The organism is Phyllobacterium sp. 628 (assembly GCF_014189505.1).
Lineage (GTDB): Bacteria > Pseudomonadota > Alphaproteobacteria > Rhizobiales > Rhizobiaceae > Phyllobacterium.
Genome location: NZ_CP050302.1, coordinates 115,343 through 230,685 on the forward strand (window position 1 = coordinate 115,343; position 115,343 = coordinate 230,685).

The window sequence follows — 115,343 nt, forward strand, 5'->3', positions numbered from 1 at the left end:
GCCGCCTCCAGCAGCTCAGATGGAGAAATTTTTGCCGAAAAGCCTCTCTGCATACCATTGCAGATGATCCGGCACGGGCTCGTTGTCGAAGCTCGTGCCTTGCTCCGAGTATATTTGTACACAGCCTGCAGGTGTTTCTTTAAAGGAAATCGTCACTGTACTGAGATACACAAGCTTGTGACGGCACTTGATTGTGAGGATGTATGTTATGCGTTGCCCCTCGACAATTTCCTCATAACGCTGTTTTGCCCGGTACCATTTTCCATCCGGTGTTCCAAAACCAAAGACCGTTTCACTGTCGATACGGAAATCAAAACTGACATAAGAAAACAGATTACCCGTCCGATCGCGCCGTAAATACACATCGATAGGCCGCGACCACTCGTCAAAAGCCGCTTGCGGAGAAATATCCAAACGCTTTTCGAAAACGGCCGTGCCGCGTTTTATCACCCGCACCGGCGCCTCCTCCGAACTCTTGCGGTCCAAGCTGGTTCTGGATGTGACCATCTTAAACAAGACGAAACCTCCCCGGACCGAGAATGATACGGTGTGAAAATCTATTGGGAATTGGCCGCTTTTATCTCGGTGGCGAAACGCGCAAGCAGCCTGTCGCGCGTGTCGGAAGCGCCATAGATAGAAAAATCATAGTCAATCAGCTTCAGCGAAGAGATATCCGGTGCTCCTTGCGGCACCTCTGATTTTGCGTTGGACGGCACCTGATTTTGTCCGGCCTTCGCGCCCGTAGCCTGCCCTTCCGGGCTCAGGGCGTAATCAACAAAGCGCTTGGCATTTTCAATGTTCTGCGCACCTTTCACGATACCGACACCGCCGATTTCGTAACCGGTTCCTTCGCAAGGGGCGACGATCTCCAGCGGGAAACCGGCCTGTTTCAATGTCACAGCATCATGCATGAAAGCAATACCGATAAGGGTTTCACCTCGGGCAGCGTCTTTCACCGGTGCAGCACCAGATTTCGTGTAACTATTAATGTTGGCATCGAGGGCTTTGAAGTACTTAAAGCTCTCGTCTTCTCCGAAAAGCTGTACCAAGGTCGCCAATGCCGTGTAAGCCGTACCTGACGTTGCCGGATTGGCGATCTGAATTTCACCGCGATAGGCTTCATTTGTAAGATCCTTCCAGCAGGCCGGTGCCGGCAAACCCTTCTTGCGCAAAAGATCGGCGTTGTACGCGAAACCGAGAGCGCCGGCATAGATGCCTGAAGCCTGTCCTTTGGATATTTCTTCAAAATTGTTGGCCCATCCAAGGAGATCCTTCTTGTTTGGTGATATGTACTTTTCCAAGAGGTTTTCGGATGCGGCCTGCAACTGCAGGTCGCCCGTGCCACCCCACCATACATCCACCTTGGGATTGTCCTTTTCGGCACGAAGCTGAGCCAGAATTTCGCCTGTGCTCTTACGTACCATGGAGACTTGGGTACCGGATTTCTGTTCGAAGCTTGTCTTCATTTCAGCGCACCAGCGTTCGTCGGCGCCGCACAGCACACTCAAACGTTCGGCCGATAATGCGCCGCCCGTTGTCACCAAAAGAATGGCTGCTGTCAAAAGAAGCTTTTTCATCCTGTTCCTCCCGGAAACCCGCAAACGCCAAAGCGCTCACACCTGCTCACATAAAGGAGTAATGAGGGTTACTGCAATCTGCATTTGATTGCGTACATGACAACCGCCCGGTTTTTTTCTTTCAATTGTTACAGTATCCGATAGTCCGATGTATTCATCCGCTGGCTGACAAAGTCTCTTATTCATACTAGAACTCACAACATGTGAGCATGGCCGTGGGAGGACTTGTTTTGAATGTTTCACCGGTTCGAATTCTGATCGTCGAAGACGATCCTGATATGTCCGAAGTTATTGCTGATCTGGTGGAATCGGAGGGGTGGGAAGCCATTCGCGTTTTTTCTGCGGAGGAAGCGCTGGAAAGAATTGACGACGCGTCCATCTCTCTGCTTTTGGTCGACCATAATCTGCCCGGTATTTCCGGCCGCTCGCTGGCACAGCGGTTTCGGCGTGACACGGACAAGGGAATTATTATGGTCACGGCTGCCGGCAGCTCGATTGACCGTGTGCTGGGACTGGAAACAGCCGCCGATGATTATGTCGTCAAGCCATTTGAGCCGATCGAGCTGGCGGCGCGCATTAAGGCCGTTCTGCGCCGGTCAGGGAATACGAGCCGCACCACGGAGCAACCCGAACGGCAGGTGAATACCAAAACGATCAAAATAGGCGATTGGCTGATCGATCTGGAAGCACGCATGGCGTATTCTACAAGCAACCCTGTCGCGACGCTTACCAACGCCGAATTCTCATTGCTCGAAATATTGGCGGCAAAGCCGGGGACCTCTATCGACCGTGTCGAAATCCTGCAGCGTCTCGGTTCAGACGGACGGCTCTACATTGACCGCAACATTGATGTCCTCGTCTTAAGGCTGAGGCGCAAGATTGAACGCAACCCATCCATGCCAAAGCACATCAAGACCAATCGCGGTAAAGGTTATATGCTTGTTCTTGACGCAGCAGAGCAGGCTGCCCAGTGATTGCCGACCGGTTCTTCAATTCGATCGCCTTCCGTATCCCTCTCGCCATCGGCTTTATTTGTGCACTTGTGCTGCTGCTCTCTCTGATGGCGGTAAAAAGCCTGACGGATGCCAAGGCTCAAATGACATCCTACGGCGTACAGACCTACGCTGATCTCGCTGTTGCCTCCAATATTTCCCGCCAGGCATCGGCGCTGCTCTCATCCGCGCCCTTCATCCTCAACACAACCTCGCCATACCGGCTCTCCGACGAAAGTCTGTCCATTGCCGAACAGATTGATTCCTTGAGCGGATATATTGCCCGCAATGGCGGATCATCCGGCGGTGCCAATGCTCCAGGTACAGCGGAATTGGTCGAGGCACTGGGATTGGTCCGCGCAACCACCTTGAAGCTGGCCGCCGCCGCAGAGGAGGCGCAACTCTACAAAGACAAGATTGCCCGTAACGTCGAAACAATCCGGCATATCGAGGGTTCGGGCACCGAACCGGATCTGCAGCTCAGACAATTCGCATTGAACGCAGCGTCTGCCGATAGCCTCTTCAGCCTCGGCGAAATGCGCCGGTCTTATCTTCGCCGTTCCACAATCGCCCTGACGGATGCTGCCGCAGAGCGGCAATCTGTTCAATACAGCATCTACGAGCAAATCTTTCAGATGCGTGAGACCTATTTGCGCCGCTTCATCGAGATGCGCAGCATCTTGAGCGAGATGCGCAATGCATCACAGAAGCTCACCGCCGGGCTCGAACAACAGAGCCAATTGCTTCGAAGTGACTTCAATTCCGGTATTGCTGCCATATCCAACAATCTCGACAGTATGCGGACCTTTGTTCTTGCAACGGTGCTGCTTGCAATCATCCTCTGTGTTGTCACAGTCTATTATTCGATCATCCGTGTGTCCGCCGGGATTGCCAGAATTTCGGATGCCTTGAACCGATTGGCAAGAGGCGAAAAAGACGTCCGCCTGCCCCTAGTTGGAACAAACGAAACGGAATTGCAGGATCTTATTCGAGCGTTCAATGCTTTCAAAAGCAGTGTCGAACGCTTCAATCATCTGCATATCCGGGCAACGCGCGCCGCCCGCACGATCCGCTGGACATTCCGCAGCATGAATGAAGGCATCGCCCTGTTCGACGCGAATGGCAGAGCCATGGCGATGAACCGGCGTATTGTTGAATTTGCCGGCGTCGGAGCAGCGGCCCGTACCTGGAGCCTGCCGCAACTGGCTTCGGCGTTCACCGTACCCATTGAAGCAGAAGCACCGGATGGTGTGCCGAGCATTACACGCGTCAGCAAGAACAACAGGATTCTTGAAGTTTCCCGCACGGATCAGCCGGGTGACCGTTCCATTGTCGTCGTACGCGACATCACTGAACAGGAAATGCAGGAACAGGAAGTCCAGCGGGCGAAAAGGCTTGATGGCATGGTGCGCCTCAGTCATCAACTCAGCCATGAGCTTGGCAATATGATCGGGATTGTGGTTGGCAGCGTCGGCATGCTGGAAAAGATGGGCACGCTTTCCGATGCCCAAAAGCGCAATGTCGCGCGCATCCGCAAAGCCTCGGAACGGGGCAAAGAACTGGTGGAAGGCATGCTTTCCTTTGCCAGCAAACAGCACAACAGTCCGGTACGGTGTGACCTGCGAAAAACACTGCGCGGCATCGAGGATGTCTTGCATGTCATACTGGGGCCGCAGATCAGTCTCACCATATCCGCACCCGGAAACTTGCCTGAAGTGTCGCTTGATCCGGGCCTGTTTGAACAGGCAATCGTCAATATCTGCCGCAACTCGGCAGCAGCTATGCCCGATGGTGGCGACATCAGTATAAGGCTTGAACGCTTGGACAATCGGGTGCGTGTCATCGTTACGGATACCGGCAAGGGGATACCGCCCGAACTCATCGACCGTGTTTTCGAACCGTATTTCACCACACGGAGATCATCCGGCGGGACCGGACTTGGATTGGCAATCGTCTATGGCTTCGTACGCCAGGCAAATGGCGACATAACGCTGACTTCCACAGTCGATGTTGGAACTGTAATTACCATGTCGTTCCTTGAAATGAAGCAGTAACACGCTTTTGTTCGCGGATACCGTAAATGGCACCCACTTGTCCTGAAGACAGCACCGTTTAATCCCGGGAGCGGTCTAGTTCGTCAGGATAAGGTTTTGCCCTACCCAGTCGGCCAGTTCCGGAATCGTGCGCGCACGGCCCTCCGATGGGTCACGGGATACGGTGCCGCCGTCGGGCATTTTCAGAGGCGGCAGACGTTCGGGTGCAGACATCGGATACTGCCTGCTGTTCTTATCGGGTTTCACCTCGTGCACGTTCCGGACAAACTCCTTCAGCCTTGCGTCATCGGTGGAGGTCCGCAGCATTTCCGTCAGAGCTTCGGGGGTCATCTTGAGCTGTTTGGCAAGCGGCTCAATAATCGAGCCGACACTGTTTCCCTCATCATCGTGATCAGCGAGAATTTTTGCAGCTTCCGGTCTGAAATTGGCTTTGATCAGAAACTGTTCCGTGGGGCCTTCATAATAGCTCGCAGCCTGGCTCTTGCGAATATTGTTGTAGACCATTTCACCAACAATCCCGACGACCGCAAGTCCAGCGCCCCACAATCCGGCCTTGGGGGATTTCATCATCGACAGGAATGTTCCCAGCGTGGTGGTCGCGGCAAAGGCAGAATTGGCCCACTTGCCCTTGGCGACGTGGTCAAGGGTATAGGCAACCATCAGCACGCCGCCGGCACGATCAAAATATTTGGAGAACCAGTTCCATTTCGGCGTGCCGCTGACTTCGGCGAAACTGGAAGCCCGGTCAAGAAAGCCACCTTTTGGAAAGCGTCCATTTTCGACCACCGAGCGGGCCAGACCGGCTCCAAACTGACCAGCTTCATAGGCAATGCCGCCTGTCAGCCAGACGGCAAACGATTTTGAAAGAAGATCCGGGTTCGCGGCGTTCTCGGCCGTGCTGCCGAGATAAAGCAGGCCTTGTATTGCCGCCAATCCCTTGCCGAAACCTGAGGCTGTCGTAATGCCCGCACGGGGATCAAATTTCGAACCGTCAAAGGACTTGCTCAAACTCTCAAGCGCGGCCTTGCGAGCGGCCGGGTCGGTTGTTGCATTGGGTCCATTCAGCAGGACGGAAGAACTCTGGGCCAGCTTCCCGTCGACTTGTGCCGGATTGAGACGTGATGCGAGATCGATGCTTCCCGGCGTGGGCGGCTTATACGCTTTGTTGCCGCCAAGTGCTTCGTAAGCGGCAAGGGTTTTATGCATACCGATGACCGCCCGGCCGGACCAGAACAGGCTCGGTGTATTGGGAACAGGAACCTTATCGGCAGGCGTCGTGCTTTCTATGTAGGCCTCACCCATCTCTTTCCAAGCGCCTTCACTGTTGTTGACAGCGAATTGCGTCTGATCATCATGTTCAAGTGTATGGATGCTCGCCTGATAGCGATCAAAACCCGGTAGGCCCTGCAAATCGCTTTCTACACCATGAAGCGCAGCCAAACTCCGGAAGATCAATGTTCCCTGAGCATCCATTTTGTCTTTGCTGCCAGGGTTTTTGGCAATCGATTCATTGATACCATCAGTCAGTTGTTTCGTTGATAGGGATGACTTCCAGTCGTCTGCCACAACAAGATGGTCTTTCGAGAATTCCCCGACAATATTCCTGCTATTCGCTACAAGGTCGTCGGCACCTTTGATGGCGGCATCCAGAACAATAGCGGCATTGGCCACGTCGCCGGAGTTCTTAAGTTGCTTGATAACAGCAAGCGTCAGGGAGGGATCCTCGCCATTGGCGACCGCTTTGCGGAAGGGCTCGCCTATTTGATCCGGCATAGCGGCTTTGATCTCCGGATAAGGGATTCCCATTTCCTTGCCGATCTTCTTCTTGTCGTCCAGCGTGAAGCCGCGCGTCTTCTCTGGAAGTTTGTTTTCCCAATCCGTGAAGGTCTGATCCTGCGTAGACTTGATCGATTTCGCTATCGACAGCGCCCGCTCGTCGATAATGGTTTTCCCCTGGGGGGCCTTCACGATGTGTCCCATGACGCTTGAGTAATTGGCGACCGTATCGCGCTGCGTTAATTGCAACGAAAATTTGATCTCATCAGCAATGTTGGAGTTTTTGCCGCCGAGCAGATGGTCGGGGCTGGCGCCTGAAGCTATTGCCGTGCGCTTGCCAATCGTTTGCTCGATCAGATCAATCACTTTCGTCTTCGGATCACCCAGCGCATTGGTCTCTTTATTGGCTTCCTTGAGAATGAGAATTGCCGTTTCCGGCGTTAAATTCTTCGTTACTTCATTCAGGGTCTTAGCAGCGCGGCTTGCACCGTCTTCCCGCTGCGCTTCTTTCCCGGCATGGCCATTAAGGCCGTTAAATTTATTCTCGCCCTTGGAATAGGCCTCCTGAACGCTGCGGGCGGGCTTGCCGACAAGAACTTCATATCCGCTGGCATCAAGGGCGTCGGTGAACTTGATGTCGGCCGGGCCATAGAGTTTCAAGGTTTCGCGGGCGTTGTTAATGGCGGCTTCGCCGCCGTCAGGAGCATCCTTGGCGAGTGTTTCGAACTGGCGTGTTATTTCGGTCTGAACGTCACCCCAGCGAGAAGGATCCTGCTGGGCGGCTGTTATCGATGAGCTCAGCGGTTTGAAAACGGCATTGAAGCCATCTTCAACGGCTTTTCGCTCGTCCGACACGATGGTTTTATACGCGCCTGTCTTTGGTCCCAAGGCTTCAAGGTCGCCCTGCCGCTGATCGAGATACAGCTTCAATGTTTCAGGTGCATAGCCGCCATTCTTTGCGGCTGAAAGCAAATCTGTGTTTACGGCAAGCTTGAGCGCACGGGTCTTATCGTCCTTTTCCGCCGGTGATACTGCCTTATCGACGTCAGCCTGCAAGGAATTGATGGTTTCGAGGCTGGTGCGCCGTTCCTTGCTCAGGACAAGGAGTGATCCACCTTCATTGATCCTGTTGGCGTCTGGAATGGGATTAAACTCCAGAATGTCTGAACGGGCCTGATTGTATACCCGTGCAATGCCATCCAGATTTTCAGTTTTTTGAATACGATGGTCGACACGCCCGTCGACTTCCTGTTCCGGATCACCTTGGGGCGTGAACGGCTTTTGGCTACTGTTTATAGGGGCTTTAGAGATGGGAACAGCGACCTCTTTTCCTTCAGCATTGGTGATCGTCGCCGAAGTATCGCCATGCTGGAAATCTTCATAGTGACTGGCGATGACCTTGCCGCTTTCACGGTCCACAATCCTGATTGTTCTGACATCGCCATTGTCGCTGGTCGGGTCAACCGTTTCGAGCCCAAGTCCCGCCGCTTCCATCTGCCTGATAATTTCAGGGCGGCTTAATCCGCGGTCCGCAACCATCTGGTCGATGCTTTTCCCGGCTTCGACATCAGCAAGAATGGATGGCGGCGCACCATTCTTGCTTGCGGCAACTGCGCTGTTGAACTTGACTTGGGATGCATCTGTAACCGGATCGATCTTCGGGATTACAAGCACCGTACCCATATCGAGCACCTGATCGACCCGCATGTTGTTGGCTTTGGCAAGAGCTTGACCGCCATCACTATAACCAAGGGCCTTTGCGATGATTTGCGGCGTTTGGCCTTGTTTCGCCGAATAGGTCGCTGCGGCGATCGCTGCCTGTTTTGCAAGTTCGATATTGCGGTAGAGTTTGGAAAACAGGATTGCGCCAGGACCGAACGTCATCAAATCATCTCCGGGTTACAGCAAAGCGCGGGATCACAATTCTTTGCCAATCGAGTTATGAATTTGTCACAAGACTGTCATATGACATCACAAATACCTAGCGCAAATTCGAGAATATTGCAGGCGATGCCATTATATTTTGTTGTATTTTTAGAGAAATTCACCAATTTGATGCGATATGTAGCCGATATGAAAGTCGCGGTTTTTCCTGTTATGAATATTCATTGTGAATTATTGTGATGATTGAGGTGGTCGTATGACAACCCTCATGCCTAGCCAGTTGCAACGGCGATGACAGAGACACAATCTCCAGCATTGACCAATCCTGGAAAATGCCGGGCTGCAAGGATACCGGACAATTTGGCCCGGATTTCTGCCGGGGCGATTCCAGTCCGGCCAACCGGATAGATGCGGGCAATGATTTGATCGGCTTCGACCGTATCGCCAAGGTCTATCAGCGTTTCGATCATGCCGCTTTCCTCGGCGAATGAAAAACAATCGCCCGATGGCATATCGATCCATCGCGTGTCCTGCAATTCAACGTCGCCGCTGACAATATTGGCATGGCGCAGGATATTGATGGCGCCGCGCTTGGCAATACGGATTGTTTCTGCTCGTGCCGTTCCGCCGCCGCCAAGTTCAGTCGTCACGAACGTCTTCCCTAAATCCTCGACGGTTGTGTCATACATGCCGACCGCATCAATCTCGAGCATCCGCATGGACCATGGGGCAGAAAATGCCCTTACAGCATCGAAGCCTCTTTTCTCCTGGGCCTTGTCGGGCAGCACATGCGCTGCGGCAAAGGGAAGGAAATCGAGCGTTTTGCCGCCCGAGTGGAAATCCAGGACGATGTCAGCGCGCGGCAATAGCTCGCGGGTGAAGTAATCGGCAATCTTTTGCGTCACGGTTCCGTCCGGGCGCCCCGGAAAGCTACGGTTCATGTTGCCCTTGTCTATGGGCGACGTGCGGGTACCCACACGAAAGGCCGGATAGTTCATGGCTGGAACAATGATGACCGTTCCACTGACGTCTTTTGGATCGAGCGTGCGGGCAAGATCAAACAGGGCAATTGGTCCCTCATACTCGTCACCATGATTGCCGCCGGTCAATAGCGCTGTTGGGCCCTTGCCGTTACGGATAACAGCGATGGGGATCATCACTGATCCCCAGGCTGAATCGTCCCGGCTGTAAGGCAGGCGCAGGAAACCGTGATGCACACCGTCTTTGTCAAAGTCCACGGTCGGTGTGATGGGCGAAACGGGAAGACTGTTTACAGGCATGATGGTCTCAATTTTTCACAAAGAGCTGCCGGGGAACATTGGCAAGGCATTCGACGCCCGTATCGGTGATCAGAATACTTTCCGTGATCTCCAGCCCCATGGTTTCGAGCCACAGGCCGGTCATGAAATGGAACGTCATGCCGGGTTCCAGCACGGTTTTGTCACCGGGGCGCAGGCTCATTGTGCGCTCGCCCCAATCAGGCGGATAGGAAATGCCGATGGGATAGCCGGTACGGTTGTCTTTGACGATGCCGTATTTTTTCAACACGCCGAAGAAGGCATTGGCGATGTCTTCGCAGGTGTTGCCAGGTTTGGCGGCTGCCAGACCCGCTTCCATGCCTTCAAGCGTTGCCTTTTCAGCATCCAGAAATTCCTGGGTTGGCTTGCCCAGAAAGACCGTGCGGGATAGCGGAACGTGATAGCGGTTGAAGCAGCCGGCGATTTCGAAGAACGTGCCCTCGCCGCTTTTCATCGGTTGATCATCCCATGTGAGATGCGGCGCTGATGCGTCTGCACCGGATGGCAACAGCGGCACAATGGCAGGATAATCGCCGCCAAAATCCTTCGTGCCGCGAATGCCTGCATCGTAAATCTCGGCAACGAGATCACATTTGCGCATGCCGACTTCGACCTTGTCGACGATGCGCTGGTGCATGAGTTCGACGATGCGGGCGGCCTTGCGCATGTAGTCGAGTTCTGTTGCGCTTTTCACAGCACGCTGCCAGTTGACCAGTGCTGTACCATCGGCAAACCGGGCATTGGGCAGGTGCTTTTGCAGGGAACCAAAGGCAGCCGCGGAAAACCAGTAATTGTCCATTTCAACGCCGATGGTCTTGTTGCCCCAGCCGCGCTCTTCCAGCAGTTTCGAGAGGAAATCCATCGGATGACGTTCGGTGGATTGAACATAGTGATCGGGATAGCCGACGATATTGTCGTGATGGAGATAGGCGGTGCGCTTGGCCCCGTTGGCATCCTGTCCGCGCCCGTACCAGATTGGTTCGCCTTCAGGCGGTACGATCACAGCCTGATGCACATAGAACGACCAGCCGTCATATCCCGTCAGCCACGCCATGTTGGAAGGGTCGCTGCAGATGAGAACATCAATGCCCTTTTTCTCCATGGCCTTGCGGGTTTTTGCCAGCCTTTGTGCAAACTCATCGCGACTGAACTTGAGATTGGGCTCGGTCATTCCTGTTTCCTCACGTTTCGTATCAACTTTCAAAGGCGGTGCCAGCACCGGTATTTTTGGCGCGATCGCGGGCAAGCGTTGCAATGGCGGTGTCTTGCACGCCCGTACCGGTCAGATCGGCAATGGTGATGGCAAGGTGAGAGCGGCGGCCGGGATGAATGCCAGCAATAATCTCGCCAAGCTCTGGAAAGTTCTGACCTTCAACGACGAGACCCGCTGCTATGGCATGGTGCAATTCACCCAGCCGGCATGTCTGTTTCAGACTGTCAGCGACGTAAAGATCCGCGAACCTGATGATCGACGGATCAATCTCGTTCTTGTGCTCAGCGTCAGATCCCATGGCCGTAATATGCTGGCCGGGCTCCAGCCATTCGGCGCGAAGCAGCGGTTCCGAGGAAGGTGTCGTGGTGACAATAATATCGCTGCCAGCGACAGCTTTTGCCGGATCACTTTCAGTGCGCGCACTTATTCCCAGATCCGCTTTGATTGCTCTTGCGGCGGCCTCAGCCTTCTGCTGATCACGTGCCCAAATTCGTACCTCGCGAATAGGCCGGACGAGGGTCAGTGCCTTCAATTGAAGCTGCGCCTGAACGCCCGCGCCGAAAATGGTCGCGACGCTTGCGTCTTGCCGCGCCAGATATTTGGCCGCGACGGCGCCTGCAGCAGCGGTGCGAATATCGGTGAGATAACCGTTATCAAGCAGCAATGCTTCGACCAGCCCGGTTTTGCTGGAGAACAGAACCATCATGCCATTGACACTGGGCAAGCCGATTTTGGGATTGTCGAAGAAACCGGGGCTGATCTTGATTGCAAAGCAATCCACACCAGGGATATAGGCGGTCTTCACATCGACCTCGCCACGGTGCTCCGGAATATCAAGCCGCAGGATTGGCGGCATGGCCACGGGCTTGGTAGCCAAGGCTTCAAAGGCGGCTTCTATGCAGGTGACGGCGTCAAGATCAAGCGTCACGATACGGCGCAGATCAGCTTCCGTTATGATCGTCATGCGGGGCATGGTACAGCCTCGCTATAGTGAGCAGCCATAATCCGCCGGTGTTGTTCCATATCGATATTGCGGCCGGAAAAGAGCGCAACCACAGGTCCATTCAATGTGATCTTGCCGGCAAGCAGAGCCGCAATGCCGACGGCGGCCGCGCCTTCGATAATCTCCCGCTCCTTGGCATATGCGTGGAAGATACCGGCCGCGATCTCGTCCTCAGTCAGCAGGACAATTTCATCAACGAGGTCACGCACCATGCGGAATGTCAGACTATTATTCAGGCCAATACCGCCCCCAAGAGAATCCGCCAGGCTTGCCTGTTCCTCGACATTGACCGGGTGGCCAGCCCTCAGGCTTGCGTGCATAGCTGCGCCGCTTTCCATCGATAGGCCGATGATCCGCACTTTTGGTTTCAGCGCCTTGATTGCAGCGGCAATGCCGGCAATAAGCCCTCCCCCGGAAAGCGGGACGAGAACAGTTTCCACGTCTGGAACATCGTCAACAATTTCGAGCCCGATTGTTCCCTGGCCCGCGATAATGGCCGGGTGGTCAAAGGGCGGAACCATGACGAGGCCGTTTTCAACAACCAGCCGATTGACCTCGTCCTGTGCGTCATCCTGCGAATTACCAATAATGCGGACGTCAGCTCCGAGCTTGCGAATTTCATTGACTTTATTGGCAGGGACAAGACTGGACATGCAGATGATCGCACGTATGCCTTGCAAGCTTGCCGCATAGGCGAGAGCACGGCCATGATTGCCGGTTGATGCAGCGGCAACGCCGCGCTGTTTGTCCGCTTCAGACAACTGTCTCAAGGCATTGGTTGCGCCGCGCAATTTGAATGCCCTCGTTGTTTGCCGGTGCTCAAGTTTCAGATGAACGGGCACCCCGCAATGTTCCGACAGACTGTCTGATCGCATGGTTGGGGTGCGCAGAACATGGGGCTTGATCGCGGCATGGGCGGCCTTGATATCGGCCAAGGTGACAAAGGCTTCCTGCATTTGATTTCACCAGCCGGACATAGGGAGTGTCATCAGGCGGCCCAGTTCAGGCCGCGGCTCGTTTTCACCGCAAAGACGCAGCGTCGCCCAAGCCGTTGCCAGATTGCTGGTAACGACTGGTTTGCCAAGGCCAGCCTCGATTTCCGGCACAGCGATGGCCGCGCGCATGGCGGTACAGGATATAAACAGGGCATCGCTATCCGGCGCCGCTGCTTCCACTGCTGCAGCGACAAGTGAGGCGGGCTTGATCCGTGCCATCTCGCGGTCATCCTCAAGGCCAAAGCAGGTAAAGCGTGCAATCTCAAAACCCTTGGCCGAGAAGTAGGCCAGCATCGGCATGCTTGTTTCGATCGTATAGGGCGTCAGAACGCTGATGCGTTTGGCATCCAATTCGCGCAATGCCCGCACAGCCGCCAGAGGTGGAGTGATGACGGGCACACCGGGTTTGGCGGCCTTGATTGCCGCTTCAATTTCATCATCGCCGATAACAACGGAGGCGGATGTGCAAGAGTATACAACAGCGTCAAGATCTTCGCTGGGCAGGATCAAACCAGCACCGGTCGTTAGTCCCGGTTGCATGCGGCGCAGATTTTCAGGAGTCGTCGGATTGGCGTAGGGAATACGGGCGGTGTAGAGGCCAATCCTGCTGCTGGCGACCATACGCTGAAAATCGGGCTCTGTTGTGTGATCCGTTGCCAGAATGACAAGCCCAACACGTTTGGCGATGGGGCGGTCATCAAAGCTGAGTGGAGTCATGGTTTGCGTGACTCTAACTGGGATACCCATGTTACCTCTCCTCAATCCGGCCATAGCGGCGCTCGAGCCAACGCAGTGCAATGACCGAGACCAGACTGATCACCAGGAAGAACGCACCAACCAGTGTGATCGGTTCAATGTAGCGGTAGTTGAAATTGGCAATGCTGCGTGCCTGGTTCATCAACTCAAGCACGGTGATCGCTGAAAGCAGCGGCGTTTCCTTGAACATCGCAATGAAATAGTTGGCGAGAGCCGGAATCATCGGCGGTAGAGCTTGCGGTAGAATGATGCGCGTCCACGTCTGGAATGCCGACAGATTGCAGGCGCGCGCTGCCTCCCATTGGCCGCGCGCAACGTTGTCGATACCGCCTCGATAGACTTCTGCCGTATATGTCGCATAGTGGAGACCAAGGCCAATTACGCCGGCAACAAGGGGCGAAAGCGTAATGCCCGCATCGGGCAGAACGTAGAAGATGAAATAAAGCTGGACGAGCAGTGGTGTACCGCGAATAAAATCAGCAAGAAAACCGACCGGCTTTGCCATCAGCGGATTTTTCGAGCGGCGCAGGATTGCCAGACCAAGGCCGAGGATTGCTGCAAGCGCCGAGCCAAGCAAAGTTGCCAGAATGGTGATCTTCACGCCCTCAATAAGGGTCGGAAGAATTTCAATAACGAAGGCCCAATCCCATTCCATATCAGGACCTCACACCGTCAAGGCCGCGGGTCAGATAGCGTTCCAGATTTCTGATCGAGAACGAAATGACCGAAGACATGAGAAAATAGAGCACCAGAATGGTGAGGAACGGCATGAGCGTGCTGCCCGTCTGGGCTCGGACGACCTGCGCCTGAAACGTCATGTCAGACAGTGAAATCAGCGAGACGACGGCAGAGGCTTTCAGAAGCTCAATGGCGTTGTTTCCGAAGGTTGGCAGCATCAACACGAAGGCTTGCGGCAGAATGATATGACGCAGGCTCTGCCAGCGGTTGAAGTTCAAGGCGATACAGGCTTCGTATTGTTCCTTACCGATGGATTTGATTGCGCCGCGAACAACTTCGGCGCCATAGGCACCGACATTAAGGCCAAGCGCCAGCACGCCCGCCTGCAGCGGCGTCAATGAGAAACCGAGCAGTGGCAGCACAAAATAGGCCCAGAAGAGCTGGACAAAAATCGATGTGCCGCGAAAAAATTCTATGTAAGCAGTCGCCAACGCACGGACGAGCCTGAGTCGCGATATGCGGCCAAGACCGGCAATGAATGCCATGATCAGCGCAAGCACTGAACCCATCAGGGTCAGCTTGATGGTCACAAGCGCCCCTTCTAGTATCAGCTGTAAATATCCGGCCCATTGGCCCATAGGTCATGCTTTCGTTCTTATGGAAACAAGCGGCGCATCACTCCGGCCCAGCGAGCCGGAGCGAGTGCAGGGCGATGGTTGTCAACCACCGCAAAGTTTGTCGCGCGTCGTGGACATGGCCGCTTTGGCGGAGAAGCCGTAAGGTTCGACAATCTTGGCAAACTCACCCGACGTTTTCATTTCGGCCAACACCTTGTCGAACTCGTCCCGCAATGCCGTCTGGTCTTTGCGGAAGGCTGCTCCGTCACAATAGACCGGAGCATTCACAACCGGAGCAAACACCTCGACATTGGGATCATTAGCTTTCTTCACCAGATCATTGATCGAGAGAACGGGAAGCGAGTAGACATCAATGCGTCCATCCTGCAGCATTTTGATGCCGCTCTGCCCGTCGGGCACAACGATGACGCGATCTCTCGGGACACCAGCCTCAAGTGCAAGCCGCTCTTCTGTGCCTCCGCCGGGTGCACCGATGGTGGCTTTTGCGTCCACTGCAATGTCTTTGTAACTCTTGAAGCCCTTTGGATTGCCCTTCTTCACGAGAAAGGCCTCAGCGTCACATAGGATCGGCTCCGAATAGGCGACTGCCTTGCAGCGTTCCGGTTTCATGAACAGACCGGCAGTCACGACATCATGCCGCCCTGCCTGAAGGCCCGGGATCATGGCGCCATATTCGGAGATCGATGCAACGACATCGGCGACACCGAGCTTCTTGAACACTGCGCGCGCGACATCCGGACCCGCACCCGAAACAGTGCCATCGGGCTTAACGGCGGTGAACGGGGGCTCGTTGGCAATGGCAATGCGCGCAAAACCTTGCGCCTTCAGCTTGTCCAACGCCTCGTCAGCCTTTGCAGGCATCGAAAGCGCCAATGCAGACAGTGCGATCGCTCCAACCGATCCACTGATTGTCTTGAAATTCAACATGTTCCCAACTCCTCAGTTTTCTTGTGTTTTAAGGTGTTCTGCTGTCGCTTCCGGTTCAGACCCTGTGACCTGCAGCGATGATTTTCTTCAGGAAGGCCTGCGTGCGTTCCTGTTTGGGATTGCGGAAAATCTCATCCGGCTTGCCATCTTCGACGATCTTGCCTCGATCAAAGAAAAGCACGCGATCGGCAAATTCGTGGGCAAAACCCATCTCGTGGGTAACGAGCAGCATGGTCATGTCCGTCTCCTCGGACAGACGCCAAAGGACATTCAACACTTCTTCAACGAGTTCGGGGTCGAGTGCCGAGGTTACTTCATCGAAAAGCATAATCTTTGGTTGCAACGCCAAAGCACGGGCGATTGCAACGCGCTGCTTCTGTCCGCCGGACAGTTGCGATGGCATCGACTTCGCCTTATCGACAAGGCCAACCATTTCCAGCAGTTGCATGGCCTGTTCTTCGGCCTGCTTGCGCGGCGTATTCTTCGTCAGCATCGGTGCCAGTGTGACATTGTCGAGGACGCATTTGTGCGGAAACAGGTTGAACAGCTGGAACACCATGCCGATCTGCGCACGCATCGTGTGCAGATGGTTTTCATCCGCTGGCTGCAAGCCGCCATTCTTCTTCATCTGGTAAAGATGTTCGCCGGCAACACGAATATCGCCGCTATCGATGCCCTCCAGCGTCATCAAAATGCGCAAGATCGTCGTCTTGCCAGAACCCGACGGACCAATAAGCGCCAGCTTCTCGCCCGGTGCGACATTGAACGACAATTGATCCAGAACCTTGAAAGCACCAAAGCTCTTGCTGATACCGTCGATCTCGATGATCGGCGGCATATCTGCAGGCCTCGTTCTGGTCTCGATGACGTTTGGCATGCGTCTCTCCCTCTGGTTGAGACCGGCTATGCCCTAAACGATGAGAGACTTATCAAATCATGTCAATTATAAAAATTAAATCATGACAATATAAGTTGCCTTGCCGCAAATTTGCCCGTTCTGATCAAATAGCAAGCAGAAGGTGTTCCGGGTCGCCTCGCAGGAGATTGCCCACGACTGTCAACCCGCGACGCAATTCTTCCTCGGTCGTCGAACCCAAAGAAATACGCACCGCCGGCTTCCACTCTTCTTGTGAAATGCGAAATGATGCCCCCGGAGCGATAGCGACATTCTGCAAGCGCGCCTGTGCTACGAAGGATTCTTCACTGCGATCCTCATGCAATGGCAGCCAGATATGCAGGCTCTGCGGATGCGAGCGGAAGAACATTCCTGCCAGCACGTCCGAGGCGATCTCGTGCCGTCGCCGCAGTGCCTGGCGCTGCCATTGCACCAGATCCATCGCCGTACCGTCTTCAACCCAGCGGCTCGCGATCTCCGCTACCATGGGCGTGGCCATCCAGTTGGAAACCAGATGCCGGTTTGCAACGGCTGCCACGTAACGGTCCGGCGCCGCGAGATAGCCAATGCGCAGACCCGGAACCACAGTCTTGGTGAAGCTGGTGAAATAGAGTGTCCGCTCTGGTGCCAATGCCGCGATGGGAGGTGGCCTGTCCTCGACCAACGGACCGAGAACATCACTTTCGACGATAGCGATATCGCGTTTGCGCGCGACTTCGACAATTTGCGCCCGCCTGATGGAACCCATCACCGTCGCACATGGATTGATCGCAGCCGGTTGCACAAACAGCGCACGAATACTGGATTCCTTGCATGCGGCGTCGAGCGCTTCCGGGATGATCCCCTGATCGTCAATGGCAATGCCCTTGAGTGTAAGACCCAGATAGGACGCAAGCGGCACAAGGGTATGATGTCCCGTTGCCTCAGTCGCGATGACCGACCCGACAGGTGCCACACTCATGATGGCGACCGTCATGGCGGCCGTTGCACCATTCGTCACGCTGATATTCGACGCGGGTATTTCAAGACCGCATCCGCGCAGCCATTTGACAGCGGTGGCGCGGTGGCGTGGAAACACAACGTTCGGGCGGAACGACAGAGCAGAACTTGCGGGCAGAGTTTCGGAAAGCCAGCCAAGCGCTTTCTTCAACAGCTCATGGTGCATCTTTTCACAGACGGGTTTAAGGATCGATAGGTCGATCACTTCACCAAGGCGCTCAGGCAGATAGGGCTGGTCGATCTCCCGCCGCTGCGCCTTGACGAAGCTGCCGCGCCCGGTTTCGCCGGAAAGCATGCCCCGCCGGATGAGCTCCTCATAGGCCCGGCTGACGGTCTGGACCGACAGTTTCAGATCCTCCGCCATTTTCCGGTGGGTTGGCAGCCGGGCGCCCGCTTCCAAAGTACCGTCGCCTACGGCGCGCGCAATCTGGTCGGCCAGCGAGAGATAGGCCGGGCGGGTGAGTGAGTTAATATCAGGACGCCATAATGTCATGATTTTAGATTGATTGAAGTCAGTTCAATTGACAATCAAAAAAACACAGGGTCATGATCAATCCACCTTCTAAACTGGATTAGTCATGAGCGCCCCCAAGCTTGATGCCATCGATATCCGTATTCTCGACGCTATCCAGCGCGATGGAAGGATCACGAAACTTGCGCTGGCCGAACTGGCGGGTATTTCCCCGACGCCCTGTTGGACCCGGCTTCGGCGCTTGGAAAAAGCTGGTATCATTACCGGATATCATGCACGCCTTGCCTTGCGGCTCGTGGCACCTGTTGCCAGCATTTTAGTGGAAGTGACGCTTGGATCACACAAGCAGATCGATTTCGAGCGTTTCGAGCGCGCCATCAAGCTGCTGCCGGAAGTCACCGCATGCTGGTCGGTCGGCGGCGGTGTGGATTATATCCTGAAAATTACGACGCGGGATATCGATACCTATCAGCGGTTGATTGACGATCTCTTGCAAAAAGACCTCGGGATTGACCGCTATTTCACCTACATCATCACCAAGACGGTGAAAGACGACACAGTCTTGCCGGTTCAGGATCTCATCCAGCCACCGGTTTGAGGCACACAGTCGATCTCTCTGAAACAGCCGGCTGTTTTAGGCAATCTCTCTCATTTTACTGACCGATAAGGTCAATCTCTCCTGCCACTATGAGCGAGCATTCGCGGGTAATTTCAGGGAGAGCCCAATGTCTGCCCATTTTGCACGACCCGAACACCATGACATGCTTGATCGCCTGCAAGATCGCCGCATGCTGCGCGAACTTGCCTACATTGACGGCCACTGGACTGCCCATTCAACCGGACAGACGTTCGAGGTGCGAGATCCAGCCACCGGTTTGCCTGTAGCCCGGGTTGCACATTTGGGAGCAGATGAAACCGCCGATGCAATTGATGCGGCATCGCGCGCGCTCACTTCATGGCGCGCTATGCTTCCGCAACACCGGGCGAACATCCTGCGCAAATGGTACGATCTTGTGCTCGCCGCGAAGGAAGATCTGGCGCTGATCATGACGCTGGAGCAAGGCAAACCGCTGGATGAATCCCGTGGTGAGATTGACTATGCTGCGTCGTTTATCGAGTTCTACGCCGAGGAAGGCAAACGGCTGAACGCTGAAAATGTCACCAGCCATTTGCCGGGCGCACATATGCTGGTGAGCCGCGAAGCAATCGGTGTTGTCGGCATTGTTACGCCATGGAATTTCCCGTCGGCCATGCTGACACGCAAGGCTGCGGCTGCGCTTGCCGCTGGTTGCACGATTGTGGCCCACCCTTCATCCGAAACGCCTTTGTCAGCGCTGGCTCTGGCTGAGCTGGCCGAACGCGCTGGCATTCCGGCAGGTGTGTTTAACGTCGTCACCGGTAAAGCTGCCGCTATCGTCGGAAAACTCTGCGAGGACCCACGTGTCCGCGCTTTGAGCTTTACCGGGTCAACGGAGGTTGGTCGCCTGCTTGCGGCGCAATGTGCGCCAACGATGAAAAACCTGATCATGGAGTTGGGCGGGCATGCTCCGCTGATCATTTTCGCAGATAGCGATCTGGGTAGTGCTGTCGATATTGCCATCAGCGCGAAGTTCGCCACCTCCGGTCAGGATTGTCTGGCAGCCAACCGCATTTATGTAGAGCGGCCTATCCATGATGCATTCGTCGCCGCTTTTGCCGAGAAAATCGCATTTCTCAAAGTCGGCCCCGGCATAATTGATGGTGTCGAGATCGGGCCGTTGATGCATGAGCGCGCGGTGAAAAAGCTCGAGGAGCAAATTGAGGACGCGCTCGAACGTGGAGCCACATGCGTGACAGGCGGGCAACGCCATGCAAGCGGCCCCTTGTTCTTCGAACCCACACTTCTGGTCAACGTGCCGGATGACGCGCTTATCATGCGCGAGGAAACATTCGGACCGGTTGCCGCCGTCACCGTGTTTGATGATGAGAACGACGTTGTTCGCCGTGCCAACGATACGGAATATGGGCTCGTCGCCTATGTCGTCACCCGTGATGGTCAGCGCATGCTGCGCATGGGGCGGGCGCTTGAATACGGCATGGTCGCCATCAACCGGGTGAAGATCACCGGTGCCCCCATCCCCTTCGGCGGCATCAAGCAATCCGGTCTCGGCCGCGAAGGATCGCGCCACGGCATCGAGGCTTTCACGGAACTCAAATATCTCTGCCTCGAAGCAAGCTGAGGCGACAAGCAGGAGCAATGCACATGTTGGACCGTTCGAACGAACTCAACGCCTGGGACCGCGACCATTTCTTCCATCCCTCGACCCATATGGGAACCCATGCGCGCGGCGAAAGCCCGACGCGGGTTATTGCGGGCGGTGAAGGCGCTTATATTTTCGATGTGAACGGTCGCAAAAGCCTTGATGCCTTTGCCGGGCTCTATTGCGTCAATGTCGGCTATGGCCGCCAGGAAATTGCCGATGCGATTGCCGAGCAGGCAAAGCAATTGGCCTATTATCATGCCTATGTTGGCCACGGCACCGAAGTTTCGATCAAACTGGCCAAGATGATCATTGACCGGGCACCGGCAGGCATGAGCCGGGTCTATTTCGGCCTGTCCGGTTCGGATGCCAACGAAACCAACATCAAGCTGATCTGGTACTACAATAATGTCCTTGGACGGCCGGAAAAGAAGAAGATCATTTCCCGCTGGCGCGGCTATCACGGTTCGGGCGTCATGACAGGGAGCTTGACCGGGCTTGATTTGTTTCACAATGCGTTTGATCTGCCACGTGCGCCGATCCTGCATACGGAAGCACCCTATTACTTCCGCCGCGAAGACCGCTCCCTGAGCGAGGAACAATTCTCTCAGCATTGTGCCGACAAGCTCGAGCAAATGATCCTAGCGGAAGGGCCTGAAACGGTTGCGGCATTCATCGGAGAGCCGATCCTCGGGACAGGCGGCATTGTACCGCCGCCCGCTGGATATTGGGAGAAAATCCAGGCTGTTTTGAACAAGTATGACGTTCTGCTGGTCGCCGATGAGGTGGTGACCGGTTTTGGCCGCCTCGGCACAATGTTTGGCTCCGACCATTACGGTATCAAGCCGGATCTGATCACCATCGCCAAGGGGCTCACCTCAGCCTATGCGCCGCTTTCCGGCGTTATCGTTGGCGACAAGGTCTGGCAGGTACTGGTTGAAGGCTCAGACAAGCTGGGATCGCTGGGTCATGGCTGGACCTATTCGGCACATCCCATCTGCGCTGCGGCTGGTGTTGCCAATCTCGAACTGATCGACAAACTTGATCTGGTCACCAATGCAGGAGAAACCGGCGCTTATTTCCGCAAGGCCCTCACAGACGCTTTGGGAAGCCACCCGATTGTTGGTGACATCCGTGGTGATGGCATGCTGGCAGCAGTGGAGTTCGTCAAGGACAAGGACGACCGCGTATTCTTTGACGCTTCACAGAAAGTCGGTCCGCAAATCGCGGCTGCGCTCGCTGAGCGCGGCGTCATTGGACGCGCCATGCCACAGGGCGATATTCTTGGTTTTGCACCACCTCTGTGCCTGACCGTTGAGGAGGCTGATATCGTGGTGAAGGCCGCAGTCGACGCTATTGAGACTGTCGCTAAAACGCTCTGAGGCAATTGTTATGACGACTGTTCCCGATAAAATGGCGGCTGTGCTCCTGATGGGGCACGGCGATCTCGATAAACTCGTCTACCGGACTGATGTGCCGGTCGTGCAGCCAGCCGCCAGAGAAGTTCTCATCGAGATTTCCGCCTGCGGTATGAACAATACGGATGTGTGGGTGAGACAGGGTGCCTATGGCACCGAAGACGATGCCGGGGCTGTTTCGAGCTGGCGTCGTCAGGAGCCGACACTGACGTTCCCGCGTATTCAGGGCACGGATATTGTCGGCCGTATCGCGACTGTTGGACCAGATGTGTCGCCGAGCCGCGTCGGTGAACGGATGATGGTGGATTTCTCCATCTACAACCGCGAAGACGATAGCTTGGCAGATATCGATTATATCGGTCATGGCCGTGATGGCGGCTATGCGGAATATGTGGCGGTGCCCGCTGAAAATGCGCACGTCGTCAATACGGATATGAGCGATGTGGAGCTGGCAACCTTTTGCTGTGCCTATCTGACAGGTGAACAGATGCTTGAACGCGCCGGGCTGAAACCTGGCGAGCGGGTTCTCGTTACAGGCGCATCCGGTGGTGTTGGCTCAGGTATTGTTCAATTGGCAAGGGCGCGTGGTGCAATCCCTTATGCAATTGTCGGCGCAGGCAAGGAACAGGCATTGCTTAACATCGGCGCTGAAGCTGTGATCACTCGAGGCGAAGGCGATTTTGTTATGTCGGTCGATAAAGCACTCGGCGGAAAACCCGTTGATGTTGTTGCCGACCTTGTCGGCGGGGCGATGTTCAACGATCTCTTGCGGGTTTTGCGCCCTGAAGGCCGCTATACGACGGCCGGAGCCATTGCAGGGAACCCGCAGCGATTTTCGCCGTATCGTGCGTTATATCGAAGACGGCAAGATCAAACCGCTTGTCGGCGGTGTTTACTGCCTGTCAGAGTTTCATAAGGCACAGACCGATTTCATGGCAAAGGCCTTTGTCGGCAAACTCGTCGTGGTTCCAGATAAAGCATTTGCAGGATCGTAGCCATGGCCCGGCTGGTCACACGCGCTTGGTGGGCAAGCCGGGTCGCGTTGCCTTACGTAAATACAAGATCATTAGCCGTGAAGCTGGAGAGCGTGGTGTTTTCAAGAAGAATGCCATAGGTGGCTGAACCGTTGAACGCGACATAAACCCCTTCTGGAGTTTGTGTGGATGCGGCCATAAAACTATCAAAGTCGTGGATGCGTGTTGTGCTGGTAGCAGGTCCGATGATCCTCAGGACATCACCGCTATTAACATCGAAATCTTCGATATGATCGATGCCCGTGCCAAAATATGTATCGGACCAATATCGGAATGTATCGGCGCCGTCTCCGCCCGCCATCGTGTCCGCACCCGTGCCTCCCCACAACTCATCGTTGCCTGCTCCGCCTGTAATGAAATCATCACCAACATTGCCAGCAAGGAAATCGCCATAGGCGCCGCCACGCAAAGTGTCGTTGCCGGATCCGCTTTCCACCTTAAAAATCTCGACATCGGAAAAGGTAAGCGTCGTGTCGACGATACCGGCCGCGGCATCGAAATTTATCGGCGCAGTGATGCCCTGGAAATACATGGCAAGTGTGTCGATGCCGTCTCCGCCGTCAATGCTGCCTTCGGGAAAATAGATTTGGATCAAATCGTCCCCGGCTCCCGCGTCAATCGTGGTAAATCCATCAGTCGCATTGAGGCTTGCGTCATGTATTGTGTCGTTGCCATTGCCACCGATGAGAAGATCAGTACCTCCGACACTGGTAATAATGTCATAACCATCACCGCCAATCATGACATCATTACCAGACCCACTTATCATGTAGTCTTGGCCACGGCTGCCTTCCATGTGATTGTTGCCCTCGCCGCCGCGAAGCGTGGAAGACGAGACGTTCGTGGCGATGATCGTATCATTGCCGCTGCCAAGTTCAACATTAACGTTCTCAAAACCGCGGATGATTACTCCTGTTGACGCCGTGCCTTGCGCAAAATCGACGGTGACATCCTCGGTTCTCCAGGAATCGGAGAGATAGAGCAAATCGGCGTCGCCGCTGCCGCCGTCAATTTCCGCAGAAGAGAGTGTCGTAAAAATGGAGTCGTTATTTGCACCGCCAAAAAGCCGGTTGGCGCCACTTGTATCGATGATCGTGTCGTAACCATCCCCTGCGTGGATGTAGTCGTCACCCGCAAGGCCGGTAATGTGGTCATTACCGCGTCCTGTTGTCAGTTCAAGCTTTTCGATGTCGCTGAAGTAAATCTGCTGTTCGCTCGCCGCGCCATTGCCGATAATGGCGTGCCGCTGCTGTCCATTGAATATGACGGGCGCGCTTAATCTGGAAAGGTTGATCGAAAGTGTGTCTACGCCCGCACCGCCCGTCACGGCTCCGCCTACACCGACGAGCTCTAGGCGGTCATTTCCTTCGCCTCCATCAAGGCGATCATAGCCGCTGGAACTGGTCAGAATGTCATCGCCAGTACCGCCGTAGATAGAGTCGTTTCCAGCGCCGCCATCAATATGGTCATTTCCGCCAAGACCCAGGATACTATCATTCTGACTTGTCCCGGCCAGAATATCGTCTCCTTCAGTGCCCACTATCTTTGTCATGTGCCACCCCGTTGATCCCTTGGATTAACAGTATAATCAAATTATATGCGGGAACAATTGCGGCAATATAATAATATCATATCGAAATGCGGTGCTATTATTTCTGATTTATTTCAAAATTTTAAATATCGATTGGTATACTATTTTATATCATGGAGAATTACTCTTGCTATCACTGAAATATATTGTAAAAACTTAGAACCGGTCTAGAGGACAAACTTTTCCGTTAAAAAGCAGCAAGCGATTTTCGGTCCCATTTGCGAAGTTCGGGGAACAGCTTTCCCATATCGGAGCGTAATTGCGACCCAGCTTCGGGAGTTGCTCCACGCTTATATTGTGACGTTACCCTTCAAAATTTTAGTCTGCCTTTTCGCTATTTCCCACCTAGCCGTTGCAGATAGGCGCAGAACATATCTGCCATTGCGTCTGCATAGGCTTGGATCTCCTCATCAGAGCGGGTTTCTTCAGAAAATTCCTTCCCGACGGTGCGCATCGTCGTCAAGATCAGGCCTCCTGCCCGGTGCCTGATCTTGTCCGAAGTCTCCGGAAGTACCTCCAGCATAAACCGTTCGATGATCGGATCGCCAGCCAGTCTTGCCTCATGGGCTTCCGGCGCATCCCGGTAGAGAGGGGCAGCGTCACTTAACGCCACGCGCACGGCAGCTTCCTCGCACTCGGAACGGATAAAGGCATGCACCAGGGATCGCAATCGTTCCAATGGATCTCGCGACTGATCGGTTAAAATGTCACCAAGCAAATTCGATGTTTCCCGCCATTCATCGCTTTGAAGTCTAAACAGGATCGCTGCTTTATTGGGAAAGTACTGATAGAGAGACCCGACACTGACACCTGCTTTTTCAGCCACCCGGGCGGTGGTAAAACGCTGTGCTCCCTCCTGTGCCAAAACCTGAACAGCCGCCTGAAGAACAGCTGTCACCAGATCATTTGAACGAGCTTGCTTCGGCTTTTTTCTTGAGGAAATCCGGGCACTTGGGCGGTTGGTCATTCTGGTGATCCTGAATGCGATTAGCGAAAGTGACGAATTAGTCGTATTTTTCTTTCAACGCAATAATGCGCGATGAAGGATTTAAAATGAACACCCTGACAACCACACCCTTTGCACCCCTCCTCGACCGGCTGTTCGAAGAAGCTGAGGCCGCCACGAGCCCTGCTGTTGCCGGACTGCCGGAAAGCGAACGTGAACGCCTCATGCACAGCAAAACGGAGTATCGCGACTTCTATGGACGCCTTAAGGATCTATGGCTCCCCGTCTCCCGGCAAACCGGCGAACTACTCTACATGTTGGCGCGAAGTGGCCGGGCCAAGACCATCGTGGAATTTGGAACATCCTTTGGCATTTCGACGCTCTATCTCGCTGCTGCGCTGCGGGATAATGGTGGTGGTCATCTGATCACCAGTGAGTTCGAGACCTCGAAGGTCGTTCGGGCGCGCCAAAACCTTGTAGACGGTGGCCTCATCGACCTCATTGAATTCCGCGAAGGTGACGCTAAGCGCAAATCTTCCGGAGTGGATCGATCTGGTGCTCTTGGACGGTGCGAAGTCGCTCTATACGGAAATCTTGTCGCTGGTTGAGAGCCGTCTGCGGCCCGGCGCTCTCGTAATCGCCGATAACGTAGACTATTGTCCAGAATATCTCCAATATGTTCGCTCGCCTGTCCACGGGTACATTTCGACTTCTTTCCCGGACAATATCGAGCTGTCGATGCGCGCTGCCTGACGCGAAGCAGTGAGGTGGACAATGCAGAATGTGGGGATTCGCGAAGAACAGCGGGCCCCACTTGCCTGCCGGACGCTCAGCATATATATTGAGCAAATGCCTGACCATTCGTCCAGACCGTCTTCACCGTCCCATATCCCGATGGATGCACTAAGCGAAGTCCTGCAAGACTTTCGCTTGAGTGGTGTCAACTATGGCCGCTGCGAACTGCGACATCCGTGGAGCATCGCCTTTCCGCAACAATCGTTGCTTCGTTTTCACTTTGTCAGTCAGGGTCCATGCTGGATCCACACTGAAGCGCAAGGCTGGGAGGAAATGCGCGATGGCGATCTGGTGCTGCTGCCACAAGGCATCGCCCACCGGCTAGCCAGTGCGCCGGACGTTGTGGGCGACTCGCTCAAGGGTTGTCAGGTGACCAAGTTGGGGAGCAATGTCAGTGAAGTGGTACGGGAAGGAACGGGCGCGACAAGCACCCTGTTCTGCGGTTCCATGTCCCTGGGTGCCTGTGCGCTCAACCCCTTGATCACTTTGATGCCGCCAATCATCAAGGGTTGCGACGTGGCCGGCAATGACCCGATTGTCGGTCCCTTGCTTGCAGCCATGACGATTGAGGCCGCTCAACCGCAGATGGGTAGCGCAACCATCTTATCACGTATGGCGGACTTGCTCACAGCGCGGCTTATTCGTTGCTGGGTCAACTGCACCGGAGCCTCGACAACTGGTTGGCTCGCAGCCATCCGCGATCCTCATATCGGCCGCGTTCTGGCAGCCATGCACCGCGATCCCGGCCACAACTGGACCCTCGAAAGCCTTGCCAGTTTGGCGGGTCAGTCCCGCTCGATTTTTGCGGAGCGCTTCAGCGCTGTTTTAGGAGAAGGCGCAGCCCGCTATCTCGCTCGTCTGCGTATGCAGCTTGCCCGCGAGTTGTTAGGCCAAAGCGGCATGTCGGTTGCCGAGGTCGCTACCCGTTTAGGCTACGAATCCGAGGCGTCGTTCGCACGTGCGTTCAAGCGTATCACCAGCGTACCGCCAGGCGTTGTGCGCCGCACAATTTCCGGACGAATGGACATGGATTTCGGATTATAAGACACATATCATCCGAGACGACTCGTCTATAAAGATCTCCAAACCTTGGAGATACTTCTATGACTGACACGACATTACAGCTTGAAGACGCGGCAATGGACCTTGAGCCAACCGCATGGAGCGCGGCCACCTGGTTCGCGGTCCTTTCCATGGCAGCCACCAGCTTTGCTCTGGTGTCGGCCGAGTTCCTGCCGGCAGGCCTGTTGACACCAATGGCGCGCGATCTCGGCATCAGTGAGGGAACGGCCGGACAGGTCGTCACTGCGACCGCTTCTGTGGGGGCCGTCACGGCCTTGTTGAGCAATGTTCTCATCGGCCGATTGAACCGCAAAACTGTGCTGGTGGGTCTCAGCGCCCTGGCGATCGGCTCCAATATTCTTGCGGCACTGGCCACCGATTTCTGGCTGTTGTTGTTAGGCCGGGCTGGGCTCGGCATCGCCCTCAGCGCATTCTGGGCACTTTCAGTTGCCGTTGTAGCAAGGCTGGTTGGCGCCAATGCGACAGGCCGGGGCATGGCTATCGTTACCCTTGGCGTCTCGCTCGCCACCATTGCCGCACCGTCACTGGGTGCAGTGATCAGCGATTGGATAGGTTGGCGCAGCGCCATGGCCATGACAGCAGGGCTGGCCGCGCTTGCGATGGTACTGCAGTTTCTCAGCCTGCCAACCTTGCCTGCGACCACAAGCAACAGTCTTGCCGATGTCTTTCGGCTAGCCCGGCGGCGCGGCGTTCAGCTCGGGATGCTTGCTATCCTTTTGCTGATGACAGGGCATTTTGCTGGCTCAGTCTATGTGCGCCCTTTCCTTGAACACATTACGCTCCTTACAACAGGGCCAATTGCCCTGGCACTGCTCGGGTTTGGCATCGCTGCTGTAATTGGTAATATTGCCGGTGGCCGCATGGCCGACGCCGATATCCGCATGGCCCTTGCGGCTACTGCCACTTTAATGGCGTTTGCGGCGCTCGCTTTGGTACTTTGGGGCGTGCATATCGGTGTTGCTTTCGGCTTCGTTACGCTGTGGGGCCTTGCCTTCGGCATGGCACCGGTGGTGTTGCCGACAAATCTGTCCCGCGCGGCACCTGACGCGCTGGAAGCGGCTGGCAGCCTGATGGTTGTCTCTTTCCAGGTCGCCATTACTATCGGCGCGGTTGCCGGTGGCTATGTCGTGGATACGTATGGCGCCACGGGTCCCTTGACCCTTACGGCTATCCTTGCCGCATCGACAATCGCTCTGGCGCTGCTGCAGCCCCGCAGCTGATCTTTGTTCCCGCTGAGCGGCACGTGAAGCAACCAGACATCTTCACCAAGTTGCAGAGCTACAGATGCGGCGAGACCTCGCCGCATCTGTAAAGTGGGGGTTAGTGTCATATGTGCGACGCCCCACAACATTCTTTGTGCTGCAACATTAAGCCATTGCTGCCGGCTGATAAACGCGGCTTTCCTCGTCGTAAATCAACCCGATGGCCGGGTCGGTTTTACTGATCTTGCCGTTCTCGAGATGACCGGCATAGCGGCGCAGATAGGTCGAATCGTTCACCGCATCGGCAAAGGACACGTCGTACCAGCCGTCCTTGGTCGGAACATCGATGCTGAGGTCGCCGGCATTGACCGTCTTTTCGTCACCGGTATAGGCGTTGACCATTTTCAGCTTGCCGTTGGCTGTGGGCCACTTGCCAAAAGCAAAGCGGACAGTCTGGCCATCCGAAACCGATTTCACGTCAATAATGTCTGCCAGCGCCATCTGGGTTCCGCTACCGGTAGTTCCCCGCAGCTGATTCAAATAACCATTGGGTGCATGAACCACGTAATGATAAGCGCCATTGGTGCCGTCTATATCCAAACTATCCGCCAGAAGCATAGGCGCCTCGACACTGCCGCCGCCCGCGACACTGTAAAGCCGTGGTTTGTCCTGTGTGCCCTCATAGGAATAGACATAGAATGCCACGCCCAGCTTGCTGGCATTGCTGAAGGAGAAGTTGAGTTTTTTCACACCCTTCACGGTAATGAAATTCGTCAGAACCTTAAAATCATAGGCCAGAGGCAACAAATCGCAACGCGTCTTATCCTGTTTGCTGGCCACGGGATTTTTTATTTCGGGATCGGCATTAACGGTGTTGATATCAGGACGAAGTCCCGGCGCGTTATTCGCCTTGGTTTTGTCGTCACCGTTGAAAACTTTGACCGGCTTTGTGGCGTCGATTAGATTGCCCACGTTCTTTGGTATCTGCCGGTCGAAATCGAATGCGCTGGTCAGATCACCGCTCATGGCTTGCCGCCATGACGAGATATTTTCGAAGGCCGGGGTGCCTTCCGGCTGCACCTTGCGGGCAATCAGCCATCTGTCGAGAAAACGGATGACGGAGGTGTGATCAAAAACTTCTGAACAGACCCGCCCGCCGACCGTCCAAGGGGAGATGACGAGCATGGGAACGCGGACCCCCATCCCCAGAGGCGTGCTGTCCGCACTATTTTCCGAGTTCGCATCAAACTTTAACGTGGGCGGCGTCAGTGTAATATCAGGTGTCACCAACCCCTCTGCTGCACTCAAAGGCGGCACGGGAGGCGGCATATGATCAAAAAATCCGCCATTTTCATCATAGGTAATGAACAAAGCTGTTTTGCTCCAAACGTCCTTGTCGGCGATGAGAGCCCGCAAAATCTCATTCAAATAATATTCGCCAAAGTGCGGCGGCCATTTGGGGTGCTCGGTAAAGGCTTCGGGTGCAACGATCCATGAAATGGCCGGGAGCTTACCGGCGACCACATCCTTTTCCAGTTGCGATGGCTCGTTTGCGTCGGTCCGCAACACCGAGTTCACGCTCTGGTTCTTTGCGTAGATCGAAGTCGTCTTGTCCTTGTATTGTTTAAAATATTCCAGCGTGTTGTCGCCATAATTACCGGCGAAAGCATCGGCAAACGTCCAGTGCAAGCCATCCTGGTAGAATTTCCAGTCAACGCCGAACTCTTCCAGTTTCTCGGGGTACGACTTCCATTTGGGATCACCCACGCCCCAACTGAAGAAAGTATTGCTCGTCTCGCCGTGGGAGGTGCCTGTCCAAAGATAACTGCGGTTCGGGTCGGTCGGGCCATTCAGCGAACAATGGTAGGCATCGCAAATCGTGAAAGCTTTGGCGAGTTTGAAATAGAGTGGAATATCGTCTTCCACATAATGCGCCATGGTGACGATATCCTTTTCAGGAATCCACCTATCCATAAGGCCGCTGTTCCAGGCGCGCAGACCATCGGTATAATTGTGTGCGGGATCCTGCAAGAAGACATTTCCTGAATCTTTCTCCTCCGCATTTGCACCCTTGGGCAAACGGTAGGGTCCTATCCTCTGGGCAGTCTTGTCAGCTTGCGCCTGTGACCAGACCGGATTGCCGTCTTTCAGTTTGAGCGGGCGTGGATCGCCAAAACCCCTGACACCGCGAAGCGTGCCAAAATAATGATCGAAAGACCGGTTTTCCTGCATCAGGATAACCACGTGCTCAATATCTTTGAGCGATCCCTTCTGGCAAGGTACGGAAGCAGTCAGCATGTCGTTCACGACATTCGACTCCGCCAGTGCTTCCTGCATGTAGCTCGAACAGGCTGCATAAGCGGCGGCATTAACCCCGGCTATGCCCAGCATCTTGATAAAATCGCGTCTATCCATGATTGATGTCCTGAAATGAATGGAAATTATGAGACGTTGAATTGTTCGGCTTTGTATAAAATGGCCATGGATATCCGGACCGAGCAGTACTGAAGCCGGGAGACAATGTCTGCTTATTCGCAAATATCCGCCGGTGATGTCCCCTTGCCGGGAACTACGCTTTCCGGCTTTCCTGCAGGGGTAATCTGCACTGTCTGGGGTTGTTCAGGCGCCTTGCTTATGGCAGGCGCCGTATCGTCGCTTACGTCAAACAGTGATTTTGAAGTATCAGCGGATGAGGATTTATTTGAGTTATTGCAACCACTCATGAGTATAATTGCAGATAATGACAATAATATTCTCAACATTTCCAATCTCCAAAGATATAATCAGATACATTTCATATTTTAAGCAAAAATAATCAATCACATAACCAAAAGTTATATGAAGTATAAATAATATTCATACTACAATGCGGAATATAGGCACAAAAATCCGCTTAAGATTCAATTTGTATTTGATATTTACATGACACTAGCACGTAACACTTATATGACACTTTAGCCAAAATCGACAACCCTGATGCGGTTCGAAAGGATCGCTTTCATCTAATCACGGACAAGGCATGCCACCGGGTCAAGATTCGATGCTTTACGTGCCGGAAGAAAACCGAAAGAAATACCGATGACACTTGAGCACACAAGAGCGGCAATGATCGAAGCCGGGGAATAAGCCAGCTCGAACGGCGTGTTGAACTGGCGGAACAGCCAGCCAAACCCCAAAGCGACGGCAATTCCTACCATGCCGCCAATCAGACAGACAAGAACGGCTTCAATCAGGAACTGTTGCAGAATATCACTGCGCCTTGCGCCGACAGCCATGCGAACACCGATTTCATTGATACGTTCTGTGACCGAAACCAGCATGATGTTCATCACGCCTATGCCGCCGACAACAAGGGAAATGAATGCAATGGACGCGACAAGAAGACTAAGAGCCTGCGTGGTTTTTGTAATCGTTTTTCGAATTTGGTCGGCATTGTAAATGCCGAAATCTTTCTCGCCATGGCGCTGGCTCAGAAATGCCGTGACGCCTGTCTCCGCCATTTCCATGGGAGTGTCGTCCTGAACCCGCACAGTAATGCTGCGAAGAGAGTAGGTCCCGGTTATGCGTGTCTGTATCGTTGTATAGGGCAGATAGAAAGATAAGCGTTGCTCACTTGCATCAAAGCCCCGCCGGTCAGACTCGATAATTCCAATGATCCTCACTGGAACATTTTTCAGGATGACCACCTGACCGATGACACTTCCCTGCCAGCCGGCAAACAATGTCTTACGTGTACTTTCGTCAATCACCGCATCAAGGGCATTGTCGAGAACGCTTTGCTCATCAAAGAACCGGCCCTCAAGAAGCTTGCTGCCAAGCGTGAGAAAATACTGGTCACTCACACCCATGAGCGTCGCATTGGCTTCCATGTGTCCAAAACGCGCCGTTGACATAGTCAATACAGCGGGTGTCGCTGCTACAATATAGGGCAATTTGGCAAGTTCATGTGCGTCGGCAGTCGTCAGCGTCGTTACGCGGCCGGAATCAAGGTCGCCAGCACCGCGCCCGGGATATATTTCCAAAGTATTGGTGCCAAGATCACTGATTTGTTTGAGAATATGTTCGCTTGAGCCTTTTCCGAGCGCGACAACACATACCACAGATGCAATTCCAATAATGATGCCGAGCATCGTCAGAAAGGTACGCAAACCGTGTGTGCTCAGGGAACGCAAGGCCATAAGAAGCGCTTCGTTAAACCGGTCGGCGAAAGACCGCCAGCCTGCCATGCCGCGTTGCTTTATCATTTGCACGCCCGATCCGTTGGCCCTGTCTTGTACAGAGGAAACACCAACTGCGGTATTATCTTTGTCAGAAATGATTACGCCGTCGCTGATCTCGATAATGCGCTCGGCGCGCGCAGCGACGTTGTGATCATGGGTAACAATGATAATGGTTTTGCCGTCACCGTGCAGCTCCTCGAGAATTTTGAGAACCTCCTCGCCGCTATGTTTATCCAGGGCACCGGTTGGCTCATCGGCCAAAATAATATCGGCATCGTTGATGAGTGCACGGGCGATGGATACGCGCTGCTGCTGTCCGCCGGACAATTGACCGGGTCTGTAATTCAGCTTGTCTGACAGACCCAGACGGCCAAGAATGCCGGAGGCAATTTCCTGCCGGTTCTCCCGGTTCTGTCCCGCATAAATTGCCGGTATTTCGACGTTGCCGACGGCGGACAATTCGTTGAGCAGATGATAACGCTGAAAGATAAAGCCGAAATGCTCACGCCGCAATTGCGCAAGTTCATCGGAATCCAGATCGGACGTTTCCCGCCCGGAAATGCGGTATTTGCCTTCTGACGGACGATCCAGACAGCCTAGAATATTCATCAGTGTCGATTTGCCGGAACCGGAGGCGCCAACAATCGCCACCATCTCGCCTTTTGAAATGGTCAGGTTGATGTCTTCCAGCACCGTCGTGAATCCGTCGCCCGAGGGATAATGGCGGTAAAGATGTTCAAGGGAGATCAAGGGCTGCGTGTTCATATCAGGCACCCTTAGCCCCGTCAGGACCGCTTGCCCCGGATGCAGGCATGGAGTTGTCGCCGGTGGCGACGGCCTCTCCCTCCGTCAGGCCGGACTGGATTTCGACGAATATTTTATCGTTCAGGCCGGTTGCCACCTCTCGCTGGCTGATCGAGCCGTCTTTTGCCACAACGCGGACCATTTCCTTTCCCGGATTGGCGGAAGGGGAAAGTGCAGCAGAAGGTATGATCAACTTGTCTTTGGCACTGCCGAGAACGATGTGAATTTCGGCAGTCATATAGGTTTTGAGAAAGCCATCGGCATTGTCAATATTGAATATGCCTTTGTAATAGATCGCCGATGAGGTGCTGGTGCCGCTTCCTCCAGTCGAATTACCGTTGCCGAAGCTCTTGTCGCTGACAATCGTTTGCGGTGCTGGTTCGACAGTTTCAAGCTTGGCCGTATACCGCTTTTTACTTTGGCCCGGAATCGTAAAATAAAGGTCCTGACCTTCTTTGACATTGATGATATCGGCTTCGGAAATATCCGCCTCAACGGTCATAGTCTCGAGCTGACCTATGATCGCAATCGTGGGTGCCGACTGCACCGCATTGACGGTTTGACCTTCCCGAACCACCGTTGCAAGCAGGGTTCCGTCAATGGGTGCGCGTATCTGGGTATACCCAAGATTGGCTTCGGCCGTTTCGGCTGCAATTTTCGCTACGACAATCTCGGCGTCACTCAACGCGATTTGCGCCTCTGCGGATTTTACGGCGCTGACGGCTTTATCATAATCCGCCCTGGATATGGCATTCTGGGAAATCATGCGGTCCTGGCGGGTCATATCCTGCTGTGCAAGCTGTAACCTCGCAACTTTCTCAGCACGGTTTGCCTGATTGCGTACAAGTTCGGCTTGAGCTTTTCGCAGATCGTTCTTTTGCGTCGTTGAATCGATTTCGGCAATCAGATCATCTTTTTTGACCTTTTGCCCCACTGCAAATTTAAGCGACAGGACCCGGCCCGAAGCCTGCGCACCGACTGCAACCAGATGTGCCGGTTTCAAAACTCCTGTCGCCAGAACAGTGGACTCAATATCGCCTTTGCGAACGCTATAGGTCATCAGCGCCGGAGGCACAGTCCTGAAATGACTGGCGGAAAAATAGAAAATAACGGCAACACACGCTGCAAGGAAACCAAAGCGGATCAGCCATTTCTTTCTGGCAGAACCGCGTGGTTTTTTTATAGTACTGTTCATCAAAGCCTCATTGCTCAGCGGATTTCCGCTGAAAATTTTTATCGTCAAAATGAATTTTTGGGGTTTTCTGCAACAAGATGCGGCCCGGTATAGCCATCCTGAATAACAGGTGAACCAGAATTGATCACACCGTCCCAACCACCCCCAAGTGCTTTTTGTAAATTGATATAGTCCTGTAACAGGCCGATCCTGCTTTGAATCAAACTCTGTTCCGATCCATACAGCGACCGCTCCGCCGTCAGCAGATCCAGAAAGCTCGTTGAACCACCCTGATACAGTGTACGGGAGAGGTCCGTTGCTTTTCTGAATGACCGGACGGCACTTTGCAGTTTCACATATTTCGTCCGGTGCTGGTTCAGTGCAACGCTGGCATTTTCGACTTCTTCCAGCGCAGCCAGAATGGCCTTGCGATAGCTGATGAAAGACTGGTCGCGCGCTGCCTTGGCGCCCTCAACTGCTGCATTCAGCTGCCCCCCTCTAAAGATCGGCACGGTGAGGCTTGGCCCGAAGCCCCAGCTGATTGTCGATCCCTTGCCCAGATCACCGATTTGGTTTCCAGCCATACTGATATTGCCGGTCAGACTGACACTTGGATAAAGCGCTGCCTCGCTGCGGCCGACAAGCGCTGTGGAACGCGCAAAATTGCGCTCCGCGACGCGCAGGTCTGGACGGTTCAGCAACAGATCGGCCGGTACGCCTGTGGTTACAACACCAGGAACCGCAGGAATCGGCTTTGGCTGTTGCAAAATCTGGGTAAGTCCTGCGGGCTCCAGACCTGCCAATACGGACAAGCGATGCAGATTCTGCGCATACGATGTGTTGAGATCCGAAAGACCGGCTTCCGTGAGGCTCGTTTGCCCTTCGGCATTGGCAAGGTCTGCCGCGGATATATCACCGGCGTTAAAGCGCTCCCGTGTAAGGGCTGCGGTTTTGCGTTGGGATGCGACGGTCCGCACCGTCAGAGCTATGTTCGCCTGCACTCCGCGCAGTTGCACATAATTGCTGGTGATATCGCCGATGAGCGTGACCAGAACGGCATGCATATTTTCTTCTTCGGCATCAAGGCCGTAGCGCGCGGCTTCGATCGAACGTCTGTTGGCGCCAAACAAATCAAGTTCCCAACTGGTATTGAAACCGAGGTTCAGAGCCGTATTTTCACCGCCGCCCAAACCTTTTGCGCGCGTTGCACTGCCGGTGCCATCGACTGAAGGAAGAAACGCACCGCCGGTCTGCTTGTAGGACGCACGCACCTCGCGAATTCTTGCTTTGGCCAGAGCCACATCATTGTTGTTGCGCACGGCCTGTTCAACGAGATTGTCCAGCACCGGATCATTGAAACGCTTCCACCACTGCGCCAATTGCGCCGGCTTGACCGGGGTAGATTTCTGGCCGCTCCAGACTGAAGACAGGTTCATCGCAGGCGTTTTGTAGTCGGGCCCTACCTCAATACAGCCAGTCAGTCCGAAAAATAACGCGCAAGGAATTGCCACTCGGCAAAATGGGAAAGTCATTAAATAAAATGTCCATAAAAATTCAAAAATTATCGTCAGACGGGCATTAAAATCCTGCTCGTTGCGCGTAGTTAATTAATCTTAAATATGGCTTTTAAAAGAGCAGAACGAATAGAGTCGATCAGATAGTGTCAGGTAAGTCTATAGGACAAAGCTTGCCGGATACGGCCTTTTAGCGGCCGCAGCGGTGACGCAATTTCCACTGATTAAGAGCCCTCATGCGTTGAAGTGAGCAATAGCTCCATTCATGGACGGAGCTTACACCATCCTCAATACTGCAAAATCTTATTCAGAAATTCACGCGTGCGTGGCTGGCGTTGCTCGATATTGCCGAAGAACTCGTCCTTGGTTGTATCCTCAAGGATTTTCCCGCCGACGTCCATGAAGATGACACGGTTCGAAACCTTGCGGGCAAAGCCCATTTCGTGCGTCACCACCATCATGGTCATGCCCTCAGAAGCGAGTCCGACCATAACATCGAGCACTTCGCCTACCATCTCCGGATCGAGAGCCGATGTCGGCTCGTCGAAAAGCATGATGATTGGATCCATCGACAGGGCGCGCGCAATGGCGACACGCTGCTGCTGGCCGCCCGACAGCTGTCCAGGGAACTTGTGCTGGTGCTCGATGAGGCCCACGCGCTCCAACATCTGCAGTCCGCGCTTCTTGGCTTCGTCTCTCTTGCGGCCGAGCACCTTTACCTGGGCAATCGTAAGATTGTCCGCCACCGACAGATGCGGGAACAGCTCAAAATGCTGGAAGACCATGCCAACGCGGCTGCGCATCTTCGGCAGGTTTGTCGTCCGGTCATGGACAGCGATGCCGTCAACCCAGATTTCGCCTTTCTGGATAGGCTCCAGCGCATTGATGGTCTTGATCAGGGTGGATTTACCTGAACCGGACGGCCCGCAAACGACGACGACTTCCCCCTTGTTGATCTTGACGGAGCAGTCGTTGAGGACCTGAGTCGCGCCATACCATTTGGAAACGCTCTTCATTTCGATCATTGTGATTGATGTCCTTCAGTTCAGCGCACGATGCGGATTTTTTGGTTCAGGCTCTTTACGAGCATGGAGAGGGTAAACGAGATCGCAAAATATACCACAGCGGCAAGAAGATAGGTTTCGATCCGCCTGCCGAATGTATTGCCCATGATCTCGAACCCTTTGAGAATGTCATAGGCGCCGATGGCATAGACCAGTGATGTATCCTGAAAGAGCACGATCGTCTGAGTCAGAAAGACCGGCAGCATGTTGCGGATCGCCTGAGGCAGGATGATATAGCGCATATTCTGCCCATAGGTCATGCCAAGAGCCTGTCCCGCATTCGTTTGCCCGCGTGGCAGGGATTGAATGCCGGCACGCACGATCTCACTGAAGAATGCGGCTTCAAAGATGATGAAGGTAATCAGGGCACAAATTTCAGCCCGGTATTTTTGACCGGTTTCACCCGGAAACAGATCGTAAAAGCCTGAGGGAACGAGCAGGAAAAACCACAGGAGCACCATCACAAGCGGTACACTGCGAAATATATTGACATACCAGGTCGCCACATATTCCAACGGCTTGATGTTGGACAGGCGCATCAGCGCAATGACTGTTCCCAGAGCGATGCCGCCGATCGTGGCGGCGATCGTGAGCGAGATGCTGAAATAGAGGCCGCTGATCAGATAATTGCTGATGTTGGCCCAGGTATAGAACGAAAAATCAAGCGTAGACATCAATGCGCCCCCTGTGCCTGGGGCGTCAGGCCCGGTATACGCGTCCGCCGCTCAAGGAAGGACATGACCTGATTAACGATGAGCGCGGTCAACGCATACAGCAACGTGGCTGCCAGATAGACTTCGATCCCGCGCGAGGTCTCTTCCTGCGTCTGCATGGCGAAGCTGATCAGTTCTGGAATCGACACCGCAAAGGCTACCGACGAGTTCTTGACGATGTTCATCGCTTCGCTCGTCAGCGGGGGAATGATGATGCGGAAAGTCTGCGGCAGTATCACGTAGCGATAGGTCTGGAACTGGGTGAAGCCGACGGCGAGGCCCGCATTGCGCTGGCCGGCCGGCAGAGCCAGAATTCCCGCACGTATCTGTTCGGCAATGCGGGCTGAGGTGAAGAAACCCAGTGCGCAGCAGGCAAGAACAAAGCCGGGCAAGCTCTTCATACCCGGGACCAGTTCTGAAATCACGAAGAACCAGATAAAGAGCTGAACGAGAATGGGGATGTTGCGAAACAGCTCGACCCATGTCGCTGCGAACATAGAGATAATTCTATGTCCGGAAATCGTGCGCAACGTGCCGATGAGGATGCCGAATACCAGGGCGATGACGAGGGAGGTAGCTGCCACCGCAACCGTATATCCCCAGGCAGACAGCATCCATTGAAAGTAGGTGACACCGTCGCCTCTATCCTCCCAAAGAAACTGCCAGCGATCCCACACGTTCTGCCAATATGTCATTATTTCTCGCCCACATATGCAACTGGCCAGCCCGAATGAAGCGGCGGCAGCGACCAGATGTTTCCCTCAACAGTACCTACGATCAAGCCGTTTGGCGTGTCATCAAAGGATGACCCTTTTAAACCACTCTGGACGCGATATCCACCGGGGTTACCGCGTCCAGATTATCCAGACTCAGGTTTTTGACAATCCGGTCTTATTGACCCGGCTGCTTGTATTCCTCAGTCGGCTTATCGTTTGGATTAGCCCAGGCATCCTTGGTTGCTTCCGAAGCAGGCATGTTCAGCGAAACATTGTTCGGCGGAATCGGCTGCATGAACCACTTGTCATAGAGCTTGGCAATGGTGCCTGCCTTGATCTGCTCCACAATGCTTTCGTCGACCGCCTTCTTGAATTCGGGATCGTCCTTGCGGATCATGATGGCAATAGGCTCGACTGACAGGACTTCCGGCAAAATCTTGAAATCTGCCGGCTTCTGTGCCCGGGCAATATTGGCGGCCAGGATCGACACGTCCATCACGAAAGCATCAGCGCGGCCGCTCTGCAGAAGCAGAAAGCTGTCGGCGTGATCTTTGCCGTAAACTTCATTGAAGGTGATGTCTTTGCCGCGTTTGTTTTTGCGCAAAGTCTGCACCGACGTGGTACCGGTCGTGGTTGCTACGTTCTTTCCGGCAAGGTCCTCCAGCTTGCTGATGTTCGAGTCCGCCCGAACGGCAATTTTCACTTCCTCGACATAGACTGTATCAGCAAATGCAACGTCTTTTGCCCGCGCAGTATTATTTGTTGTAGATCCGCATTCGAGATCTACCGTGCCGTTCTGAACCAGTGGCACACGATTCTGTGATGTGACCGGTTGATAGCGGATTTCCAGTTTTTCCACGCCAAGTTTCTTCTTGATGTCGGCGATAATATTCTGGCAGACGTCGTAGTGATAACCGGTGTAAACGCCATTGCCGAGCGTATAAGCCAACCCGGACGACTCTCTTACACCTTGCGTGATGCTGCCCGTGGACTTGATCTTGTCCAGAGTTCCTTCAGCATGCGCCGCTGACCCAAGCGCAACACATGCCAGTGCTGCAGCGATCAGAATTTTTTTCATTTTATCCTCCAATTCGAACGCGGCGACTATGGCCGCATTCACTCCATTTGAAAAGCGCTGACGCTCATGTTTTACAGGCACGAGCAGCTTATCTGTGGAGGATCACCGGCATGGAGGGACCTCGGCGGCCCAGATACAATGCATGAGTGAAGATATCAAAAGTTGCTCTTTTTCCGATACTGCCGTCTGCACAATGTCGCCAATTCCTGGAAATCCGGTGGAGGCTTAAGCGGGAAATCCCCTCGTTGTCTTGCTTAAAATCGGGTTCACTTTCTCACGATGAAACTTCCGCCGAACCCGATACCACTCACATCAATCTACTCGTCAAAGTAATCGGCGTGTTTTTTGGCAAGACTGGATAGAGCATTAAGGATCGAACCCAAATGAATACGTGTGGCTTCAATGGCTGCTGATTTATCGCGGCGGCTGATCGTGTCCAGCATTGATTTATGCTCTTCGATCAAAACAAGCTGATGGTCCGCATTTCTCAACGAAAGCACACGCAGGCGATCGAGCGGCATTTTCTCCCGCTCCAGAAGCCCGACTACGCGCTCAAAACCTGTCGCACGCGCCAGCGTCAGGTGAAACTGGTCGTCAAGTGCCTGAAATGCCAGATCACTGTCCTGATCAACCATCGACTGCTGCATTACAATGAGCGCGGCAAGTTCCTGCTCAAATTCAGGTGCCAGCCCGATATCACACAATTTGGTAACGTTGGCGATTTCTATGGCTTCCCGAATGAAGTGCGCTTCGAGAAACCGTTTGAGATTGAGCTTGGTAACGAAAGTACCGCGACTTGGTCTTGTCGTAATCAGATCAGCTTCACGGAGCTGGGCAAATGCCTCACGCACCGGTGTACGACTGGCACCAAACCGCGCGCCGACTTCCATCTCAGAAATCAGGCGCCCCGGCTCCAGATCCATTTTAAGAATGGCATTCTTCAGGACAGGATAAATCTGCGATGCCGTCGGACGGTCATATTCCAGTTGGCCGAATGCTATATTGGCCAAACCGCCAACCGGAACATCATTGTCTGAAGTTTTAGTGCCGTCTGACACGTCTGATCTATCCCAGGAAGATAAGTTTCATTAGCCAGTATACCGGTATTCTTTTTATTTGCAACCGGTATACCGGTGTGCTATCGAAAGTTGTACCGGTGGACCTTGCGCCATCGGCATTGGAGCAAGGGAGGCCCGATGAACGTTGCCCTGATCGGATTAGGCATGGTCGCGAGCACGCACGTCAGAGCGATTGCCGCGCTGTCACCCGATATCCAACTCAAAACGGTTTATGGGCGCGACAAGCTGCGCACCACTCAATTTGCCGATGACGCGGCCACAATTCTCGGTTATCGCCCGGAACCGGCATTCTCCGTCGAAGCAATTGCCGACGATTCCGCCATTGATTTTGTGATCGTCGCAACGCCGCCCAATGCACGTTTGGAGATAACAAAAATACTTGCGGCAGCCGGTAAATCCATCCTCATGGAAAAGCCGATTGAACGAACGCTGGAAAGCGCCAAAAAGATTGCCGATCTTTGTGCTGACCATGACGTCAAACTCGGCATTATCTTTCAGCATCGCGTCCGGCAGGCATCAACTCAGCTTCGTAACATGCTGGAAACCGGGGCGTTGGGGCCAATTGGCATTGTGGAAATTGTAGTGCCCTGGTGGCGCGAACAGTCCTATTACGACGCGCCCGGCCGCGGAACTTTTGCCCGCGACGGCGGCGGTGTCCTTATCTCTCAGGCGATCCATTCGCTTGATCTTGCTCTTTCCCTTGCAGGCTCCGTACACAAAGTCCAAGCCATGGCAAAAACCAGCCGGTTCCACCAGATGGAAGCTGAAGATTATGTAACGGCCGGGCTTGAGTTTGAATGTGGTGCCATCGGCTCGCTCGTTGCGAGCACAGCCAGTTTCCCCGGCACCAGCGAAACTATCACCCTTCACTGCGACAATGCCTCAGCCCATCTGGAAGCAGGGCAACTGACCATCACTTGGCGCGATGGCAAGACCGACGTTTTCGGTGAAGAAACAGGCACTGGCGGCGGTGCCAATCCGATGGCCTTCACTCATGAGTGGCATCAGGAGATTATCCGCGATTTTGCCAGCGCAGTCATCAACAACACCGAACCGCTCGTATCAGGCAGAACCGGCCTTATCGTCCACGCCCTGATTGATGCGCTTATCACATCGGCAAACTCCGAACGTTCCGTAACCCTCGCCCCATGGAATAAATGAATGTCAAAGCCTCTCAAATTCGCCGCCATCGGCATCGATCACCGGCACATTTTCGGCCAATCGGAAAACATGATGAATGTCGGAGCCGAGTTTGTCGGCTGGTGGACGGAGGGAACGCCTGAAACCCTCGACAGTTTCATCAAACGGTTCCCGGATGTTCCACAGTCGGCAACACGCCAAGAATTGCTGAATAATCCAGAGATTGATTTCGTTCTGATTGCCGATGTGCCATCCATGCGCGCCGATCGTGCCATTGAAGCCATGCAGCACGGCAAGGATGTCATGGTCGACAAACCCGGCTGCACGACCCTGGCACAACTTGATGCAATCAAGGATACTGTCGCTCAAACGGGACGCATCTGGTCGATTGATTTTTCCGAGCGCTTTGAAGTTCCCTGCGTGACGAAAGCCGCCGAACTTGTGCAGGCTGGAGCAATCGGCAAAGTCGTACAGACAGTCGGTCTTGGACCCCACCGTCTCAACCGGCATCTACGGCCACAATGGTTTTTTGAACGGGAGAAATATGGCGGCATCCTCTGCGATATCGCTTCGCATCAGATCGACCAGTTCCTGTTTTTCACAGGCTCGGACGATGCAGAAATCCTCTTTGCAGAAGTCGCCAACCATGCCAATCCCGGCGATCCGGGCCTGCAGGATTTCGGTTGTCTTGCGCTGCGCAGCGACAAAGGCCACTGCTATATCCGCGTTGACTGGTATACGCCTGATGCCCTGCCGACATGGGGCGACGGCCGCCTGACCATCCTTGGAACAGAGGGCTATATTGAATTGCGCAAATATGTCGATGTGGCGCGCGATAATGGCACAGATCATCTCTATCTCGTCAACGGCACACGCTGCGAGAGGATTGATGCATCGGACGCTGGCATGCCCTATTTTGCCAAGTTCGCCGACGATATCCGTAACCGTACCAGCAATGCGATGCCGCAGACCCATACGTTCAAGGTCATGGAACTGGCCATCAAGGCTCAATTGCTGGCCGAAACAGCAGCGAGCAACCGTCATGGCTGAGCCCATTCGCGTCGCCATCATCGGCGCTGGCATCGGCGCAACTCACCTCAAGGGTTATCGGGCGCTCCCCGATCGCTTCAATGTTTCCGTTCTGTGTGATCTTGATGTGGAGCGCGCAACGAAAGTTGCCGATGGCGATCTATCGATCCGTATAGAGCCCGATCTCGACCAAGTGCTGGCTGACCCGAATATCGATCTCATCGATATTTGCCTGCCGCCACACCTGCATTTCAAGGTGTCGATTGCAGCGCTGCAAGCCGGAAAACACGTTGTTTGCGAGAAGCCATTTGTTGGCTCCCTGCGCGAGGCCGATTTGCTCGCTGAGGCGGTTGTGAAATCCGGACGTATTCTTTCCCCGGTTTTTCAATATCGCTTTGGCCGGGGATTTGCCCAGTTGCGTGCCCTCATCGACAAAGGGCTTGCAGGCAAAGCTTTTACGGCCAGCATAGAAACCCATTGGTGCCGCCGCGCTGAATATTACGATATTCCATGGCGCGGCACATGGAAGGGCGAACAGGGTGGTGCCATTCTGAGCCATGCCATCCATAATCATGATCTGCTGTGCTACATCTTGGGCAATGTCCGGCGCTTGACGGCTTTAACGGCAACACGGGTCAATCCGATTGAAACCGAAGATTGCGCGTCCATCGTGTTCGAGATGGAAAGCGGCGCGCTGGCAACAAGTTCGGTTACCCTTGGCGCTGCCGATGATACCAGTCACTTCCGCTATTGTTTCGAAGGTTTTACCGCCGAAAGCGGCAAAGCGCCGTATACTCCAGCTGAAGATCAATGGCATTTTCTCGCCCGTGATCCGGCCCGGCAGGCAGAAATCGATGCGGTGGTGAATGCTCTCCCGGAAGTGCATTCTGGTTTTGCTGGTTTCTTCGATGCTCTTGCTGACGCTATCGAAGGCCATGGCGGCCATGAAGTAACGGTTGCGGATGGTCGCCGTTCGCTCGAAATGGTCACAGCCATTTATTATACGGCGCGCAACGGTGGAACCGCCGAATTGCCGCTGAATCGCGATCACGCACTTTATGATGGATGGACACCGAAATAACCTAAAAATCAGATCAATGTTCGTCACAACGATATGGGAGGATATCCGATGAACAAGCGCATTTCCCGATGGACTGGTGTAGCTCTGGCTTCGGTCATGGCTTTGTGGACAAGCGCGGCGATGGCGGATGATATCCGTTTCATGTGCGCGGCAGATGGCAATGAATGTGCCGTACTGCAATCCCTGTTTGACCGCTACGAAAAAGCTAATCCCGGCACCCACGTTGTCACCGACGTGGTGGGTTACAAAGCCATTCTGGAAAACCTGCCGGTCCAGCTTGCCGGAGGCACTGGCCCTGATATGGCGCTTGTCACCGACTTTGGCGGGCTCAGCAAATACTTCCTGGACCTGACACCCTATGTGGATGCTGATTATTGGAACACCAATTTCGGCAACACCCTTCGGTGGTCCCGCACGGGGCCTGCCGACAAGGGCATCTATGGTATGAACATTCAGCTGACCATTACCGGTGCCTATATCAACAAGACCCTGTTCGAGCAGGCGGGCATCACGGTGCCGGGCGAGAAAGCCACATGGGACGAATGGGCCGATGCAGCGCGCAAGGTTGCCAAGGCAACGGGTGTTCCCTTCCCTATGGCAATGGACCGATCCGGGCATCGCATAGCGGGTCCTGCCATTTCGAATGGCGCGAAAATCTTTGACGATGCGGGGAACCCAATTCTTGTTGATGCGCCATTCGCGGATTTCATGGGCAAGTTCGTCGAGTGGAACAAAGATGGCACAATGGCGAAGGATGTATGGGCCGGCATCGGCGGCACCAGCTATCAGGACGCCGCCCAGGAGTTCATCAACGCGCAGCTGGTCTTTTACTATTCAGGGAGCTGGCAGGTACAGCGTCTCGACAAGGCAATCGGTGACAGTTTCGACTGGGAAGTCGTCGGCTCTCCCTGCGGGCCTGGCGGCTGTTCAGGCATGCCTGGGGGCTCGGGGCTTGTTGGCTTCAAGCAGACCAAGAACCCTGAGGCCGTTGCTAAACTGATCAACTATATCGCGCAAAAAGACAATTACGCGGAATTTATCAGTAAGACCCGTAACGTGCCTGCCCATGAAGGTGTAGCGAAAGAGGATCTGACCTATTCGGATACATCGCCAAATGTCGCGAAAGCTCTCAAGGGCTGGAACGCGCAAATCGCCAAGCTGTCGCCCATTGCCTATGCCTATCAAGGTTACAAGAACAACCGGACCATGTTCAACATAACGGTGCAGCGCGTTACCCAAGCGATCGTTGGCGAAATGTCGATCAATGAAGCAATGGAAAAAGCCAAGCAGGATGTCGCGGCGGCCATTCAGTCGGCCGGCAAGTAATCGACGTGATATCCGGGCAACCTGTTCGTTGCCCGATCCGGCACACCATCAACGATGAAGGGATCTGCAGCATGACCGCTCTTGTGAATGCGATCATGAACATTATCGAGATACCCATGCGCTTCGCCCAGAAACGGCTTGGCCTGCGGCGTATTGCGTGGGTATTTCTCCTGCCAAATCTCGTCCTCTTTGGGATATTCGCCTTTCTGCCGGTTGTCTTAAACGTCATCTATTCCCTGACCGGGACCGATCAGGTGATGTTGAGCGACCGGACATTTGTGGGAGTCGATAATTTCACAACGCTGGCCACGTGCGCCAATCACCTTGACCCGAACACCTGCACACAGGATCTTTTCTGGCGAGCCATCTACAATTCGCTCTGGTTTGTGACATTACAGGTCGGATTTATGGTCGGGCTGTCACTTGTCACTGCAATTATCCTGAATGGCAAGATACGGGCGCGTGGCTTTTTCCGCAGCGTATTCTTCTTTCCCGTGCTCCTATCTCCCGTCGTTGTTGCGCTGATCTGGAAATGGATCTTGCAGCGGGAAGGACTTCTGAATGCGGGAATGGATGCATTCGGCCTTACCCCGTTCAATTGGCTGCTCGACCGGAACTGGGCTTTTATCTGGTCAATTTTCCTATCGATCTGGGCTCATATGGGCTTCTACACACTCATCCTGCTTGCCGGTTTGCAGGCCATACCACGCGATGTCTACGACGCCGCGCTCATGGATGCCGCCGCGCCCTTCCGGATGTTCCGGAGGATCACTCTGCCACTGCTCATGCCGACCATGATCGTTGTTCTGCTATTGGCACTGATCAAAGGCGTCCAGACATTTGACGAGGTCTACGCCTTTACGGGGGGCGGCCCGGGTTCGGCAACAACCTTCATCATTCAGTATATTTACGAAACGGGTTTCGCCGGAACGCCTCGCTTGTTCGGTCTGGCAGCCGCCGCCTCTATCCTGCTTGCCGTCGTCCTCATCGGCTTAACCCTCATCCAGCTCTCTGTCACGAGGAACAAAGTCGATGGGTAAACTTTTCACCTTTCTGACCCGTACCCGCGGCGTTGGCCGACTTCATTGGACGGATTGGGCGTCTTATGCCTATCTCCTGTTCGGCGTTGTCATCATGTTCGGTCCAGTGCTTTGGCTGCTGCTGTCATCCTTCAAAAGCGAAGCGGAACTGCAACGGTTTCCGCCCACACTTTTGCCCTATGCTCAGGAAATGATCAGCATCGACGGCTATGACAAACCGCTCCCCTTGTTCGAAATCACCAGTGGTGAATTCGCGGGCGCGCGCGCCGGCCAGGTTCGCCGTATCGGCCTTGTCTCGCAACTTGTAAGGCCTGAGGCACCCAAAGATATTATCAAGGTGCCAATTGCTGATCGCAAGCCGATCGAGGGTATCAATTTCGCCTTTGAGAACTACGGCGACCTGTTCAAACGTTTTGATTTTTTGCGCTACCTCTGGAACAGCGTTTTTATCACGACTATGGCGACACTCATCATGTTGCTGGTCAATTCCATGGCCGCCTTTGCCCTGTCAAAATATCATTTTCGCGGGCGCAGTACGGTCCTTGCCCTGATCGTCGGAACATTGATGGTTCCGCAAACGGTGGTTCTGGTTCCGCTGTTTCTGATCACGCGTGAACTAGGCATGTTGAACAGTCTCTGGGGCGTTATCATTCCGGGAGCAGCAACGCCCACCGGCGTATTCCTCCTGCGTCAGTATATGCTCACCATCCCCGATGAAATTCTCGATGCAGCGCGCATGGACAAAGCAAGCGAATGGAAAATCTTCTGGCGCATTATTTTGCCGCTCAGTGCGCCTGCAATCGCTGTGCTTGCCATCCTTGCCATCATGTGGCGCTGGAATGACTTCCTCTGGCCGCTGATCGTCCTGTCCCAAAACGACAAGTTCACGCTTCAGCTCGCACTCAATTCATTCCAGGGCCAGTTGACGACGCAGTGGAGCAACCTGCTCGCCATGACGGTACTGGTACTTGTACCAATTGCCATCGTCTTCACATTTCTGCAAAAATACATCGCAACCGGCATCGCCTCTACAGGTGGCAAATGATGCGTGACATTAACTTAGCCACGGGGAGTTAGCCGCCAATGTCGAGACTTGTGCTTCGCAATGTCATGAAAAACTACGGAGGTCTTGAGGTCATCAAGGGTGTTGATCTCGATATCGCCTTTGGTGAGTTTTGTGTCTTTGTCGGCCCATCCGGCTGCGGCAAATCCACATTGCTCAAGATGATTTCAGGACTTGAGTCTATCAGCGATGGCGAGATTGCTATCGATGATCAAGTGGTCAACGATGTTCCTCCAGCAGATCGCGGCCTTGCTATGGTGTTCCAGTCTTATGCGCTCTACCCGCATATGTCTGTCAGGCAGAACCTCTCCTTTGGTCTTGAAAACCTCAATACCCCAAAGGCGTCCATTGCCCAGAAAATCGCCGAAGTCGCAAAAATGCTGCAGATCGAACCTCTCTTGAACCGGCGGCCTGGACAGCTTTCCGGCGGCCAGCGTCAGCGCGTTGCCATCGGCCGCGCCGTGGTGCGCGAGCCCAAAATATTCCTTTTTGACGAACCGCTGTCCAACCTCGATGCCGAGCTGCGCGTGGAAATGCGCGGCGAGATTGCCCGGTTGCATCGGCGTCTTGGCAACACGATGATTTATGTTACCCACGATCAGGTGGAGGCCATGACCATGGCCGACAAGATTGCGGTTTTACGCAGTGGAAAGGTCGAGCAATTCGGTGCGCCGCTGGAGCTTTATAACAATCCTGCCAATGTCTTCGTCGCCGGCTTCATTGGTTCGCCCAAAATGAACTTCTTTCAGGGAACGATCCAGGCCGCAGACGGTAAGGCGGCCTTTGTTCAATTCAACTCAGGTGAACGCATCCCTGTGAGCCAAGATGTCTTCCATGTGTCTCATGGCCTGCCCGTCACACTGGGAATTCGCCCAAACCACGTCACGCCCGGTCCTGTCGATGCGACCGATATCAAGGGTGTGGTTCAAAACATCGAACAGCTGGGCGGAGAATCCCATCTTTATATCAGCGCAGTGGATGGTACTCCGACGGCGGTGCATGTTGATGGCCAGACTGAGATCGCCTTGGGCGAGACGATTGGTCTTAAACTCGATACAAGCAAAGTTCAGCTCTTTTCGCGTGATACAGGCGGAACGCTCCGGCGTTGAATAGACACCTTCCGCGTCTCTGAGTGCAGCCGGTAGATTTTGCAGCAAATGGCGGCCGAGGTTTTTGACAAAGCTCCCTGAGCCGGGAGTTTTGCCGGCGTGGATGTTTGGAAATTGCCCTAACCTTCAGACCAAGTCCCTATCAGCATGTTCAGGAACCGTTCGGCCGCTGGCGATAATGTTCCTCCGCGCCGCCTGACAACACCGATTGTTCGCGAAATTTCCGGATTGCGGATAGGCCGGGTGACAAGAAACGGATGCTCCTCCTGCGGTGTTGCGAGCTTGGGCAGCACGGAAATTCCCAGCCCCGCCTCAACCAGACCCAGTGACGTCGACAGATGCGTCACCTCGTAAAACCAGCGGAGTTTCAGATTGGATTTTGCCAAAGCTGCATCAAGCAATGTTCGATTGCCGCTGGAACGGTGAACGGTGATCAGCGGGTATGGCGTCAGGTCCTCCCATCCCAATTCGCTTTTGGCCGCGAGCGGATGATCCTTCCGCGCCGCCAGTACAAATGGATCTTCAATCAGCCGGTCGAAAATCAGATCAGGGTCTGCCGCGCCCATGATGTTGATGCCGAATTCCACTTCACCCCGGGCAACCGCCAGCAGCCCGTCTGTCGCTGGCAGATCTAGGATACGGAACCGGATATGGGGATACTCCGCATTGAACTGCTTGATCACAGTCGGCAGGAAGTAGAAGGCGGCGGTGGGAAGACAGGCGATAGTCACCAATCCACTGCGCTGGGCACCAATATCGCGCACGGCAAACAGCGAGCCGTCAAATTCTTCGAGCATGCGCTGAACCAGCGGAATGAGTTCGCTCCCAACGGCCGTTGCCGAGACATGGCGGGTTGTTCGCTCCAGAAGCGGCGCACCGATTGTGGCTTCGAGTTTCTGGATGCGACGGCTCAGTGCCGGCTGCGACAGATTCAGGGCTTCAGCCGCCCTGTGGAAGCTCTCCAGCTCGACGACAGAGAGAAACGCCCGCAGATCAAGTATCTCACAATTAATGCTCACGGCGCATCAATCCTCATAAACTTTGCATTTCACATATCAATCATTTCTCTCCAAAATGCAAGAAACCAACAGATTGTTCTGTTGCAAGCATGAATTGAAGAGCACTGCGCCATGAATGATCTCATTCGTATACCTTGCGTCCTCATGAGAGGCGGCACCTCCAAAGGGCCGTTTTTTCTGGCATCGGATCTTCCTTCCGATCCGCACCAACGCGATCAGATTCTTTTGTCCGTAATGGGGTCCGGCCATCCCTTGCAGATTGACGGCATTGGGGGAGGCAATCCTGTTACAAGCAAGGTTGCCATTGTCGGACCAGCAACAGTATCGGGTGCCGATGTGGATTACCTCTTTGCTCAGGTTCGGATCGACCAGCAGATCGTCGATACATCCCCCAATTGCGGCAATATGCTTGCGGCTGTCGGCCCCTTTGCCATTGAAGCTGGTCTGGTCCGGACAACAGGACCGGTAACCCGAGTGCGCATACACAACGTCAATACGGGCAAACTCATTGAAGCGGAGGTTCCGACGCCTGACGGACAGGTAGCCTATCTTGGCGACGCCTCCATTGATGGTGTTCCCGGACGCGCCGCGCCGATTGCCCTGACATTCATGGACGCGGCTGGCGCTCGCACGGGCAGCCTCTTTCCCACCGGCCAGTCGCGCGAAATCATCGATGGAATAGAAGTCACCTGCATCGATTGCGCCATGCCCATGATGATACTCGAGGCTTCAGCCATCGGCGCAACCGGGTATGAGACCGCCGCTGCCCTTAACGCCAACAGCGCCCTGCTGGAGCGGCTGGAAAATCTGCGGCTGCAAGCGGGGCAGCGTATGGGCATGGGCGACGTGCGAACACAGGTCACGCCCAAACCCGTTCTCATCTCGAAATCCAAAGCAGGCGGTGATCTCAACGTGCGCTATTTCATGCCGCATCAATGCCACCCCTCGCTTGCCACAACCGGGGCCGTCGGCATTGCCACGGCTTGCATAAGCCATAACACCGTTGCATCAGCGCTGATCGGCGAGCGCAAGCCGCCAGTCGTCCTTGTTCTTGACCATCCAAGCGGACGTCTGGAGGTGAAGCTGGACACACGCGACTGCAAAACGGTGGCTGGCATATTGCGGACGGCCCGGCGTCTCTTCGAGGGTCAAGTCTTTGCCAAACCTGTAGCGCAAATGGTTTGCGCAGCATAATTGAACGCAGTTGCCGGGAGGGCAACTGCACATCTGGGAGGAAGTACCATGCGTAAACTCATGCTCGCTCTGGCGGCAACTGTTGCATTTTCGGGATCGGCTTTCGCCGAACCTGTCCGCATCAGTGTCGGCTCTTACAATCTCAACAATTTGCCATTCCCGGTCGCTTCGGGTCTGGGCCTTTATGAAAAAGAAGGTCTCGAGGTTACCGTCGAGAATTTTGCCTCTGGCGGCTCCAAGACACTGCAGGCGCTTGTTGCCGGATCCACTGACATAGCCGTCGGCTTCTATGACCATACGATCCAGATGCAGGCGCAAAAGAAGAATGTCGTGGGGATCGTGCTCTTGGCGCGCAATTCCGGTCTGGTGCTTGCGGGCGGCAAGAATTCGACATTCGACCCCGCAAAGCCCGAAACCATCAAAGGTGCAAAAATCGGCATCACGGCCCCGGGTTCCTCGTCAGATTTCTTCGTTCGATATTACCTGCAGCGTCACAAGCTTTCGGCAGATGACGTATCGCTTATCGGCGTCGGTTCCGGCTCGGCTGCTGTTGCCGCTTTGGAGCAGGGAAAGGTTGACCTGCTGGTGAATTATGACCCCGCAGCGACTTTCATCGAGGCCAAAGGTGTCGGCAAAATCCTGATCGACGCGCGCAGCGATGATGGTGCTAAGGAGATTTACGGCGGCATTTATCCGACTTCCGTTCTCTATGCCACACAGTCCTATATCGACAAGCATCCTGAAACGATTCAGAAGGTTGTCAATGCCACCGTCAAGGCACTGGAATGGATGAACAATAGTACGCCGGAAGACATCGTTCAAAAGCTGCCTGAAGCGTTCATTTCCGGTGACAAGGAAACCTACATAAAAGCTGTGGGGAATGCCAAACCGATCTTCTCCGTTGATGGCCGCTTCAACGAGACGGAAATCGAGACCCCGCTGGCCGTTCTGAAAAGCTTCAATGACAAGGTCGCGGCGACGGAGATCGACCTGAAAAAAACATACACCAACACTTTCGTCGACAAAGCGCCCCACGCCGGTACGAACTGAGGGAGAGGACCATGGCCTTGGCAATGTTAAAGCCGGATGTGCACGCAACTATTCCGCAACCACGCAAAGCGATGGTATCCATCGATTCCTTGACGATGTCATTTGGCACATTCGTTGCGGTAGAGAACGTCAATCTGACAATAGCCGATGGGGAGTTCCTCGCTATCGTCGGGCCTACAGGGTGCGGTAAAAGTACGATCCTGAACGCTATTGCGGGACTGCTCAAGCCATCCAGTGGCCACGTTTCGATTGATGGAAATCAAGTATCGGGTATTCAAAATGATATCGGATATCTGTTCCAGCAGGACGCCCTGCTGCCCTGGAAAACAGCGATCGAAAATGTGGAACTGGGATTGTTGTTCAAAGGTGTCGCTACTGCCCAGCGCCGCGAACAGTCCATGATGTGGCTGGCGAAAGTTGGCCTGAAAGGTTTCGAACATCGATACCCGCATCAGCTTTCCGGTGGTCAGCGCAAGCGTGTACAGATGGCGCAGGCGCTGATCACCGGCCCGAAAGTCATCCTGATGGATGAACCATTTTCGGCGCTGGATATCCATACAAGGCATCTGATGCAGAACGAGCTTCTGCGCCTTTGGCAGGAGGAACGCCGGGCTGTTGTCATGATCACCCATGATCTGGAAGAAGCGATAGCACTTGGCGACCGGGTGGCTGTTCTCGCCGCCGGTCCGCGTAGCCGGGTTATCGACAGCTTCGATGTCGACCTTGCACGTCCCCGCGACGTTGCTGAAATCAAACTCGATCCACGGTTCATGGATCTGTATCGCAATATCTGGGCGTCGCTGCGCGGCGAAGTGGAGAAGAGCTATGAACGTCGCGACTGAACGATTTATTCAACTGGGCTTGCTTGTGGCCATTCTGGGCGGCTGGCAGATGGGTGTATCAACCGGCATCATCGATGTCTTCTTCTTTCCGGCACCCGTCGATATATTCAAACAGATTGTCAATTGGGTCATCGATCCCAATTTCTACCGCCATGTCACGATCACCCTAACGGAAACCGTTCTGGGCTATGTCATCGGAACCGCACTGGGGGTTGCCGCCGGCGTCTGGCTTGGTCTCAGCCGCAGCGCAGCGCGTATTCTCGATCCTTTTATCAAGGGCCTCAATGCGATCCCGCGCGTTGTGCTCGCCCCGATCTTCGTCCTGTGGCTCGGGCTGGGTCTCTGGTCGAAAGTGGCACTTGCCGTCACACTCGTGTTCTTCATCACATTCTTCAATGCAATGCAGGGCGTGCGTGAAGTCAATCCGGTGGTGCTGGCCAATGCGCGGATTCTCGGCGCAAAACGCTCCGAACTTCTGCGCCATGTCTATTTCCCCGCTGCAGCAAGCTGGATCCTTTCCTCATTGCGCACATCGGTTGGGTTTGCGGTCGTCGGCGCCATTATCGGTGAATATCTTGGCGCATCGGCGGGCCTCGGCTACCTGATTGCTCAAGCAGAAGGCAACTTCGATGCTGTTGGCGTCTTTGCCGGCATCATCATTCTGGCAATCTTCGTCCTCGCCATCGACCGTGTACTCGACGTGGTGGAAAGCCGCCTGATCAAGTGGCGGCCGAATGCTGCGGAAGAACGCGCCGCCTGAATCAATCAGCAACGCTGGCTCGTAATTGGGCCAGCGTCGCAACGCTTATTTCCATCAATCAGACGTTCCCAGTTTTCATACGCGAACTGCGCTTTGTCAGCGTCATTGCACTCCAAACTTTTGACAAAGCGACGCGCATCGCCTTCGGGGCGATACTGGTATGGATAGTCCGTCGCGAACAGGACTCTGTTAGGCCCAACCGCCTCGACTGCTCGTTTAAATAGTCCGGGCTGAACATGACGCAGCGGGGGGCTGGATGCGCGATTTGAACAATTCGTAGAGATGATTGCCCAATTCATTCGTCCTCACACTCTGGGCCTCCATTGTAAAGACCCGTTCGAACTCGGCGCTCTTACCCTCCTTGACATTCAGCCTCACGATCATTCCGATCATCGTGTCTCCCTTCTGGTCGTCCGGCCATTCGCGCAGCGTCGATCTTGACCCAGTCGCCAGTGACCTTGCCACCCTCGGGTCGTGCCATAATCGCAATCATCCGATTCCAGAGCCACAATCGACACCGGCTGAGAGCGTCGCAGAGCCAACGACCTGCAGCAACGATGGCTGGTCGACCCGGCCCGAATAGGCAAGCCCAGCTCCATGAGGGTGAAGCTGGGCTTGGCAATTGATTATTCACGCGCTTGCAGGAATTCCTGCGTCGTGACCGCATGACCGTAGAAGGGAATGATGTCAGTCAAGAACGAAGTCTGCTGCTCCTTTGTAAAGGCTGCAGAAGCGTCGTAGATGACAGTCGTGTTATAGCCGAGGTCGTGGGCATTGCGGACTGTTGACTCAACACACTGCCGCAGGGCAAATCCCATCACATAAATGTCGTCGATGCGATTGTTACGCAAGTAGCTGTCCAGCGTGGTGGCGGCAAAAGCGCTACTGCCTCCGGTGCGCTCGCTGATCACATACTCTTGAGCGGCAGGTTCAAAGCCTGGAAAGAAATCCGTCTGTTTGCCGAGGAAAGATCGGTACTGGGGCATCATCGCACGAAGCCCGTATTTCCCTCGTCCAAGTGCCCGGTAAGCCGGCTCGAGTACCATTGTGACATGGATCACTTCCATGTTGCGGAGGCGTGCCTCCCTCAGAACCTTTGCAGAGTTCGCGACTGCGGCGTCAATCTGCTCGCGGTCTTGGAACTGCGGGTTAATACTGCCGGTAGGAGCCAACCAGTCGTTCTGATATTCAATGAGTATCAGCGCGCTTTTCGTACCGGTTTCCCTGGCTTTCATTTCGTTCATGGCAATTTTCCTATAGGTGGATGGTAATGAAATCGTTCGGGCTGCGGCTCGGCGTCGAAGTTTCCGAGCGTCAGACTGGTGTCTGACACTTCTGGTTTCGGGGTATCGACAAAGGATGTGCAGTTGCGTGACGGTCTTAAAGCAACTGCCCGCCTGAAATGTCGAAGGTAGTGCCGTTCGCCCAACCCAAATCGTTGGACAGGATGGCAGCAACCGCGCCGCCGACATCGTCCGGCTGGCCAACGCGACCCAGCGCGATGCTTTGCGCCACCCAGGCGTTTACATCGTGATTGTCACGCACTGCGCCGCCGCCGAAGCCGGTTGCGATTGCACCGGGCGCGATGGCGTTCACTCGGATACGGCGTGCGCCAAACTCGACTGCCATGTATCGGGTCAGGACCTCGATTGCAGCCTTCATCGACGCGTAGAGGCTGTAACCCGCCATCGTGAAGCGCACGAAGCCCGACGAGACGTTGAGGATGCGCCCGCCGTCCGCGATAAGCGGCAACAGCTTCTGCGTCAGAAAGATGGGACCGCGCAAATGCGTGCTGACCAACGAGTCGAACTGCTCCTCTGTCGCATCGGCGAAGTTGGCAAACAGGCCGTTTCCGGCGTTGTTGACGAGAAAGTCGAATTGATCGCGCTTAAACGTCGTTTTGAGGGTCTGTGCCGTCTTTTCGGCAAACGCAGCAAAGCTCGCAGTATCGGTAACGTCGAACGCAAGCATCGTCGCCGACCCGCCCAGTGCCTCGATCTCCTTTTGCAAGTCGTCGGCTTCCGCCACGCCAGTGCGGTAGGTGCCGATGATATGAACGCCGCGCTTGGCAAGATGCAGCGCCATGTTGCGACCGAGGCCGCGGCTAGCGCCGGTTATAAGTGCGATCTGATTGGCCATGATGTATCCTCTTGAGGGTGTCTGGTTAAAAAATCGGCGCTGCCAGGAGCGCTTTCTCGATGTTCTCAACCTACTGGATGACAGCTCGGCAAACCCGCCCAATCGGCTCATCGTTTTGCCTGATTGTCTCAATTGCTTGACGTGGGGAAATAACGATGTACTGGTTTCGCAATGAGCGAACATCTTACACCCCACCTCGACATTGCGCTGCGCCACGCGTCTTCCGGGTTCAACGTCACGCCGATCCCGCGGCTGGAAATCAGTGTGGGACAGGCCACGACAGGGAAGGCGCCATGTCTTTACCGCTCCATGATTTGCTTCATTCTGCAGGGTTCGAAGCACGTGGCGGTCAACGACCAACGTTTAAGCTATGATCCCGCGCAATACCTCATCAGCGCGCTCGATTTGCCGTTGATCGGCCAGATATCAGACGAAGACAAGACACGGCCCTATGTCGCGGTTTCGTTGGATTTGGATCCCGCCATATTGGCCGATATTGCATCCTCCATGCCGCATGTACGCGACACTGATCCCGGAGGCCTTGGCATAACGATCAATCCGATGACAGCGCCGCTACGGGATACTTTGCTACGTCTGCTATCCTTGCTCAACACCCCCGCTGACATTCCCGTTCTTGCTCCCATGGCTGAACGAGAATTGCTCTATCGTCTCCTGCAAGGTCCACAAGGCCGCCTGTTGCGTCAGATCGCTCAGCCTGACGGGGCGCTCGACCGTATCCGGCGCGCGGTAGCGTGGATAAGGGACAACTACAATGCCCGCTTGCGCATCGAAGCGCTTTGCAGTGCAAGCGGGATGAGCCGTGCCAGCCTTCATCGGCATTTTCTGGCAATGACAGGCCTCAGCCCTATTCAGTATCAGAAGCAGCTCCGGTTACAGGAAGCGCGCCAGTTGTTGCTTGGTGGCGACCGTAACGCATCCGACGTTGCTTTCGCTGTTGGATATGAGAGTTCCTCACAATTCAGTCGCGAATACCTCCGGCAGTTCGGTGCCCCGCCTGCGCGTAGCGTGCGTCAGATAAGGCAGGCTATCAGCAGTTCAGTGCTGAACTGACGGTCAGGCACCTGAGGGCCCCCATTTACAAACCCCATCACTTGATGATCTTGGGCAATATCAGTTTTTCGAAGCTGGCAGCCAGATTTTTGACTTCAGACTCGCTGTTTGCCAGCAGGCGGAAATGAACCGCCCGTGCGCCAGTGCTGAAACCGTACGTCATTGTGTGGACGGATTTACTCTCGGCCTCATACAGTTGCCAACCGGGCACATTTCTGTATTTGATGCTTTGCACGGGCGTACAATTGCTCGCAGCGTTCTTGATCCGATGGCATTCTCGGATGAGTGCAAGCTTTAACAATGCAGCCGGTTGCTGGCTTAACAATTCCGGTCGGCTACCTCCGGCCATTCCATAAATGGAAAGCTGTCGCCAGAACGCAGATTTGAGTCGACATGATAAATAGATACTTTGTGCCTTGGCCTCCCGCTCACAACCGCTGGACCTGAAAGGACTGGGGATCGGGATTTGCAACGATATCTTGCTGAAATCCTCGATGATCGTGCCCGCTTTTGCGGCAAAGATGGCTGTGCACAGCGCAATACAGCTCAATGTCGCGACTTGAGCGATACGTGCAAATCGGAGTTTTACCATGTCCCCTCACCGTCCGATATTGGATAGACAATTCCGACAGACTACCGAACTTACCAGTCCGCTAGATGCATTCAGAAATTCTACTGCATCGAAGCTTGCATCAGTAGAGCAACTTGCTCAGTTATTTGCAACTGAAAGTGTGACTATCTCCGGAAGAGTCCCCTCACCGAATCTCGACATAACTTGTTAAAAACATTGGCGATATTTGGATTGTGTTGGGATTGCTATCGGCGCCAAACTTGATCAAGCCAAGAGCGTTAAAGTTACAGTGCCCTGAGGGCGCATTTTAAGTGACCTGAGCAGCTTCTTCCCACCCGATCAGGAGAAAGTCACCGCCTCCGCGCCAACATCTGCGGGGAAAAAGGTTTCAGCGCCGATGAACATGGAAAAAAGCTCTCCCTGCGAGGAGATCTTCAGTTTTGCATAAATGCGCTTGCGATGAACTTTGACCGTCTCCGGACTGTTACCCAGCAACCGGGCCATGGATTTCGTCGAATGGCCTTTCAACATCAAACGGACAATTTCGGCCTCGCGCGTGCTCAATCGAGAACTGCCGCATCGGTCAAAGGTGAGTCCCATATCAGGCAGGGCTCGATAAACCGGCGCATCCAGATTGGGCCAGTGTTTGTGGCACAGCGCAGCAATGACAGGCAACAGAGCGTCCAGTTGCCTGGTGGCGTCAGGAGCACAGCAGGCATCCGTGTTGCGCTGGCCGAGTGAGAGAACAATACTGGTACCGTTCCCGGCCCCAATGAAAATTGTCACTTCATCGCGCAGACCAATATCCGAATAAAACATCTTGTAATATTCGGACGTCTTGAAATCATCCGGTGCGCATTCATCAAGACTGACAACGCAATCCCGGATATCCGACTTGAAAAGCCCGTAAAACGGATCAAGCAAATAGGCATAACTCAGATACGGGCCAATCGTGCGCCGTGTCGCCTCAGCATCAAGGTTTGAATAGAGCTGGCGCGGCGGCAGATCCTGCGAGAAGACCGAAATGAAAATGCTGTCAAAGTTGAACACGCTCAGACACAAAGTGCTGAGCATCTCGGGAAAGTCGGCGCGACCCACCGCCGTCACAGCACTGGCGATATTGGTTATCTGGCTGGTCGTGGAATTATCCATGCGATTGCTCCAGTTGATGGTGTCCCCGGGAGGACACCGGTCGCGCTGCCCATCACGCCGGTTCCTGCTGCGTGATGCAATGAATCCCTCCGCCGCCAATTGCGATGGAATCGATCCGCACCTCACGCACCCGTCGCTCCGGGAACAGTGACCGGAAGATACTACGGACGACCGTATCCGATGCAACACCATAAACCGGCATTACCACGCCCCCGTTGACCAAATAGGAGTTGACGTAGGACCGACAGAATTTGGGATGCTGCGATGGCGCTTCAACAGCCTCCGGCACTGTCACAATCCTGATGCGACGGCCTCTGGCGTCCGTCTGCCCTTCCATGGCATCCAGGTTTTTCCGGATATAGTCATTCCATTCACTTGGCTCTGCGCCGGGGCTTTCCATCAAAACAACACCGGGCGCGACGAACACCGCAATACCATCGACATGACCGTCGGTTTCGTCTTCGAGAGGATTACCGGGCAGCCAGATCACTTTGTCCCCGCCCAGCATTTCCTTCAGCTCGGTTTCAATCGCAACTTTGGTCCAGCCCGGATTGCGGTTGATATTGGGAAAGCATGTCTCCGTTGTGATGATCGTACCCTCACCGTCGACACTGACGCCGCCGCCTTCGGCGACAAGGTTTGAAGTAAAGGACTTCACATCGGCGGTTTCGCAAACGGCGCCCGAAAAAGCCGCATCGCCCTGATGCGGATGATACTTTCCACCCCAGGCATTAAAACGAAACCGTGTTCCTGCCCGCTTGCCGTTGGGATTTATGAGGAAACACGGCCCGGCATCACGAGCCCAGCTGTCATCAATATCAGCCTGAACAATATTGATATCATCATCAAGCATGGCCCGTGCCTGTGGCCTGCCCCCATGAGGCGATCCGGGTTTAATGTTAGTGCAGACTTGGTCTGATTGCCATCACTGGCGTTGAGGCTGGCCCATTTTGAGACGGCCAGACAATAGCCACGGGAGCAGGTGATCTGTAACCCAACGATGAGTGTGGTCGGATAGTATTGTAATGCCGTCGCCAATTCTCGATGACGATTTGTGCCTCCTTAAGTGTGTAGAAGATTTCTCCGTTGAGCAGTTCATCCCGAAGCTTTGAATTGAAACTCTCACAATAGCCGTTCTCCCATGGACTACCCGGCATGATGTAGGCGGTTTTGGCACCGACGGCAGCAATCCACTCTCTCAAGGCCTTGGCGATGAATTCAGGGCCATTGTCGGACCGGATGTGACCAGGAATGCCGCGCAGGATAAACAGATCAGACAGAACGTCGATGACATCCGTCGCCTTCAACTTTCTGTCCACCCTGATGGCAATACATTCCCGTGTGAATTCGTCGATCACATTGAGCATACGGATTTTCCTTCCATTGTGCGTGCGAGCCTCAACAAAGTCATAGGACCAGACATGGTTGGGGTATTCCGGTCGAAGCCGGATGCACGAACTCTCATTCAGCCATAAACGTGTGCGCTTGGGTTGTCTGTGTGGAACTTTGAGCCCCTCACGCCGCCATATCCGCTCAACCCGTTTCACATTCACCACCCAACCCGCACGATGCAGCATCGCTGTGATGCGGCGATATCCGTAGCGGCCATATTGGAGAGCAAGTGCAATGATGTCGGCGGTCAGTGCCGCTTCATCGTCCGGTGTTTTCAAGAGCTTGCGCTGTGTGGATCGATGCTGGCCAAGAACCCGGCATGCCCGTCGTTCGGACACGTCAAATTCCTCAACCACATGCTCCACACAGGCACGGCGGCGTGCGGGGCTTAAAAGTTTCCCTTTGCGGCCTCAGCAAGGATCATCTTGTCCAGCGTCAGATCCGAAACAGCCCGCCGAAGACGCGCATTCTCCGCTTCCAGTTCTTTCAGCCGCTTGACCTGATCACCCTTCAAGCCGCCGTATTCGGCCCGCCACCGGTAATATGTTACTTCCGTCACACCTATCGATCGAATGGCTTCTGCCATCGACTTCCCCTGCGAACTTAGAACATCTACCTGACGCAGTTTCATGACAATCTCTTCGGGCTTGTGTCGTTTGCTTGGCATTCTCAATATCCTTTATCGGCTCAAAAGCCATACTTCATAAAGGACCACTTTCAAGGGGGCAGGCCATTGAACTTTCACCCCCAATAGGCGTCCAACATTGACCCCCTTGGCACGATGATTAGCCCTTGCCGACCCGGAGCTGGCCGGGGTTGAGAAGGGTCGGCAAGGGCGGATTGATTGTCGGACTTCTGCTTCAGCTTTGAGTGCGGTTTTTAAAGCGCCAGGATTCGTTTCCGGTCTCGATGATTTCGCAATGGTGGGTGAGGCGATCCAGCAAGGCCGTTGTCATTTTGGCGTCCCCGAAGACGGTCGGCCATTCGCCAAAATCAAGATTGGTTGTCACGATGACAGAAGTTCTCTCGTAGAGCTTGCTGATCAGATGGAACAGAAGCTGCCCGCCAGACTGTGCGAAGGGCAGATATCCCAGTTCATCAAGAACGACGAAGTCGAGACGCATCAGATAATCAGCGATCCTTCCCTGTCGGCCGTTACGTGTTTCCATTTCCAGCCGATTGACCAGATCAACGACATTGAAGAAGCGGCCGCGCGTGCCGGACCGGATGAGCGCCCGGGCAATGGCGATCGCCAGGTGCGTTTTGCCGGAACCAGTGCCACCGACCAACACGAGGTTGCGCTGATCGGCCACGAATGTGCCGGTAATAAGCTCCCGGACTAAACCCTCGTTGATGGGTGTTCCGGTAAAGTCAAAGTCCTCGATGTCCTTTGCCAGTGGCAGTTTTGCGCAGGTCAGCTGGTAGCGTATGGAGCGTGCATGCTTTTCGGAGATCTCCGATTGCAGCAGATCACCAACGATGCGCGGCGGCTCGTGCTGGCGTTTGATGCCATTGCTCATAATCTCATCATAGGCACTGCGCATGCCATAGAGCTTCAGGGTGCTTATCAATTCCAGAACCTGCGTGCGTTCCATATCAGCTTGCCTTTCTCAAAGTGTCGTAGCGTGCGCAATTGGCAACGGGTTCATGCGTCAGGCGCAGCGCATCAGGGGTGAGAACTGTGACGGCCGGAGCCGGATCCCTGCTGCGGGTTAGGATGTTGATGATCACGGATGCTGAGAAGACGCCTTGGTTCAGGGCTTCCTGGCAGGCCGCCTCAACTGCCGGCAGACCATCAGTGGAAACGCACCCAAGGATCGTCACCATTTGCCGGTCACCATCACTCACGCCCTTCAGCTTCCGGCGAACCTTCTCCATTGCGGCGGGCAGATACCACTCACGGAAAGGAGCTCCATTGCGAAGTGCACCGGGCTTGCGGGCTAAAATTGGTATATAATGCCAGGGATTATAAATCGTCTTGCCGCGTCCGAAGGCACGAACATGTTCGCCAACGACAACACCGCCCTGGCGGATGACGATCCGGTCGGCATAAGCGTGGATATCGACAGGACGGCCAACTGCCGTGGAGAGGACGGAATAGGCATTGTTGTCAAAGCGTACCAAGCAAGTCTTCGACACAGCCGCCGGGACGCTGTGGAAACCGTCGAATGGTCCCGCATAGGGGATCAGCTTGCTCCGTTCTTTCTCAAAGACCTCCCAGATCGTCCGGTCACTCTGTTCAACATGGCGTTGTTTCTTGGCGTACGCGATGCATTTATCGAGCAACCATGCGTTGAGTTCTTCCAGAGTTTCGAAGCGAAGGCGCGGCGTGAAGAAGCGTTCACGCACAAATCCAACCTGGTTCTCGACTTGGCCTTTTTCCCAGCCTGATGCCGGAGTGCAGGCAACAGGCTGAACCAGATAGTGGCTGCACATCTGGAGAAAGCGGCGATTATACTGGCGCTCTTTGCCGACGAACACGGTCTCCACCGCGGTCTTCATATTATCGTAGATACCGCGTGTACAGGTTCCCTTGAAGAAGGCAAACGCCCGGTCATGCGCATCAAAAACCATCTCCTGGCTTTCGCGTGGATAGGCGCGCACAAACATCATTCGGCTGTGACAAAGCCGCATATGCGCTACCTTCACCGTCATCGTCACTCCACTGATGACAACGACCTCATGGCTCCAGTCGAATTGGTAGGCATCACCTGCCTCAAAGAAAAGCGGCACGTAGGCATCTGTCGCTGCAGAACCACGCTTTTTTGCCCAAGCTTTCGCATAGCGCCGGATGGAATCATAACCGCCTTCAAACCCAAGGTCGCGTACACCTTCAAAAATCCGGATTAGCGTCAGTTGATCACGAGACGGTTTGCCGATATTGGCCTCTAAAAACCGTTCAACATGCTCACGCCATGGGCCAATCTTCGGCATCGGCTGGTGCTCTCGATCATAGGAAAATGCTGTCTCGTTGGAGCGAAGGATCTTGCGCACCGTGTTGCGCGAAACATGCAGCTCTCGGCTGATCTTCTTCATCGACCAGCCTTGAACATGAAAGGCTCGGCGAACTCGCGCTATGCTATCCACTGATTTCAACTCCCGCTCCATCCGTTCCAAAAACAGATGGTCAAACTAACGTTGAAAGGGGATCAAAATTGAACGCCGATTATCCCCTAAACAGGGTCAAAGTTGCACGCTTATTAACAGATCGACAGCGCACCGAGGGAAAACGTGAGCATTGCAGCTATAATTGACGTTACGCTGAAACTTGCTTCCGCGATGGCTTCACGCATCTGGAACAATGTGAACGCGGCCATGAATGTTACAAAGAATCCGATCAACATTAATCCGGGTATTCCGCCGCTGATTGCCAGCAGGTGATCAATGAGGGCTGCCACGCCACCAAACATTCCAATTAATGTGAACGTACGTATACCGGCGGTGGGACTTCCATCTTCCTCATCGCGCTCGCGCCAGTGCCGCTCAATTCCGACGGTCGCTCCGATAGCGATTGCCAAACCGAGCCGCTGAAAGATTTCAAGGTTATCCATGGTTGTATCCATAATTGTCTGATCTGCGCCGGCTCACGCAGTGAATCGTCTTACTTTGACCAAGCACCAATAGGATGCTGGCGCGCGGTAGCCCACTTGGCTTAAACCACAGCGCCAAACAACGAACCGATGACGGAGGTCAGCGCCAGGGCTGCAGCGCCCCAGAAGGCAACACGCAAAGCGCCGCGGACCGGATCAGCTCCGCCGGCGCGAGCCCCAAGTGCTCCCAGCAGAGTCAAAAACAAGAGTGATGCAGCAGACACTGCCACTATCAACGAGCCTGCGGTAAACAGAAATGCCATTGCCAGCGGTAGTGCAGCACCAATTGAAAACGCTACGGCCGAAGTCAAAGCCGCCTGGATGGGCCTTGCCGTGGTGAATTCGGATATGCCAAGTTCATCCCGGGCGTGTGCTGTAAGAGCATCCTTGGAAGAAAGCTGGACCGCAACCTGTTTTGCCAAGTCGGCATCCAGTCCGCGTCTGATGTAGATCTGTGTCAGCTCCTCGAGCTCGTCTGCCGGATAGGCAGCCAGTTCCTTCTTCTCTTTTGCAAGATCGGCCCGTTCTGTGTCTGACTGCGAACTGACTGACACATATTCGCCGGCCGCCATCGACATTGCCCCTGCAACCAATCCCGCGGCTCCGGCCACGAGGATGGCTCCTTGACCTGCGGATGAAGCTGCAACGCCAACGATCAGGCTCGCCGTTGATACAATCCCGTCATTAGCCCCAAGCACCGCAGCTCTCAGCCAACCGATACGGACAATGAAATGGGTCTCGGAATGCCTTACAGTTTGAGCCATGATCTGGTTTCCAATCGGGTGGCGAGAAACTTTAATCGGCAAAGATTTTCACATCAGTGACTTCAAATAAAGGCTGAGCGCCCGGATGCGTGTAATCACGCTGACTGGCCCAGATTTTCCAGGCAGTGATTGGAGCTGCTCCATCAGGGAATCTCTCGAGCAAAACCGAATTGCTGAGATCATATAGGATTTCACCGTGGTCACACGATGATGCGTGATGTCTGAACACGGTCGAATATTCGTCATTGCTTAAAAACAGCGCCCCCGGCGTCCAGTTGAATCTGGAGTGAGCAGGCCAGCTTGCGTCAGTAAGGATCGGCTCGATAAGCCAATCGACACCGTAGGAAATACATCGCTGGTCTTTGCTCAGACTGATGTGGACCTGGTACTGGACCTCATTGCTGATGGGATCAAGTGTTCCCACAATGTATCGGCCATCATCATTGGACAGCACGATACCAAGCAAAAACTCATCGACAATCTTAATTCGGATCAGCTCACCGGGTTCGGTGTCGCCGATACGTTTCGCATGTATTGAACTTGTTGATTTCACTTTTTGGCCTCTCCGGTCGCGGCGACGCGCGTTCGATGATGTTGTTCATTCTGGCAATTATTTGCCGATACGATTGCTCTCGTATGATGGGCGATCCGCTCGTCCTCATCAGAGGTTAAAACACGAACGTCGCAACACGACGTAGGTGCACTGATCGGACTTTTGACTGCAACGTTCCGGTGGTGATCGATTATGAGTCCAAAGGCGGACAATCCCATACAGGTAGCAGCACGGATCTCCGCGTCGTTCTCTCCAATACCTCCGGTGAATACAATCATGTCGACGCCGCCCAATGTTGCTGCCATCGCCGCCAACTGCTTGCGGAGCGTGTAAACAAACATATCTATTGCAAGCCTGGCGTTCGAATTTGACGGCGAAGCCTCGTGGAGACGTCGCATATCACTTGACAACCCCGAGATGCCCAGCAGGCCCGATTGATGATTGATGAGGTCTTCCAGCCCGTTTGCATCAAGGCCTTTTTCACGGGCGACGTACACTAGGACACCTGGATCAAGATCGCCGCAACGTGTTCCCATGATCAATCCGCCAGCCGGCGTCATACCCATACTGTTGTCGATGGATCTGCCATTACGAATGGCAGTGACACTCGCACCGTTGCCAAGATGCGCAACGATCAAACGCTTTGGCAGGTTTCCGCGTAGCTGATGCACGATCGAGTCACACGACAGCCCATGGAATCCGTATCGCTCGATACCTTCCGATCGATATTCGATAGGCAATGGAAGGGTGCGTGCAACATCCGGGATAGTTGTATGAAATACCGTATCGAAGCATGCAACATGAGGCACTTGCGGAAAGTGTTCCCGGGCAAGCTGAATGACAGAAAGCTCGTCGGGGAGATGCAACGGTGCAAAAGCATGTGCACCTTTGATCTGCTCCAGCACGGCCTTATTGATCAAACAATGTTTTCGAAGTTTGGGGCCGCCATGGACAATGCGATGTCCGATAGCATCAGGCATACTCATCTTCGCGTCCCGGAGAAACTTTATAATGAGACCGAACGCATCCTTCTGGTTTCTGATAGGTGTTGGTTCGGTCGTCAGATCATACTTGCGGGAGCCATGAGCATAAAATTTTCCTTGATCACTGTCAGAAAAATCGGCCTCGCCCGAAACCAGAACCTTCGTCCGGGAGGCGCTTGCTCGATAGTATCCAAATTTGAGAGACGACGATCCGCTGTTGAGCGTAAGAACGTGCATGCCACGCTCACTTTTGGCCACGATGTGCTCTGGTGAAACTGCGATATTCATAGGTTCCAACGCCAGTTGCGTACTTCCGGCAGGTCTTCGCCGTGTTCACTGATGTAGAGTTTGTGTTCCTCCATCATGGTCCAGTAGCGGGCTTTGGCTTTGTCGGCCTCGCCGCTGAAGCGGGGGATCCGTAAAATCGCATCCAGAGCAAGTTGATAGCGATCCAGATTGTTCAGCACGACGGTGTCAAACGGTGTCGTCGTCGTCCCCTCTTCCTTGTATCCACGAACATGGATGTTGCGGTGATTTGTCCGCCTGTATGTCAGCTTGTGAATCAGGGAAGGATACCCGTGAAATGCGAAAATGACCGGTTTGTCTTCTGTGAAGAGCTCATCAAAATCCTGATCTTCCAGCCCGTGTGGATGTTCGGACTGAGGTTGCAGGATCATCAGGTCAACGACATTGACGACGCGCACTCTGATATCAGGCTGGTAGGTCCGTAACAGAGTGACGGCTGCCATGGTTTCGAGCGTGGGTACATCGCCTGCGCAAGCCATGACGACATCCGGATCACCGTCATCATTGCTGGCCCATGACCAGATGCCGGCTCCAGCGGTGCAATGACGAACCGCACTGTCCATGTCCAGCCATTGCCACTCGGGCTGCTTGCCTGCAACAATCACGTTGATGTATCCCCGGCTTCGCAAACAGTGATCGGCAACTGACAGCAAACAGTTCGCGTCCGGTGGCAGATAAATACGCACAACATCCGACTTCTTGTTGGCCACATGGTCAATAAATCCAGGATCCTGATGCGAAAAGCCATTGTGATCTTGTCGCCATACATGTGACGTCAGCAAATAAGTAAGGGATGCTATGGGCCTGCGCCATGGAATTGCCCGGCTCACCTTCAACCACTTTGCGTGTTGGTTGAGCATGGAATCAATGATGTGAATAAATGCTTCGTAGCAAGAAAACAGTCCATGTCGGCCAGTCAGCAAATATCCTTCAAACCAGCCCTGACAAAGGTGTTCGCTGAGTACTTCCATGACACGGCCGTCGGCACTGAGATCAGTATCGTTTTCCAGCTTCTCAGCCATCCATACCTTGCCGGAAACCTCATAGACAGCATCCAGCCTGTTCGACGCCGTTTCGTCAGGACCGAACAACCTGAAGTTCTGCTTTGCCAGGTTAAGCTTCATCACGTCCCGCAGGAATCCTCCCAGAACGCGTGTCGCTTCGGCTTCAACAGTTCCCGGTCTTGGCACAGCGACCGCATATTCATGAAAATGCGGCATCGATAGCGGCTGCAGCAACAAACCGCCATTGGCGTGCGGGTTCGAGCCCATACGGCGTTGCCCTGTCGGAGCCAACTCGGCAAGCTCCGGTCTGAACTTACCTTGCTGATCGAATAGCTCCTGCGGCTTATAACTCTTCATCCAATCTTCAAGTTGCTGCAGATGCTCCGGCTTCTTGAAATCCGCTATAGGAACCTGGTGTGCCCGCCACGTACCCTCAACGGGCTTGCCGTCGACAAATTTCGGTCCGGTCCAGCCCTTTGGCGTCCGAAAAATGATCATGGGCCAGCGCGGGCGATCAACGTGTGCCCGATCCTCGCCTGAACGTGCCGTCTTCTGGATCTGGCGAATTTCCTTCAGGATTTTATCAAGTGTTGCAGCAAGCGTTTGATGCAAGAGTGCCGGATCGTCTCCCTCAACGTAATGCGGCTCGTAGCCATAGCCGCGAAACAGGTCCGTCAGTTCTTCACGGCTAATGCGCGCCAGAACGGTGGGATTTGCGATCTTGAAGCCGTTGAGGTGCAATATCGGAAGGACGGCACCATCACGTGCCGGGTTTAAGAACTTGTTTGAATGCCAGCTGGTGGCAAGCGCTCCGGTTTCCGCTTCACCATCACCAACGACGCAGCTGACGATCAGGTCCGGATTGTCGAATGCAGCGCCATAGGCATGCGCCAGGGAATAACCGAGTTCCCCGCCTTCGTGAATTGAACCTGGCGTTTCGGGAGACACATGGCTTGGAATTCCATATGGCCATGAGAATTGACGAAACAGCCGATGCAATCCGTTTCGGCTTCGTTCGATTGCGGGATAGTGCTCGGTGTAGGAGCCTTCCAGATATGTCTGTGCAACGATACCCGGTCCACCGTGACCCGGACCTATGATGTAAATCATGTTGAGGTCATTCTCTTTGATCAACCGGTTGAGATGAACATAGAGAAAATTCAATCCTGGCGTGGTGCCCCAATGTCCGAGCAATCGAGGCTTCACATCCGACGGGACAAGCGGCGTTTCAAGGAGTGGATTGTCTTTCAGGTAAATTTGACCGACCGAAAGGTAGTTGGCTGCACGCCAATAGGCATGCATCTTTTCGAGTAGCTCTGCTGAAAGGGGGCCGGATGCCGGCATTTCCTGATTGATCGGCTGAATATGGTTCATGTCAGAACTCCAGGACAACTCTAGAGGCAACATCACCACGGCTGAGCCGGTCAAAGACCGAATTGATTGCTGTCAATGGTTGCAACTCGATATCGGCTTTGACTTTTCCATCGGCAGCAAATGCCAAAGCTTCCGTCATGTCTTGCCGGGTTCCGACAAAAGAACCACGGATCGTCACGCAGTTTGCCACAACGTCAAACAGTGGGACAGGAAACTCACCGGGCGGCAGTCCAACGAGGACACACGTGCCCCGCTTGCGTGCCATTGCCACTCCTTGTTTGAATGCCGGAAGCGACGGCGCTGTGATCAGGACACCATGAGCCCCTCCGCCCGTTTCCTTCATGACAGCGGCCGCGGGATCACCGTGCTTGGCGTTGACCAGGAGGTCTGCGCCCAGTTTTTTCGCATGAGCAAGCTTTCCGTCATCAATATCCACTGCACAAACCTGGAGGCCCATAACTTTGGCATATTGGATGGCGAGGTGTCCCAGCCCGCCAATACCTGAGATCGCAATCCAGTCACCGGGCTTGGTTTGGGTCTCCTTGATGCCCTTGTAGGTCGTAATGCCCGCGCAAATAATCGGAGCGGCCTCGATGGCGCTCAAGCCTGCGGGTATATGGGCAACATAATCAGGGTCAGCCAGGATGTATTCTGCAAAGCCGCCATTCTTGGTATAGCCTCCAAACTCGGCCTCCGCACATACGGTTTCCCAGGCAGAAAGGCAGTGTTCGCAATGACCGCATGCCGAGTAGAGCCATGGAACACCCACGCGGTCGCCCTCTTTGACGTTCTTAACGTCTTTTCCAACCGCGACAACGCGGCCAATACCTTCGTGACCCGGAATAAACGGTGGCGTTGGCTTAACCGGCCAGTCACCATGTGCCGCATGCAGATCCGTATGACATACGCCGCATGCTTCAGTTTTGACCAGTATTTGGCCAGGTCCCGGTATCGGAATATCCCATTCACGAAGCACCAAGGGCTTTGCGAACTGCTCGACAACTGCTGCTTGCATGCTGTGTGCCATATGGTCCTCTTCTAAGATCTCTGGTCGATCAGCAGTGCATTTGCACTTCGAACGAGACGGCATTCGAAACGCCGTGGCGACGGCCATTGAGGCTTCGATCTGAAATCAATCCGCTCAACGCATCCAAAGAGTATGCTCTGGAAGGCCCACAACGGTAGGCTCGGAAACTACTCAGCTGGAATGAGATGGGGTTACCTGGCGGCACACAATTGAAACAGCTTGCCGCAGCTACTGACGTCCTTCCCAAACAGGTGAGTAGTTTCCGAAGCTTCAATCGCACCCACGCGGCCGATACTCTCAAAGCGCTATTTCCAATGTTCAAAAGCATACCGACAAGGCGCGGTGACCGATTGGCAAAGCAAAACGGGTGACATCGAATGATCGGTCAAACTGCCTTCCTCAAGGAGAAAAAATTGGAACATAAAAACGCAATCGTTGCTGTATTTCCTGATCACAATGCAGCTGAATCTGCTGTCAAGAAGTTGACGGCAGCCGATTTTGACATGAAAAATCTCAGTGTCATCGGAAAGGGATTCCACACGGAAGAAAAAGTCATCGGTTTCTACAAAGTCGGTGACCGTATCAACTTCTGGGGTTCCCGCGGAGCGTTCTGGGGCGGGTTGTGGGGCCTTTTCTTCGGCGGCGTTTTCATCACAATACCCTTCATTGGTCCTGTCATTCTGCTTGGATCTCTCGCATCCATGATCATTGCGGGCATCGAAGGCGCTGTCATTGTCGGTGGAATGAGTGCACTCGGAGCAGCATTGTTCAGTTTGGGCATCCCAAAAGACAGTGTGATTGAGTACGAAACCGCCATTAAAGCAGACGGGTTTGTCGTGATGGTCGAAGGAACGACTGAAGACGTTGCGCGTGCCAAGACAATTCTTGGGTCCCATAATCCAACGACCATAAAAGTGCATACTGCCCTTGAGCCAACAGTGGCTGCAAAAAAGGTTGCCTGAACTTTCCAGAACGTCTGCTTTTGAGTTGGGCAGATGTTTTGGTGCTTCGGCATAAACCAATGATCAATTATCTGCGGAAGTTAACCGGACGCGAGCGAAGCGAGATGTCGGATAGGCATCTTGCCCGTTTGCTGACATTCGTGGCCGGGGCCGTCAATGCAGGCGGATATCTGGCGGTTACGCAATACACATCACACATGTCGGGCATCGTGTCCTCCATGGCTGATAATCTCGCTCTCGGCGAAACAAGCCTGCTACTCGCCGGAATTGGAGCATTTGTTTCGTTTGTTCTCGGAGCGGCGACTTCAGCCATCCTGATAAATTGGGGTCGACGTCAATCGCTGGAAAGCGAGTATGCCTTTCCGCTCGTTGTGGAAGCATGCCTGTTAATAGGCTTTGGACTGCTTGGCGGTAATCTTGCTCAACTCCAGTGGCTTTTCGTGCCTGCCACCGTGATGCTTCTTTGTTTCATCATGGGGTTGCAAAACGCCATCATTACCAAACTTTCCAATGCCAGGATCAGGACCACGCATATCACGGGCATGACGACCGACGTCGGGATAGAACTCGGCAAACTTTTCTATTGGAACGTTTCATCACGTATTGCCCATAAACCAGCTGTCAGGGCAGATCGAGGTAAACTCAAGCTTCTGTCATCACTTGTTGCGCTGTTTTTCATTGGCGGCGTCATCGGAGCCATAGGCTTCAAACAGCTTGGTTTCTCGGCAACATTGTTTCTTGCCGCAATCCTTTTAACCAGTGCAATCACCCCGCTGATCGACGATGCCAAAAGCAGATTGCACAGGATAGCGAAAAAGCAGGGTGAGTAGTTTCCGACTCTATCTGAGCAAGTACCAGTCCGGTATTTTTGACCGAACGGAAAATGGAACGGGCGTGCGGTCGCGGTGACCCCAGCTCTGTACAATCAATAAACGACCTGCAGAACACGGCATCAGCCCATCCCGATGTGAGTGCTCTCGTGACCTTAGGGGGCCCGCTAAATGCAATGGGCGCACCTTTTCAACCCATCCATCGATACAATCCATGAAACGAGGAGTTCGAATGGCATATTTAGATCATACTACTGAGACCTCAGTTGAACCTGAAAGCCTTACCACAGCCAATGCCCCTCAGGTTTATCTCGTCGGTGGCGGAATAGCATCCATGGCAGCTGCAGCTTTCATGATACGCGACGGCGACGTGCCGGGGAGCAATATCACGATTTTTGAAGAACAGGACAAACTTGGAGGGAGCCTTGACGGCTCAGGCACGCCTGAAGGCGGTTATGTACTGCGCGGCGGCCGAATGCTGGAGAGTAAATATCTATGCACGTTCGAGCTTTTCTCCTCAATTCCGAGCCTCGACGGCACGCAGACAGTTACCGACGAAATCCTCGACTGGAACAAGACGATGAAGACATCGTCCAAGTCGCGCCTTGTCAGAAATGGCAAAAGGCAAACTGCACCTGAGTTTGGCTTGAGCGAAAAACACATCTTGACGATTGAACGTCTGGTTCTTGAACCGGAAGCTTTGTTAGGCAAGACCAGCATAACGGAACAGTTCGACCCAACGTTCTTCAAAACCGACTTCTGGTATATGTGGTGTACGACTTTTGCCTTCCAGCCTTGGCATAGCGCTGTCGAATTCAAGCGGTATCTGGTGAGATTTGCCCACATGGTCGGCGGTTTCGAGCGGCTCGAAGGCATCATGCGCACTGTCTATAACCAATACGATTCAATGGTCCTACCGCTGCAAAAGTGGCTGGACGAGCGTGGCGTGGTCTTCAAACTGGGATCAAGTGTAACCGATATCGTTATTGGTCAAAACGACGGCAAGGAAAGTGTCACGTCCCTTGAAATCAAACGCGGTTTTGAGTTCAGCCACATTGCGGTTGGCCCCGAGGATTATGTAATCGTCACTCTCGGATCCATGACCGAAGCGTCAACACTTGGGAATATGGACACTGCACCCACCCTGCATGGCAAAACCTATGGAGCATCCTGGGCACTTTGGGAAAAAATGGCTGATGGAAAGCCGGAGCTAGGCCAACCGTCAGCCTTCTCCAATCATATCGATGATTCCAAGTGGGTATCTTTCACAACAACATCGACAGACAATACCTTTCTGGAAATCGTTCGCGATCTTACGGGAAATGTTCCAGGTGAAGGCGGCTTGATCACGTTCCCGGATTCAAACTGGCTGGCCTCTATTGTCATTCCGCACCAACCGCATTTTATCGGCCAGCCGGACGACGTCGTGGTGTTTTGGGGATATGGCCTTTCTGTCGATAAGCCGGGTGACTTCGTCCAAAAACCCATGTCAGCCTGCACGGGTCGTGAAATCATGACCGAAATATTGGGTCATTTGCGCATAAAGGCGGAAGCGGCGAAAATTCTGGAGACGAGCATTTGCATACCCTGCATGATGCCATTCATTACCAGCCAGTTTCTTCCACGCCGTTGGGGAGACAGGCCGCAGGTCATGCCGAAAGGTTACGGAAATCTCGCCTTTGCAGGACAGTTTGTTGAACTGCCGGATGATGTTGTGTTCACGGTTGAGTACTCAATCCGCTCGGCACAAGAAGCTGTTTATGCTCTTCTTGGTCTGAAACGCGAGCCACCGGCTGTCTATAAGGGAAAGTTCGACCCTCGGGTTCTTTACCGGGCCTTTATGGCTTTGCACGACATCCGGACCTGATCATGGAATACGAACTGCCTGGAACGCTTTCCAGGCAGTGGTCATTAAGTGATCATCCCCTTTGACCAATCGCTTCTTGCGTTCAACGCCAGTGTGGGCGGCGAGATATCCGCCCAACAGCGCTTTACTCCCTGATATCTGAAGCAAGGCCTTCTTGGTGTTGGCTTTATCATTGGAGCGACCAAGTTCATCCTGCAGCGATGCGATTATCTTGATGTATTTGCGCCCGGATTTTTTGTGATGGATCAAGGGCAGCAAAAAATCTGCCGTATAGCGCAATCTTTTAAGCGCAATGCGAACCCTATGACGTTCGTTCGGGTCGAGCTTGGCGAAATGACGACCCCGTTTCAGAACCTTGCCATGCAGCTTTTGGAGCGCCTTTCGTGCGAACTTGCGCCCTGTTTCAGCAAGGACTTCCGATCTGGACGCTTCCAGACCATCTCTCCAACCCTTCTGCTCGATCCAAAGGCCCAGTTCAATGAGGAACATTCCGGTTCTTGGATCGCCAGCTGCCTTTCGAATCTTGTTATACGCTTTGGCGCGACCTTGCTCCGCCCCGTGCTTGAGAGTTTCAAGTTCCTGGGCGCTTGCCTGTGCTTGCTTGATTTTCGGGATCGCCTCGGCCCAAAAAACATCCCAATCCCTTGCGTCGTTCGAGTACGTCAACAATCGTTTCGCATCCTCGCGAAAGGTTGCCGGCGGCAAGGACGCGGAAAACGTCTGCACAAGCCGGAGCACCGAGCGCAGCCGGCGCAGTGCAACCCTGTACTGGTGCAGGCCCTCCGGTTCCCTGCCATCCATTGCTACGGCCTGATTTTCCATCACATTCCGGTATGTAGACCGAAGAATGGCTTCCAGAACCGATTCAAGCGTAACGTGTCGGTCCCAAATCGGATCTGGCTCCTTAACGATAAGTGGCGGCCGATCGAACACAAGATCAAAACCCCGTTGCGACTTGCTGCGGACACTTGGCCAGACTGCGATAATCGTTCCAAGGTCTTGTGCGAGTTGAAATATGGCTTCGCTCATGCCCTCTTTCAGTTCAAGTTCCAATTCGCTGATGGTTTCGGAGCGCTTTTCAGCATCAATCCGGCCGCAATCAATGGCAAGTTCAATCATACCGTGCGGCTGCGCCAGGAGCCGCGTTAACCGTTTTACCACCGACGTAAATGCAGGCTGCAGTCCACTGTCTTTCACTTGCTGCATAAGTTCAGTTGGCAGAACCATGTCCAGTGCACCAACATCGGGCGTCATTCCCTCGACAGGTACCTCCCATTCCATTCGCTCGAGTAAAGCCGCACCCATAGAGTTGCTCTTCAATGTCATGATTTTGTGATTGCCATTGTTTCTGACGCGCAGCGCGTATCCCGACTTATGCAAATCAAAGTTCTCGGTATCAAAATAGATCGCCGTCAGATCGGTTGACGTCCATCCCGTCTTCGCAACTTGCGCAATTGCCGTCGCATTGGTGATCTTGTTAATATCCTTGGCATGGAAAAGGAGCTTCAGCTCAATTTCTCTGGGCAGATCGCCTTCGGTTTGCGAAGCCGCGGTTTTTGCATTGGGCTTTGACATGGGACTACTGCCTTATCTGGCAATGTTAAGATCACATCGCTTGTCCTGCCATTATATTGGCGCAGCCACTGCGTTGAGCAGCCTCGGAAAATACCCATTTGGTTGTTAGGAAATGAGCTAAACCTGCGTTTTCGCACCGCTGGCTAAACCGTTTGCCGGCTGGCCAGTATTGTTGCCCGCAGCCACCAGGACTAACCTTGCCAAGGCAGGAAGAGATTTCGACCCGGTTTTCTTCATAATCGATGCCCGATGGTTTTCTACAGTCCTTTGACTGATACCAAGATCGGCGGCAATGTTCTTGCTGGGATGGCCCGCAAGAACCAACTCCATTATCTGCTTCTGGCGTAGCGTAAGCCCAAGTATATGTTCAGCCGCCTCATCATGCCATGCAGACCGCTTGTTCTCATCTCGTGATTGCTCCAGCGCGCGGGCGACAGTTGCAAGGAGTTCATCGCTGCCGACAGGCTTTTCGATAAAATCAGATGCTCCCGCCTTCATGGCATCGACCGCCATGGAGACGTCGCTGTTTCCGGTAATCATAATGGAGGGCAACCGGTATTCCTTATCGCTTAAGCGCTGCAACAGTTCGATGCCACTCATTCCCGGCAGATAGGCGTCAACCAGCAGACATGCCTCCTGACCGGGACGATAGGCTTCAAGGAAAGCTTCGCAGCTGGCAAACGCCTCGACCCTTTGTCCATCACTTTCCAGCACGTCACAAATTCCCTGACGAAAATAGCTGTCGTCATCGACGACAAAAGTCATGGGTTTGCCACTAGAACCGTCAACAGTTTTGGAATACAACTTACTGGCTGTCTTTGTATTCCGTGCTCCGGAAATCAGATCCCGGATTGTTTGTACCATCTCATTGACCTTAACCGGTTTGTTAAGATGGATGCAGTCATGCCGAGATATGTCTTTGAGCGTTGCAGTGGATATGTCTCCCGTCAGGATAATGACGGGAACCTGGCGATTTAGATGCTCGCGAAGCTTGTCCGCAATCTGCAGCCCATCCATTCCATTCGGCAGGTTAAAATCCGCAAGAATGAGATCAAGCCTCCCGGTGTGGCGTATCACTGCGTCCACTGCAGAAGGCCCGTCAGGAGCTGTGAATACCTTATATCCTTGGTCTTTGAACAGAGTTTCGAGCAAATCACGCAATTCCGGATCGTCCTCAACGACCATGATCGTTCCGGTGGCGGGATCGACAGCCATTACCGCATCGACAACGTCTTCCCCGCTTTCAATCTGGAGTAGCGCAGATCGTGCGGCCAACTTGATCTCGATTGAGAAAACGGAACCACGGCCAGGCTTTGAGTTCAGCCGAATACGATGGCTGAGCAGAATACCCAAACGATGAACGATCGCCAGACCCAGTCCCAGCCCGTGACTGCGCTGACGCGCTGAATTATCGATCTGGTGGTACTCCTCAAATATGGCCTGTTGTTCATGCTCCGGAATTCCGATTCCCGTATCCCATATCTCAATGATCAGACTGCCTTGGCGGCGGCGGCATCCCAGAAGAACCTTACCAGCTGAGGTGTATTTTAGTGCGTTGGACAGAAGGTTTCGAACCATCTGCTCAAGCAGCCGTGGATCCGTTTCGATGACAACACTCGTAGCTACCACGCGTAGGATCAGACCTTTTGCCTGTGCAACATAATTGAACTCATTGGCCAACCGGCCGAGCAGCTCATTCATCGGGAACCTGGTGATATTGGTACGGATTGTGCCTGCTTCGATCTGATTGATATCAAGCAATGTGTTGAGCATACCCGACATCGCTCCAAGGGTTGCGTCAAATCTGTCAACCAGCTTCTTGGACTTCTCGCTTTCAACGGTATTTGCCAGCAGGCCGTGGAGCAAAGTAAGCGTCTGCAATGGTTGCCGAAGATCGTGGCTTGCTGCAGCCAGGAACCGGGATTTTGCAACGTTGGCCAGCTCTGCCTGTCTTTTGGCTGCTTCCAATGCGTCAGCGGCAAGTTTGCGTTCGGTGATATCGGCAAAGGTGATCACCACCCCTTCAACCTCATCGTTCTGCGAACGATATGGCAAGATGCGCCGAATATACCAAGCACCACTTTCAGCGTTAATCTCGGCTTCACGTGGCGCTTGGCTCTTGAGCACTGTGTGCGCATCTTTCAAAAGATCCGTGTCAGCTGCCAAAGAGTGGAGATCCGCAAGCGGGCGGCCGATATCTCCAGCTATGACGTTGAAAAGCGATCTGGTTGCCGGCGTGAAAAAGCGAATATTGAGCCTGATATCCAGGAAAATCGTTGCAACATCCGTACTGTAAAGCACGTTTTGCAAATCGTTCGACGTTGTGCGCTGCCTCTCCAATGTTTCCTGCAGCTGACTGTTCAGAGCCGTCAACTCCTCGTTGAGCGACTGCAGTTCTTCCTTGGAGGTTAAAAGCTCCTCATTGGTTGATTGATACTCTTCATTGAACGAAAGTGCTTCTTCGCTGATGATCTTCTGCTCTTCGCCGGAAATCTCGAGATCCCGGATAACCCCATGAAGCTCGGTCCGCGTGATGTCGAGCTCCCGTTCAAGTTCCGTAACCCGTGAATTGTTGCCATCCAACAAGGGCCGCATTTCCTGCAGTGGTCGCTTTGGTTCATCGATAAAGCAAACAAGCAGCAGATCTTCCGCGCCGGTTCGAACGGGTCGAACGTCAATGCTAAATAGTTGTGAGATGCCCCCAATGGACATCCGGCATCCCTCTACAAGCACTCGCGTATTGTCCTGTCCCGCTTTCTGGATGGCGGAGCGCAGTTTGGTATGCAGACCGTGATGTGTCATGGCCAGCAAATCATGTGTTGGCTGACCAGATGGAACGCGCAGATAGCGTTCGGTCGGTCCCAAACTATAGATGCATTCATGTCTGCGATTGATCAGAACAGCGGCCGGCGCGTAATTTTCCAATATCGTTCGGCGGCACAGCTCAGCCAAAATGGCCTGTTGTGACTGAACCTGCGTCTGGCGTGGATTTTCCCTGGAAACATTACCGGGTGCAACGGGAAAGGCAATTTCACTCACACGGCTGCGGCCGGCGCGTCGATAGAGACGTTCTGGTTTTGAAATGACATCGAAACGTCCCGCTATCTGTCCAACAGTTTCAGCGTTACCAAGCAGGAGAATGCCGCCGTCCAGCAGGGCAAAGTGAAACAGTGAAATGACTTTCACCTGCGCTTCCGGGCCGAGATAGATCAAAATATTGCGGCAGGAAACCAGATCGAGACGCGAGAATGGCGGATCGGTCAACACATCCTGTATTGTGAAAACCACGATTGCCCGTATCTCAGGCGATATCCTGTAGCCGTCGTCTTCCCGAGAAAAGAAACGTGCAAGGCGTTTGCCTGAGACGTGCTGCTTGATGGCTTTGGGATAACTGCCGTTGCGTGCCGTTGCTATGGCGTCGGCATCAATGTCGGAAGCAAAGACCTGCAGCTTGATATTGCGCTTGGACTTGGCGATCTGTTCAATGAAAACCATGGCAAGAGAATAAGCCTCTTCGCCTGTACTGCAGCCTGCAACCCAAATACGCAAGGGCACATGCAGATCATGCTTTCGGACCATGTCCGGGATGACCGTATTTTCAAGGTAGTCAAACACCTTTGGATCACGAAAGAAACTCGTTACATTGATGAGCAGGTCCTTGGCCAGCAAATCCAACTCGTTGGCGTTGCTTTGCAGAACTTCCAAATATCGGGCGAAATCTCCCGCAGTAATTGCAGACAACGCCATACGACGTTCAATTCGGCGTTGCAGAGTTCCCTGTTTATACAAACGAAAATCATGAACCGTATTGGTCCGCAGTAGCTCCACTATTTCATGCAGCCAGTTTTTTGACGCGCCCGCTCCGGGCACCAAAGCAGGTTCATGTGTTGTCCCGGTTTGCGCACTTGCAGCCAGTGCACCGGGTATTTCGGCAATTGGCCGTACAAGATCAACCAATCCCGTATTGATCGCACTTTTTGGCATGCCATCATAAGCGGCCTCGTTCGGATCTTGAACAATAACGAAACCGTCGTTTTCTTTGACCGCTTTAAGTCCGAGGCTGCCGTCTGCACCAGTTCCCGAAAGAACAATGCATATTGCCCTTTTCCCGTATTCTGTTGCCAGGGATTGGAGCAAAAAATCAAAGGGAAGACGTGCACCATGGCGAGCGATTGGCTCGGAGACCCTCAGGACTCCGTCATTGACTGCCAGATAGGTCCCGGGCCCTATGACGTAGACGTGATTTGGCTCCACCAGCATCCCGTCGGCCGCTTGCCTGACGGTCATCTTCGTATGGCTTGCCAGCAGTTCGACCATCATGCTGTCATGGGTTGGTTCGAGATGCTGGATCAGAATAAATGCCATATCATCATCAGCAGGCAACGCATCCAGTAGCCTGCTGCAGGATTCAAGGCCGCCTGCCGAAGCGCCTATTCCAACGACCGGAAAGACCTCGATTTTGTCGCGACTGGCGGCTTGCCCACGTGTTGGACGCCCGCGTTGCGTTCGTGGTGCCTTGACCTCATGCTGAGGAGTTCCACGCATTGGCGTTACCTTTCAGATGTCACACCGGTGACGGTATACGAGCATGGTACCACGAGTTTGCAGATTGAAGCGTTTATTCGGTGACCTGCACCATCCCAAGCTCTCCTATTGGACTAGGTATTTTCCGAGTCTGTGCTCCCTATCGCCATTGAGCTAAATTTAATGTTGCGGTCGTCACTGACCTGAGCCGGGAGATATCCGGTTACATTTGAAAGTGCGTTTGCAGCTTTAAACATTGCAGCGGGGGCAAAGGTACTGATGACAATACTTCGCGTTCTGATCGTCGAAGACGAGCCTTTGATTGCCATGTTGTTGGCGGAGGTTATCACCGAAATGGGACATGATATCTGTGCTATGGAATCCACTGAAGCCACAGCTGTAGCAGCAGCCTTGAGGACCAAACCTGACCTGATGATTGTCGATGCAGGGTTGGGGGAAGGAAGTGGCGTGAAAGCCGTGGAAGAAATTCTTCTCAACGGTTTTGTACCGCATATTTTCGTCAGCGGTGACGACCTTAGCGATGTAACTCTTAGTCCGGATGCTGTCGTTCTGCAAAAACCTTTTCGGGAAAAAGACCTGGTTCGAGCAATTGAACGTGTGGCGATGCCGTCGAAACAGCTGATTGGTGAATGATATGGCAAATGGAATTTTTGGGTGGCTGGAAAACACGATGCGAAGTCCGCCAGCCACAAAAAAGCAGGGTACCGTGATCATTGAAGAGATGACTGGACAGGAAATCAAATCCCTCCTGCAACGCGCCACCGTGGGACGTTTGGCGTGTTCCAAGGAAGGTCAGCCCTATGTCGTTCCTCTCAGTTTCACTTACGACGTGGTCTATCTCTATTCTCTGACCACCGCGGGAAAAAAGGTAGATTGGATGCGGGCCAATCCCAAGGTTTGCGTCGAATTTGATGAGATATCAGCAACCAACAACTGGCACAGTGTCCTGGTCACCGGAACTTATGAGGAGCTGACGGATGCGCCGGAACATATAGCCGCCAGGGATGGCGCCCACAATATTCTCAGCAAGACACCCGAATGGTGGCAGCCTGCTTACGTTAAAACCGTAATCAGGGACAAAGTCAGGGAGCTTAAACCGGTCTATTTTCGTATTTCGATCCTGGAGACAACCGGACATAAGGCCATAAAGCAGGCGAGCTAAAGGGTTTTTCGCTCACTCATAGAGATTTATCATGCTGATTGCCGAACCAGAGCTCTCCTTAAATCACCCGGACCGGTTTTCTGAGTGTCAGATGGCGCTCAAAGACAGCCTGATCGCTATTATTGGCGATGCTTCTGACGCTGGCTGGCACAATGATGAGATTCTGGCAGCCATCATTGAGATCACCGATACAATGGCTTTGGCACTCAATACGAACACATTGCTTGCCATTGAAATTTATTTGAACGATTTGATGAAACCGCGCTGAAGTTGCCGTTGAATTTGGCTTGGCAACCGCAGACTATTTCAGGAACAAAAAATAACAGCAGAGATATGACATGAGTGAAAATTCGAAGAAGACGCGTGATGATGCAGAGACATCATTCAGAAAGATCCAGACTCCGTCTCCGAAGGATAGGCCAATATTGTCTGAGGAAGACCAGCTCATCCAGGCACGCAATGTCAAAACCGCTCGATTGCGGGAATTGCGATTGGATAAGGAAGCCAACGCAACCAATGCAAAACTGTCTGTGAAACCACAGAGCTGACACTGTATAGGAACCTTCGGCGGGAGTACTGATCCAGCAGGTGCAATGAAATGACTGACCACGAAGCGGATAAAACGGCCCTTGGCAGCACCGACCGAACGCTCCTGAAGAACCTCAGGATGCACCGGCGCAAAGAACGAAATCTCAAGCCCAGAAAGTTGGAAGCGGGGTTAACCCGTGGTCAGAAAATCGCTGATCAAGTTGCCGCAACCATGGGGTCTTGGCCGTTCATAATCATTCAGACAACAATTCTGTTTTTCTGGATTGTCTTGAATGTAACTGCCTATGTACAGCGCTGGGATCCATACCCATTCATTCTCCTCAATCTCGCCCTATCGTTTCAGGCCGCTTATGCGGCTCCTTTCATCATGATGAGCCAGAACAGGCAGCAGGATATCGACCGGAAAGAGGCAGACAACGATTACCGGATCAACATCAAGGCGGAGCTCGAAATCGAATTGCTGCATGAAAAAATGGAACTGTTGCATCAGAAGATTGACCTGCTCAGAGAAAAAGAAGTCTTATCCCTGACAGAAGCAGTCCAGCGCCTGTGCGATCAAAAATCGACCAAGTAAGAGTGATTCAATCACAATCGAAATTTGTTTGATCGTTTAAGATTCGAACAAGCAAGGATCCAAGCAGCGACTTTACGATCAGGAACGCGACTTGTCACCAAAGCGATGCTGGTCATCAAGATCTAGTTTCTCTCGAAGTAATTTTGCCTTTCGAGCCTCAATGCGGTTCATAGACAATTCCAGTAGAGCAGTCGCCACCTCAGTAGTGTGCCATCCCGCGGCCTCGGCATCACCTGCCAAAACGTCGAACCGACGCTGCATGTTTGTCTGGCAATCCATAGCTCTCTGCGGATGCCCTGATGATCTTCGAGGACCAATGATCTCAATCATGTGTGTTTCCTTTCAGCCGGCGTTTTTATCCGTTTAGGCCTGCAACCACTATACGCCCAATCTCAGTTCAACCTACGCGTTTATGCGCAATCCGGCTTTAAATGACGCATTCGGGCATTCCACACCCAATGCCGTAGGTCTCGTGTTAAGAAATCGCTCCGGGCCATATGGTCGATACGTTTCTTCGGGTAAATCACGTGCCGGAAATATCTACCGCCCAAACGTCTTTGAAGGGCTCTCCAACGCAGAGCGTCCTGAAAGCCTTGGCATGATCGTGAATAGCACAATGGGAGACATAAGCGTCATAGTCCGCTTCCGTGTTCCATTTTTCGATAAATAGAATTTTGTTTGGCTGCTGTTTATGTTCGACGACGCGAATGTCCTGTAACCCAGGAAATGTACGCGCATCTTTGAGTAAGTCACTCAAGTGTTTCAGATAACCAGACCAAGCATCAGGTCTAATCTCGACCATCACCGTAACCGTTACTGAAGAGATCATGGCCTGCTCCTGCCGTCATCACGTGACTCAACTTAGCAAAGTTGACGATCTTGCAAGCTACTGGAGAGAGGACTCCTATAAGTCAATAACATCGACCATGCAGTAAAGTTCCCAAATGTTATCTGATGAGCTTTGTCACGATTATGATTTATCGGATCCTAAGTCCGCTCGTATAATTTCGCAGCACCAGAGCGATCAACTAGAGCAATCAATAGGAACCATTGTCGCCTCTGGAAGGCAAAAGAGCACTTAGAAAGTGGATAGGCAAGGGGGGCATGACGTTTTGTGGGGCAGGCAAGAAAATGAGCTTCTGTTATGTCGGATTGGGCCACGCTAGAAACTGAATATACCAATTGTAAAACCGTTTGCCCCACAAAACGTTATGCTCTCCTAGTAGTCTTCCGTAGCTCTAACAAGTGTAAAAACAACTTTATGTATACCATTCAAGCCTGTCTACCTGAACACCCTGATGCAATTGCACTTATCGACGGTCTGTCTCAAACGCTGGCGACCATAACCGGAGACAGTGGGCGAAGCTCGTTTGATCCGAGTGACGTGTCTGTTGAAAGATCCATCTTTGTCGTCGCCAGAAACGAGCAAGGCATTCCAGTTGGCTGCGGGGCGTATCGGCCAATATCCTCCAACGTGGCAGAGTTAAAACGAATGTACGCTCTGGCGGAAACCGCAGGGGTTGGCGCTGCATTACTCAAGTTTCTTGAAAAGAAAGCGTTTGATGATGGCTACGATGAGCTCTGGTTGGAAACACGCCTCGTGAACCTGCGCGCTATCCGATTCTATGAGAATCATGGCTACGCTCGTATCGCTAACTTTGGCAAGTACATCGACCGTCCCGATGCTGCTTGCTTTGCTAAGTCCCTCCCAATGCGAGCCAGCATCTGAACGGGATAGGCTAATCGCTTACGCTCTTTCAGCTAGAGATTACGAATTGAAACTGACGTACAAACCCCGAAGTCATGAGAAAATGATCGGTTGTACGCGCCACGAAAGGCTCGTAAGTCTTCCTTTATAAATGCCGATAATTGGAATTTTGGCGAACTTTCACTGGCTCTTCGATTGGCGGAGCTTGATCAGTTGGGCATTTGCGTCGCTCAGTACGCTTTCCGTAATTTTGAGATACGATTTGGTTCCGGTTTGCTCGAACAGAGGCCTTACGCCCTTGGCCAGGGTGATCGCCTCTTCAAGCATGGCAATCTTTTGCGTAGCCGCAACTTCTGGCAGTTCTGCCTTGGCGTAATGTTGAAGTGTTCGCGCAAGCTTCATATTCATATACGCGGAGGACTCCTTCGAGTTTTCCTTTTGGGTGATCTCGTAGGCGTCACGATGCAGTTTCAATGCCTGCCGAAATTCGGATTCTTGCCCGTCCAGTTCCGCCACGAGCAGGATATCATCACCAAGATTTGCCATCGTTCCCCAACTGGGACCATCGCTGTTCAGTTTCTTAGCGATATCGAAGGTCAAAGTATTGAATTTTACCGCCTTTTCAGCGTCTGCGCGCTGCTCGGTAGTCGATGCGATACGGCCATACGCTGCACCAACTTTGCCATAGATGTATTGCAGTGCCCGCTCATCGGTGCTGCTTTCATACCTGCTCAGCCACTCTTCAAGAGGTTTCACACCGCGTCTGGCATATGCACTTCCGTCTCCCGAGTTGAGTTCGTTGGCATAACCAAGTTTCGCAGAGTAGTCCTCGGCAAATGTGAGCTCCCTTCTTTTATCGGGGTTTTTGACAGCCCTATATTGTCGCTCCAGCAGTTCTGCGGAACGTAGTAACATGGCCTCGTCGGATCGCCACCGGCCGAGATCTTCAAGTGCCTGAGGCATTCCGCCGGGCACGTATGTGTCACAGTCGCCACGTCCAACGAGGGGGCAAAGGGTTAGCATCGCTTCGCCAGCTTCAGTTTTGATAGCTGGGCCAAACAGGTATCCCGGGTTGTAATAAGCAAAGGTGTCACTCACATCCCTCGCAATCCAGAGCTTTTCCAAAGCCGAAAAAGCTTGCGCCGGATTACTGGGAGAAGCTGCGTCAAGCGATGCATGTAGGGCCGAAATAGCCAGGACTATGCGCTTATCCCGATCGCTGGCGCTTCCAGAAAGAGAATAGGTGTATTCCTCGTCCTGGTCGCCGACAATTGTAGCCAATGCGATGCGCTTTTGAATTACTTCCTGCACCGTTCCAGTTGTGAGATTGTCACATCCCTCCAGAAGCTCACCCGCCGCATCCGCATTGGATTGGGTCATTTCTCGCAGTTCAAGGCAGAAATTAGCATCTCCTGCGTAGGGGAACTTGTCCAGCAAGGGGGTTGTAATGCGCACTTCGTGGCCCGCAGCATCCCGGAACAATTTATAGGGGATGGCATCGCTGTCTTGCTGGAGATTACTTGGCTTGGTAGGCGCAGAAACTCGATCCCTTGCGGCAAAAATCAGATAAACGACAGACCCCGCTAATACGGCAATGAACATCAAGCGTTGTTTCAATTTGACCTAACCTAACGAGTTCGCCCCGCAGCCCGATACAAAACGTTTTCCAACCCCCGGGCGGACGGGATCGCGTTTGTGCATTTTACAACATATCATCGGGCGAACCGGGGCTGGTTGTCCAGCAACAGTTCCCGTCGCATGAGATTGTAACCATGCTTGGGTTTGCCGGCGGTCACAATGGAAAGGAGCCGAAGTCACAGAAAATAGTGATCATGGACAATGAAACGCGTTCATTTTCTCTTCAAAACCCAGATCGACACTCGAGTTTGGTTTTCCGTGAAGAGCATAATCTTCAATGACGGAATAGGCAGCTGATGGCGTAAACCCGTGTGTCTCAAAAAACTTGGTCATTTCAGGAGTATGGGAGCCATCGGGTGCTGCGCTCAAGCCACCTATACGCTCATACCAAGCGAGGTATGTCGTGTAGGGCTTCTTATTATAAGGAGCATCGGCACGCAAACCCTTATCAATCCAGTCTTTGAATTTTTCCTCTTTCAAGAGAGCTTTGCCCTCCTTGATTGCTTTAGCAACCCGCTGCTCGTGAGGACTGCACTTGGCAGCCGATAGTGCGACCGTTGTGTCGGCAAATATCGCCGCTATGATACATAACCCTGCGATGCCCGCTTGGCCTGCCCCCATGAGGCGATCCGGGTTTAATGTTAGTGCAGACTTGGTCTGATTGCCATCACTGGCGTTGAGGCTGGCCCATTTTGAGACGGCCAGACAATAGCCACGGGAGCAGGTGATCTGTAACCCAAGGATGAGTGGGGTCGGATAGTATTGTAATGCCGTCGCCAATTCTCGATGACGATTTGTGCCTCCTTAAGTGTGTAGAAGATTTCTCCGTTGAGCAGTTCATCCCGAAGCTTTGAATTGAAACTCTCACAATAGCCGTTCTCCCATGGACTACCCGGCATGATGTAGGCGGTTTTGGCACCGACGGCAGCAATCCACTCTCTCAAGGCCTTGGCGATGAATTCAGGGCCATTGTCGGACCGGATGTGACCAGGAATGCCGCGCAGGATAAACAGATCAGACAGAACGTCGATGACATCCGTCGCCTTCAACTTTCTGTCCACCCTGATGGCAATACATTCCCGTGTGAATTCGTCGATCACATTGAGCATACGGATTTTCCTTCCATTGTGCGTGCGAGCCTCAACAAAGTCATAGGACCAGACATGGTTGGGGTATTCCGGTCGAAGCCGGATGCACGAACTCTCATTCAGCCATAAACGTGTGCGCTTGGGTTGTCTGTGTGGAACTTTGAGCCCCTCACGCCGCCATATCCGCTCAACCCGTTTCACATTCACCACCCAACCCGCACGATGCAGCATCGCTGTGATGCGGCGATATCCGTAGCGGCCATATTGGAGAGCAAGTGCAATGATGTCGGCGGTCAGTGCCGCTTCATCGTCCGGTGTTTTCAAGAGCTTGCGCTGTGTGGATCGATGCTGGCCAAGAACCCGGCATGCCCGTCGTTCGGACACGTCAAATTCCTCAACCACATGCTCCACACAGGCACGGCGGCGTGCGGGGCTTAAAAGTTTCCCTTTGCGGCCTCAGCAAGGATCATCTTGTCCAGCGTCAGATCCGAAACAGCCCGCCGAAGACGCGCATTCTCCGCTTCCAGTTCTTTCAGCCGCTTGACCTGATCACCCTTCAAGCCGCCGTATTCGGCCCGCCACCGGTAATATGTTACTTCCGTCACACCTATCGATCGAATGGCTTCTGCCATCGACTTCCCCTGCGAACTTAGAACATCTACCTGACGCAGTTTCATGACAATCTCTTCGGGCTTGTGTCGTTTGCTTGGCATTCTCAATATCCTTTATCGGCTCAAAAGCCATACTTCATAAAGGACCACTTTCAAGGGGGCAGGCCATGATCTCTATCGCTGTTTCAGCCACGGGCGAAGTGCGGAAGCCGAGTTTTGTGAACATCAGATCCTCCACTACGGCTGTTGTGGAAAATTTGATGCGGGAAGACGACATGCGAGCACGACTGATATTGCAAATGCTGAATGACGACAGTGAGATTGTTGCGACCGAGACAGTCGCGGATCTGATGAAGGTGACGAAAAGGCCCGAAGATCTTGGCCTGTCGTTGTCCGAGGCAAAGACCCTCCTAGCAAAATTGCAGCAAGTTATGGTGGAGACGCAGGTGGAATCGTGGCTCAGTGAAAATCGCGACCGGAATGGCCGCCATCTGCGAAGCAAAGGTAGCTATCCTGTCACCTTCCATACCCTGTTCGGCGATGTACGCCTGCAGAGCCCGCGCTATTACCTGCCACGGGTTGACGGCGCGAACTGTCCTGCAACAATCTCACCGCTGCGGGAATTGATCTCCGATCACATCGCGCCCGAACGCCTTTATCTGGAGACCCGGTGGGCCTCACTCGTGCCCTATGCCGCCGCTGCGGAGCTGTGGGCCGATGTGCTGCCGATCAATTGCGGTGCCAATGCCACAACAGTTCGGCAGCATGCATTGCGTGCGGCCCGCCGTATCGAGCGAGAGCTAACCGAAGAACGGGTGTCCTTTATGCAGGATACCTGCCCGCATGACTGGATGAACCTGCCTGTTCCGGATGGCCGCATCGTTATCGGTCTGGATGGCGGCTACATCCGAGACCGCGATAACCGCAAAAAGAATTTCGAACTGATCGTGGGTCGTTCGCTACCCGACGACGGTGAACCGCGTTATATCGGCTTCGTCCAAGGTCATGATCGCAAGCCGCAACGCCGCATCATTGACCATCTCATCAAGCAAGGCGTGCAGGCCAATCAGGATATCACCTTCATCACCGACGGCGGCGAAGAGGTTCGATCGCTTGCCGAAATGATCGCACCGGCGAGCGAGCATGTCCTGGACTGGTTCCACATCACCATGCGCATCACAGTCCTTCGCCAGTTCGCGCAGGGAGTCGAGAACTACGACGAGCAGGCTGGGCAGGATCTGCTTGAAGGCTTACGCAAAATCAAATGGCATCTCTGGCATGGCAACGGCTATCGTGCGCGCGGCGAGATCGCAGACCTGCAATTTGATGCGGAAGCTCTTGAAACGGACTATCCCAACATGCGCAAGTTCTTGACCACCATCTGCGAGTTCCGGTCCTACATCGCCTCCAACAATGCAAGCCTGATCAATTACGGTGAGCGTTATCGGTCCGGTGAACGCATCTCTTCAGCTTTCGTCGAGGCAACCGTCAACGCTGTCATATCCAAGCGTTTCGCCAAGAAGCAGCAAATGCAATGGAGCAAAGTCGGTGCCCATCTTCTGCTGCAAACCCGCACTCAGACGCTTGATGGCTCCCTTCGTTCGACCTTCCAGCGATGGTACACCAGCATGGGAAACGACAATCAAGAATACGATGAAACGGCACTCACCGCCTGACCGCCCCACAAATGCTTATGCTCCCCCTTAAACAGCGCTCCTTAGAGTCACTCGCTTTTCCAGCGCCTCCGCATCTTCCTTTCGTTCGCTATATCGATCAGTGAGGTACCCGGAAACATCGCGCGTCAGCAGCGTGAATTTGACGAGTTCTTCCATCACATCCACAACACGATCATAATATGCAGAGGGTTTCATCCGCCCGCTCTCGTCAAACTCCTGGTAGGCTTTGGCGACCGACGACTGGTTGGGAATCGTCACCATGCGCATCCAGCGGCCAAGCACCCGCATCTGATTGACGGCATTGAACGATTGCGACCCGCCCGAAACCTGCATCACCGCCAATGTCCGTCCTTGTGTGGGGCGGATTGCTCCCATGGCGAGCGGTATCCAGTCGATCTGTGACTTCATGACACCGGTCATCGCACCGTGCCGTTCAGGACTGGTCCACACTTGTCCCTCTGACCAGAGTGAAAGCTCGCGCAATTCCTGGACTTTTGGATGATCCACCGGGGCATCGTCGGGCAGAGGCAGACCAGCCGGATCATAAATCCGGGTTTCAGCACCAAAATGTTCCAGCAGACGCGCCGCTTCCTGGGTCAAAAAGCGGCTATACGACACCTTCCGGATCGAACCGTATAGCAGCAGGATGCGCGGTCGGTGTGACGAGAAGGAAACCGGCAACTTTCCAGTATCAGGAAGCCGCAGAGCTTCGGATACGATATTCGGCAAATCAGACAAGGCGCTTTCCTTCAGCATCGATGACGACTTCGCCGTCTTCCTTGGTGAACGCGCCCTTTTGCGGGCTTGGCAAAATATCCAGAACTGCCTCGGACGGCCGGGCAAGGCGCACGCCTTTTTCCGTGACGACAAAGGGACGATTGATCAGGATCGGATGGGCTTCCATGGCATCAAGCAACTGCTCGTCATTCAATGACAGATCGTCCAGACCGAGCTCGGCATAGGGCGTTCCCTTCTCACGAATGGCCTCGCGCACGGTCAGTCCCGCTCTTCGGATTAAATCTTTCAGTTCCTGTCTGGCAGGAGGTGTCTTCAGATATTCGATGACTTTAGGCTCGATACCCGCATTGCGGATCAACGCCAGCACGTTGCGCGAAGTGCCACAGGATGGATTGTGATAAATGGTAACGGTCATCAGACAGTCCTTTCTGCTTTTTGGAGGTTCCGGACGGCTGCGCCGCGCTCATACCAATTCTTGCTTCTGTTGACGATCCAAACGACCGACAACATGACCGGGACTTCGATCAACACGCCAACCACGGTGGCAAGCGCTGCGCCTGAATTGAAGCCGAACAGGCTGATGGCAGCGGCAACGGCCAATTCGAAGAAATTGCTGGCTCCGATCAACGCTGAAGGTCCGGCTACGCAATGCTGTTCACCACTGATGCGGTTGAGAATGTAGGCCAATCCGGAGTTGAAATAGACCTGAATGAGAATTGGTACGGCCAGAAGCGCGATCACGAGGGGTTGTGCGATGATCTGTTCGCCCTGAAAGCCGAAGAGCATGACGAGCGTTGCAAGCAGAGCCACCAATGACAATGGCTGAAGCAAGCCGAGCAATCGGTCAAGACCTGCCTTGCCGCCATTCGCAAGCAACTGCCTGCGGACGAATTGAGCGATAATGACGGGGACAATGATGTAGAGAACCACAGAAAGGATCAGCGTATTCCACGGCACGGTGATCGCCGACAAGCCCAGCAGCAGTCCAACGATTGGCGCAAAGGCCACGACCATGATGGCATCATTCAGCGCCACCTGCGACAGGGTGAAATGCGGTTCGCCCTTGGTGAGATTCGACCAGACGAACACCATGGCCGTGCAGGGGGCAGCGGCAAGAATGATCAGTCCAGCAATATAGGAATCGATCTGAACGGCAGGCAGATAGGGCCGGAAGAGCCAACCAATGAACAACCAGCCAAGCAGTGCCATGGAAAATGGTTTAACAGCCCAGTTGATGAACAGGGTTACACCGATGCCGCGCCAGTAAGCCCCCACTTCATGCAGCGAGCCAAAGTCGATGCGCAGCAGCATCGGTATAATCATCAGCCAGATCAGAACGGCCATCGGGATATTCACGTTGGCGTATTCCGCAAGTCCGATAGCCTGGAACACACCGGGCATGAAATGACCGAGAGCAATGCCAACGACAATACACAAGGCAACCCACAGCGTCAGATAACGTTCAAAGACAGACATTGGATTTCCTTAGAGCGAAACGGATCGCGTCAGAATGGATGCGGAGGCCGGGCACAAATCGCAGGCTTGAGGAGTTCCAAGAATGTCAGCGGGCACTGCAGACCGTTCGACGGATTTGAAACCAAGTTTGCTAAAGAACGGCACGGCGTCGGTGGTGAGGAGATAACCTGCTTCTGCACCTCGAATATCAGCATACCGGAGCAGAAGTCTGGTAATCGCGGCCCCATGTCCGTGCCTTTGTGCCGTGGGTAATACGGCAATCGAGCGCAAAAGTGCATCCTTGCCATAGAGTTCGATGCCGCCATAACCGACCGGGTGACCCTGCCGATCCGAAAAGCGAAAGAACTTGCCCGTTGACTGCGTAAGATCGTCTGTCGGAAGCGCTGCGGCCAGAAGTGCGGCTTCAAAATCAACGTCTACAGGGTTTATCTCTTCGGCTTCAAGGCCCTCGCGGCGACCAATGGCTTGGAGTTTCGTTGTCAACCAAAGGCGATCCACGGAGGCATGTTGCAGATTAAGGAATGCCATAATGCGGTTCTTCATGTAACGGGCCGCTAGAGAAAAGGCCCTTTCCTTCTCGATCTCTGTCCCTTCCACTGCTGCCGGGTCTTCAATACCCCAATGGGCAGTCATAGGATGGCCGGGCCAGATCGGGCAGACTTCTCCCGCAGCATCGTCACAAACGGTAAAGATAAAATCCATTTCCGGCGCATCTGGTAAGGCAAATTCATCCCAACTTTTCGACCGGAAACCCTCTGAGGGATAGCCGAGCACATCAAGGACTTTCAAAGCGAACGGATTGACTGCACCCTTTGGCTGGCTTCCCGCAGAGAAAGCCTGAAAGCGCCCCTTACCCTCCACGCTGAGGATGGCTTCTGCGAGGATGGAACGTGCCGAATTACCGGTACACAGGAACAGGACATTGTAGACGCGATTAGGCATTGAATTTCTCCTTGGGCGGGCAACAGGGAACAATGTCAGCGATAACAGGGGCGCAAATATCAGGATGGCCCGCGCAGCAATCCTTCAACAGGTAGTTGATCGCCGCACGAAGGTTCTCGAATTTGGCCCGATAGATGATTGAGCGACTTTGACGTTCCGATGTGATCAGGCCAGCACGAGACAGGATCGCGAGATGTGTAGACATTGTGTTCTGTGGAACATCCAGAATACGGGCAATTTCCCCAGCGGCGATCCCTTCCGGCTCGTGCATCACAATCAGCTTGAATGCATCCATGCGTGAGGCTTGAGCAAGGGCCGAAAAGGCTTCAATGGTGTTTTCTTTTTCCATATATCCAGATTTACCGATATATTGATCAAATGTCAAGAACAGCAACTCGCCTGTTTGGCCGAAGGGCTGCAGCATGATGATTTTGCCGCCTCTTGCGCTGCACGGTGTCTTGGCTTGCAGATGGCGGTTCTCGAAGCAAGGTTCATGACCACGCGCTCGTCTTCAATCTGCAGATTATTGACGTAGAATATCCGCATCGGGACGGTGGGAGTGCCCACTTCAAACGTCATCCTCGCAGCCGCATCCAATTCGATCCGGTTTGCGACCTGCGCAAGGATGTTACTGAACTTGGATACGGACATGTAAGTGCTTCCTTCCTCAGATGCCCTGTCTTCCACCTGAAGAATTGTCTCGTGCCACTGATCCGGTTTGCCGCCGCAATCAAGGGTAACGAACGATCCGGCTTTCACCTCGGTGACGTGATAGCCAGCCTGAATGGTACGCCCGCCATATTTGATGACGAGTGGTTTGTCGGGATGGTTGACCAACGCGTAGAGCAGATCGCTGAGTGACGCGTCGGCATGAAAATCAATGCGAGAGGGGGTGGCAATCATGTTCATTTTGATATATCCTCATTTCAACATCTTTTGAGATATTGAGATAAAAATGAACGAAATGCAAGCCCTCGACGCTTTTGCGTCCTTGTCACAGGAAACCCGCCTCCGGATTGTGAGGCTTCTGGTTATTGCTGGACCGGATGGAATGCCTGCGGGTGCAGTCGGAGAAGCGATGGGCGCCTCTTCCTCCAAAATATCGTTTCACTTGAGCCATCTGGAACGTGCGGGCCTAATCCGGTCGCGGCGTGAAGCGCGTTCAATCATATACAGCGCAGTCTATCCGGCTCTTTCAGGCCTCATTGAGTTCCTGATGCGCGATTGCTGCCAAGGTCGATGTGATCCGACAGAAGCTAAATGCGCTCCGGAAACCTGCTCGGTTTAAACTTGATCCCCACGCGGACATTCAAATGTCTCGATATGCTTCCCTTGCAGAAAGCTCTTAAATGTCCGCATCATCCACTCAAGGTCGTCTGGTAGTGGCCGCTCTTGGCCTCACTCAGATCATTGGTTACGGCACACTCTATTACAGCTTTACGGCCCTTGCAGCTTCCATGGCACAAGACTTTCATTGGCCGCAGGAATGGGTCTTTGGGGCATTTTCGATCTCGCTTCTGGCCGGAGGACTAGCTGCCCCGTTGGCAGGAACCTGGATTGATCGGCACGGTGCCGGAAAAGTCATGGCCTTGGGTTCTATTGGAGCCGCAGTCGCACTTGTTGCCTGTGCCCTTGCGCCCAATCCAATCCTGTTTGCCATTGGTTTGATGGCAATTGAATTGGCATCGACGTTCGTCCTTTACAACGCGGCCTTCGCTCTACTAGTCCAGATTAATCCTACCACCGCGCAACGCAGCATTACTTACCTCACGTTGATTGCCGGGTTCGCGTCGACGATCTTCTGGCCGTTGACTTCCGCGCTCCATGCGACCCTTTCCTGGCAGCAGGTCTACTACGTCTTTGCCGCCATACACGTGGGCGTTTGTTTCCCGATTCATTTTTGGCTGGCCTCACTGTCAAAGACCCCAAAGACTGCGCAAACAGGTACGGTCGTGAAACACGCCGTCGAGGGCAGCCTACCCGCTCACCGCAGACAATCGGTGTTCGTGCTGATGGTATCGGGCATTGCACTGATCAGCTTTATTGATGCCGCCATCCTTATCCATATGCTGCCGATGTTGACCGCATTGGGTCTTGGAAGCGCAAGCGTCCTGATCGGCACATTGTTTGGCCCTGCTCAGGTCGCCAGCCGACTGTTCAGCATGCTCTCCGGCGACAGGATACAGCCGCTTGGTCTGGCGCTGATTTCCGCTCTCCTGGTTCCCGTTTCGATTTGCGTGCTACTCTTAAGCGGCAGCTGGATTGCGGGTGCCTTGCTATTCGCCGTGGTCTTCGGACTGGGTGCGGGCCTTGCAAGCATCATACAGGGCACCCTCCCGCTCGCGCTTTTCGGCAGCCACGGATACGGTCAACGTGTCGGCAAGGCCACGGCCATTCGCCTGATCGCAACCTCCGGCGCACCATTTGCTTTTGCGTTCGTCATGCAGCACCTTGGAGCACGGACAAGCTTGATTATCTCCGCCGTGTTGGGATTGGTGGCGGTCGCGACGTTCGCCGCGATTGGACACGCGAGTCAGCGCGTCTTGGTTCGAGAGCAATCCTGATCGCAATATCTGATTTCTTGACTCTATCCCCCGGGGGATACTCTCATGCATTATGAAACATGCATCCCATCCCAGTATCATCGTTCGCCTCAAACGTGCCCAAGGTCACCTCGCCAAAGTTTTATCGATGTTTGATGACGGTCGGCCTTGTGTTGATCTCGCTCAGCAACTCCACGCAGTCGAAAGCGCGATTGCCAACGCCAAGCGTGAGCTGATCCACGACCATATCGAGCACTGTCTTGATGACAGTGGTGAAGGCCATGGCCAGCACGACGCAATCAAAGAGCTGAAACTCATCACCAAATACCTGTGAGAACACCCATGTGGAACAAAATCCTGGATTGGTTTGGTTTCGGCAGTCACGCCCATGGTGGCGGCGAACATGGCCATGATCATCATGATGATCATCGGCACAGCCATGGTGTGATTGACGCTACCATTGCGACGACCGACAGAGGAATATGGGCAGTCAAATGGTCGTTCGTTATCCTTGCCGTCACGGCAGCAATGCAGATTGGTGTCGTGGCGATATCAGGCAGCGTGGCCTTGCTTGCCGACACCATTCACAACGTCGCTGACGCAACAACCGCCATTCCGCTATGGATCGCGTTCGTGCTGGCGCGGCGAAAGCCAAGCAAGACCTTCACCTATGGCCTTGGCCGTGTGGAAGACCTTGCTGGTATCATCATCGTTGCTATCATCCTGTTCAGCGCGCTGTTTGCCGGATATGAGGCAGTCCACCGCTTGATCAATCCTCAGCCTGTTACCAATCTCGGCTGGCTGACTGCAGCAGGTATTGTAGGCTTTATAGGCAACGAGGTGGTAGCAGTATTCCGCATTCGCGTTGGACGTGAAATCAACAGCGCGGCATTGATAGCAGACGGTTTCCATGCCCGAACGGACGGGTTAACGAGCCTTGCTGTGGTGGCTGGCGCAATCGGTGTCTGGTTCGGATTTCCACTTGCAGACCCCATTGTTGGCTTGCTTATTACCATCGCAACTTTCGGCATTGTCTGGCAGTCCGCCCGCTCGGTGTTGACGCGTATGCTGGACGGCGTTGAGCCTGAGATCGTCGATGAGATCGAACACGCGGCGATACATGTTTCTGGCGTCAGCAAGGTTGTGGAGGCAAAAGCCCGCTGGCTTGGGCATAAGCTGCACGTTGATGTTTTGATTTTGGTAGACGATAGCCTACTGCTTGCCGAAGCCAACGCTATATCCGGAAGACTTGAACAGGAGCTGTTCGCCCATATTCCAGCTCTTTCAGTCGCAACAGTCCGTTTTGTCTCCCCCGAAACGCGTGGCAATCATCACGCGCCAGAACCGTTCCTCGTCGATGGAAAGCTGGCCAATGGCCTCCTGGAGATCGTCGACACCGATGCGGGCGAACGCATGCGTCTGCGCGTGTCGCGGCATGTTCAGGGCATGCAGGCAAGCGTCAACATTCAACGTCCGGATGGATACATCGAGCACATTGCGTTGAACCCTGTGAATGACGATCATCACTTCCTGCAAAGCGCTGTCGCACCGGAAGAACCACATGAGTTTGATGCGGTATTGCAGCTTGCTTCGAAAGCATTGACGGAGGAATTGCCATTCCGAATGGTTGAACCGGAAGGACATCATCATTGAATTCGGGTGCAGAAGCGCTCGGAATGTTGAGATTGTACAAATACGGCAGCCAGCAGAAAAGGATGGCTTAAGAAGCGAAAACAATATGATAGTGGCATTGAACTTTTGCACGCCAAACGAGGTTTGAAAACCACGCAACGAGATTTATGGACCTAGGACGTGTTGACAAAGAGGGTTTTCAAATCACGTAGGTTTTGATTCAAGGTAGCTTTCACGGAGGTTATCTTGATCCGAGGTTTGATGAGCGATGAGGAATGGGCCTGCCTGGAACCATTTGTGATTGAACGAGGCGCTCGCAGTGGGCGACGACCAAGAGATCACCGGCTTGTTCTGGATGGGGTATTTTGGATCGCACGGACAGGTGTCGCTTGGCGCGACTTGCATGAACACTTTGGCAAATGGTCATCAGTTTACCGCCAGTTCCGGCGCTGGACACTGTCGGGCTTGTGGGATGTGCTGCTTGAGGCCTTTAACGAAAGTGGTGACGGTAATCCCAGCCTGCAAATGATCGACAGCACAATCATCCGGGCACATCATTGTTCAGCCGGCGCTAAAGGGGGACTCCGCGTCAGGGTCTTGGCCGCTCAAAAGGTGGCTTTACGACCAAAATCCATCTCCGTATCAATGCGATGGGCCTGCCCATAGCCTTCACACTGACTAGCGGAGAAGTCTCGGACTTCAAGGGATACATGCCCGTTATGGACGCCGACGGACCCGCGCCAAAGGTGCTACTGGCTGACAAGGGTTACGATGCCGATTTTATTCGTCAGGACATGGAAAAGCGCGGTGGTATCGCCTTGGTGCCGACCAAACGCAACAGGCTCGTCCAGCTTCCCATCGATACCGCTATCTATGCCCTGCGCAACATGGTCGAACGTTGCTTCAACAAGTTGAAAAACGCTCGAAGGCTTGCAACCCGATACGACAAAACCGCCGACAGTTATCTCGGCTTCGTCCACATCGTCTCAATCCGCCTGTGGATGCGCCACTTTGTCAACGCCTCCTAAAGCCCCCCCCGCGGTTGCTGGCAGATCGCATTAAAGGCCAGTGTTGTCCGAATTACAGTACATCAGCGGGAGTGCCTGCAACTTAAAGACTCCAAAAGTATCATGTGACGCAGTGAAAGTTGTAAGTGTCGCGGGTCATTTTAAAGATGAAAACATTCAAAATAAACTCCAGACGGGTAGTAATAATTTATTACTATTAGCTATTTGTGCGGAACAATTTTCCTCTAATACCGTTGATTATTGGGTTATGTTACCCTGTTTAAGATATTTGGGAGAATACAATGTTTAAAGCAATAATGGTTGCATCCGTTCTTAGTCTCGCCTTTATCCCATCTGCATTCGCGGAAGATGCGATGAAGTGCGATGAGGCTACCATGATGAAGATGAAAACCGACATGGATATGATGAAAGAGCCTGCCATGAAGGACAAAAAGACATGGCCATGAAGGAAATGGACATGGCGAAAAAATCCATGGAAGCAAAAAAGCTCGACGAATGTGCAATGCACATGGGTAACGCAGAAAAAGCAATGAAGAAAATGTAGTTCTAGCGTTTCTTAATATCGCAGAGAGAGCGAAGCCAACGGCATCGTTCTCTTTTCATCTAAATGAGAAGCCACATTCAATTTCAAACAAAAAAGAATAAAAAAGAATAATTAGGACTCATCATGAAACTCACTGCAGTTGCATTGAATTGTACTCCCAAAGCATAGGGGTCATCCTCCACGCAAGCGATGATTGATTTGGTGCTGGCCGCAATGATGAAACTTGGGGTTGACGGAACGAGCATAAGACTTGTCGAATTCGATGTAAAACGGGCGTATCTTCATACGAAGGCGTTGGAGATGATTGGCCGACCATTGGGCAACACGTTCTGAACGCCAAGGCACCCCCTACACGCATCAAGTGCGCGACACAGAATCACATGTGATTCTTTCGACTCAAGTTTTCACTGAAAACTTTCGCAAACGAGTCGGCTACTTATGGGCAAGCTTCGCCGGGGGAGTACGATTAGTGCCCCGCTCGCGAAAGCTCTGCACCGAAAGTTCGGCCGCGATCTGATCTGGGCTCCTTATGCAGATGTTGAATTATTCATGATTGCCGAGATGACGAGATTGCGCGTCTTCCGGATCGGCAATTGCTTCGAAGCTTTATTGCCTATCAAACAATACATAGGCGATAATCGGCATTCCAGTTTGGTCCGTTTACGCAAATGGAAATGAACAAATACCTGCTTGCCCTATCGCCATTATCCAGAGGCACCATTCGATAGCTTGGCCGCAATTGCGAACAACGATCGAATAGCAGTTCTTTCGCGTTCGCTCTTCAGACAGGCAATGAAGTCGGTACTTTGAAGGTTGGATCCGGTGATGGGGATTGCTCTCAGGCGCTCAGTGTCTTGCGCTTCTCCATCCCAAACAATTCCATAGCCCAAACCTTGCGAAACGGCTTCAATCAGGGCTTCCCGGCTGCCGAGTTCGACCAGAGAATTCGCGCTTATGCCTGCCTGCTTGAACGCAGCGTCAATTCTTGTCTGGGTCATGGAACCGTGCTCACGCCTGAGCATCGGCAGATCATTCAAATCGGTAAATTCCACACTTGCTCGTTCAGACAAGGGGCTGCCCCTCGATGCGATGAGAACAGCCTTGTGGTGCCAAAAAGGAATGGCATGTACTTTGAGGTGCCCTTTGATACCCGGTAGAATTGCGATATCTGCACGTCGATCTAAAAGCTCCTGGCGTACGAAGGCACTGTTACCGGTCCCTACTGCCAGCTTGATGTGTGGATGCTGTAGCCGCAGTTGGCTGAGCAACCGCATGACGACATGCGGGCCATCAACCACGAGGCGAAGCCGGGTTTCTGGCTTTTTCTGCGACTGACCAAGGGTCTCGTCGATTGTTTCTTCCAAGGTCGTGAATTGGCGGGTGATACGAAAGAGTTTCTCACCGACCTCAGTTAATACGATCCGCCTACCCTCGCGGTTGAGCAGTTGAACACCGTAAGCTGCCTCAAGGGCTTTAACCTGAATTGTGATTGCCGGCTGGGTTAGAGATAACAACTCGGCAGCGCGGGAAAAACTTCCCTCCCTCGCAACGGCATCGAATGCGCGCAGTTGAGTGTACATCATGCGTCTGCCTCCCGTTTGAGGATATCAACGTATAAAATAATTTATACAACTGTTCCTAAAATCTAATTTTACTTATTTCAAGATCGCCATACGCTTCCCTTAATCAATAACTGGGGAACGAGCATTGACACCTCAACTTCAAACGGCATTGGGACTTGCTGCTGCCGGTCGATCAGACAGCATTGCCGGCCTTGCCGCATTAATCCGCATGGAAAGTCCCACGGGCGAAGAGGGAGATGCGCAGCGGTATATTGCTGGCATTCTTGAGACTTTTGGAGCGGAGGTGACACTTGGAGAACCCGATATTGAAGCGATGTTTGCTCGATATCCTGATATCGCCCAGTATCCGACCCATTGGCAACACGACCTCATTCTTCCTTATGACAGCCTGCCGTCGCATGAGGACCTGCTGAAAAGCGGGCTGAATGATGTTCTCAATTATGACGGCCGTCCCAACGTCGTTGGTGTTTTTCGCGGAACCGGAGGAGGCCGCAGCCTCATACTCAACGCACACATTGACACGGTTACAATTGAGCCGACCGGCAAATGGACGCGAGCACCTTACGGAGCAGAGATCGAAGACGGCATCATGTATGGCCGTGGAACCTCCGACATGAAGGGCGGCATGATGGCGGCAATCATGGCGATCATCTATTTGCAGCAAGCCGGGGTTGCCTTGAAGGGCGACGTTATATTCCACAGTGTCGTCAATGAAGAACATTCCGGCAATGGGACTTTGGATTTGGTTCGTCGTGGCTGCCAGGCAGACGCTGCGATTGTTCTGGAGCCAACAAATAATCAGATTCTCATCAGTCAGCCCGGTGGCCTCTACTGGCAATTGCGGATTTCAGGAATTGCTCGCTCTCCTGGTGCAAGATGGAACGGACCCAATCTTGAAGGGATCAGCGCAATTGAGTTGCTGCCTGTGGCAATCGAGGCCTTGGCGAAGGTTGAACGTTCCTACAACGACCAGAGCGGTTCGCCAGATAGCAAGCCGTTCTCATTGGTCATGGGCAAGATCAATGGTGGGCACTATGAAACTGTCACCGCTGATGAAGTTATCCTGAAAGGCGGGGCTTATTTTGCGCCGCAGATCGGCAGTGTAATTGATGTCATGCAGCGGCTTCGCTCGTCCATTGACGAAATCAATCGCAGCAATCCCTTGCTGCGCAAACACCCGCTGAAGCTTGAATTCCTGCATCATGACGACAGCGTCATGCAGGACGTCGATATCGATATTGCCAAACACCTCGGCCACATCCTTGGCCAACGCGGCAAAAACCCCGTCCCCCTTGCAGGTCCATTTTGCTGTGATGCCCGCCATCTCGTCAACCGTGGAAAAATACCGACAGTCATCTTCGGTCCTGGCACGATTGCACAGGCGCACAAGCCAGACGAATGCATTCAAATTTCCGATTATCTGGATTCCATCGAGACCCTGATTGAACTCATAGGCACATGGTGTGGCGAGGCCCCAGCCGTCGCCGCCAAGTCAACAACTGCGGAAACGGTAAGCTAAATCTATCGTTGAATGACCTTAAAATAACGCGAAAAGCGAGGGGAATATGTCAGTACAAAGCGAGACCATTCTAATACCAGCAGACGTTAATTCATTTAGAAAAGCACAATGGCGCGTTTTGTTCGCCGTCATGTTTTGTTACTTGTTCTTCTATACCGGGCGGCAGACATTTGGTTTTGCCATTCCCGGCATGCAGAAGGAATTCGGGCTATCCAAGGAAGCTCTTGGCTGGGTGTCGGCCATAATGCTTTGGTCCTATGCTTTCGGTCAGGCGATCAATGGAAGTCTGGCCGACAAGTATGGCGGTCGCAGAGTTATGACTGCCGGCGCGGTCCTCTCATGTCTGGCCAACTGGGTTATGAGTTTTGCCTTGGGCTTCAAAACCCTGGCACTGCCTTGGGGCATCAACGGTTATTTTCAGGCGTTGGGTTGGGCTCCCGGAAGCCGGATTTTATCAAATTGGTGGGATCGCAGCGAGCGTGGCAAAGTATACGGCCTTTACGTTCTGGCTGCGAGTTCAGCCTCTGTCCTGTCATATGTGACGTCAATTTTGGTGGTTGGTGTCTTTGAAATGGACTGGCGATGGATATTCAGATTGCCGGTACTGCTCATGTTGATCGGCGGTATGACGTTCTATATTTTCGTTCGCGACCGCCCCGAAGATTTGGGTTTCAAATCGCCAGATACCGGAATGGCCAATGATAATTCCGAACCAGCATCACAGGTGGATGGAGAGACAGTTTGGGAACGCTACAAGGCGGTCCTGAAACACCCAAAAATCCTCATCGCGTCCATTTCCATTGGATTTATGAATGCCGCACGGTATGGACTGATTGTTTGGGTCCCGGTCCACTTTCTCGGAGCGGATTGGTCCAAATCGCCCAATTCTTTGATCGATCCAAAATGGATCTCAATTGCACTGCCTATCGGCATGGCATTTGGAGCTATCTCAAACGGTTGGATATCAGACAAGATATTCGGTTCGAACCGCAGCAAGGCAATTGTCCTGTTCATGCTGATCGGTGCACTTACCTCGCTCGGCATGTATACGGAATCCCCGGGCTACGTGATGCTGGTTACGCTCTTTGCAGCGGGGTTCTTCGTTTATGGGCCCGCATCTTCATTCTGGGCTTTATGTCCTGACCTGGTCGGTGCCAAACGTTCGGGAACGGCAACGGGCGTCATGAATGCGTTTGCATACGTCTTTGCTGGCTTCAGTGAGCCGCTCATCGGAAGGCTCATAGATCAGAGTGGACATACGTCAATTATTTTTCCAGTCGTCGCCGGCAGTTGTATTGCCAGCGCCTTGATAGCTGTGTTCATACGGCGTTGAGCTTAGATCGGAAACTCTTCAAAAAGCATCGTGGTTGGACAACCGCGATGCTTTACGTTCAAACTCCCAAGCGGTCAAAAAACAATGAGGTTTACGCGATATCCGACGGGCCGGAACGCGTGAGATGAAATGCGCCCTTCGCCCTCGTGAAACTCAGGGCCGACTGCAATTCCGGCAAACATAATAGAGTAATGAGCCAGATCTGTTTGGTCGTCATGTCCTAAGCGCATCCACCACAACTGTCGAACTGTACTTAACCGCGAGACGTTAATTCCAATCAATTCCATGAGTGATGATTGCAGATAATCCGAGATATAGCACTTAATATGAGATTTTGACGCGGTGTACTGCAGTCAATGCAAGATTTCTGAATTATCACGTTGTCACACAAAATTGGAATCGGACTGACCATTTAACGTTTAGATTCTTAGGCTAATTCAAATGAACTAGTCTCGTTGTTGCTGTAATTATGAGATTCATGGCTGTGAAATCTCATGTTTAACTACAACACCATCGATCCAGAGCAGCATTCTCACGTTTAAGTACAATGCGACAGCGCCCTTGCGGATGGAGCTGTGATCCGGGACGAAATCCAGACTGACATGATCGATCACCGCGTGGCCCCGATCTTCGATCCCTTCGGCCACATTTGGACGTTGGTTGGAGCGAAAGCCCAGGGACAGGTCACAACCGGCATAATTATACCGCAAATGTCTGTCGCGAAACTCTGACTTTTGCGAGCGAGTTTTGCGATAGAATTTTCCCTGAACTTTCAGCGCCGCCGATTTTGTTGCGAATGTTAGGAGTTTCGCGACAAGCAGCTCTTACCTAGACTTGCCAAATCCCGATGCGATTGCCATCCGGGTCGGTGAAAACCGCCATGCGACCGTAGCCCGGCAGTTCCCAGGGCTGCACGACGCACCGACCGCCATTCTTCTCGACCCCTGCAAGCGTGGTTTCGATGTCGTCCACCGGGAAATAGACCACCACGCCAGACGGATGGGAGCTGCCTTCGCTGGCTTGGCCGATTCCTCCGGGGATTTTCTCGTAGGTCTGCGTGAGGCCGTAGTTCAGCGGCTCCAATACATTGAAGTCCCAACCGAATACGCCTTTGTAGAACGCCCGCGACAAAGCAGCGTCCTTGGCATTTATGTCGAACCACATTGCGGGCTTGGCCATCATCTTCTCCTTGGCGCGTGTTCGGGCATGTGTGGGCAAGACGAACGATAACCAAGCACTCCGACATATGCCCGAAAATTTTCCGACAAAGGTCGATGTTCGAGCTCGACGCTAAACTCCCGAGTTTTGAATCGGTTCTGCGTCTGATCTATGATCGTCGCAGAATAGAGATTTCCGCGACGGATTGCACGCGGTAGGAAGCCGTCCAAGCTGTGAAGGTCAAGGCCATTCCCTCGGAAAATCAGCGCAGAGGCGCCGTGCTGACCACGCGGTGTAATGTGTTGCAAACAAATTTGATTATTTTGGCTGCGCAGATTTCCTGTGACGCAAGTGAACGTGGGTGGCGTACCAACTGCCTGATATCGGCTCACCGATAACGCCGACACTATGTCTGGATGCGCAAAGTTGATCAAATGCGATTGGTTTCAACATGACATGGTGAGTGCTCTTTAGAGATGGCTGGAGGGTAGGATGTTCAAAGTGATCGCCTCAAACGTTGAACAATATTTTGGTTTTGACCCTCGGCGAGAGAATGATCTCCGTTCCGTCGATACACTTATCGTCGGTGCCGCGCCCAACTGGAAACGGTGGTTTGTAGCGGGAACACCCCAAGGCGAACCAGGGATGAGGATGTCAATGATCGGTTACGGCCACTTTCACTACAGCGTCAAATCATCCCGGACCCCCGTGAATTGGCCCGTTCTTGGAATGGCGTTACAGAAGAACAACATCAGCCTTTATCTCTCGGCCAGAGACGATGCCGGCCCTGTTGCGGAGCAATACGCCGAGAAACTGGGCAGAGTATCAGTTAGCAAAACAGGAGCAATTCGGTTCAGGTGCGTTGCGGATTTAGACGTGAGAGAGTTTACGAATATGCTCCACAGAGTTGAGCGGGATATGGAAAACGGAATTCTCGAACTTCGTTATGGCCGGGTTGCAGGGAACTGACGACCGTTCTTTCCATGTCCACAAAGTCTGTGGTCAATTATTTCCTCCACATTGTAGCAAATAGATTTTCCCGTTCGTCCTGCGTTTGTAAAAGCTATCAAAAGGAGAATGAAATGTCTGCCGAACAGGAAAAATTTGTCATTCAAGCCGTAATTGAAGATTGGGCAAAAGCGCTCGGTGATATGGACGCCAAGCGTGTCCTATCGCACTTAACCGATGATCTGGTTGAGTTCAGCCTTGCTCCACCTTTGCAATTTCAAGGTAAAAATGCCGATAATTTACAAAACTGGTTTGATACCTGGGTCGGACCCATCGGTAATAAGTCCCGCGATGCCAAAATCACTTGCAGTGAGAATGTCGCATTCGCACGCAGTCTGGTCAGAATGATGGGCACGAAAGCCAGTGGTGAAAAAGTGGATCTGTGGTTCCGTCAAACCCTCGGTTTGATCAGGATTAACGGCACCTGGAAGATTTGTCACACACACGAGTCGGTGCCTTTCTACATGGATGGCAGCTTCAAGGCCGCGATTGATCTGAAGCCCTGATACGCTAACATCAAACGCGGAACTCATGAGCGCGAAGCTGGAGGAGGTGTCGAAGCGAGCTGGAGCATGGCCAGGAAAATGGCCGCAGGCATGTCGCAAGGTGTGGTGACGCTCAAACAAAGTTCTTGTCGGCGCCCCTATCTGTGTCTCTTGCGAGCCTTCTCGGCTGTATCCTCTGCAAACCCCTGAGTTTCTTAGGGCGAAAACTGCCCGCTGCGAAACCATGTATCCCTGAAAATATTTATTTAATTCGTTCGAGTGTCAAATCGCCATCTTCCGCAAACTACCCCAAGTTGATCTCGCGTATTGGTCGAATGGCGATCAGTTCGGCACAGAAGGCTCCCTGGTGCCGACTACTCCTGCAATGCACCCTTCGATCACATACGCAGGAGCCGCGAAAAGGCATCAACCAGCTGGTCGAACAGAAATGGTTTCCGGATGACAGCATGATGTGCATAGCCGTCCCAAACATCGCTTGAGCTGTTACCCGTTGAGAAAACAAACGGCACTCCGCGAGTAACAAGAGCATCGGCTACTGGCCGACTTTTCTGGCCGTTCAAATTCATATCCAGCATGGCGGCGTCAAAACTCTGCCCGCCGATCAGATTGATTGCCTGCTCGTTCGTCGCTGCGCTCGTCACAGATTTGCATCCAAGGTCGGAAAGCATGTCTTCGATCATCATAAGGATGAGCATTTCGTCCTCGACGACCAGAAGACGGCGACCGGAAAGCAATTTATCCATCGGCGCTCGCTTTTGGCACGGGGAAAGTCACTGTGCACTGCAGGCCTTCAGGAGGATACTCGAGGCGAACTGTGCCTCCTATCTCGTGAGCCAAACCTGTTTCTATCATGCGGGAGCCAAAACCCCGCCGCAAAGGCTGAGCTACAGCTGGTCCATTCGCCTCCTGCCATTTCAAGAGAAGTCGACGGCCCTCCGCCATCTCCTCGACTTCCCAATCTATCGAGACCGAACCCGTATCATTGGAGAATGCGCCGTACTTAACGGCATTGGTCGCCAGCTCGTGAAACGCGATGCCCAGTGCCAGTGCGATTTTAGGTGAGAAGAGAATATTGCTGCCCTTGATGACAATCCGTTCGGCCCGGCCGCCAGTTATTCCAAACGGTTCCAAAGCGTCGGTGATCACGTCGAGTAATCCCGTGTCCTTCCAGTTCTGCCGTGTCAAAAGATCATGTGAACGGGACAAAGCCTGCAACCGTGATTCAATTGCTTGCTGAATGGTCTTTGGATCAGCGTCCATCCGCAAGGCTTGCCAGACAATCGATTGGACTGTCGAAAGCGTGTTCTTGACGCGGTGCGTAAGCTCCTCAATGAGCATCTTGGAATGGACCTGCTCTTCCTTGTGTTTGGTCAGGTCCACAAACGAGGCAAAGTGCTGAACGATGTCGCCTGCCTCGTTCTTCACGGGACTGACAAACATCGCCGCCCAAAATTCGCTACCGTCTTTGCGACGATACAGAATTTCAGAACTGTGATCATCATGCTTTGCAAATTCGGCACTGACATCTACCAAGGCAGACGCATCTTTAATATGCGCCAGCAGGAAATTGAAATTCTGGCCGAGCACTTCTTCCCGGTCATACCCGGTCAGGTCTAAAAAACTGTCATTGGCAAAGATGATGGGATGTTCAGGTTCCTTGGCATCGGTAAACACCATTGCCATTCGTGTTGTCTCGGCAGCAACCACAAATGGTCCAAGGTCTTCACTGAAACTCTTGACTTCAGCTTCGGCGTCTTTTTGCTCATCGCTCTTGTTGGCAATCCTGGGCATGTTTTTCTTTAATCCAGATTCCGCGATGAAAACCTCAGGACAACACTGCAAGAATCGATGGCTTCAAAACTTCTTTCACGTTGAACTGCCCGTTCGACGATCTCATCGATACTGCGTAGTTTTAAATTGAACAGGGCAATGACTGTGCGTCCCAGACGGTCCGAATGAATGTCCGTTTTGGGTGAACGTCCGAGAATTATTGATGCCTTGTCGTGTGCATCTTGCATCGCAAGCCAATCGTCGTGTGTATATTGTTGTAGAATGCGGTCATTAAATCCCATGCTTTTATCCCTTGATCGGGCGAAAGCACTATGGCGTCTTCCAAGCGTCAGGAGCCTGTCAAGTTACAACCCGGCGACGCACCGATAGTACGCCTGCCGTTGGAGGTTGCAAAACAATCCTCTAACCCACTGTTATTGCGCGGGGAGTTGGCGCGCTTCAAAGACGTGGTTGGGATTTTTCTGACTCTTTGCTTCAGCCCATTCAGTTTGAACTGAGACAAGGACTTCGCACCAAAAAATTTGGACTGACCCATATTCATGGATCAGTCCAATTTCACAACCTGCCCGCTACGTTAGAGCAGCTGCTTAATACCAGCGACCGCGGCCGTACCAGCCACCGCCGCCCAGAAAAAGAACAATTAAAACGATAATGAGAAGTGTGGTGATGTCCATGATGCTCTCCTGAGCTATCGTACCTTATCGCTGATTGGTATCCAGCGAAATCAGCACTACCATTCAAACAACGTTGCCCATGATCTTATGTTCCATTGGCACGCCTTAATGTGGGCCCCAATTCTATATTGGGACGTCAGTTATTGAGGAATGTTCTGAGTGCCTAGGCACATCTGCGCAGGCGCTTCTTCCGCCTACGGTAGTTGACCTGGTCGAGATGCCAGATTTGCATTGGCCACGGACGCGCAACTTCTTACTTTGACCGCAACAAACGGATTCCACCGCCATGCAACAAGTAAACTTTGCGATATCTCAGTAAAAAAAGCGGGTCTGGACGGCGCGCTCTATGATTTGAAAACGTAGATTTACGGCGTGAGATTGCCCGTATCACGCAACCGGTCACGCTCTTTCCTCGCCTCTTCTTCCGTGTAGTCCGGGCGGGAATCGTCGAAGCGCTCCCAGCCTTCCTCACGATACACGGCACGACGGCTGTCCACATCGACGGCGGTGTCGTTATTCAAGATGGCCCGGGCTATTTCGGCCTCATTGTCATCTACTTTGGCGGAGACCAATGTGCTGCCTCTGCGAACGCCCTCCGCATAAACGTGCGCGTCATCTTCATCGACGCCCTCCTTGGTCAATGAACCAATGATACCACCTGTCGCGCCGCCGGCTATCGCGCCTGCTGCTGCACCCGCGGCCGTTGCTGCGAGCCAACCTGCTGCAACGACAGGACCAACGCCAGGAATTGCCATCAATCCCAAACCTGTAAGCAGTCCGCCTACGCCGCCAACGGCAGCGCCTATGCCGGCACCTGCCGCAGCGCCCTCGCCCGCGTTGCTGTCACGATCGTCACTGTCGCGGCCGACAATGCTGATTTTATCCGATGAAATGCCGGCGTTTTCGAGTTCACTGACCGCAGCGCGGGCATCTGAGTGACTGTCGTATAGACCTGTTATCGTTTGCATGTGTCTCTCCCTGATTTTCGTTCTGTTGAAAGTTTATTGAGCAGCATCGGTGATGTTGCCCTGGTAATCGAGCTTCACATTAACTGGCTTGCCATCTTTCTTCGCGGATCCGCTCCAGATGCCGTCCTCACCCTTCATCAAGGCGGTAATGTCGGAATAACCTTTGCCTTCGATGCGTTCCTTGGCCTGGCTTTCCGTGAAGCTGTTGGCTCCAGCCACCGGCGCTGCCGGGTTCTTGGTATCCGGCGTTGCGACCGCAGGTGTTTGCGGATCGGCGGCAGGCTTCGTCGCTTCCTGGGCATATGCTGATGACAGCAATGAAAGCGCTCCAAGCGCCAGTGCGATACGTTTCAGTTTCATATTGACCTCCTGTTTTATCTGATCTGGACGATCAGCTAAGAAGGTAACCGCTGGGATGCCCCATTGTTCCCGCCATACTCCCGCAAACAATGCGCCGTCATGGGTCAACGTTTACGAATGCGGCGGTTTTGAATCGGGCGCTGACTTTAGCAGGTCAACGAAGAAAATTGTTCCTATCAATTGATCCGTGTCGTTATAGACCCGGACAACCCACCTGGTCGAATCAATGCCCTCGAGCACCTCATCGACCATAATTTCCAATGCGGCGCGACGGGCTTCTCCCAAAGCTTCTTCATGGTCGCGAAGCTTGATGTCTGCAACTGGCCTGCCCCCTTGAAAGTGGTCCTTTATGAAGTATGGCTTTTGAGCCGATAAAGGATATTGAGAATGCCAAGCAAACGACACAAGCCCGAAGAGATTGTCATGAAACTGCGTCAGGTAGATGTTCTAAGTTCGCAGGGGGAAGTCGATGGCAGAAGCCATTCGATCGATAGGTGTGACGGAAGTAACATATTACCGGTGGCGGGCCGAATACGGCGGCTTGAAGGGTGATCAGGTCAAGCGGCTGAAAGAACTGGAAGCGGAGAATGCGCGTCTTCGGCGGGCTGTTTCGGATCTGACGCTGGACAAGATGATCCTTGCTGAGGCCGCAAAGGGAAACTTTTAAGCCCCGCACGCCGCCGTGCCTGTGTGGAGCATGTGGTTGAGGAATTTGACGTGTCCGAACGACGGGCATGCCGGGTTCTTGGCCAGCATCGATCCACACAGCGCAAGCTCTTGAAAACACCGGACGATGAAGCGGCACTGACCGCCGACATCATTGCACTTGCTCTCCAATATGGCCGCTACGGATATCGCCGCATCACAGCGATGCTGCATCGTGCGGGTTGGGTGGTGAATGTGAAACGGGTTGAGCGGATATGGCGGCGTGAGGGGCTCAAAGTTCCACACAGACAACCCAAACGCACACGTTTATGGCTGAATGAGAGTTCGTGCATCCGGCTTCGACCGGAATACCCCAACCATGTCTGGTCCTATGACTTTGTTGAGGCTCGCACGCACAATGGAAGGAAAATCCGTATGCTCAATGTGATCGACGAATTCACACGGGAATGTATTGCCATCAGGGTGGACAGAAAGTTGAAGGCGACGGATGTCATCGACGTTCTGTCTGATCTGTTTATCCTGCGCGGCATTCCTGGTCACATCCGGTCCGACAATGGCCCTGAATTCATCGCCAAGGCCTTGAGAGAGTGGATTGCTGCCGTCGGTGCCAAAACCGCCTACATCATGCCGGGTAGTCCATGGGAGAACGGCTATTGTGAGAGTTTCAATTCAAAGCTTCGGGATGAACTGCTCAACGGAGAAATCTTCTACACACTTAAGGAGGCACAAATCGTCATCGAGAATTGGCGACGGCATTACAATACTATCCGACCACACTCATCGTTGGGTTACAAATCACCTGCACCCGAGGCCATCGTCTGGCCGTCTCAAAATGGGCCAGCCTCAACGCCAGTGATGGCAATCAGACCAAGTCTGCACTAACATTAAACCCGGATCGCCTCTTGGGGGCAGGCCAGCTGGAGACAGGCCGCACGTCGTGCCGGCGTGTACACCCTTTTGGGCTTGCGCAAGCAGGTACCGGATATCAGTCCTGTCCAATACGATATCCGCACTCTTCTTAAAGCGGCACGGGCTCTCAATAATAATGAACCCTTTCCGGGAGAGCGGCTGCTCCACCGGTTACTTGACAAAACCTATTTCGCGCACAACCTCCCGCCGCTGCCAGACCAAGAACCCACGAAACGAGAAAAGACCGAAGGAGAACTTGCGGAGTTCTTTGACGCAGGAGGGCAAGTGTTCAGTCGGATCTTGGGTTGGCTGGAAACAGTTCGGGAGAACCTGACCTCGCGGGGGAAGCGTGAATAATTCGGATGGTAAGTTATCGGGTTTATCCGGTTTCTTGGTGAAAGTTGAATTTGGTTGATTTAAGTACGGCCGAAGCGGTTCAAATTTTGCGTAGCCATCAAGAGGGTTAGAATACTCCGAATAAGACGTTGACTACTTTAGGCCAGCGTGTGCGTTCAGTTTCTCCGCCTTCTGCGGATATTAAACCTTACCGTCGGATCGGCAGAGATGCATGGAAGCAGACGCCACAGAGAGCCTTTGTCTCCAATCAGGGTGTATTTCTTAAATAATGTCAGACATGTGGTTGTCGGACTTCTCTGGAAGGCACTATCTCTTCGAGAAGGTTTACTCAATGAGGTTTTAATTGCCCAAATAATGTTAAAGGGAGCGGCAATTTCAGTCTCCATCTCTATAACATTTTGCGGCTGTCACCCTCACCGTCTGTATCGGCGCTAGAAAAATAGCATATCAGCTGCAACTAAATTGATCGTGCACGCGTTGCGAATAAAATTTCCTTTCGCAGGTAATCGGCTCAATCATTGTTTGACAAGACCAGACGCATCGCACTCTTTATCCCAACTCTGCAAGGTGGCGGCGCGGAACGTTCCACCGTCAATCTAGCCAACGGGCTGGTCCGAGAAGGGTATTCAATCGACTTGCTCTTGTCAAAAGCCGAAGGTCCTTTCCTTTCAGACGTCGATCCCTTGGTCCGCATTATTGAACTAGCGACCACGTCCGTGGCGAAAGCATTGGTGGGTTTGGCTGGGCGTCCGTCAGACCTGTTTGGTCTCGCTCATCTTCTTCTTACTCCCCGGTCACCTAAGCCGCTTGCTGTAGTTCCTGATTTGGTACGATATTTGACTCGAGAACGACCCGTTGCAATTCTTTCGGCCCTTGAATACGCCAATGTTGCTTTAATAATCGCATCGGGTGTTGCCAACGTAGACACACGCGTTGTAATCAGTCAGCGCAATCAATTCTCCGCCCAAACAGGTCAATTCAACAATTGGCGCGAAATGCAGCGTGGTCCGGCGTTTGGCCGGTTTTACTCTCGAGCAGATTGCATTATTGCTGTTTCGAACGGCGTTGCAAACGACTTGGCAGAAGCCTGCCAACTGCCCGCACAACGAATTAAGACTATTTACAATGCCGTGTCGGGACACTCTCTCAGCGCAATGGCTGCTCAACGGGTTGATCATCCGTGGTTTGATTCCGGTCTACCGGTCATTTTGGCCGTGGGAAAGCATAAACGACAAAAAGATTTCCCGACTCTGCTCAGGGCATTTGCCGAGGTGCGAAAGGTCCGTAACTGTCGATTGATGATTTTGGGTGATGGTCCCGAGCGCTCAAATTTGGAAGATTTATCCCATGCCTTAGACATCGTATCTGACGTTGCATTTCTAGGCTTTATGCATAACCCTTTCGGTTACATGACCCGTGCCGATTTATTCGTTTTGTCTTCGGCATTCGAAGGATTGCCGGGAGTTCTCATTCAGGCTCTTGCATGTGGTTGCCCTGTCATTAGTACCGATTGTCCAAGCGGTCCTAAAGAAATTCTGGATCATGGGAAGTTCGGTACGTTAGTGCCTGTTGGTGATTTCCACGCAATGTCGAAAGCAATTGTTGTAGCATTGGATAAGCCGCTCAATAAGAATCTTCTCCAAAAACGTGGCGAGGTATTCTCCACGGACGGCGCTGTACAAGCGTACTTAAAAGTACTCCTCGGGTGAAACTAACCAATTCTTAGTTACATGTGTTTGCATCTTTGTAACTACTTTTCTTTATTAAGTGCAAAATCCAAAGCGGCACAGTTTGCATTTATATCAGCAAGGATTTTGCGAGAATGGTGCCAAAATTCTTATTGAGTAATGATTTCAAGTCACCACGTCGAACACGTTGTCCCTTGCCAGCGTACAAGTGAGGCCCGGCGATATTTCACTAGCTGCACCAGTTATAAGCGTCCTTGATCGTCATCAGATCTTTCACAATTCTGATGACATCGAATTAGACAACACTCGCCTCGGCCTGTTCCCGTTTAAGGTCGTCGCTGGTGGCCCCCTTCAACAGGCCAGTTGGCCATCGGAATTTCCGATGGCTGGCCTGCCCCCAAGAGGCGATCCGGGTTTAATGTTAGTGCAGACTTGGTCTGATTGCCATCACTGGCGTTGAGGCTGGCCCATTTTGAGACGGCCAGACGATCGCCTCGGGTGCAGGTGATTTGTAACCCAACGATGAGTGTGGTCGGATGGTATTGTAATATCTTCGCCAATTCTTGATGACGATTTGTGCCTCCTTTAACGTATAGAAGATTTCTCCGTTGAGCAGTTCATCCCGGAGCTTTGAGTTGAAACTCTCGCAATAGCCGTTCTCCCAAGGGCTGCCCGGCATGATGTAATGAATAGCCCCTAGATTTGTAGACACCTTGTCCCCTAAAAATGAGGCAAGGAGCCAATGATGGGCAAGGGTAATTTCACAGACGAATTCAGGCTAGATGCGATCAAACAGATCATGGAGCGCGGTTATTCAGTCGCGGATGTTTCGAAGCGTCTGGGTGTCAGCACACACTCGCTTTACGAATGGATGAAGCGCTATAGCGTTTCTCCGCAATCGGCGGCGAAGGACGATCAATCGTCAGAGATCAGGCGATTGAAGCAGGAACTTGCCCGCGTCACCGAGGAGCGTGACATTCTAAAAAAAGCCACCGCGTACTTCGCCAAGGATGCAAAATGAAGTACGCGTTCATCAAGGTGCATCGTGTGCAATTCAATGTGCGTGTGATGTGCCGCATGCTTTGTGTTCATCCCAGCGGTTTTTATGCCTGGCTGAAGCGGCCGTTCAGCAAACGTGCAAACGAAGATATTCGCCAGACAATGCTGCTCAGGAATGCATGGCACGACAGCGGCAAGGTCTATGGATACCGCAAGCTGCACGATGATCTGCGGGATCAGGGAGAGACTTGTTGTCCGAACCGCGTGGCGAGACTGGCCAGGCTGGCAGGCGTCAAGGCCCAGATCGGTTATAAACGCCGATCGGGCAGATACGGAGGTAGGCCTTCTATCGTCATAGACAACACCCTGGATCGCCAGTTTGATGTCGACACACCTGACAAGGTCTGGGTCACAGATATCACCTATATCAAGACGTATGAGGGGTTTTCTTATCTGGCTGTAGTCATCGACCTCTTCTCCCGGCGCATTGTCGGTTGGTCGATGCAATCGCGCCAAACGACGGACCTGGTTCTGCAGGCTTTGCTGATGGCAGTGTGGCGACGAAAGCCGACAGAGCGAGTGATGATACACTCAGACCAAGGCTCCCAGTTTACCAGTATGGACTGGGCCTCATTCCTGAAACAGCACAATCTTGAACACAGCATGAGCCGCCGGGGCAACTGTCACGACAATGCTGTCGCGGAGAGCTTTTTCAATCTGTTGAAACGAGAACGCATTCGCCGCAAAACATACAGAACACGAGGCGAAGCAAGGCAGGACGTGTTCGACTACATCGAGATGTTTTATAATCCGCAGCGCAAACACGTTAGAAACGGTATGCTGTCACCGGCACACTTTGAACGGAACCACAAACTGAAGACGCAAGGTGTCTAACAAACTCGGGGCTATTCAGGAAAAATATTCAGCATAAGATCAGTGCCGACTTCTTAAGGTTAGGGCGATATCTACAAATCTGCATTTTTTTGTGGGGACAGCTACAGAAAAACGCCCATATTGATTGAGAAATAAGGCTGTTGAGTTGCACCACCAGTTGCCCCATTTTTCCAATTCGCGTTGTCCCACCATTCACGCAAAAAACTCATCACGATCCTTGTCTTAACTTGATCGGCTATGATCAATCGCAAACGGAAAAATGGGTTAATTGATGGTGCAACTCAACATTTTAGGAGGATAGGGAGGAGCCAGACAGGGCGCTCTCTGCGAGGACCACTCGATTTCGTCCTTGATATTTTGCTGAGTATAGACAGTGATCCGCTGCCATTAGAGCCTCGTCCAGAGTTTGATCAGGTTCATGGATCGCCACGCCGATACTGACTGTAACCGCTAGCCCATCCACGCGTAATTGTTCGGCTATGCCTCTTGTTCCCACGAGAATTCGATGAGCAATCCATTCGGCTTTCCCGACGTCCGCACCATTCAAAAGTACCACGAATTCTTCGCCGCCAAAGCGGGCTGCATGGTCCCATTCTCCAAGTATATGAATAATCAGCAGACCGATCTCTTCGAGAACCGCATCGCCAATCGCATGACCAAATTGATCATTTATGCGCTTGAAGTGATCGGCATCGATGTAAAGTATTGCACCCGCCCCCTTGGCTGGATCGCCCATCTGCATTTGCCTGTTTACCTGTTTATAGAACTCTGTACGCGTGGACAGGCCAGTCAGGCCGTCTGTACGGGAAGTGAGATCGAGTTGGGCTGCCACGTGTTTGATTTTTGAGTTCAGGCCGACAAGAAAGGCACCCAGAGGCGCGCTGACCAGCACCGTTGTGCAGGTTGTTGCCACAACCACATGGTCCATCGTCTCAAACCCTATCGTGAAGAAAAAGAAGACGGACAGGACATTCGCAGAAACAGTCGCCAAACACACCATAATTGCGACTTGCATCGCTGGCGAAAATTCACCGAATTTTGAAGTCCAGATATCATATGTAATCATCGCACCGGTTGATCTCGGAAATGGTTGAAGTGGAGGAAAGTTGCGACTAAATATCAATCGGAAATAATATTCTATGTTATTGCCGTTCGATAGGACTGTTGAGTTAATATTTGCCGATGGGACTACAGAGAAAACGTATTCTATTGGGGGTTCCCTTAGTATAAAAAACAAGTAAGAATATTTTTGATATGAAAATCAATCTTTTTTCTATAAGTAGTAAATCAACATAGCATTTTGCAGGCTGAAAACAACAAATTGCAGTCATGCACCCTTTACCATCTCGAAAAACTTATTCGCCTGGAGGAACATCTCCCGTTCTCGCACCTACTCTTGGGTGACGAGGAGGTTCTCGTCCTTCTGTCCGAAATGCCTGACGTGGTGAGTACCCGGGCTCATTCAATGTCATCCTGCACGACAACAGCGTCTTTGTACCAGACATGACGTTCGATGAATCGTACAGAGAAAACAAACTGCTCTTCGATGTTATTCACCAATTTCACAAAGAAAAATGGAGATGCGTGAAAGTTTATATTTTCAGAATTTTCCAGCTGATGGAGACTATGAAGTAATTGTATTGTATGAAAAATGGAACAAAACTGGATCCGCCAGTCAACAACGTGATATTTCAGCTGTGAGAACAATCTATGAAGATAAAACCTCCGAAGGCCAAGGGGATATATTCAGATCGCTTCACCGATTGCCGGACAGCACTTGAAGATTATGTTTTGTATCTGATGGGTGAAGCGACTGTTGCCGGATGGAGCGAGAA

The 115,343-nt window shown here is 53.2% G+C and carries 104 protein-coding genes and 7 pseudogenes (1 of these 111 cut by a window edge); 46 read left to right on the top strand and 65 right to left on the bottom strand.

Annotated elements, in window-relative coordinates; all coding sequences use genetic code 11:
• Positions 1-15: 15 nt before the first annotated feature.
• Complete coding sequence (locus HB779_RS21130; RefSeq protein ID WP_188346308.1) at positions 16-414, bottom strand: SRPBCC domain-containing protein; 399 nt, start codon at positions 412-414, stop codon at positions 16-18.
• A 143-nt stretch (positions 415-557) separates the two neighbouring features.
• The gene (locus HB779_RS21135; RefSeq protein ID WP_188346309.1) at positions 558-1,577 is read right to left on the bottom strand and encodes an ABC transporter substrate-binding protein; all 1,020 of its coding nucleotides are present in this window, start codon (positions 1,575-1,577) and stop codon (positions 558-560) included.
• A gap of 215 nt (positions 1,578-1,792) precedes the next feature.
• Here HB779_RS21135 and HB779_RS21140 point away from each other — a divergent pair, with 215 nt between their 5' ends.
• On the top strand, positions 1,793-2,551 hold the full coding sequence (locus HB779_RS21140; RefSeq protein ID WP_256440681.1) for a response regulator transcription factor: 759 nt from the start codon (positions 1,793-1,795) through the stop codon (positions 2,549-2,551).
• Positions 2,548-4,623 (top strand): ATP-binding protein, encoded by a 2,076-nt coding sequence (locus HB779_RS21145; protein WP_188346311.1) that lies wholly within the window; start codon positions 2,548-2,550, stop codon positions 4,621-4,623. The genes HB779_RS21140 and HB779_RS21145 overlap by 4 nt, the downstream gene beginning before the upstream one ends.
• A 75-nt stretch (positions 4,624-4,698) precedes the next feature.
• On the opposite strand, the gene HB779_RS21150 is transcribed toward HB779_RS21145, so the two are convergent.
• The 11 genes from HB779_RS21150 to HB779_RS21200 form a co-directional block, all read right to left on the bottom strand.
• Positions 4,699-8,283, bottom strand: coding sequence for a LysM domain-containing protein (locus HB779_RS21150; protein WP_188346312.1), 3,585 nt, complete (start codon positions 8,281-8,283; stop codon positions 4,699-4,701).
• A 272-nt stretch (positions 8,284-8,555) separates the two neighbouring features.
• On the bottom strand, positions 8,556-9,563 hold the full coding sequence (doeB, locus tag HB779_RS21155; protein WP_188346313.1) for a N(2)-acetyl-L-2,4-diaminobutanoate deacetylase DoeB: 1,008 nt from the start codon (positions 9,561-9,563) through the stop codon (positions 8,556-8,558).
• A 7-nt stretch (positions 9,564-9,570) separates the two neighbouring features.
• Positions 9,571-10,752 carry an ectoine hydrolase DoeA gene (gene doeA / locus HB779_RS21160; protein WP_188346314.1) on the bottom strand — a complete coding sequence of 394 codons (1,182 nt, stop codon included), beginning with the start codon at positions 10,750-10,752 and terminating at the stop codon, positions 9,571-9,573.
• A 22-nt stretch (positions 10,753-10,774) separates the two neighbouring features.
• The gene (eutC, locus tag HB779_RS21165; RefSeq protein ID WP_188346315.1) at positions 10,775-11,767 is read right to left on the bottom strand and encodes an ectoine utilization protein EutC; all 993 of its coding nucleotides are present in this window, start codon (positions 11,765-11,767) and stop codon (positions 10,775-10,777) included.
• Positions 11,755-12,753: a hydroxyectoine utilization dehydratase EutB gene (eutB, locus tag HB779_RS21170; RefSeq protein WP_188346316.1), complete on the bottom strand. Its 999-nt coding sequence runs from the start codon at positions 12,751-12,753 to the stop codon at positions 11,755-11,757. Before eutB ends, eutC begins: the two co-directional genes overlap by 13 nt.
• Before the next feature lie 6 nt (positions 12,754-12,759).
• Positions 12,760-13,539, bottom strand: coding sequence for an ectoine utilization protein EutA (eutA, locus tag HB779_RS21175; RefSeq protein WP_188346317.1), 780 nt, complete (start codon positions 13,537-13,539; stop codon positions 12,760-12,762).
• Between the two features lies 1 nt (position 13,540).
• Positions 13,541-14,203, bottom strand: coding sequence for an ectoine/hydroxyectoine ABC transporter permease subunit EhuD (ehuD, locus tag HB779_RS21180; protein WP_188346318.1), 663 nt, complete (start codon positions 14,201-14,203; stop codon positions 13,541-13,543).
• Position 14,204: 1 nt separating this feature from the next.
• Positions 14,205-14,864 (bottom strand): ectoine/hydroxyectoine ABC transporter permease subunit EhuC, encoded by a 660-nt coding sequence (gene ehuC / locus HB779_RS21185; protein ID WP_188346319.1) that lies wholly within the window; start codon positions 14,862-14,864, stop codon positions 14,205-14,207.
• A gap of 81 nt (positions 14,865-14,945) precedes the next feature.
• Entirely contained in the window at positions 14,946-15,791 is an 846-nt protein-coding gene (gene ehuB, locus HB779_RS21190; RefSeq protein ID WP_188346320.1) for an ectoine/hydroxyectoine ABC transporter substrate-binding protein EhuB, read from the bottom strand.
• Positions 15,792-15,846: 55 nt separating this feature from the next.
• Positions 15,847-16,629 carry an ectoine/hydroxyectoine ABC transporter ATP-binding protein EhuA gene (ehuA, locus tag HB779_RS21195; RefSeq protein WP_188346400.1) on the bottom strand — a complete coding sequence of 261 codons (783 nt, stop codon included), beginning with the start codon at positions 16,627-16,629 and terminating at the stop codon, positions 15,847-15,849.
• A gap of 163 nt (positions 16,630-16,792) precedes the next feature.
• Positions 16,793-18,178: a PLP-dependent aminotransferase family protein gene (locus tag HB779_RS21200; RefSeq protein ID WP_188346321.1), complete on the bottom strand. Its 1,386-nt coding sequence runs from the start codon at positions 18,176-18,178 to the stop codon at positions 16,793-16,795.
• 85 nt (positions 18,179-18,263) lie between these two features.
• Here HB779_RS21200 and HB779_RS21205 point away from each other — a divergent pair, with 85 nt between their 5' ends.
• The 4 genes and pseudogenes from HB779_RS21205 (at position 18,264) to HB779_RS21220 (ending at position 22,810) form a co-directional block, all read left to right on the top strand.
• Positions 18,264-18,755 (top strand): Lrp/AsnC family transcriptional regulator, encoded by a 492-nt coding sequence (locus HB779_RS21205; protein WP_188346322.1) that lies wholly within the window; start codon positions 18,264-18,266, stop codon positions 18,753-18,755.
• Between the two features lie 127 nt (positions 18,756-18,882).
• A complete protein-coding gene (locus HB779_RS21210) occupies positions 18,883-20,376 on the top strand; it encodes an NAD-dependent succinate-semialdehyde dehydrogenase (RefSeq protein WP_188346323.1) in 1,494 nt (497 codons plus the stop codon).
• A gap of 23 nt (positions 20,377-20,399) precedes the next feature.
• Positions 20,400-21,779, top strand: coding sequence for an aspartate aminotransferase family protein (locus HB779_RS21215; protein WP_188346324.1), 1,380 nt, complete (start codon positions 20,400-20,402; stop codon positions 21,777-21,779).
• Between the two features lie 10 nt (positions 21,780-21,789).
• Positions 21,790-22,810, top strand: a pseudogene (locus HB779_RS21220) (alcohol dehydrogenase family protein).
• A gap of 52 nt (positions 22,811-22,862) precedes the next feature.
• Here HB779_RS21220 and HB779_RS21225 read toward each other — a convergent pair.
• The gene (locus HB779_RS21225) at positions 22,863-24,401 is read right to left on the bottom strand and encodes a calcium-binding protein (RefSeq protein ID WP_188346325.1); all 1,539 of its coding nucleotides are present in this window, start codon (positions 24,399-24,401) and stop codon (positions 22,863-22,865) included.
• A 373-nt stretch (positions 24,402-24,774) separates the two neighbouring features.
• The gene (locus HB779_RS21230) at positions 24,775-25,407 is read right to left on the bottom strand and encodes a TetR family transcriptional regulator (RefSeq protein WP_188346326.1); all 633 of its coding nucleotides are present in this window, start codon (positions 25,405-25,407) and stop codon (positions 24,775-24,777) included.
• 86 nt (positions 25,408-25,493) lie between these two features.
• Here HB779_RS21230 and HB779_RS21235 point away from each other — a divergent pair.
• The 3 genes and pseudogenes from HB779_RS21235 (at position 25,494) to HB779_RS21245 (ending at position 28,484) form a co-directional block, all read left to right on the top strand.
• Positions 25,494-26,139 (top strand): annotated as a pseudogene (locus tag HB779_RS21235) (O-methyltransferase).
• A gap of 96 nt (positions 26,140-26,235) precedes the next feature.
• Entirely contained in the window at positions 26,236-27,225 is a 990-nt protein-coding gene (locus HB779_RS21240; RefSeq protein WP_188346327.1) for an AraC family transcriptional regulator, read from the top strand.
• 59 nt (positions 27,226-27,284) lie between these two features.
• Entirely contained in the window at positions 27,285-28,484 is a 1,200-nt protein-coding gene (locus HB779_RS21245) for an MFS transporter (protein WP_188346328.1), read from the top strand.
• 147 nt (positions 28,485-28,631) lie between these two features.
• On the opposite strand, the gene HB779_RS21250 is transcribed toward HB779_RS21245, so the two are convergent.
• The 9 genes from HB779_RS21250 to HB779_RS21290 all read right to left on the bottom strand — a co-directional run bounded on the left by HB779_RS21250 (position 28,632) and on the right by HB779_RS21290 (position 40,807).
• Positions 28,632-30,881, bottom strand: a complete 2,250-nt coding sequence (locus tag HB779_RS21250) for a phosphocholine-specific phospholipase C (RefSeq protein WP_188346329.1) — start codon at positions 30,879-30,881, stop codon at positions 28,632-28,634.
• A gap of 587 nt (positions 30,882-31,468) precedes the next feature.
• Positions 31,469-33,451 (bottom strand): MacB family efflux pump subunit, encoded by a 1,983-nt coding sequence (locus tag HB779_RS21255; RefSeq protein WP_188346330.1) that lies wholly within the window; start codon positions 33,449-33,451, stop codon positions 31,469-31,471.
• Between the two features lies 1 nt (position 33,452).
• A complete protein-coding gene (locus tag HB779_RS21260) occupies positions 33,453-34,685 on the bottom strand; it encodes an efflux RND transporter periplasmic adaptor subunit (protein ID WP_188346331.1) in 1,233 nt (410 codons plus the stop codon).
• A gap of 44 nt (positions 34,686-34,729) precedes the next feature.
• Positions 34,730-36,196, bottom strand: coding sequence for an efflux transporter outer membrane subunit (locus tag HB779_RS21265; protein WP_188346332.1), 1,467 nt, complete (start codon positions 36,194-36,196; stop codon positions 34,730-34,732).
• Between the two features lie 269 nt (positions 36,197-36,465).
• Positions 36,466-37,203 carry an amino acid ABC transporter ATP-binding protein gene (locus HB779_RS21270; RefSeq protein WP_188346333.1) on the bottom strand — a complete coding sequence of 246 codons (738 nt, stop codon included), beginning with the start codon at positions 37,201-37,203 and terminating at the stop codon, positions 36,466-36,468.
• A 20-nt stretch (positions 37,204-37,223) separates the two neighbouring features.
• The gene (locus HB779_RS21275; RefSeq protein WP_188346334.1) at positions 37,224-37,916 is read right to left on the bottom strand and encodes an amino acid ABC transporter permease; all 693 of its coding nucleotides are present in this window, start codon (positions 37,914-37,916) and stop codon (positions 37,224-37,226) included.
• Positions 37,916-38,650, bottom strand: a complete 735-nt coding sequence (locus HB779_RS21280) for an amino acid ABC transporter permease (RefSeq protein WP_188346335.1) — start codon at positions 38,648-38,650, stop codon at positions 37,916-37,918. Before HB779_RS21280 ends, HB779_RS21275 begins: the two co-directional genes overlap by 1 nt.
• 196 nt (positions 38,651-38,846) lie before the next feature.
• Positions 38,847-39,749, bottom strand: a complete 903-nt coding sequence (locus tag HB779_RS21285; RefSeq protein WP_188346336.1) for a transporter substrate-binding domain-containing protein — start codon at positions 39,747-39,749, stop codon at positions 38,847-38,849.
• Between the two features lie 317 nt (positions 39,750-40,066).
• Positions 40,067-40,807, bottom strand: a complete 741-nt coding sequence (locus HB779_RS21290) for a GntR family transcriptional regulator (protein WP_188346337.1) — start codon at positions 40,805-40,807, stop codon at positions 40,067-40,069.
• A 138-nt stretch (positions 40,808-40,945) separates the two neighbouring features.
• Between HB779_RS21290 and HB779_RS21295 the strand changes: the two genes are divergently transcribed.
• The 7 genes from HB779_RS21295 (at position 40,946) to HB779_RS21325 (ending at position 48,616) form a co-directional block, all read left to right on the top strand.
• Positions 40,946-41,989 carry a Gfo/Idh/MocA family protein gene (locus tag HB779_RS21295; protein ID WP_188346338.1) on the top strand — a complete coding sequence of 348 codons (1,044 nt, stop codon included), beginning with the start codon at positions 40,946-40,948 and terminating at the stop codon, positions 41,987-41,989.
• Complete coding sequence (locus HB779_RS21300) at positions 41,990-43,018, top strand: Gfo/Idh/MocA family protein (RefSeq protein ID WP_188346339.1); 1,029 nt, start codon at positions 41,990-41,992, stop codon at positions 43,016-43,018.
• Entirely contained in the window at positions 43,011-44,078 is a 1,068-nt protein-coding gene (locus HB779_RS21305; protein WP_188346340.1) for a Gfo/Idh/MocA family protein, read from the top strand. The genes HB779_RS21300 and HB779_RS21305 overlap by 8 nt, the downstream gene beginning before the upstream one ends.
• Positions 44,079-44,174: 96 nt before the next feature.
• Positions 44,175-45,404, top strand: coding sequence for an ABC transporter substrate-binding protein (locus HB779_RS21310; protein WP_371823957.1), 1,230 nt, complete (start codon positions 44,175-44,177; stop codon positions 45,402-45,404).
• 71 nt (positions 45,405-45,475) lie between these two features.
• Positions 45,476-46,444: a carbohydrate ABC transporter permease gene (locus tag HB779_RS21315; protein ID WP_188346342.1), complete on the top strand. Its 969-nt coding sequence runs from the start codon at positions 45,476-45,478 to the stop codon at positions 46,442-46,444.
• The gene (locus HB779_RS21320) at positions 46,437-47,489 is read left to right on the top strand and encodes a carbohydrate ABC transporter permease (RefSeq protein ID WP_188346343.1); all 1,053 of its coding nucleotides are present in this window, start codon (positions 46,437-46,439) and stop codon (positions 47,487-47,489) included. The genes HB779_RS21315 and HB779_RS21320 overlap by 8 nt, the downstream gene beginning before the upstream one ends.
• Positions 47,490-47,527: 38 nt before the next feature.
• Positions 47,528-48,616: an ABC transporter ATP-binding protein gene (locus HB779_RS21325; protein WP_188346344.1), complete on the top strand. Its 1,089-nt coding sequence runs from the start codon at positions 47,528-47,530 to the stop codon at positions 48,614-48,616.
• A 119-nt stretch (positions 48,617-48,735) separates the two neighbouring features.
• On the opposite strand, the gene HB779_RS21330 is transcribed toward HB779_RS21325, so the two are convergent.
• Positions 48,736-49,635, bottom strand: coding sequence for a LysR family transcriptional regulator (locus HB779_RS21330; RefSeq protein ID WP_188346345.1), 900 nt, complete (start codon positions 49,633-49,635; stop codon positions 48,736-48,738).
• 111 nt (positions 49,636-49,746) lie between these two features.
• On the opposite strand from HB779_RS21330, the gene HB779_RS21335 reads away from it, so the two are divergent.
• From HB779_RS21335 to HB779_RS21350, 4 genes are read left to right on the top strand one after another with little or no spacing between them, the layout of a single operon-like run.
• Complete coding sequence (locus HB779_RS21335; protein WP_188346346.1) at positions 49,747-50,829, top strand: 4-oxalomesaconate tautomerase; 1,083 nt, start codon at positions 49,747-49,749, stop codon at positions 50,827-50,829.
• A 48-nt stretch (positions 50,830-50,877) separates the two neighbouring features.
• Positions 50,878-51,879 carry an ABC transporter substrate-binding protein gene (locus tag HB779_RS21340; RefSeq protein ID WP_188346347.1) on the top strand — a complete coding sequence of 334 codons (1,002 nt, stop codon included), beginning with the start codon at positions 50,878-50,880 and terminating at the stop codon, positions 51,877-51,879.
• 11 nt (positions 51,880-51,890) lie between these two features.
• On the top strand, positions 51,891-52,721 hold the full coding sequence (locus HB779_RS21345; protein WP_188346348.1) for an ABC transporter ATP-binding protein: 831 nt from the start codon (positions 51,891-51,893) through the stop codon (positions 52,719-52,721).
• Positions 52,705-53,481, top strand: coding sequence for an ABC transporter permease (locus HB779_RS21350; RefSeq protein WP_188346349.1), 777 nt, complete (start codon positions 52,705-52,707; stop codon positions 53,479-53,481). Before HB779_RS21345 ends, HB779_RS21350 begins: the two co-directional genes overlap by 17 nt.
• A gap of 5 nt (positions 53,482-53,486) precedes the next feature.
• Here HB779_RS21350 and HB779_RS21355 read toward each other — a convergent pair whose 3' ends face one another.
• Complete coding sequence (locus tag HB779_RS21355; protein ID WP_188346350.1) at positions 53,487-53,780, bottom strand: amidohydrolase family protein; 294 nt, start codon at positions 53,778-53,780, stop codon at positions 53,487-53,489.
• A complete protein-coding gene (locus HB779_RS25805) occupies positions 53,698-53,874 on the bottom strand; it encodes an antibiotic biosynthesis monooxygenase (RefSeq protein ID WP_188346351.1) in 177 nt (58 codons plus the stop codon). Before HB779_RS25805 ends, HB779_RS21355 begins: the two co-directional genes overlap by 83 nt.
• On the opposite strand from HB779_RS25805, the gene HB779_RS21365 reads away from it, so the two are divergent.
• Complete coding sequence (locus tag HB779_RS21365; RefSeq protein WP_188346422.1) at positions 53,843-54,064, top strand: hypothetical protein; 222 nt, start codon at positions 53,843-53,845, stop codon at positions 54,062-54,064. The two genes, HB779_RS25805 and HB779_RS21365, sit on opposite strands and share 32 nt — an antisense overlap.
• A 43-nt stretch (positions 54,065-54,107) precedes the next feature.
• Here HB779_RS21365 and HB779_RS21370 read toward each other — a convergent pair whose 3' ends face one another.
• Positions 54,108-54,725: an isochorismatase family cysteine hydrolase gene (locus tag HB779_RS21370; protein ID WP_244642811.1), complete on the bottom strand. Its 618-nt coding sequence runs from the start codon at positions 54,723-54,725 to the stop codon at positions 54,108-54,110.
• Positions 54,726-54,861: 136 nt separating this feature from the next.
• Entirely contained in the window at positions 54,862-55,620 is a 759-nt protein-coding gene (locus tag HB779_RS21375; RefSeq protein WP_188346352.1) for an SDR family NAD(P)-dependent oxidoreductase, read from the bottom strand.
• Positions 55,621-55,791: 171 nt separating this feature from the next.
• Here HB779_RS21375 and HB779_RS21380 point away from each other — a divergent pair, with 171 nt between their 5' ends.
• Positions 55,792-56,691, top strand: coding sequence for an AraC family transcriptional regulator (locus HB779_RS21380; protein WP_188346353.1), 900 nt, complete (start codon positions 55,792-55,794; stop codon positions 56,689-56,691).
• 37 nt (positions 56,692-56,728) lie between these two features.
• On the opposite strand, the gene HB779_RS21385 is transcribed toward HB779_RS21380, so the two are convergent.
• The 12 genes from HB779_RS21385 to adhP all read right to left on the bottom strand — a co-directional run bounded on the left by HB779_RS21385 (position 56,729) and on the right by adhP (position 69,407).
• Entirely contained in the window at positions 56,729-57,283 is a 555-nt protein-coding gene (locus HB779_RS21385) for a hypothetical protein (protein ID WP_188346354.1), read from the bottom strand.
• Positions 57,284-57,601: 318 nt separating this feature from the next.
• On the bottom strand, positions 57,602-58,414 hold the full coding sequence (locus HB779_RS21390) for a helix-turn-helix transcriptional regulator (protein ID WP_188346355.1): 813 nt from the start codon (positions 58,412-58,414) through the stop codon (positions 57,602-57,604).
• A 52-nt stretch (positions 58,415-58,466) separates the two neighbouring features.
• Positions 58,467-59,312, bottom strand: a complete 846-nt coding sequence (locus HB779_RS21395; protein ID WP_256440682.1) for an agmatine/peptidylarginine deiminase — start codon at positions 59,310-59,312, stop codon at positions 58,467-58,469.
• Position 59,313: 1 nt separating this feature from the next.
• A protein-coding gene (locus HB779_RS21400; RefSeq protein ID WP_188342757.1) for an IS3 family transposase occupies positions 59,314-60,473 on the bottom strand; the annotation gives its coding sequence in 2 pieces (ribosomal slippage) (positions 59,314-60,209 and positions 60,209-60,473; 1,161 coding nt in all).
• Between the two features lie 193 nt (positions 60,474-60,666).
• A complete protein-coding gene (istB, locus tag HB779_RS21405; RefSeq protein ID WP_188346357.1) occupies positions 60,667-61,401 on the bottom strand; it encodes an IS21-like element helper ATPase IstB in 735 nt (244 codons plus the stop codon).
• A gap of 1 nt (position 61,402) precedes the next feature.
• Entirely contained in the window at positions 61,403-62,902 is a 1,500-nt protein-coding gene (istA, locus tag HB779_RS21410; RefSeq protein ID WP_188346358.1) for an IS21 family transposase, read from the bottom strand.
• A 104-nt stretch (positions 62,903-63,006) separates the two neighbouring features.
• On the bottom strand, positions 63,007-63,357 hold the full coding sequence (locus HB779_RS21415; protein WP_188346359.1) for an MgtC/SapB family protein: 351 nt from the start codon (positions 63,355-63,357) through the stop codon (positions 63,007-63,009).
• Between the two features lie 101 nt (positions 63,358-63,458).
• Positions 63,459-64,160 carry a VIT family protein gene (locus tag HB779_RS21420; RefSeq protein WP_188346360.1) on the bottom strand — a complete coding sequence of 234 codons (702 nt, stop codon included), beginning with the start codon at positions 64,158-64,160 and terminating at the stop codon, positions 63,459-63,461.
• A 31-nt stretch (positions 64,161-64,191) separates the two neighbouring features.
• Complete coding sequence (locus HB779_RS21425) at positions 64,192-64,713, bottom strand: hypothetical protein (RefSeq protein ID WP_188346361.1); 522 nt, start codon at positions 64,711-64,713, stop codon at positions 64,192-64,194.
• Positions 64,710-65,984 carry an acetate/propionate family kinase gene (locus tag HB779_RS21430; protein ID WP_244642813.1) on the bottom strand — a complete coding sequence of 425 codons (1,275 nt, stop codon included), beginning with the start codon at positions 65,982-65,984 and terminating at the stop codon, positions 64,710-64,712. Before HB779_RS21430 ends, HB779_RS21425 begins: the two co-directional genes overlap by 4 nt.
• Positions 65,981-68,380 carry a phosphoketolase gene (locus tag HB779_RS21435; RefSeq protein ID WP_244642817.1) on the bottom strand — a complete coding sequence of 800 codons (2,400 nt, stop codon included), beginning with the start codon at positions 68,378-68,380 and terminating at the stop codon, positions 65,981-65,983. The genes HB779_RS21430 and HB779_RS21435 overlap by 4 nt, the downstream gene beginning before the upstream one ends.
• 1 nt (position 68,381) lies before the next feature.
• Positions 68,382-69,407 (bottom strand): alcohol dehydrogenase AdhP, encoded by a 1,026-nt coding sequence (adhP, locus tag HB779_RS21440; protein WP_188346404.1) that lies wholly within the window; start codon positions 69,405-69,407, stop codon positions 68,382-68,384.
• Positions 69,408-69,820: 413 nt separating this feature from the next.
• On the opposite strand from adhP, the gene HB779_RS21445 reads away from it, so the two are divergent.
• The 3 genes and pseudogenes from HB779_RS21445 (at position 69,821) to HB779_RS21455 (ending at position 73,066) form a co-directional block, all read left to right on the top strand.
• The gene (locus HB779_RS21445; protein WP_188346362.1) at positions 69,821-70,369 is read left to right on the top strand and encodes a general stress protein; all 549 of its coding nucleotides are present in this window, start codon (positions 69,821-69,823) and stop codon (positions 70,367-70,369) included.
• 59 nt (positions 70,370-70,428) lie between these two features.
• Positions 70,429-71,175: pseudogene (locus tag HB779_RS21450) on the top strand (YoaK family protein); the annotation flags it as partial.
• A gap of 256 nt (positions 71,176-71,431) precedes the next feature.
• On the top strand, positions 71,432-73,066 hold the full coding sequence (locus tag HB779_RS21455) for an oleate hydratase (protein WP_188346364.1): 1,635 nt from the start codon (positions 71,432-71,434) through the stop codon (positions 73,064-73,066).
• Here the strand turns inward: HB779_RS21455 and HB779_RS21460 are convergent, their stop codons facing one another.
• Both HB779_RS21460 and HB779_RS21465 read right to left on the bottom strand, forming a co-directional pair.
• Positions 73,067-74,641: a CYTH and CHAD domain-containing protein gene (locus HB779_RS21460; protein ID WP_188346365.1), complete on the bottom strand. Its 1,575-nt coding sequence runs from the start codon at positions 74,639-74,641 to the stop codon at positions 73,067-73,069.
• Between the two features lie 117 nt (positions 74,642-74,758).
• A complete protein-coding gene (locus HB779_RS21465) occupies positions 74,759-79,186 on the bottom strand; it encodes a chemotaxis protein CheB (protein WP_188346366.1) in 4,428 nt (1,475 codons plus the stop codon).
• A gap of 258 nt (positions 79,187-79,444) precedes the next feature.
• On the opposite strand from HB779_RS21465, the gene HB779_RS21470 reads away from it, so the two are divergent.
• The 4 genes from HB779_RS21470 to HB779_RS21485 all read left to right on the top strand — a co-directional run bounded on the left by HB779_RS21470 (position 79,445) and on the right by HB779_RS21485 (position 81,471).
• On the top strand, positions 79,445-79,819 hold the full coding sequence (locus HB779_RS21470) for a response regulator (RefSeq protein WP_188346367.1): 375 nt from the start codon (positions 79,445-79,447) through the stop codon (positions 79,817-79,819).
• Position 79,820: 1 nt separating this feature from the next.
• The gene (locus HB779_RS21475; RefSeq protein WP_188346368.1) at positions 79,821-80,348 is read left to right on the top strand and encodes a pyridoxamine 5'-phosphate oxidase family protein; all 528 of its coding nucleotides are present in this window, start codon (positions 79,821-79,823) and stop codon (positions 80,346-80,348) included.
• A 31-nt stretch (positions 80,349-80,379) separates the two neighbouring features.
• Positions 80,380-80,616, top strand: coding sequence for a hypothetical protein (locus HB779_RS21480; protein WP_188346369.1), 237 nt, complete (start codon positions 80,380-80,382; stop codon positions 80,614-80,616).
• Positions 80,617-80,946: 330 nt separating this feature from the next.
• Complete coding sequence (locus tag HB779_RS21485) at positions 80,947-81,471, top strand: DUF1003 domain-containing protein (protein ID WP_188346370.1); 525 nt, start codon at positions 80,947-80,949, stop codon at positions 81,469-81,471.
• Between the two features lie 78 nt (positions 81,472-81,549).
• Here HB779_RS21485 and HB779_RS21490 read toward each other — a convergent pair whose 3' ends face one another.
• Positions 81,550-81,801, bottom strand: a complete 252-nt coding sequence (locus HB779_RS21490; RefSeq protein ID WP_188346371.1) for a hypothetical protein — start codon at positions 81,799-81,801, stop codon at positions 81,550-81,552.
• 193 nt (positions 81,802-81,994) lie between these two features.
• A complete protein-coding gene (locus tag HB779_RS21495; RefSeq protein ID WP_188346372.1) occupies positions 81,995-82,300 on the bottom strand; it encodes an antibiotic biosynthesis monooxygenase family protein in 306 nt (101 codons plus the stop codon).
• A gap of 315 nt (positions 82,301-82,615) precedes the next feature.
• Between HB779_RS21495 and HB779_RS21500 the strand changes: the two genes are divergently transcribed.
• Complete coding sequence (locus tag HB779_RS21500) at positions 82,616-83,200, top strand: GNAT family N-acetyltransferase (RefSeq protein ID WP_371823953.1); 585 nt, start codon at positions 82,616-82,618, stop codon at positions 83,198-83,200.
• 159 nt (positions 83,201-83,359) lie between these two features.
• Here HB779_RS21500 and HB779_RS21505 read toward each other — a convergent pair whose 3' ends face one another.
• The 3 genes from HB779_RS21505 to HB779_RS21515 all read right to left on the bottom strand — a co-directional run bounded on the left by HB779_RS21505 (position 83,360) and on the right by HB779_RS21515 (position 86,618).
• Positions 83,360-84,796 (bottom strand): hypothetical protein, encoded by a 1,437-nt coding sequence (locus HB779_RS21505; RefSeq protein WP_188346373.1) that lies wholly within the window; start codon positions 84,794-84,796, stop codon positions 83,360-83,362.
• A 213-nt stretch (positions 84,797-85,009) separates the two neighbouring features.
• Positions 85,010-85,438 (bottom strand): hypothetical protein, encoded by a 429-nt coding sequence (locus HB779_RS21510; protein WP_188346374.1) that lies wholly within the window; start codon positions 85,436-85,438, stop codon positions 85,010-85,012.
• A 20-nt stretch (positions 85,439-85,458) separates the two neighbouring features.
• A protein-coding gene (locus HB779_RS21515; protein ID WP_188342757.1) for an IS3 family transposase occupies positions 85,459-86,618 on the bottom strand; the annotation gives its coding sequence in 2 pieces (ribosomal slippage) (positions 85,459-86,354 and positions 86,354-86,618; 1,161 coding nt in all).
• A gap of 173 nt (positions 86,619-86,791) precedes the next feature.
• Between HB779_RS21515 and HB779_RS21520 the strand changes: the two genes are divergently transcribed.
• Positions 86,792-88,192 (top strand): ISKra4 family transposase, encoded by a 1,401-nt coding sequence (locus HB779_RS21520; protein WP_188346375.1) that lies wholly within the window; start codon positions 86,792-86,794, stop codon positions 88,190-88,192.
• 27 nt (positions 88,193-88,219) lie between these two features.
• Here HB779_RS21520 and arsH read toward each other — a convergent pair whose 3' ends face one another.
• The 7 genes and pseudogenes from arsH to HB779_RS21550 all read right to left on the bottom strand — a co-directional run bounded on the left by arsH (position 88,220) and on the right by HB779_RS21550 (position 92,257).
• A complete protein-coding gene (gene arsH, locus HB779_RS21525) occupies positions 88,220-88,948 on the bottom strand; it encodes an arsenical resistance protein ArsH (protein ID WP_188346376.1) in 729 nt (242 codons plus the stop codon).
• Positions 88,923-89,345, bottom strand: a complete 423-nt coding sequence (gene arsC, locus HB779_RS21530) for an arsenate reductase (glutaredoxin) (RefSeq protein WP_188346377.1) — start codon at positions 89,343-89,345, stop codon at positions 88,923-88,925. The genes arsH and arsC overlap by 26 nt, the downstream gene beginning before the upstream one ends.
• Complete coding sequence (gene arsB / locus HB779_RS21535; RefSeq protein ID WP_188346378.1) at positions 89,345-90,406, bottom strand: ACR3 family arsenite efflux transporter; 1,062 nt, start codon at positions 90,404-90,406, stop codon at positions 89,345-89,347. Before arsB ends, arsC begins: the two co-directional genes overlap by 1 nt.
• Before the next feature lie 9 nt (positions 90,407-90,415).
• Complete coding sequence (gene arsN2 / locus HB779_RS25485) at positions 90,416-90,835, bottom strand: arsenic resistance N-acetyltransferase ArsN2 (protein WP_371823958.1); 420 nt, start codon at positions 90,833-90,835, stop codon at positions 90,416-90,418.
• 3 nt (positions 90,836-90,838) lie between these two features.
• Positions 90,839-91,348: pseudogene (locus tag HB779_RS25490) on the bottom strand (arsenate reductase ArsC); the annotation flags it as partial.
• On the bottom strand, positions 91,341-91,697 hold the full coding sequence (locus tag HB779_RS21545; RefSeq protein ID WP_188346380.1) for a helix-turn-helix transcriptional regulator: 357 nt from the start codon (positions 91,695-91,697) through the stop codon (positions 91,341-91,343). The gene HB779_RS21545 and the pseudogene HB779_RS25490, both read right to left, overlap by 8 nt.
• 32 nt (positions 91,698-91,729) lie before the next feature.
• Positions 91,730-92,257, bottom strand: coding sequence for a DUF6428 family protein (locus tag HB779_RS21550; protein WP_188346381.1), 528 nt, complete (start codon positions 92,255-92,257; stop codon positions 91,730-91,732).
• 46 nt (positions 92,258-92,303) lie between these two features.
• On the opposite strand from HB779_RS21550, the gene HB779_RS21555 reads away from it, so the two are divergent.
• The 6 genes from HB779_RS21555 to HB779_RS25495 all read left to right on the top strand — a co-directional run bounded on the left by HB779_RS21555 (position 92,304) and on the right by HB779_RS25495 (position 96,997).
• Positions 92,304-92,636, top strand: a complete 333-nt coding sequence (locus tag HB779_RS21555; RefSeq protein WP_188346382.1) for a helix-turn-helix transcriptional regulator — start codon at positions 92,304-92,306, stop codon at positions 92,634-92,636.
• Positions 92,637-92,697: 61 nt separating this feature from the next.
• Positions 92,698-93,912: an arsenite efflux MFS transporter ArsK gene (arsK, locus tag HB779_RS21560; RefSeq protein WP_188346383.1), complete on the top strand. Its 1,215-nt coding sequence runs from the start codon at positions 92,698-92,700 to the stop codon at positions 93,910-93,912.
• 52 nt (positions 93,913-93,964) lie between these two features.
• Positions 93,965-94,225: a metal-sensing transcriptional repressor gene (locus tag HB779_RS21565; RefSeq protein WP_305848994.1), complete on the top strand. Its 261-nt coding sequence runs from the start codon at positions 93,965-93,967 to the stop codon at positions 94,223-94,225.
• Between the two features lie 8 nt (positions 94,226-94,233).
• A complete protein-coding gene (locus HB779_RS21570) occupies positions 94,234-95,544 on the top strand; it encodes a cation diffusion facilitator family transporter (RefSeq protein WP_188346384.1) in 1,311 nt (436 codons plus the stop codon).
• 240 nt (positions 95,545-95,784) lie between these two features.
• Positions 95,785-96,551, top strand: a protein-coding gene (locus HB779_RS21575) for an IS5 family transposase (protein ID WP_371823908.1) whose coding sequence is annotated in 2 segments (ribosomal slippage) — positions 95,785-96,106 and positions 96,106-96,551 — 768 coding nt in all. Because the reading frame shifts where the segments join, the coding sequence is not laid out codon by codon here.
• A 281-nt stretch (positions 96,552-96,832) separates the two neighbouring features.
• A complete protein-coding gene (locus HB779_RS25495) occupies positions 96,833-96,997 on the top strand; it encodes a hypothetical protein (RefSeq protein WP_244642820.1) in 165 nt (54 codons plus the stop codon).
• Positions 96,998-97,799: 802 nt separating this feature from the next.
• Here HB779_RS25495 and HB779_RS21585 read toward each other — a convergent pair.
• Complete coding sequence (locus HB779_RS21585; RefSeq protein ID WP_188346385.1) at positions 97,800-98,678, bottom strand: LysR substrate-binding domain-containing protein; 879 nt, start codon at positions 98,676-98,678, stop codon at positions 97,800-97,802.
• A gap of 124 nt (positions 98,679-98,802) precedes the next feature.
• On the opposite strand from HB779_RS21585, the gene HB779_RS21590 reads away from it, so the two are divergent.
• Both HB779_RS21590 and HB779_RS21595 read left to right on the top strand, forming a co-directional pair.
• Positions 98,803-100,197 carry a M20/M25/M40 family metallo-hydrolase gene (locus HB779_RS21590; RefSeq protein ID WP_188346386.1) on the top strand — a complete coding sequence of 465 codons (1,395 nt, stop codon included), beginning with the start codon at positions 98,803-98,805 and terminating at the stop codon, positions 100,195-100,197.
• A gap of 46 nt (positions 100,198-100,243) precedes the next feature.
• Entirely contained in the window at positions 100,244-101,530 is a 1,287-nt protein-coding gene (locus HB779_RS21595; RefSeq protein ID WP_188346387.1) for an MFS transporter, read from the top strand.
• A gap of 828 nt (positions 101,531-102,358) precedes the next feature.
• Here HB779_RS21595 and HB779_RS21600 read toward each other — a convergent pair.
• Positions 102,359-102,709, bottom strand: a complete 351-nt coding sequence (locus HB779_RS21600; protein ID WP_244642754.1) for a VOC family protein — start codon at positions 102,707-102,709, stop codon at positions 102,359-102,361.
• A 471-nt stretch (positions 102,710-103,180) separates the two neighbouring features.
• Here HB779_RS21600 and HB779_RS21605 point away from each other — a divergent pair, with 471 nt between their 5' ends.
• Complete coding sequence (locus tag HB779_RS21605) at positions 103,181-103,657, top strand: DUF1801 domain-containing protein (protein WP_188346062.1); 477 nt, start codon at positions 103,181-103,183, stop codon at positions 103,655-103,657.
• Between the two features lie 113 nt (positions 103,658-103,770).
• Positions 103,771-104,202 (top strand): nuclear transport factor 2 family protein, encoded by a 432-nt coding sequence (locus HB779_RS21610; RefSeq protein ID WP_188346388.1) that lies wholly within the window; start codon positions 103,771-103,773, stop codon positions 104,200-104,202.
• 377 nt (positions 104,203-104,579) lie between these two features.
• Here the strand turns inward: HB779_RS21610 and HB779_RS21615 are convergent, their stop codons facing one another.
• The 6 genes from HB779_RS21615 to HB779_RS25810 form a co-directional block, all read right to left on the bottom strand.
• Entirely contained in the window at positions 104,580-104,945 is a 366-nt protein-coding gene (locus HB779_RS21615) for a response regulator (RefSeq protein WP_188346389.1), read from the bottom strand.
• Positions 104,938-105,993, bottom strand: a complete 1,056-nt coding sequence (locus tag HB779_RS21620; RefSeq protein WP_188346390.1) for an HWE histidine kinase domain-containing protein — start codon at positions 105,991-105,993, stop codon at positions 104,938-104,940. The genes HB779_RS21615 and HB779_RS21620 overlap by 8 nt, the downstream gene beginning before the upstream one ends.
• A gap of 8 nt (positions 105,994-106,001) precedes the next feature.
• Positions 106,002-106,274: a hypothetical protein gene (locus HB779_RS21625; RefSeq protein ID WP_188346391.1), complete on the bottom strand. Its 273-nt coding sequence runs from the start codon at positions 106,272-106,274 to the stop codon at positions 106,002-106,004.
• A gap of 758 nt (positions 106,275-107,032) precedes the next feature.
• Positions 107,033-107,635, bottom strand: a complete 603-nt coding sequence (locus tag HB779_RS21630) for a general stress protein (protein WP_188346392.1) — start codon at positions 107,633-107,635, stop codon at positions 107,033-107,035.
• A 33-nt stretch (positions 107,636-107,668) separates the two neighbouring features.
• Positions 107,669-107,995 carry a PepSY domain-containing protein gene (locus HB779_RS21635; protein ID WP_188346393.1) on the bottom strand — a complete coding sequence of 109 codons (327 nt, stop codon included), beginning with the start codon at positions 107,993-107,995 and terminating at the stop codon, positions 107,669-107,671.
• Positions 107,996-108,106: 111 nt separating this feature from the next.
• Positions 108,107-108,400 (bottom strand): hypothetical protein, encoded by a 294-nt coding sequence (locus HB779_RS25810; RefSeq protein WP_371823954.1) that lies wholly within the window; start codon positions 108,398-108,400, stop codon positions 108,107-108,109.
• Between HB779_RS25810 and HB779_RS21640 the strand changes: the two are divergent.
• The 3 genes and pseudogenes from HB779_RS21640 to HB779_RS21645 all read left to right on the top strand — a co-directional run bounded on the left by HB779_RS21640 (position 108,383) and on the right by HB779_RS21645 (position 111,636).
• Positions 108,383-109,543 (top strand): annotated as a pseudogene (locus HB779_RS21640) (IS3 family transposase). The gene HB779_RS25810 and the pseudogene HB779_RS21640 overlap by 18 nt on opposite strands.
• Positions 109,544-109,597: 54 nt before the next feature.
• Positions 109,598-109,927: pseudogene (locus tag HB779_RS25500) on the top strand (oleate hydratase); the annotation flags it as partial.
• 518 nt (positions 109,928-110,445) lie between these two features.
• Positions 110,446-111,636: a glycosyltransferase gene (locus tag HB779_RS21645; RefSeq protein WP_188346041.1), complete on the top strand. Its 1,191-nt coding sequence runs from the start codon at positions 110,446-110,448 to the stop codon at positions 111,634-111,636.
• A gap of 400 nt (positions 111,637-112,036) precedes the next feature.
• Here HB779_RS21645 and HB779_RS21650 read toward each other — a convergent pair.
• Positions 112,037-112,300: pseudogene (locus HB779_RS21650) on the bottom strand (transposase); the annotation flags it as partial.
• Positions 112,301-112,360: 60 nt separating this feature from the next.
• Here HB779_RS21650 and HB779_RS21655 point away from each other — a divergent pair.
• A protein-coding gene (locus tag HB779_RS21655; RefSeq protein ID WP_188346042.1) for an IS3 family transposase occupies positions 112,361-113,508 on the top strand; the annotation gives its coding sequence in 2 pieces (ribosomal slippage) (positions 112,361-112,607 and positions 112,607-113,508; 1,149 coding nt in all).
• A 289-nt stretch (positions 113,509-113,797) separates the two neighbouring features.
• Here the strand turns inward: HB779_RS21655 and HB779_RS21660 are convergent.
• A complete protein-coding gene (locus HB779_RS21660; RefSeq protein ID WP_188346043.1) occupies positions 113,798-114,574 on the bottom strand; it encodes a GGDEF domain-containing protein in 777 nt (258 codons plus the stop codon).
• Positions 114,575-115,218: 644 nt separating this feature from the next.
• On the opposite strand from HB779_RS21660, the gene HB779_RS21665 reads away from it, so the two are divergent.
• Positions 115,219-115,343, top strand: partial view of a hypothetical protein gene (locus HB779_RS21665; protein ID WP_188346044.1) — the 5' portion only. The gene runs 121 nt beyond the window's last position; the window shows 125 of its 246 coding nt (coding positions 1-125); the start codon lies at positions 115,219-115,221; its stop codon lies beyond the right edge, outside the window.

Coding starts and splice junctions, on each gene's coding strand:
- HB779_RS21230 (WP_188346326.1), bottom strand. CDS start 25,407: ATGACCAACCGCCCAAGTGCCCGGATTTCCTCAAGAAAAAAGCCGAAG.
- HB779_RS21350 (WP_188346349.1), top strand. CDS start 52,705: ATGAACGTCGCGACTGAACGATTTATTCAACTGGGCTTGCTTGTGGCC.
- HB779_RS21570 (WP_188346384.1), top strand. CDS start 94,234: ATGTGGAACAAAATCCTGGATTGGTTTGGTTTCGGCAGTCACGCCCAT.
- HB779_RS25495 (WP_244642820.1), top strand. CDS start 96,833: ATGTTTAAAGCAATAATGGTTGCATCCGTTCTTAGTCTCGCCTTTATC.
- istB (WP_188346357.1), bottom strand. CDS start 61,401: ATGGAACGCACGCAGGTTCTGGAATTGATAAGCACCCTGAAGCTCTAT.
- HB779_RS21270 (WP_188346333.1), bottom strand. CDS start 37,203: ATGATCGAAATGAAGAGCGTTTCCAAATGGTATGGCGCGACTCAGGTC.
- HB779_RS21210 (WP_188346323.1), top strand. CDS start 18,883: ATGTCTGCCCATTTTGCACGACCCGAACACCATGACATGCTTGATCGC.
- HB779_RS21595 (WP_188346387.1), top strand. CDS start 100,244: ATGTCAGTACAAAGCGAGACCATTCTAATACCAGCAGACGTTAATTCA.
- HB779_RS21325 (WP_188346344.1), top strand. CDS start 47,528: ATGTCGAGACTTGTGCTTCGCAATGTCATGAAAAACTACGGAGGTCTT.
- HB779_RS21285 (WP_188346336.1), bottom strand. CDS start 39,749: ATGAAAAAAATTCTGATCGCTGCAGCACTGGCATGTGTTGCGCTTGGG.
- HB779_RS21430 (WP_244642813.1), bottom strand. CDS start 65,984: ATGAATATCGCAGTTTCACCAGAGCACATCGTGGCCAAAAGTGAGCGT.
- eutB (WP_188346316.1), bottom strand. CDS start 12,753: ATGCAGGAAGCCTTTGTCACCTTGGCCGATATCAAGGCCGCCCATGCC.
- HB779_RS21200 (WP_188346321.1), bottom strand. CDS start 18,178: ATGACATTATGGCGTCCTGATATTAACTCACTCACCCGCCCGGCCTAT.
- HB779_RS21615 (WP_188346389.1), bottom strand. CDS start 104,945: ATGGATAAATTGCTTTCCGGTCGCCGTCTTCTGGTCGTCGAGGACGAA.
- HB779_RS21545 (WP_188346380.1), bottom strand. CDS start 91,697: ATGGAAAAAGAAAACACCATTGAAGCCTTTTCGGCCCTTGCTCAAGCC.
- HB779_RS21245 (WP_188346328.1), top strand. CDS start 27,285: ATGACTGACACGACATTACAGCTTGAAGACGCGGCAATGGACCTTGAG.
- HB779_RS21565 (WP_305848994.1), top strand. CDS start 93,965: ATGAAACATGCATCCCATCCCAGTATCATCGTTCGCCTCAAACGTGCC.
- HB779_RS21240 (WP_188346327.1), top strand. CDS start 26,236: ATGCCTGACCATTCGTCCAGACCGTCTTCACCGTCCCATATCCCGATG.
- HB779_RS21475 (WP_188346368.1), top strand. CDS start 79,821: ATGGCAAATGGAATTTTTGGGTGGCTGGAAAACACGATGCGAAGTCCG.
- HB779_RS21490 (WP_188346371.1), bottom strand. CDS start 81,801: ATGATTGAGATCATTGGTCCTCGAAGATCATCAGGGCATCCGCAGAGA.
- adhP (WP_188346404.1), bottom strand. CDS start 69,407: ATGGCACACAGCATGCAAGCAGCAGTTGTCGAGCAGTTCGCAAAGCCC.
- HB779_RS21250 (WP_188346329.1), bottom strand. CDS start 30,881: ATGGATAGACGCGATTTTATCAAGATGCTGGGCATAGCCGGGGTTAAT.
- HB779_RS21255 (WP_188346330.1), bottom strand. CDS start 33,451: ATGAACACGCAGCCCTTGATCTCCCTTGAACATCTTTACCGCCATTAT.
- ehuB (WP_188346320.1), bottom strand. CDS start 15,791: ATGTTGAATTTCAAGACAATCAGTGGATCGGTTGGAGCGATCGCACTG.
- HB779_RS21435 (WP_244642817.1), bottom strand. CDS start 68,380: ATGAACCATATTCAGCCGATCAATCAGGAAATGCCGGCATCCGGCCCC.
- HB779_RS21150 (WP_188346312.1), bottom strand. CDS start 8,283: ATGACGTTCGGTCCTGGCGCAATCCTGTTTTCCAAACTCTACCGCAAT.
- eutA (WP_188346317.1), bottom strand. CDS start 13,539: ATGGGTATCCCAGTTAGAGTCACGCAAACCATGACTCCACTCAGCTTT.
- ehuC (WP_188346319.1), bottom strand. CDS start 14,864: ATGGGCCAATGGGCCGGATATTTACAGCTGATACTAGAAGGGGCGCTT.
- ehuD (WP_188346318.1), bottom strand. CDS start 14,203: ATGGAATGGGATTGGGCCTTCGTTATTGAAATTCTTCCGACCCTTATT.
- HB779_RS21265 (WP_188346332.1), bottom strand. CDS start 36,196: ATGACTTTCCCATTTTGCCGAGTGGCAATTCCTTGCGCGTTATTTTTC.
- HB779_RS21335 (WP_188346346.1), top strand. CDS start 49,747: ATGAATGATCTCATTCGTATACCTTGCGTCCTCATGAGAGGCGGCACC.
- HB779_RS21385 (WP_188346354.1), bottom strand. CDS start 57,283: ATGGTAAAACTCCGATTTGCACGTATCGCTCAAGTCGCGACATTGAGC.
- HB779_RS21585 (WP_188346385.1), bottom strand. CDS start 98,678: ATGATGTACACTCAACTGCGCGCATTCGATGCCGTTGCGAGGGAGGGA.
- HB779_RS21390 (WP_188346355.1), bottom strand. CDS start 58,414: ATGGATAATTCCACGACCAGCCAGATAACCAATATCGCCAGTGCTGTG.
- doeB (WP_188346313.1), bottom strand. CDS start 9,563: ATGCCTGTAAACAGTCTTCCCGTTTCGCCCATCACACCGACCGTGGAC.
- HB779_RS21295 (WP_188346338.1), top strand. CDS start 40,946: ATGAACGTTGCCCTGATCGGATTAGGCATGGTCGCGAGCACGCACGTC.
- doeA (WP_188346314.1), bottom strand. CDS start 10,752: ATGACCGAGCCCAATCTCAAGTTCAGTCGCGATGAGTTTGCACAAAGG.
- HB779_RS21355 (WP_188346350.1), bottom strand. CDS start 53,780: ATGAATTGGGCAATCATCTCTACGAATTGTTCAAATCGCGCATCCAGC.
- HB779_RS21465 (WP_188346366.1), bottom strand. CDS start 79,186: ATGCGTGGAACTCCTCAGCATGAGGTCAAGGCACCACGAACGCAACGC.
- HB779_RS21340 (WP_188346347.1), top strand. CDS start 50,878: ATGCGTAAACTCATGCTCGCTCTGGCGGCAACTGTTGCATTTTCGGGA.
- HB779_RS21345 (WP_188346348.1), top strand. CDS start 51,891: ATGGCCTTGGCAATGTTAAAGCCGGATGTGCACGCAACTATTCCGCAA.
- HB779_RS21635 (WP_188346393.1), bottom strand. CDS start 107,995: ATGAAACTGAAACGTATCGCACTGGCGCTTGGAGCGCTTTCATTGCTG.
- HB779_RS21480 (WP_188346369.1), top strand. CDS start 80,380: ATGCTGATTGCCGAACCAGAGCTCTCCTTAAATCACCCGGACCGGTTT.
- HB779_RS21510 (WP_188346374.1), bottom strand. CDS start 85,438: ATGGGGGCAGGCCAAGCGGGCATCGCAGGGTTATGTATCATAGCGGCG.
- arsC (WP_188346377.1), bottom strand. CDS start 89,345: ATGACCGTTACCATTTATCACAATCCATCCTGTGGCACTTCGCGCAAC.
- HB779_RS21205 (WP_188346322.1), top strand. CDS start 18,264: ATGAGCGCCCCCAAGCTTGATGCCATCGATATCCGTATTCTCGACGCT.
- HB779_RS21225 (WP_188346325.1), bottom strand. CDS start 24,401: ATGACAAAGATAGTGGGCACTGAAGGAGACGATATTCTGGCCGGGACA.
- HB779_RS21300 (WP_188346339.1), top strand. CDS start 41,990: ATGTCAAAGCCTCTCAAATTCGCCGCCATCGGCATCGATCACCGGCAC.
- HB779_RS25805 (WP_188346351.1), bottom strand. CDS start 53,874: ATGATCGGAATGATCGTGAGGCTGAATGTCAAGGAGGGTAAGAGCGCC.
- HB779_RS21460 (WP_188346365.1), bottom strand. CDS start 74,641: ATGTCAAAGCCCAATGCAAAAACCGCGGCTTCGCAAACCGAAGGCGAT.
- HB779_RS21485 (WP_188346370.1), top strand. CDS start 80,947: ATGACTGACCACGAAGCGGATAAAACGGCCCTTGGCAGCACCGACCGA.
- HB779_RS21495 (WP_188346372.1), bottom strand. CDS start 82,300: ATGATCTCTTCAGTAACGGTTACGGTGATGGTCGAGATTAGACCTGAT.
- HB779_RS21275 (WP_188346334.1), bottom strand. CDS start 37,916: ATGTCTACGCTTGATTTTTCGTTCTATACCTGGGCCAACATCAGCAAT.
- HB779_RS21470 (WP_188346367.1), top strand. CDS start 79,445: ATGACAATACTTCGCGTTCTGATCGTCGAAGACGAGCCTTTGATTGCC.
- HB779_RS21455 (WP_188346364.1), top strand. CDS start 71,432: ATGGCATATTTAGATCATACTACTGAGACCTCAGTTGAACCTGAAAGC.
- HB779_RS21600 (WP_244642754.1), bottom strand. CDS start 102,709: ATGGCCAAGCCCGCAATGTGGTTCGACATAAATGCCAAGGACGCTGCT.
- HB779_RS21380 (WP_188346353.1), top strand. CDS start 55,792: ATGAGCGAACATCTTACACCCCACCTCGACATTGCGCTGCGCCACGCG.
- eutC (WP_188346315.1), bottom strand. CDS start 11,767: ATGCCCCGCATGACGATCATAACGGAAGCTGATCTGCGCCGTATCGTG.
- HB779_RS21135 (WP_188346309.1), bottom strand. CDS start 1,577: ATGAAAAAGCTTCTTTTGACAGCAGCCATTCTTTTGGTGACAACGGGC.
- arsB (WP_188346378.1), bottom strand. CDS start 90,406: ATGTCTGTCTTTGAACGTTATCTGACGCTGTGGGTTGCCTTGTGTATT.
- HB779_RS21625 (WP_188346391.1), bottom strand. CDS start 106,274: ATGGGATTTAATGACCGCATTCTACAACAATATACACACGACGATTGG.
- HB779_RS21555 (WP_188346382.1), top strand. CDS start 92,304: ATGAACGAAATGCAAGCCCTCGACGCTTTTGCGTCCTTGTCACAGGAA.
- HB779_RS21415 (WP_188346359.1), bottom strand. CDS start 63,357: ATGGATAACCTTGAAATCTTTCAGCGGCTCGGTTTGGCAATCGCTATC.
- HB779_RS21375 (WP_188346352.1), bottom strand. CDS start 55,620: ATGGCCAATCAGATCGCACTTATAACCGGCGCTAGCCGCGGCCTCGGT.
- HB779_RS21420 (WP_188346360.1), bottom strand. CDS start 64,160: ATGGCTCAAACTGTAAGGCATTCCGAGACCCATTTCATTGTCCGTATC.
- HB779_RS21315 (WP_188346342.1), top strand. CDS start 45,476: ATGACCGCTCTTGTGAATGCGATCATGAACATTATCGAGATACCCATG.
- arsH (WP_188346376.1), bottom strand. CDS start 88,948: ATGCTGAAGGAAAGCGCCTTGTCTGATTTGCCGAATATCGTATCCGAA.
- HB779_RS21370 (WP_244642811.1), bottom strand. CDS start 54,725: ATGAACGAAATGAAAGCCAGGGAAACCGGTACGAAAAGCGCGCTGATA.
- HB779_RS21320 (WP_188346343.1), top strand. CDS start 46,437: ATGGGTAAACTTTTCACCTTTCTGACCCGTACCCGCGGCGTTGGCCGA.
- HB779_RS21260 (WP_188346331.1), bottom strand. CDS start 34,685: ATGAACAGTACTATAAAAAAACCACGCGGTTCTGCCAGAAAGAAATGG.
- HB779_RS21305 (WP_188346340.1), top strand. CDS start 43,011: ATGGCTGAGCCCATTCGCGTCGCCATCATCGGCGCTGGCATCGGCGCA.
- arsK (WP_188346383.1), top strand. CDS start 92,698: ATGTCCGCATCATCCACTCAAGGTCGTCTGGTAGTGGCCGCTCTTGGC.
- HB779_RS21610 (WP_188346388.1), top strand. CDS start 103,771: ATGTCTGCCGAACAGGAAAAATTTGTCATTCAAGCCGTAATTGAAGAT.
- HB779_RS21605 (WP_188346062.1), top strand. CDS start 103,181: ATGTTCAAAGTGATCGCCTCAAACGTTGAACAATATTTTGGTTTTGAC.
- HB779_RS21280 (WP_188346335.1), bottom strand. CDS start 38,650: ATGACATATTGGCAGAACGTGTGGGATCGCTGGCAGTTTCTTTGGGAG.
- HB779_RS21215 (WP_188346324.1), top strand. CDS start 20,400: ATGTTGGACCGTTCGAACGAACTCAACGCCTGGGACCGCGACCATTTC.
- ehuA (WP_188346400.1), bottom strand. CDS start 16,629: ATGCCGCCGATCATCGAGATCGACGGTATCAGCAAGAGCTTTGGTGCT.
- HB779_RS21550 (WP_188346381.1), bottom strand. CDS start 92,257: ATGAACATGATTGCCACCCCCTCTCGCATTGATTTTCATGCCGACGCG.
- HB779_RS21660 (WP_188346043.1), bottom strand. CDS start 114,574: ATGATTACATATGATATCTGGACTTCAAAATTCGGTGAATTTTCGCCA.
- HB779_RS21500 (WP_371823953.1), top strand. CDS start 82,616: ATGTCGGATTGGGCCACGCTAGAAACTGAATATACCAATTGTAAAACC.
- HB779_RS21310 (WP_371823957.1), top strand. CDS start 44,175: ATGGCTTTGTGGACAAGCGCGGCGATGGCGGATGATATCCGTTTCATG.
- HB779_RS21620 (WP_188346390.1), bottom strand. CDS start 105,993: ATGCCCAGGATTGCCAACAAGAGCGATGAGCAAAAAGACGCCGAAGCT.
- HB779_RS21520 (WP_188346375.1), top strand. CDS start 86,792: ATGCGAGCACGACTGATATTGCAAATGCTGAATGACGACAGTGAGATT.
- HB779_RS21630 (WP_188346392.1), bottom strand. CDS start 107,635: ATGCAAACGATAACAGGTCTATACGACAGTCACTCAGATGCCCGCGCT.